Source organism: Candidatus Beckwithbacteria bacterium (genome assembly GCA_012797845.1).
Lineage (GTDB): Bacteria > Patescibacteriota > Microgenomatia > UBA1400 > UBA1449 > JAAZOH01.
In genome coordinates this window covers 1-81,504 of sequence record JAAZOH010000038.1, presented here as the reverse complement: position 1 = coordinate 81,504, position 81,504 = coordinate 1, and the positions used below count along the sequence as shown (strand labels likewise).

Here is an 81,504-nt window from a genome sequence, read left to right as displayed (position 1 = left end):
GACCCGCAGCAGTATCATCAACTCTTGCGTTATATTGATCCTAAAAAGTGTGTAGTTAATGTCATCTCTAAATCAGGTAGCACCACTGAAACTGCTGCAGCCTATGCCTTTTTCAAAACATATTTTAGTGAAAAATTAGGCCAAGATTGGACAAAACATTTTGTGTTTACGACTGATCAGAAAGAGGGAATTTTACGGGCTGAAGCTGATAAACTGGGTATCATAACTTTGCCTGTTCCAGATGATGTGGGCGGCCGTTTTTCAGTTCTTTCAGCTGTTGGTTTATTTCCGGCTTTGGCTATGGGGATCAATGTGACCGAACTTTTGACTGGAGCTAAGCAACTAGTTGATAATCTATCAAAAGATCCCAATCAAAATCCAGCCTGGCAAATTGCTTTATCACAATATCTTTTTCAAAAAGAAAAAGGTATTAATACTGTAGTTTTAATGCCCTACATTTGGCGGATGGAACTGTTTGCCAATTGGTTCCGCCAGCTTTGGGCCGAATCCCTGGGCAAAGAAGGTAGGGGAGTACTACCAATCAAAGCTGTTGGCCCAGCTGATCAACACTCTCAAGTCCAATTTTATAATCAGGGCAAATGGCTCAATACCTTTTTATTTATTACCGCTAAAAACTATCAGCACGATAGTGAAATTAGCATTAGTGATACCCCAGAACTTGCCTATCTTGATAAAACTAAATTGAGTACCATTATCAAAGCCGAATGTGAAGCAACCAGATATAGTCTGGCTAATAACGACCGGCCTTCAGCTTGTATTGAAATCGAGCAACTGGATACTAAGCACCTTGGCGCTTTGATTCTATTTTTTGAACTGTCCGTGGTTTATTTTGGCGCTTTGCTAGAGATTAATCCTTTTGATCAACCTGGAGTAGAATTTGGGAAACAATACATGTATGGGCTTTTAGGCCGTAAAGGCTTTGAAGATAAGGCTAAGGAGATAGAGAAAAAGAAGCAAAGTATTAGTAAAAATGTTATTAATTTTTCTTTTTAATATATGAAAAAAGTTACTATTATTTTTGAGCAAAGAAAAGAAAATTTTTCTGATTTTGAATGGTTAAAAAAAATGGTTCTCGATCCAGAGGATAGCTATATAATTGAGGATTTTTGTATAAAAATCACTCACAAAAATGGCAAAAATAAAACCATTATGCCTCTGCACAATATTATTCGGATTGAAGAAGAGGAGATATAGAATACCTTATTTTAATTTAAAGTTGTTTTGCAAAGACTGGGCCCAAGGAAAATGGAGAGCTAAGATCATTGATTCTTGTAATACCTAATAACCGAGCCATTTTTACTGTTGATACACTTTCTTGTCTTGCCAATCCAACAATATTTGGCTTAAAAGGAAGCTCTGAAAAAGGAACAAAAGAGCCAACTAGCTTAGAAGCTAATAGCTTTGCAAGAAATGCTGAATCTTCAAACATTCCTCTAGCCGTAGTTTCAGTCCAAACATTTCTACCTTCTGGGATATTGTCAGAAACTATATTAAAGATTTTTTCAAATAATCTAAATCCTCCAATTGCAATGCCGGTATTTGACCGATATTCTGGCAACAACATTGCCCATGAAGGCATAAAAATAAAATCAACTTCTCCTCCTCCTACAGAAGAAAAGTCACAAATATATAAACCTTTTTCACTCATTTTGAAATATCTCTGTTGTCCAATTGCTGGTCTTGGCAAAATTGCGAACGAAGCTGTCCCGATTATTTTTTCTTCATCTCGAAGAAGAAATCCTTGAGTTCTAATATTGTTTGGATCAAAATCTAAACCCTCAGTAATGGATATATTTCCTACAACTGTTTCCGCTTTTTCAAGAAAACCTGGATGTAAACCTGTATTTTGCGCTTCAATAAAACTAGCTTTACTTCTGATTGACTCTAATCTTATTCCTGTCCCAAGATCGGGATTTTTTTCAACTTGATTAGATAAGGCTATACTTAAGGATTCATTCATATACTGAATTTTATTGTAAATAATTACAGAATAAAAGTAGCGATAACTAAGTTGACAGTTGCTTCATTGCTTAATTTACTGCTATCCTAAATAAGTAGAAATATTTGTGTTTTATTGTTTGATTGTAGATAGCTCTACCTGCCCATGATCGAAATTAATCAAGAACATCCAGTTGCTTATTTTTGTGCTGAATTTGGTTTTGATACCAATATTCCTACTTATGCTGGTGGTTTAGGAGTTTTAGCTGGTGATACTGTTAAAGAAGCTGCTGATCAAGGCTTTCCTTTTGTAGGAGTTGGCTTACTTTATAGAGGTGAACAAGCTGTCCAAGCGATTTCTACCGAGGGTCTTCAAACCGAAGAAGATTATCACTTTGATCCTCTTTCGCTTGGACTTGAGCATGTCTATGTTGACGATATGCCTTTTTTTGTACGTATTCATTTGACAGAGGTCAATGTCTGGGCACGCTGCTGGAAAAAAACTTTTGCTCATAATGTTACCCTTTATCTTTTGGATACCGAAACTGACCAAAACGAGCTCTCTGAGCGTAGTATTACTCATGCCTTATATCTTGGCTCTGAAGAAGCTCTCATGAAGCAACAGCTGATCTTAGGTATTGGCGGGGTAAAACTACTACACGCCCTTGGGATCCATCCTAGTATTTACCATCTCAATGAAGGCCGACCGGCTTTCTTGCATTGGCAACTGATTCGCAGCTATATGGAAACCCATGGCATTCCTTATAAAGAAGCCGCAGCAAGAGCTAAAGCGAAAACTGTTTATACTAATCATACGTTGGTTTCAGCTGGGAATGAGAGCTACAACATTCACATTTTACGAACGTATGGCCAATATTATGCTGACAAAATGGGTATTAGTATCGACACGCTGTTAGAGCCAGGAATACAGGACAATCCTGACAATTTTGTAATGACTCGTTTTGCCCTAAATACTTCAACTCGAGCTAATGGGGTATCACAACTTCATAGCAAACTTTCTCAAGAACACTGGCCAGAATATAACTGGACCAATGTCACTAATGGTGTTCATATGCCGACTTGGCAAGATCCAGAAATCAGAGATTGTAATAAAGATGGTAATGATTTGTGGCAAATACATCTCAAGAAAAAACAAGAGTTGGTTGATTATTTACTGGAAAAAACTGGGTTTGGTTTTGACCCTAATATGCTCATCATTACCTGGGCTAGACGAATTGCCCTTTATAAACGTCCTGATGAGTTATTTGGCAACGTCGATCAACTCGAAAGAATTTTAAAAGATCAAAGTCGACCGGTCCAACTTTTGATTGCCGGTAAGGCTCATGCTAAAGACAAGCAAGCCAAAATGCTTCTCCAAGAAGCCATTCATTATATGAAGACTAAACTATCTGGCCATGCTTTGTTTATCCCCAATTATAATATTGAAATTGCTCAAAAATTAACCAGAGGTAGTGATGTTTGGCTCAACACTCCCGTGATGGGTATGGAAGCCTCAGGTACTTCCGGCATGAAGGCTATTAGCAATGGGGTCCTGCAATGTACGGTCAAAGATGGCTGGTCAGCTGAAGTTGATTGGCATGGTCTAGGCTGGGTTCTTGATCCTATACATATTACCTCATCACTTTATACGTATTTAGATAATGAAATAAAACCCATGTATTACGGACGGGACGATCAGGGCGTACCACTAGAATGGCTTACTCGTATGAAAAAATCTATTGAGCTTTCTGGTGGTTTTAGCGCTACCAGGATGTTTAATGAGTATAAAGAGAAGCTGTATAATAACATTTAAGATGTTAGTTACTGCAGACAATCAAACTTCACACATAAACCATAGCTCAGAATCTGAAAATAAAGATGGTGTGTATCCATTATCAGAATTACTATCTTCTCAGGAATTTATTGAAAGATTTAATGAAATGGTTTCTCATGCTCGTAGAAACATTTCAGAATCCGGATTAGCTATTAGTCTAGCTAATGATGGTTTGCATATCTCTCATGTGCAAAGAAGTCCTAAACGTATTGCTCTTTTTGATTATCTATCAGAATCAACAGATATTGAAAAGCTTATTACTAGTGAATTAGAAAGATTAAAGGATTTTGATGCAAAACCTGCAATTACAATCCACACGCATCCCCAGCGACATAATGGAGATTTTATATATACCGGGCTATCAACAAGTGATATCGATGTGTGGGCTGATCAATCTAATAAATATAATCAATCATTAATTGAAGGTATTTTTTTTATCCCTAAAAAGGGAATTTGTTCTTTATTATTAATCCAACGTCAACCAAATACACAAATAAATAATATTTATCAAAGCTGGCAAGAAGGTGATAGCATGGGATCTTTATTTGATTTATTAGAAAGAAGTAATATTAGATTTACAGAAATTAAATTTGATCCAAAAAATGGATTTAATAGTGAACAAATTGCAAAACTTGATTGGCAAATCACTTAAATATAGTTATAAAATCTTGAAATATTTATTCTAATTTTACATTTTTTGAGCAAAATCGCCTGCCCGCAATACTTATTTCACAATAATTTTGGCAGGAGAAATTTTATGAAAACGCTTTTTAAAAACGTTCTTATTTTATTTATTTTATTTTCCATTTCAATACTCAGCTCTTTTTTCATTTTTAAAAAAAATCAAAATAGCCCAATTATCTTAAAACCAAACTTTACAATCAACCCTACTCCAACTCAAATTCTATACAGCCCTCAAGTTCCATCTATCAATCAAATTTTAAATGACAATCATGACTGGACAGCTACCTTATCAGCTCAAAAACTCAGAACACTAATAGTTACTGGCGATGTTATCCCGGCTCGGTCTGTTAATACCCAAACATTAAAAGCCAATGATTTTACTTGGGCCTTTGCTAAAACTGCTGATTTTTTAAAAACAGCTGATGTTACTTTTATCAACCTAGAAACGCCACTTATCCCAAATTGTCAACTAACTGATGAAGGGATGCACTTTTGTGGCGATCAACGTCATATTCAAGGTTTAACTTTTGCTGGAGTGGATGTAGCTAATCTGGCCAATAATCACACTGGTAATTATGGTTTAGACGGCTTGGAACAAACTGAAGCCTTACTCAATCAAGCTGGGATTGAAACTACTGGTTTTGAAGATAATCTAGCTATAAAAAATGTGCGAGGAATACGTTTTGCTTTTCTAGGCTATAACGAAGTCCCGGATTCAGGCTCAGACATTAGTTTGGCAGAGCCTCAAAAAATTAGAAAAGAAATTACTCAAACTAAGACTAAAGCTGACGTAATTATTGTTACTTTTCATTGGGGGACAGAATACACTACCCAAATTACCGACAATCAAAGACAATTAGCTCATTTAGCTATTGATAACGGCGCTGATTTGATAATTGGCAACCATCCTCACTGGGTTCAGCCACTGGAAATATATAAGGGCAAATTAATCACTTATGCTCATGGCAATTTTATTTTTGACCAAATGTGGTCTCAGGAAACTCGTGAAGGAGTAGTGGGCAAATACACGTTTTATGATGATAAATTAATAGATGCGCAATTTTTCCCAGTTCAAATTGATGACTACGGCCAACCGCATTTTGTAACTAATCAAAATCAAAAACAACGCATTATGGCTAAACTAAATCCAAAAAATTCTGTATACTAATATCATCTTATGACCTGGCTTATCTTTGCTTTTTTATCAGCAACCTTTGCTGCCCTGACTGCCATTTTAGCAAAAATTGGTATTAAAGACGTTAATTCCAATTTAGCTACCGCTATCCGCACTGTGGTAATTTTACTGTTTGCTTGGGGCATTGTCTTTGCTCAAGGCACATACAAACAGCTTGGCAGTATCAGCAAATATACTCTACTGTTTTTAATCTTGTCTGGATTAGCTACAGGCATGTCATGGCTATTTTATTTTCGGGCTTTGCAGCTGGGAAATGCCAATAAGGTGGTACCTATTGACAAAATGAGTCTAGTTTTTACGATTATCTTAGCAGCCCTGCTTTTAAAGGAAAAGATTACTTGGTCAGTAGCTTTAGGAACTATTTTGATGACAGCCGGAACACTTATAATTGCACTTGTGAAATAAAATCTTCTAACTTTTTAAGCATTTCCTGACTATTACTATAAGCAATAAAATTATCAGTTATTTTGTACAAAGAGCGAGAAGGCTGGCTACTTGTTTGGTGAAGACACAAAATCAGTTTTCCAAACATTTCTGCCCACCCTAGCTCTATTCCCATACCAGTGGAAGGTAAGCTAACTTCAGCCACTATCAATTCAGCTTCTTTAATAATTTCTTTGGAATGTTTAGTTTTGTTAGATTTAAGATAGGGTAGAGTCCAAATATATTTTTGCCAAAGCTCAGAATCTATAATCGGTTTGTATAATATTTTTTGATAATCTAAATCTTTAGCGTGAACAAGGTAAATTTTCATAGTTTTATTTTCTCAATAGGTTGTGGTTTTTGCCCGCCAAAAAACTGTCCAGCTATTTTTTTAGTTTGCTCGGTTAGATCAGTAAAATAAAATTTGGATTGTGCTGATTTTTTTTGGGCTAATAACTGCTTTTTTTGTAAAAGTTCTTGCAAAGCTCTGGCAGTTGGCAAACCGGATTCAACAATAGTAATTTTAGGATTTATTAATTCTTTAATGGTATGAGTTAAAAGTGGATAATGAGTACAACCTAAAACTAAAGTGTCAATTTTATCTAAAATCGGATCAAGATATTCCAGCAGTAGTAATTTGGTAGCACCATGATTTTGCAAACCTTCTTCAACTAAAGGTACCAACATCGGTGCCGCCACTTGGTAGACTTGAAACAAAGGATCAAGTTCATATATTTCTTTTTTATAAATTTGGCTAGCAATAGTGGCTTTAGTGCCAATCACTCCAACCCGCTTGCTTTTGGACGTTTTGATTACTTCGGCTACAGTTGGTTTGACAACTCCGATAATTGGCACAGGGCAATTTTTGAAAAGATCTTCCAAAGCTACCGCTGAAATAGTATTGCAAGCTACCACTAATGCTTTTACTTTTTTAGAAAGGAGAAATGTAACTAACTCTTTTGAAAATTGTTTAATAACGCTTGATCCTCTAGTACCATAGGGCACTCGAGCTGTATCGCCCAAATATACTAATGATTCGTTTGGTAAAACTTTAGCAATTTGGGTAGCTACAGTCAGTCCGCCAATCCCAGAATCAAAAATACCAATAGCTTGATTATTCATACTAATATCCTAAAAACTGCCGGGCCGGAATTTTAATAGCAGCCGTTGAACTGGCTACTTCATCAACAGTTAGATACTGAGCTTTGATTGTACCATCATAAAAAACCTTGAAAAAGTTTTGATCAGATAAAATCACTTTGAGTTGCTGTGATGGTAACCAGGGTAGATCTAAATCTGTTTTTTGATCATAAAAAGCAATTGTTGCAGCTTTATCTTTATAGTTTTGATTCATAAAATTGTAAACTTTCCTAGCAGTCTGAGCCCCCTGACTAATCCAGTGAGTTTGATGGGTCAGCTGTAATGTGCTCCAGGAAAGTAATAAATTAACAATCAGGAAAGTAGCTATTAAACTTTTTTTAGTGTTTTGTATAGAAAATAGTTGAGCAACAAATAAGGAAACAAAAAGGAGGGGAATAGTCAGATACATTGCAAATTTGTGCCAAGGCAGAAATAGAACTGGAGCCAGATAGATGGTAAATTCTAAAACACAAAAAGCAAGTAAATGAAGTGTTTGGGTTTTTTGCCTACGACAAGCTTGTATAAACTGCCAAATTAATATTAAGAAGCTTAAGCCAAACAAAGTAAAAATTGGAATAATTTGTTTTGACCAAAATAACCAAAGATTGGGATTGATAGAGCCATCAAAGGAGATAAAATCAACCAACATTTCCGGTAAATTTAACGCCCATAAACCATACCAAGCCAAGCTATTGGCTAAAATTCTAGGGGAAAAATACAAAAGATATGAGTCTGAGCCAGCCGGATTTTGAAATATGATTTTAATATAGCCATAAATAGCAACTAAAATAAACAAAGGTACTAAAGCCAAAAAAATATGTTTAAATTTTAGCCTGCTTTCTTTTTGCAAGTTAAACCATATATAAATCCCTATCATCAGAAATGGCAAGGTGATTGCAAACTCTTTAGCAGTTAAAGCTAGTATCGTTGCTACTAAAGTAAAATAGAAAAAAACAAGTCGGCTGCTTTTAACAAACTTTGTCCAAAAAAGTAAGGCAGTTAAATAACACAAGCCATGGATAATTTCCTGACTGCCAACAAAATATATATGAGCAAAGTGACTGGCTGAAATCCCGTAAAAAAAAGTAGCTAAAAAGGCAATACTTTTATCCTTTGTAAATTCTTTGAAAAAGAAAAAAACTAATCCTAACAAGGCAAAAAATAGTAAAAACAACAGAAGATGAGCCCCAAAAGCATTGTATGTAAAAACAGTGGCGATTAAAAAATAAAAGGCTTGAGTTGACAGAGGCCGATAGAAATTCCAACCATCAATAGTTTTGGTCGGATTGAAAAAATCTAAGAAAGTTTTAAAGTTTTCGGCTCGAGAAATATTGAAATGAAAAAAATCATCATGAGTGTTAAAAGTGTTTAAAGCAGGGTAAAAGAGAATGAAGGTAAGTAAAAAAGTGGCCAGAAAAAACTGCCAAATTTTGATCTTAAACATACATTTTTAATTTGTCATCTCGAACTCGTCGAGAGACTTTTTCAATGAAGTGTTTTAATCCATTTATTATAATCTGCTTCCAAAGTTTTAGCGATTTGTTTAGGTTCTTTCTTTATTAAACTTTGAGACTTCCTATAAAGGCTAAAATGCAGTTTTACCTTTGGCAAAATTAAACCGACTAGAGGTAAAAATCGCAAATAGTCCAAGTCAGAAGTTCCATTAATATAGGCTTGAACAACTTGAAGATCTTTGTTTTTAGCTTGCTTGATAAGGTAACCAACTCCACTATACCAACTTTTATTAAGAGGTCCTGCAGGGAAAATAGCTACCAAAGCCCCTTGTCTAATTTTTGTACTTGCAAGTGTAATACTTTTGATATTTCTTTTATGTGCTTCTTCAATCGTAAATTTGTTTGGAATAAGATATTTTCGCATATATCTTATGCGCCTCTTTTGTTTAATTCTCAAATCTGTATGATGATACACATATACTGGTATCAAATATTTATTCAAATAGACATTAATAGCCATAAAGTCAGATCCAGCAATCATAAATAGCTTTTTTCGTTTTGGCAATCCAGCCAAGAGCACAAAGGGGTCAAATTCGTGGGGATGATTGGAAACAAGTATTACCGGTTTTTCAATCAAAATTTTTTTTACTTCAGGCGATTCAAAAATAACGTCAAATTTAGAACAAGAAATAATAGCCAGCTTCTGAAACGTTCCCTGTAAGCCAATTTTTTTGATATTAAAGTTAATAACTTTAAAAAATATGCGAACAAAAAAAAGATGAACTGGCGGAATCTTAACTTTGGTCATACTAATAGAATAAGGGATTTTGAAAGATAAATTAAGAAGCGGATTTATAAAACTTGTAAACAGCTATGCTTTACCTTCCCACTCTTTATAAAACTGCTTTAAATATGCTTGCATAAATTCATGCCGTCCTTGCGCTAGTTTTTTAGCTGTTTTGGTATGCATCCTGTTTTTAAGTAGAAGCAGTTTCTCGTAAAAATGGTTAATAGTAGTACTTTGTTCTTTGGATTGGATTATATATTTACTAGCTAAAACGGGTTTTTTAGTCGGATCATGCATACTTCTCCCTACTGCTCCGCCATATATAAAAGTCCTAGCAATCCCAATAGCACCCATAGCCTCGAGCCGGTCAGCATCTTGGACAATCTTGCCTTCAATACTGGTAATTTTATTTTCGACCTCTGCGCCTTTGAAAGAAATGTGTTGGCAAATGAAAATAATATGATCAATTGCATCTTGTTTTACAGCTAGTTTTTCTAGCCATTTTTTAACTTGGCTGGCCCCTTCATATTCTAGTTGTTGGCTTTTTTTCCAGTCACCCACATCATGGAGTAGAGCTGCTAGTTCGATAATTCTCAAATCGCCTTGCTTTTCTTTTTGATAAATCTTTCTAGCCATCTGCCAAACTCGATAGGTATGAGCATAATCATGACCAGTGGTATCTTTAGCAAAATAGTTTTTAACAAAAGCTTTGGTTTTACTAATTATCTTTTGATTCATAAATTATGATAGATAAGATAGTTCCTAAATGTTTCCTTACATCCACCAGTATACTTGTCTGGATAATCTTTTATATCTTTTTTAAGCCAAGTTGGAGACACAAATTTACCTTCGCTAATTTCTGATTTTTGTAGCTTAATTGGCCCGTCATATCGGTATTCATATAAATACCAGTATCGATTTAAGACTCGATCTTTATACTGACTTTGCCGTTTATAGTAGGCAATTTGAGTTAGTTTTTTAGCCTTAATTCCTAATTCTTCAAAAAGCTCTCTTTTAGCTGCTATAACCACGTCTTCACCGCTATCAACATGACCAGCCGAGGAATGATCCCACACATTGGGATAAAGATCAACTTGTGAACCACGTTTTTGAATGTAAATTTCTCCCTTAGAATTAACAATATAAACACAAACAATCCGATGCCACAATCCTTGTTGCTGAGCTTGCTTGCGCGGAGCTGAACCCACAACTTCATCATTTTCATTAACAATTAAAATTGTCTCTTGATCACTCATATTTGCATTTGTAATTTAGAACTTGAGCTATTTATAATAATAGGCTTGTTGTTAATTTTGTAACAAGTCTAATTTATACCTTATGCCAAAGCAAGTCATCTTTGACGTCGAAACCAAACAGATTTTCAGCGATGTGGGCAGCAAGGACCCTGGAAAACTAGGTGTTTCCGTAGTTTCAGCCTATATTCGCGAAGTTGATCAAGATCAACAAGAGCTTAGCGGGCAAATGCAAAGCTTTTGGGAAAAAGATTTTGACAAGTTGTGGCAATATTTCAAAGAAGCTGACCGGGTTATTGGTTTTAACTCTCTTCATTTTGATGTCCCAGCTCTCCAACCATACACTTCTATTGATCTCAAAAGCTTAGCTCATTTTGACATTTTAGAACAGATTTACAAAAATTTTGGTAAAAGAGTAGGGCTGAGCACCTTAGCTCGAGACAGCCTGGGACACACTAAAACTGATCAGGGCTTAAACGCTGTGTTATACTGGGCTAAAGGCGATCCTCAAAGCTTGCAAAAACTGCAAAGTTACTGCGAAGCTGATGTAGCCATAACTCGAGATGTGTATGATTATATTGTGCGACATGGAGAAATTCAGTTCAGAAACAAATGGAACCAAGTCCAAAAAGTGGTTTTGGATTTTTCTTTAAAAGAAAATAATGATAGTAAACAAATCGGTTTGTTTTAATTATGTCAAAATTGACTCTTATTTCCTGGAATGTTAATGGTATTAGAGCTATTGCTAGAAAAGGCTTTGCCCCTTGGCTCGAAAAAGTTCAGCCAGATATTTTATGTTTACAGGAAACCAAAGCTAATCCTAACCAGCTTGATAAAAGTTTAAAAAATATTCCTAATTACCATAGTTATTTTAGTTCAGCTGCTAAAGCTGGTTATAGCGGAGTGGCTACATATACCAAGATAAAACCCAAACAAGCTAGTTTTGGCCTAAAGTATGATGGCATAGACGAGGAAGGTCGGGTAGCCCTGACTGAATACGATGATTTTTTGCTGTTTAACGTCTATTTTCCTAATGGCAAAGCCTCGAAAGAACGGCTTGCTTATAAAATGAAATTTTATGATGAGTTTTTAGAAACAGTCAGCAAGCTGACTAAGCAAGGAAAGAATGTGATTTTCTGTGGAGATGTTAACACAGCTCACAAACCTATTGACCTAGCCAGACCCAAAGAAAATGAAACTATTTCTGGCTTTTTGCCAGAGGAGAGAGCCTGGCTAGATAAAGTCATAGCCAGTGGCTTTATTGATACATTTAGAGTATTCAACCAAAAACCTGATCAGTATTCTTGGTGGAGCCAAAGAACTAGAGCTAGGCAGCGGAATGTCGGCTGGCGGATTGATTATTTTTTTGTAAATAGTGTTTTTGCTCCCAAAGTTACCAATGCCTTTATTATGCCTGAAGTCATGGGTTCAGACCATTGCCCAATCGGGATAGAAATTCAACTATAACTTTGATTCTTCTGTTATACTTTTCCTATGACTATCAACAAAAAAAGTTTGATTTTGATTGCCTTAGGCTTTGTGTATGTTCTAGTTCGACTTATTAATATCCAAGTTTTACCTATCTTCAACGACGAAGCTTTGTATCTCAATTGGACCAGATTAATTATCTCTAATCCAGCTAAGTACTGGGATATTTCTTTGACTGATGGCCAACAACTGTTTTTCTTTTTACTAACCAGCATAAGTTGGCTGTTGGGAAGTAAGTATTTTTTACTAGCTGGCAGATTAATTTCTGTTTTTTCAGGTCTAGGAGCCTTGATCACTTTATATTTTTTAGGTAAAGAATTGGGCAATCATAAAATTGGCTTACTTGCAGCACTATTATATCTAATCAGCCCCTTTACGCTTTTTTATGACCGGATTCTGATGCGAGATAGTTTTTTGATGTTTCTGGCCAGTTTAATTTTGCTTTGGACTTTTAAGCAATTTAAAACTCAAAAGTGGCAATTTGCTTTACTAAATGGAGTCATACTTGGAATAGCTTTACTAACCAAATCAATTGCCTATTTTTTTGTCATTCTTTATCTTCTTTCAGTAGTAATACTATTTATTTCTAATCGCAAAAAGTTGAAAAAATCGCAATTAAAAACGCTGATTTTACAAAGCAGCACGGTTTTGGTTGTAGCTTTTTTTATCCAAGCCTTACAATATATATCATCATTAACTTGGAACATTGGCCCTAAAAACAGCATCTTCCTACTTTCTTTTGCAGAACTTAGCAAACTGCCTTTAAGCTTATGGCGTAACAATGTGTATTCAACGCTACTTTGGCTTTTGACTTATTATCAAGTTCCATTGCTTATTTTGTTTTTGTTTGGTTTTTATCTATATGCCAAAAAGCAAACCACTTCTGCAATCATTTTACTTGCTTGGATTTTACTGCCAATTAGTTTTGAAATCATTACTGCCAAAATGTATTTTCCCCGTTACTTTCTATTTACTTTTGTAGCTTTTGCAATCTTAATAGCTATTGGGATTGATCATCTTTTGAACTATGTCAAAAACAAGTTTTTTCAAATTAGCCTACTAATATTAGTTTTAATTCCTAATTTAAGCCTAGATTATCAACTGCTCTTTGATGTTAGACATGCCAATCTGCCTCAAATTGAAGCTTGGCAATATTTGGAAGGCTGGCCATCAGGTTATGGTTTTGATGAGCTAGTAACATTTATCAATACTAACTATTTAGATAAAAATATTCCTATCAAAATTTTCACTGAAAATGAAACCCTACTTTCTTCCGGTTTGCCACTTTATTTAAACAAAGCTAATCTTTATCAAATTGAACCAGCTTTTGAACTTGGTAAGGATTTACCACAGCAACTACCAATATCTATAACTCAATCAACAAATAAAGCCTTAATTTTACTCCACCATAATCAGGAAATCCCCAAAACTTGGAATGTCGCAGAAGTTAAGAGGATTCCAAGAGGTGATCCAAATCAGTACTTTCTAGTTTATCAACTATAATATAAAACTATGATCAACAAGATCGGACATTTTATGATCGGAGTTGGTGCTATTATCGAGCACAAAACAACTGGTAAAATTCTAATCCTTAGACGAATTCATGATTTCAATAATGATGAGTGGGAATTTGGTTATGGTCGTCTTGATCATTTTGAAGGTTTTGAACAAGCATTAAAAAGAGAGGTATTGGAAGAAACTGGTATGACTGATTTGGAGCTTAAAAAAGTTTTACGAATCTGGCATTTTTATAGGGGCGAAAAAACTGCTCACAGAGAAATTTTTGGCATTACCTTTTGGGCTACTACTAAAACTAGTAAAATTAAACTTTCACCTGAACATTCTGATTATAAATGGGTCACTCCTGTGGAAGCTAAAAATTATATCAAAATCAAAGGCCTGCTTAATGATTTGGAAATATTTCTGCAAGATAAAAATAATTTGATTATCAATATAAGTGATACTGAAGAAGTTATAAAAAAGTATTAAGTTTTCTTCCCAGTTGCTAATTTTGTATTGGTTTCTCTAATTGCAATTTTTGGCAAACTATCTTTATATAAAATTAAAAAGTTTTTAACTTCTTGACGATAGTTTTTAATCATATCCCTAAGTAACCAAGAAATAGCTTTGGTAATTAAAATTTCACGTCTATCTTTTAATTTTTTGACAACTTCTAAAGCCAAATATTTGAATTGCTCGTTTTTTAAATCTCTAACTGGCTTAGTTAGTAAGACCAAAGACGCTCTTTGTTTATTAATATTATTATTTTTAGCTAAATTTTTAATCAGTTTTTGCCAGTCAATCCAATAAGTCAAAAAGTCTTCTGCACCAAATTTAGATTGACACAATGAATCCACTTCAGACCAACCTTCTAAATTATTAAGCCATACATCTAAATATTCAGGTTTGATTTGAGATTTCAAATGCTTCACGGTATCAAGAATCATTCCTGCCATAGTTTTTTCATCATATGACTTACTTTCATATAACGAATTAAGTAGTTCAATCATTGTTTCAACACTTATATTGCTATGTTTTTTTATAAATCGTTTAACAATATTTCGTCTTTGCTGATTCGATAGGGGGTAACTATAGTTTTTTGTTCCTGAATAACTATTTGTGTGCTTAGAAGAAACTGGGTTTTGTTTAGCCTCTTGTTTTATTTCTAATAATAATTCTTGGTGATATGTATTCATAAGCTTTGCAACCACAAATTCGTAAAATAAATCGTCAAAATCAAACTAACAACTGCCAAACATTGCCAAGCAATTTGATTGATAAACCAAACTGATTCATTTTTAAAAATTTTAAATAGCCAAAATTTTTGAGGTGGATTACGCATCCGCTGGGAGTATTGCTGATTTAGCCAATATATCGTTTCTCCAAAACTCCGAACAAACCAAAAAGCCGATTGAGCCAACCAAAATAGCCACCAATTTTGCAAGAGTAAAACCACAATCCCCACTAAAAACCAAAATAAGCCAAAAACTACGCAATCACCCCAAACAAAAGCGCCAATCAAATTAAAAATTGGATGATTACCAAACGCATTGTGTTTTTTGCTGCTTTGCCTAAGCCCTAGGCAAAAACCAGATAGGGCAAATAAGCTGTAAGCTATGATAAAAATACTTTGCCAAAATATCATTAGTTTCCTTCTTTTAGTTTAAGTGCTCGTTGTAAATTATTTTGAGCATCGCGGTTTTTGGGATCCAGTTTTAAAACTTTTTCAAAATAGGCAATAGCTGTGTTCAAATCACCTTTCTGAGCATAGACTATGCCCATATTATTTAAAGCTTTGGTATTTTCTGGTTCTAATTCCAAAGCAGTTTTAAAACTTTGATATGCAGCTTCATAATTGCCTTCATTAAATTTAGCTACTCCAATATTGACATAAACGTTAGCATTAGCCTTATTGTTTCCAATAAATTGCTCAGCTTTGTCCAAATATTTAGCAGCTTCTGTACTATTGCCTTGTTTGAAATAGATAGATCCAATATTGTGTAATGCCATAGCATTATCCGAATCAATAGCTAAAGTTTTCTGGTAATACATAAGTGCTTCATCAAGTTTGCTTTGTTTCTCCGCAATAGTCCCAAGATTGTTATAGCCATAAACATATTTAGGATTACGAGTAATAATATCTTCCAGGTATGATTTGGCTTCATTTAGTTTGCCGTCTTCGATCAGACTGGTAGCCAAACTGTTGTAGGCTCGTAAGTTTTGCGGAGCTTTTTTGATAACATCTTGCCATAAGCTAATATCACTGCGCCAGATATAGTTACGATGTAACGTTAAACCACTATAAAGCAGCAAGATTGGGACAAAAATTATCATTGTTTTTTCCATATTTTCTCTAACTAGAGCATAGACGGAAAAAACCAAAGTTAAGGCAAAACCAAACATCGTCAGATATAAACGATGTTCAACAATTACATCACTAATTGGAATAATTGATGAAGTTACTAGCAAGCTTATAAAAAACCAGGCAATACCAAATGTGAGTAATCGATTTTGCTTATATAAAAAGTAGGCAAGGCTGATTATAAGCAGTAAAACTATTAAACTAAGTAAAACTAATGGTTCAAAAAGGCTTTGAGAGGGTGGAAAGTAGTAATCAAAATTTTGCGAATAAGGCAAAATTAACAGTTGTATGTATTTGACTAAAACCCGAAATTGAGTAAATAGGTAGGTGGAACTGTTCAACCAAACTCCGGTAGCCGGAGATAATTGAGGTTTAAATACAGTAGCTATATCATAGGCTTTATCAAACAAAAGCCACATAACACCCAAAACAACACCTACTATTGGGACATATTTTATTAGCTTTCTAAAATCAAGATCGAAAACAATAAAAAATAGATAATAAATTCCTAACATAAGAGGTAATGTATAGGCAGTTTCTTTGGAAAAAAATGCCATCATTATGGATAGGGCAGTAGCTATAAGCAATCTATTTCTTATAGCTTTATCTTTAGCTAAAAAACTGAGAGTAAATAAATAGAAGGTCAGCAAATAAAAAAACGTTACTAGTAAAACAAAACGCTGAATAATGTAATTGACTGCCTGAGTTTGCAAAGGATGAAGCAAAAAAAGTAAAGCCAGTAATAAAGCCAACCAGTTTTTATCTTGTTTGAATTTGGTTTTTTCAAACAATGGTAAAGAAAGAAAAGCGCTGCCTAATTTCCAAACTAAAAAGGCATTAGCAATATGAATCAAGATATTGGTTAGTTGAAAGAAAAAAGGATCAAGCTTAACCAATTCATAATTAAGCGCAAAACTTAGATATCCCAAAAATCTTGGATTTTTAAAACCATATTTTTGAATAGTCTGGTTCAGGTCTCGAACAAACACATTGTTAACAATGTGTTGGATACTATCTAAAACAAATTCATGAGATAAAGAAACAGCATATAATGCAATTGTTAAGACGACAAATATTCCCATCACAACAAATGAAGAAGGTTTTTTACTTAGCAGTTTAGTCAAAAAACTGGTTTTTATTGTTCTTGATTGACCCATACTTTATTGTAACACTAGGCCAGACTTGCATATCTGCCCCAAAACAATAATAATAGATTTAGTTAGAATTATTGCAAATCTAAACTACTAAGAGTGACTTAGTAGCGTATTTTATATGAAAAAAATCTTAATCTTTTTTAATTTAGTCTTTTTAATTGTTTTATCGGCCCAAACCGCTTTAGCTATGGGGCCAGTTAACAGAGGCACAGCTACGGCCGCCGCTAATCTTAGAGATCGGCAAGAGCAGTTTTTAGAGAAAAAAGAGCAAGTCCAAACTCAAATTCAGGAACATCGGGAAAGTATCCAAAATAAATTAGAGGAGTCACAACAAAACCGCCAGCAAAAACGTATAGAAATTGCTGAAAAACATCGAGAACAATTACAGGAACGATTTCAGAATTATATTACTAGGCTAAGTCAATTAATTGCCAAAATTCAAACTAGAATTACTAATGAAGTCAACAACGGCAAAGATATGACCGAAGCTCAGGCCAAACTAGATGAAGCTCAGGTCAAACTAGATAAAGCAACAGCTACAAGCAAAGAAGCTCAGGCTGCCTTTGCCGCTATTACTAGCAATGAAGGCCAGGATGAACAAATTCGTGCTGCCAGAGAATTAACAACACAAACTCGCGAACAATTTAAAGCTACTGTAGAGCTTATTCACGAAGCTATTGCTCAGCTTAAAATTGATGCCGGTATTATTAATTAACACTATAAATTTATGAAAAAAATTCTTTTATCTTTCATTCTTATAATTAGCCCTCTAATTCTAACTGCTTGTACTGCTCAACCAATGAAACAACAGGGTAGTCAAAACCAGAATCAAAATACTAATACTCAACAATCAATGAGCCAAAACTCAGAAGATCAAACTGAAAAGACAGAAGCAACGCAAGAACCAATTTCAGATGATACTTCTTTAAAAACTATTGAACAAGAATTGGATAATACTAAAATTCTGAATGAAGATTTTTCTGATTTAGAGTAAAAAGATTGGCAATTATTTTAAAATAGAGATCAAATATATTTTGATCTCTATTTTTTTGGCCAAATGCTCTTATAGTAAGGAATGTGCCAAAGCACATGAAACAGAGCAATCATAGTAAAAGCAATCCCGGTTTCTACATGCCAGAACAACATATTGAAAGGTAGGGGAATAACTAATCCATATGAAAGTCGTAGCACTAGTAAAATTCCTAAAAGTCCGGTAGCCAAAAAAGTGGCACTTAAAAAGATATTCCAAATCTGGCGATGTTTAATAGTAGAAATAATGTTTAATCTAGAGAGTACAAAAGTAACCAAATAGCTTCCTATTAAACCCAAACTAAGGAGCAAAAAATAGTAATTATTTTTAGTTTGCTGTTGAGTAGTTGTGGTCTGAACCTGAGACAAGGCTTGAGCGTTTCCTTGGTTTTGCTCCCACAAAGCTGTTGCAATAGTTTTGACTGTATTAGGCGAAAGACCATAGTTGTCATGCAAATAGATGAAGCTGGTGTTTGCCGAAATAGCCTTGATGCCAGTTTTTTCTTTTAAAGCGTTGATGAATTCATCAAGATTAAGCTGATAAAGCTGGGCAACTTCAGCCACAGTTTTGTATTTTAAATCCTCACCAGTAATTAACTCCATGGGGTCAACTCCACTCACAGCATTTGTGGTTTCGCTTGTACTACTAGTACTAATAGTAGTTTCTCTATCTTCAGGAGCTGGTTGACTATGATCGCAAATTCCATCACCGTCAGTGTCAATGTAACGGCCACAACTACCGGGATAGGGATCATTTTCTAAACCTTTCATACAATCATCCCACTGGGCATAGGCACTTGTAGGTAAAACTAAAAATATAATAGCGAAGACTAACAAGGTTATTTTTTTCATATACCAAAGAATAGTATGAGTTTTTGTTGAATATTTGTTGAGAAAATACAAACTAAAAAAGCAATGCTAAAATGAGTTTATGAAAACCGGCATTGCTAATCTACCTCTTCATGGTGGCAAAGCTCCTTCTTGGCTTTTCAAACGGATGGTAGCTTTGTCCCGGGAAATTACGATTTTTATTGTTAGTGAGTATGGCAGTCATGAATTTTTACGCCGGATTTCTCATCCGGTTTGGTTTCAATCTTTGGGTTGTGTTTTGGGCTTTGACTGGCACAGCAGTGGTCTGACAACCACAACTTGCGGCGCTTTGAAAGAAGGTATTAAAGGTTTAGAACAGGACCTGGGCCTGTTTATCTGCGGCGGTAAGGGTGGCACTTCCCGAAAAACCCCACAAGAAATTGCCAACTCTGGTAATAAGCAGTCACTTCGATTAATCAAAGCTTCAAAACTCTCAGCTAAAGTTGACAATACGGCTTTACAAGATGGCTTTCAGCTCTACCACCATAATTTCTTTTTTGATAAAAACGGTAATTGGGCCGTAGTTCAGCAGGGGATGAATAGTGAAACCCGTTATGCCCGCCGTTATCATTGGTTGTCTGATAGTTTGCAAAGTTTTGTTAACAATCCTCATCAAGCCATAGTTTGTAACACTAAAACCAAACCACTTAACTTAGTTGCAAAAAAAAGCCGCAGCTCCCGCCAAACTATAACTGAAATTAGCAAAGAAAAGCCAGATAAAATTTTGAAAGAGTGGAAAAAACTAGTACTTCTGGATTTGCCTAGTCGTCACTATATCAAAACTACTGATCTCAAACCTATCTATCTGGAAAAAGTACTACTACAAACCTACCAAGAGCAAGCTAAAACCTTTTCTGATGTTTTACTGACACCTAATCTTGGCCCTAAAACTTTACGGGCTCTAACGCTTTTAGCAGAAGTTTTAGCCGGAGCCAAGCCATCTTTTGAAGATCCGGTGCAATACAGTTTTGCTCATGGCGGTAAAGATGGCATTCCTTATCCAGTAGATAGGGAGCTTTATGACCAAAATATTGAAATTTTGCGAAAAGCGATTAGTAAAGCTAAAGTCCCGATTTCAGAGAAAAAGCGGGCAAGCAAGCAATTAGATTTATTTTATAGCTAATTTTCATATTTTTGATACAATAACTTCCTCTGCCTCAACTACTATGAAAAATAGAGAATTAGGAGAGACTTTAAGACCACATTCTGAAATTATAATTACTCCTCGATTAGAAGGGGATGCAACTGACGTTTTACCTATATTAGAGCTTATAAAGGTATTTAATCCTTCTTTGTTTAGAGGAAATCTAGGTTTAATTCAGGCATGTAGAAAAGAATGCACAACACAAGATTCACGCTGGATTACTCTTGTTTTGGAAGAAACTAATCTATGTTCCCAACTTGATAAATCTCAAATTATTAGAATTGTTAAAGGTCTTAAAAAAGCCCCAGACGGTTTAGATAGTGCTATTAATCTCATAGGTGGAAATTATCCTGCCAATGTTAATGAGATAGGTTTATCAACTTTTTACGCTGATGTCTTGGATACAAATTCAGACAGAAGTGTGTGTTTTATAACTTCAAATCATGGTCATGATGCTTACTTAGCCCATACTTTAGAACAAGCAGGCGTTGACCTTGGACAAGTTGGTTGGTTGGTTTTTGATAGACACCCAGATTTTTACATCCCAATAGGAAATACATTACCAGATAAAAGTAATTTTCTAAATATATTATTAGATCCTTTGGGTATTGGAGCTATTGGTGTTATAGGAATAAATCAAGAATTGATTCAACAAATTATTACTGGAAAATTAACAGCATCAACTGGTGAAGAACTTGATATTCTTTCGCTAGCCAAAGATGCTAAAAATCGTGGACAAGTAAATGACACAACCATTCATCAAGCTCAACTTGGTTTAATGCATAAAATATATAAATTTTATCAAGGAAGACTCAATATAGATCATAATATATTTGATACACAAGGCCAAACAACACAAGAATGTCTTACAGAAGCACTTTCAAGACAACTTCAATTATTTTCCCAAGCTGGAATTAGGCAAGTGTTTTGTTCTATATGTCTCGATGTTATTGATGATTTAGAAGCTCAAACAACAGCAATTGATTATAGTAGTTGGAATACAATACTTTTATTGGGAGTGCAGGATCTATATTGTTTATGGAATTCTTTAAAAGGACCATATTCCGATATTAAAACTTTTGCCCAAGCACGTCCTTCAGCTTTTAACAGATTCTTACAAGAAATTTCTCTTACAACACAAGCCCTCAGGCATCCTATTAAAGAAGCTCAAAACCTTGATTTAAATTTACATACTCGCACGCCTAGAGGAGTTACAAGAGAACAAATGATTAACCTTATGCAAAGCATGCAAACAATGTGTCATGCTTATAATTTAGAATTAGGAATTGTAGTAAATGGAAAGAGGATTATTGGGAGTATTAATGAATTAACAGGGTTAGATTTTGAAGGAAAAACAGCCAAATTAGCTTTTGATTGTGCTAGTTGTTTACTCCACAACTAAAATCTCATACTCAACTTCCCCGGCTGGAATTTGTACCAAAACTTTCTCACCTTTTTTCTTGCCCATCAAAGCTTGACCAATCGGTGAGTGACCAGAAATTTTCCCAGCTGAAGGATCTGATTCTTCTTTGCCCACAATTTGAAATTCTCGCTTTAGGGAACCAACTTGCACTGTAACTTTACAACCAAAATCAACAGCCCCGGATTTGCTGCTTTCCAAGATCACAGCATATTTGATCATGAGTTTAAGCCGGCCTAAACGCGAATCAATAGAGGAGAGTTTGGCCCGAGCTGCTTTATAGTAGCCATTTTCTGATAGATCGCCCATAGCCCGAGCCTCAGCTAAATCTTTGACTGCTCCAACCCGGTTTTGAGTCAGTTGCTCTTGCTCAAGCAAAAGCTTATCAAAACCTTCTTGGGTAAATTCGTATCTAGGAAGATGTTGTCTTGAAATCACATCTTAATTATAGTGTCAAAATAGCTAATAACCAAATATATGCCTAATTTCAAAATAATTATAAAAAGTAATTAAAAAAGACAATTTGAGACTTGGCAAGAGATTTAAAAACAAAGTAAAATGAAAAATATAGTTTCGTTGTCATTTTGAGCTTGTCGAGAAATCTTATTTAAAAGATCCTTCAACTTCGTTCAGGATGATAAAGTATTCTTGCATTATCCTATAATTATATTATAATAATTAGTCATATGATAGGCAAACGTAGTCTTTATCAAACCAATCGCTCAGAAAACACCCTTATTTGTATGGTGTTTGGTGTTGATTACCTAAAACACAAGGAGGCTACTGATTAAAAATTACCGTAATATAGTTTGATCAACAAAGCCTCCAAACCGGAGGCTTTTTTAGTGTGTTTGGAGGTTTGCTTGGCAAAATTATCAGCTGGGAATCTGATTTTTTGTCAAGCTCTTTGAAAGCTAAGAGATATTACACAAAGGAGGAAATTATGTCTAGACAAATTAAGCTTTACTATCTAGTCAGATTTTTGACTTCACTGCATTTTATGAGTGCGGTGTTGATCCCGTTTTTTACGCAGTGGGGTGGTATTAATCAATTCCAAATTCAGCTACTGCAAAGTTGGTTTGCTATCTGGGTAGTGATTTTGGAAGTGCCAACTGGTTTTGTGGCTGACCGCTATGGCCGAAAATTCTCAATGACTTTGGGATCAGCTTTATTTGCTATTGGCATGACCATCTACAGCTTGTTTCCCAATATTTGGCTATTTATGTTGGCAGAGTTCACCTTAGCATTAGGATTGGCGCTCATTTCAGGTGCTGATGAAGCTTGGCTCTATGAAGCCTTAAAAGCTGAGGGACATCAAGATCAAATGAAGCAAGTCACTGGCAAAGTCCAAGCTATTTCTATGTTTGCCCTCAGTTTTGCAGCTATATTGGGCGGACCAATAGCTTCGTCATTTGGCTTAAACGCGCCACAGCTTTTTACTGCTTCGGCCTGGTTTTTGGCTTTGCTAGTTATGGTCAAGTTACCAGAGTACAAGAACGGTCAATCAGAGATCAGATCGGCTAAGCAAACTATAGTTGAAAGCATCAGGTTGTTTAACAGCCACAGCAAGTTAAGACGGCTGAGTTTAAACCTAGTGTTAGTGGCAGCTGCAGCTTACTTTGTCATTTGGCTGTACCAACCATTGCTAAGCCAAATTGGTATCCCAATCAAGTACTTTGGTCTGTTTCATGCCGGAACCGTAGCTATTGAAATGCTGCTATCCTACAACTTTATTACCTTAGAAAAGTTGGTAGGATCGGCCAGTAAATACCTATGGTTAACTGCTGTTTTAGTTATGTTGGGATTTGTAGCTGGAGGCTTGTTACCTGGTAGTATTGGAGTAGTCTTATTCTTGGTCTTAGCTGGCAGTTTTGGCTTGACCAGAGTGTACTTTGCTACCAGTCATTTCCATGAGCTAGTCCCATCAGCTAATCGAGCTACCATGCGCTCAGTTTTATCCATGTACATCCGCCTGGCTACAGCTATTGCCAATCCGATAGTTGGGTTTTTAGCTACTAAGTCGCTAAACTTGACTTTGGTTTTGATAGCACTTTTGCCAGCCATAGTACTACTGGTTCCAAACTTGCGGAGTCCGCTTCGGGATGATTAATTTATAACCAAGCTGGTTGTATCCCAGTATAATCAGCTTGGTTTTCGCAATCTTTTTATGCTATTTATCTGCAATAGAATGAAGGTCAGCAATAAAATCCCTAAAAAAAGAGCACTGGTTTTTGCCGAATAAATATTAGCTAAACTACCAAAGAGATATGCTGTTAAAACATACGGAATATTTTTAAACATATTAAAAGTGGAAATAGTTGTGGCCCGATATTTTGACAAGGTAAATCTGTTTATAGTTATTGAACTTGCATTTTCAAATATGGCTCCAAAGCCATTTCGAACAAACAAAGTAAATCCTCCTAAAATGAGTCCGGCTATAGGAGAAACGATAAGGCTAACTGCAATAATAATACCCAACCCAAAAACAGTTTTTTTAAGTCCAAATTGTTTTATAAATTTTGGTGTCAGTTGTGACATAACAGCCGAAACTAAATAACAAATAGACCAAAAAATGGCTAGCTCTTGAGGAGTAAAACTAAATTCTACTGCTAAAAAATCATTAAGCATTTCACTGGTAATCACCACAATTAAACCAACTGAGAGCAAAAAGATAGTGATTTTTTTGGTTTCAATAGTTTGACTTAGCTGTTTTATGCCTTGTTTTGTTTGTAATATATAATTTCTCCAAGAAAATTTTTCAGAATCAATACTGGGTTCGTGTAAAAAGAAAGTTATAATAAAAGCAATTCCATAAGTAAAGCCAGAAGCTAACATTGGCAGTCTGAAATTAAGTGCGTATAAAAAGCCTCCAATAATTCCAGTCACAGCTGGAGCCAGCAGGTGAATAGACTTAATATTAGCAATCACTTTATCAAATGTATGTTCTTCTTTTGTTTCTAGTAAAGAATCATAAATCAAGGCTTCTGAGGTGCCTGATTCAAAAGTACCACCAAGTCCGGCTATAAAAACGCTGATTACTAATATTGGGAAATTAGGAGTCAAACCCATAAAAATATTACCAAAAGCCATGAGCAAAAATGCTACAGTTAAAGTTATTTTTTTGCCCAACAAGTCTGCAATAGCTCCAGTAGGAATTTCTGCTATTGTCATCGTTAGAATCAGAACTGTCTCAATTAAGCCAATGCCTGCATAATCGGTAAATCGTAAGTAGTAAAAAACCCAAATTCCCAACCAAAATCAGGAATTTTTTAAAAAAGCCAAAATATAAGCTAAGTAAATATTTTTTGACATAAAAGTATTGTAAACTGAGAAAAAATCAAGTCAAAGAAGAAAAAATTAATGTATATCTTTTTTATCATGCTTAAAAATCCGCCAATAAATAAACATTGGAATCAGTAAAAATATTTGTAATATTAATAGTGTACTTCTAGGATTTAGCTTATCTGCTATCAATCCGACTAAAACTGAAATGATTCCAAAAGCTAGTGATCCTAATAAAGAGTTAATGGAAGAAAGCGTCGCTCGTTGTTTGTCTGTAAATTCTTTTTGTAATAGAGTATTACTGGCTACTTCGCTCGAACCATAAAGTAAGGAAGTCATAGACATTAAAGCTGGTGAAAAAACATTGGCAATTAAAATTGCTAACGAGGTGATAATTCTACTAATTAAAGAGTTGGCAAATAAAGTTGGTAAGGCTTTAAATTTTTTAATGATTTTACCGGCAAAAAAGAAGCTGATTGATCCGCCTGCAAAACTTAAAGCCCTTGATATTCCTACAGCCCACAATGGCCAGAGAGAGTTTATAAAAACTGGATTAAAGGTGAAGCCTGTTTCTCCAAAAGCAAATTCTATTATTGAAGCTAAGCTTAAAAGCCGCAGCTTATAACTTTTTTTAAAAACTAGCAAAGCTTCTTTGAGATGATTAAATATATTCCCAGATTCAATTTTGTACCGTCTGATGTCAACTAGCTGAAAAGCAATAACGACTAAAAATATATTAGGTATCACAGCTAGCCAAACAACCAATTTCATAGAAATAGCAGCGATAATCCCACCAAGCACAGCACTAACTGCCAAAGCGGCTTGTTCTGTAGAGCTGACTTTACCCAGATACTCATCATAATCTTTTTCCTTGCCACTAGCTGCCAAACTATCATAAAGCAGGGCATCATTATTGCCACTGAAAAAAGCTCGTGAAAGAGCTTCAAACAAAGCGCCGATTATCAATACAGCATAAGAAAATCCCCAAGCATAAAAAATTGAAGAAAGTAAAATTGCAAAGCTTCCCAAAATAACGGTTTTGCGCCGGCCAATTAAATCAGAATATATACCAGTTGGAATTTCTAAAGCAGCCGCACCAATCATGGTAATAGAAAATAAACCCATCGCTAAAGCGTACGAACCTGTTAGCTGACTAAAATAAATCACAATGATTGCCCCATATAAATAAAAACCCAGTAGAAAATTAAAAATTGAAAGTAGAATGATATTTTTGTGAGCTTTCATATTATTTTTCCCCTACTATTAGCCTAGCAACTGGGAGCCGCTTGAGAATTGCTGCTAATATATACGAAAGTATAAAAACCATTAAAATCTTTTTAAAATAAGCAAAATAAAGAGCTTGTTTAATTAAATGAATTGCCATATGACCATAATGATCAACCAAGGTAATGACAGCTCCATGAATTAAATACATTCCGTACGATGCTTTAGAAATTTCAGCAAGAATATTTTTTATAAAAACTTTTATCACCAGGTTTTCCAGTAGTTGTTTTAACCCGAGCCAAAACAAAATTGTAGTTGCGATAATTGGTAATGAAAATGTATTCCAGAAATAATAACCACTTGTTTTTGCCCAAAAAATAGTTTGGCCAGAATTAAAGTGTTTAAGAGTTATGTAAAAGAAAATACTATTTAGTAAAACTATTACTAAAGCAATTCCTAATAATCCCCAGGCTGTTTTAGTCTTCAGCTTAATATTTTGTGATATGTAACCAAAAAGATAATAGTTTGTATAAGGCAAAAATAATAATAACGAAAAACCTGGTTCGCTTTTATCAAGCAAAAAATATAACAGAGTAGAGTAAAGAGATGCAGCTAAAAATAAACAAAATACCAATCGTGTTTTTTGTTTATTTGAAAATGTTAAAAACGGTTTTAAGCAAGGACTAATTGCATATAAACCAATAACTAAAACAATGAAATATAAAAAGCCTGAGGGACTAAAAAATAAATTATCTATAAAACTAGCAAAAGTAAAAGCAATTCCTTTCCATCGCCATTGCCACCACCCATAAAATGCTGTCCAAAAAACAAAAGGTATAAGTAAACGATGCAAAATTCGTTGCCAAACTTGGGCATAAGAAGAATTCACAACTTTTGGAAATGCCAAAGCCCCACTAAGTAGTACGAAGAATGGAACCGAGATTCTAAAAAGAGTATCAATAAAAACTACCATCCACCAAGTAGCTCCTCCTACATAATTGGTAACTGAAGTGGTAATTTCATCGCTATGAGAAATTATCACTCCTAAAATGGCAATAATTCTTAAAATGTCATAACTTAAGGTTCTTTTTTCCATAGGTATTAGTATAGCTTAGTTTTTATTTTCATATAATCTTCACCCCTATTATGTTATTTATGTAATATGAATTTTAAACAGCTCACACCAGAAGAAAAGCAAGTTATTGAAAATAAAGAAACTGAAGTACCGTTTACCGGCATATATGATGATTTTTGGAAAGAAGGGGCCTATGTCTGTAAACGTTGCCAAACACCCTTGTACCGCTCCAAAGATAAGTTTGATGCTCAATGCGGCTGGCCCAGCTTTGACCAGGAAATTCCCGGAGCAGTTAAGCAGGTTCCGGATTTTGATGGAGTTAGAACCGAAATAGTTTGTGCCAACTGTGGAGCTCATTTAGGCCATGTTTTTACCGGTGAAGGATTAACTTCCAAAAACACCAGACACTGTGTCAATTCAATCTCATTAGAATTTCAACCAAAAGGAGATAAGTAATGGCAAAAACTGAGCTAGCTGTTTTCGGCGCTGGCTGCTTCTGGTGCAGTGAGGCAACTTTTAAAATGGTTCCTGGCATTATCAAAGTCACTCCCGGTTATGCCGGCGGCAACATTGCTGAACCCAGTTATGATCTGGTTAGTACCGGCACTACCGGCCATACCGAGGTGGTGGAACTGGAATATGATCCTACAAAAATCAGCTACCAGCAGCTTTTGGATATTTTCTGGAAAATTCATGACCCAACCACATTTAACCGCCAAGGTAATGATATCGGTCCCCAATACCGTTCTATTATTTTATGGACTAATCAAAGGCAAAAAGAGTTAGCTGAGGCTGCCAAAAAAGAGCAGGCATCCCACTTTACCATGCCTATTGTGACTGAAATCAAACCTTTAGAAATATTTTACGGAGCTGAGGCAGAACATCACAACTACTTTGAAAAGCATCCTGATCAAGCTTATTGCAAAGCGGTGATTGTTCCCAAAATTGTAAAGTTGCAAAAATTTTTAGATCAATAATTCTAATATTTCCCAAAGCTAAAATTTTTAGTATAGTAGCTGTGATGATAGCCGATAATTTACAAGCTATATCTCCACTTGACGGCCGGTACCAAAGCAAAACTTCCCAGCTTTCAAAGTATTTTAGTGAATCAGCTCTAATTACCTACCGCATTAAAATAGAGCTTGCTTATTTGAAATTATTATCAAAATACCAAGTCATTAGACCTTTAACTTCTTCAGAACAGTCCTTATTAGATACTCTAAGTCAGCCCAATATTACTTATTGTCGGCAGGTTAAAAAGCTTGAGGAAGAAACTCATCATGATGTTAAAGCCGTTGAATATTTTTTACAAAAAAAATTACAAAAATCTTCATTGTCAGATATTATTTCTTTTTTGCATTTTGGCATCACTTCCGATGATGTCAATAATTTGGCTTATAGGTCAATGACCAAAGATAGCTTAAAGCAGGTTTTAATTCCTCAATTGCTCCAAGTTTTAGAAAACTTAAATACTTTGGCTTTGCGATATGTTCAAATTCCAATGCTAGCTCGCACTCATGGTCAGCCAGCTATACCAACTACCTTTGGCAAAGAATTGATACTTTTTGCCCTAAGGCTTCAACCTTTACTTACCAAACTCACTCGGTTTAAATTTGTTGGCAAACTAAATGGAGCCATTGGCGCCTATCATGCCTTAGCTTTTACCTATCCCAAAATCAATTGGCCTCAATTTTCTCAAGACTTTTGCAAGGAGTTAGACTTTGACTGTAATGAGCTAACTAGTCAGATCAATTTTCCTGATGATTTTTTAGAACTATTTAGTTTGTTCGAGCGTATTAATGGAGTCTTGCTTGACCTAAATCAGGACCTGTGGCGCTATATCAGTGATGACTGGCTTATGCAAAAAGGTAAAGAAAAATATGTTGGTTCCTCAACTATGCCTCAAAAAGTCAACCCAATTGAATTTGAAAATAGTGAAGGTAATTTAGTATTAGCTAATGGCTTTTTTGAAACCTTTATTCGTAAATTGCCCATTAGCCGTTTACAACGGGATTTATCTGAAAGCACTGTTTGGCGAAATGTTGGTTCAGCTTTTAGCTACTGCTTACTGGCTTACCAAAGTCTGCAAAAAGGCCTAGATTCGATTAGTGTTAATGAAAGTATTATGCAGCAAGCCCTCAATCAAAACTGGAATATCTTAGCTGAAGCTTGGCAGACTCTAGCTCGTACTACTGGTGATAGCAAAGCCTATGAAAGAGTAGCAGGGATTGCAAAACAGAAAAAAATAACTGCTAAAGATTGGCAACAACTAACCAAAGATTGTGATCCTAAACTAGCTAAATTAAAACCCGAAACTTACTTGGGTTTGTCAGTTTTACTAACTAGAAAGAAATCAAAACAGGTATCAATTTTTATAAATAACATGAAAAAGAGAGGCAACTATGTCTGATTTTTTAAACATATATCGACAGGTCTATAAACAAAATAAATATGTAAAAAAACTGCCAAAACAAACGTCAAATCTTTTTTTAAAAAATCGACCTAATTCTATAGCTATTGGTGGCGGTGCCATTGGAGATGAAGGGAAGGGGAGAATTGTTGATGAGTTGGTTGCTAATTTTTTGAAAAAACACAAAGAGGTCGTTGTGTATCGCGATAACGGCGGTGCTAATGCCGGCCATACCGTAGAAGTTGGTAATGTCAGAATTGCTTTACATCAGCTAGGGTCAGGTATTTTACAAAAAGGCTGCCATATTATGCTTGGTAAAGAAATGGTGCTTCATCCAGAGGATTTGATCACAGAAATTGAACTTGTGAAAAAAGCTACAAATAGTAAAAATTTGCCGGCACGTCTTTCAATTGATGAAATGGCTTTTTTGTGCCTAGATACTCACCGTGCTTTTGATGCAGTTTTAAAGCAGCGTGCCGACGGCTATCTTGGTGCCACTGGTAGGGGCATTTCTCCAGCCTATGCTGACGTGATTTTTCGCCATGCTTTACGAATCAGAGATTTAATGGCTCGTAACTGGAAAGATAAATTAACTAATCATTTCAAACTGTATCAGGAATGGATCAAGGGTATGAATTTTGATCTTGCCAAAATTGAAGTGCCGAGATTGACGGGAGAAGCGGTAAAAGTTGGCAGTTTAAAAATTTTCCTAAACCGGTTAGAAAAAACCAGAAATCAAATAAAACCATTTGCTACTTCTGTTTATGATTTAATTAAAAACCGATGGGAAAACAAAACTCCGATTATTTTTGAAAAGGCTCAAGCCTTAGGTCTTGATAAACGTTGGGGTGTTTATCCAGACGTAACAGTTTCCAACTGTGGTCTTGATGGCATTTTATCTTCAACTGATGGGGTTGTTGATCCAAATCAGATAGCTATTAAAACCGCTACCATTAAAACCACCTATACCTCTAGCGTTGGTTCCCGTGTTTTACCCACCCTAATAAAAACCAAGTTGGCAGCAAAAATTAGAGAGGATGCTAATGAGTATGGTGCAACAACAAAACGCCCGCGGGATATTGCCTATATTGATTTGCCGATGTTATCTTTTTTGTTTAGAGTAGGAGGAATTGAATATGTAAATATGACTCACTTAGACATTTGTTATCAAAATATACCCATTAAAGTTTGCATTGCCTACAAACAAAATGGTAAGGAAGTTGCTTACCGGCCTGACCAAAGCTATTTAGATACCGTCAAGCCAGAGTATCTTGAATTGCCATCATGGGATGGCAAAACCGTCAGTCAAGTCCGTTGTTATGATGATTTGCCCAAAGAAACTAAGCAGTATATCAGTTTTCTTAGCGCCTGTTTGCAAGCTAAGCCGTTTATGCTGACAGTCGGTCCAAAGCGGGAACAGACTATAAAATGTTACTAATTAATTAACTCATTTTTTTATAAAGCCAATATTCATCATTTTTTTCTTTAAGAACAAAATTTTGATCTATACATTTTTGCAATATTGGTAACTGTTGGTCGAACTCACCTCTATCTCCAAATTTCCATTTAGGATTATGTATTACTAATTTAGTATTACTGTTTAAAATTTGATTACAAATCATTTTTTCTTTTTGAAAATTTTTATTTGTAAAAAGATCAATTAAAGAATCATAATAAGTAGCATTTTTTCTTCCTGTCATTGCGTAAAATGGAGGTGAATAAAACAGTGTGTTTAAAATATAATCATTCCTAGAACTGTTTTGCTCAATAAATCTAATCACCGATTGCAATTTTTTTGCCTCATATTCGTTGCTAACCTGTAATGTCCCAAACTTTGCAGTTACGTTATATTGAGGAATTCTAAAATTAAAATAGTAGTGAAAAGCAAAAACATATAAACGCATTAAAAAAATGATAATAACTATATTCATTAATGATTTAAGTTTGCTTGTTTTAAGTTTTGAAAAAATGTAAATAAAAAGAAGTAAAAAAATAGAATTTGCATATACTAGGTGTTCAGGGTCTGGTTTACGAATACTTTTTAAAAAAACTAGTGTTCCCCAAATTAATAATAAATAAATAATTTCTTTTTTAATAAAATTTCTTTTTTTAAAAAATAATAAATAAATTGCTATTAAAATTGCCAAAAATGGCAAAGCATAAAGACAAACGGTCAGAATAAATTCGAAAAAAAATACCATGAATGACCAACTGTTCATAATGCCAAATTGGTTTAAAAGAGTTGAGAAAGATTTTTTTAAAATATCTAAACTAATAAAAATTTGATCAATATAATTTATATCCATCGTTGTCCCATGTTTTAGTCCTTTTAAAACTGTTTCCTGTATCATTGCAAAAAAGAATTTTTTATATAACCAAAAGTTAAAAGTAAAAATAAGAAATGTTCCTAAAATAAATGTCAAAATATTTTGCAATAATAATTTAATTTTCCCTATTTTTAGAACTAATAATGTAATTACGGAAAAAGCAAAAGCACCTGTTAAAAAAAATCTAAAATTAAAAGCTACCCCTACAAAAGAACCAGCCATAAATAACCAAAATCTATTTTCTGTAAAAAGATATTCATAAATAAATAAAAATGAAAAAAGTAAAAAAAACATGTAAATTTGTAAATCTCCCATGAAAAAAAACAGAATCGCCGAAACTGCTGCATAAATATTTTTTTTACAAATTAACTTCATTAATATAAAAACTGCTGATGAAACAAGACTTTTTATAAAAACATTAAATAATAAAATACTTTTTATTTGTAATCCAAAAATTTTATATACTAGTGCTGGAACATAAACTTCTCCAGGAGGAAATAAAAGCCAAAAATCTTTGTATGGAATTTGTCCATTAATTATTCTAAGAGGGTTTTGTATGTATTCAGCTAAATCATCTGATAAAGCTCCATGATTATAAAAGTCTATTTGAATTAAGATAAAAAAAGTAAATAACAAAAAAAACCAAAAAAAATTATTATTAAATATTTTATATTTTTTGAAAGTCATAAATCATAATTTTATATTTGCATTAATAGTAGCAAATAGTATGATTTTTAACCATAAATATTTAGCTTTTATGTTTACAGTTGGCCCCAAAGCGGGAACAGACTATAAAAGCTTATTAAAAACTAATCTCATAAATTCTTCAAACGGAGTGGTGAATTCAAAACCAGCTTCCCTTTCTTCTGGTGATAGTTTTATTTGCTCTATAATTTTTTTGAGTGGAACAACCTCTATGCCGTCAACTTCTTCAGGATTGTAACGTAGTTCTCCTAAAACAGACCTATCTATACAAATTGTTTTAATATGCATTTGCTTGGCTGGTATATTATTTTCTCTTATCTCACTATCAAAACATCTTGTTTCATCAAATTTTTCTATTGTAATACCTATTTCTTCAAATGATTCTCTTAATAAAGCGGTATCAGTCAAAGCTTCAAGTAAAGTTTGAGGTAAAGCAAATACATGATACATGTCTTGTTCATCAACATGGCCAGAAACTAAAAAAGTTAAACAATCTGGAAATTCTTTTTTATGTTTTGATCTTCTTTGTAAAACCACACAAAATTCACCATTTTCATCAGTTGTCGTTACAAATAATCCAACTATTAGTCGTGTAAGCTCTACATTACTACTAGCTTTAGCTCTATCAATAAAATCAAGATTGCCATAATCTAAAACTGCAACTCGTTCAGCCATAATATCCTTATATATAAATAAATATAAGCATTATAGCATTTTAGATTAATTTTTAAGCCTATAAAACTAATTACTAAACTATTGAAATATTGAGAGCAAATATTTACTTAGCAGTTTTATTTCGATTAACCACAATATGATCCATAGATACAGCATCAGGCTGTTGCAACATAAAAACTAAAATTTTAGCAATTTCAGCTGGATCCATAAAATTTGTGGTGTCTTTATCTTCACCAGATTTAGTAAAAAGTGGGGTATTCATACCACCGGGATAAAAACCTAAGACTTTAATATTTTTACCTTCCTCTGCCATTTCTTTTTTTAAACTTTCCGTAAAGCCAGTGACGCCAAATTTACTGGCAATATATACACTTTCATAAGCATGGCCACCTGTCATTAAACCGGAAGTCGAGGAAATATTGACAATAATCCCTGAATTTTGTTTTTTCAAAATTGGCAAAACTTGCCTAGTCAGTAAAATAGTTCCTATCAGATTAGTATCAATAATGTTTTTGATATCAGTAATACTGTGTTTTTCTAGTGGTGAATATTTGATAACTCCGGCACAGTTGATTAAAATATCGAGCTTGCCAATGTTTAATTTTTCAATTTCTTCAGCATTAGTTAGGTCGCAAACCATCGAAGAGGCAAATGGGGATTTAAGTTTTTTAACTGCAAGGTTAAGATTATTCTGATTTTTACCTAGAATAATCACTTTAGAACCCAATCTAATTAATTGTTTACTAATCTCAAACCCCAAACCAGAATTGCCTCCAGAAATAAGAATAGTTTTGTTTTTTAGGCTCATATATCTCCTTTTATTTACTAGTTTTGTTATAGAGGATAAATTACAAAATCGCAAGACTATTTACTTTTATATTGACAAATACCTTTACAATTAATACTTGACAAACTGACAATTAGCTTTACAATTATATTTACAATTATTTTACATATACTGCCATGTTTCAACCCCAATATTCCCTAACTAATCATCTTTTTAATAATGTTGCTACCTGTGAGCGGCTGTATGGTCAAGTTGAGGCTTTACGCCTCCCAAAACAGTTGGAATTAAATCTTAAACGTAATAATCTGATTGAATCAGCCTATGCTTCCAACCGGATCGAGGGTAACCCCATGACCTTACCTGAGGTAACTAATTTGATTCTTAATGACCGCATGCCAAGCAATCGTGATGAAAAAGAGATTGCTAACTATTTTGCCATGTTGGAAAAATTGGATAGTTATGCTCAAAAACCTTTCAGTGCCAAGCTAGTAACTGATTTACATCAGGAATTATTTGCTCATTTTGAAGAAGGAGCTGGCCGGCTTCGCAATGAAATAGTGGCCGTCAGCCGTTATACAAGAGAGGAGAATGGCAAAGTAAAGTTGAATATTAAACATATGCCTCCATATCATGCTAAGACCGAAATCAGACAAGCTTTGGAAGAATTATTGTCTTGGGCTAAGCAACAAACTGAATTACCAGTAGTAGTCAAAGCTGGGATTTTTCATCATCATTTTGTTTATATTCACCCATTTTTAGATGGAAATGGTCGGATTTGCCGGATGCTAACTGCCTTACTATTTATAAAAGCCGGCTATCGAATCAATAGGTATTTTATTTTGGATGATTACTATGATATTGATCGAAACCAGTATTCCGACATGCTGCACAGTGCTGATGATGGTGACAAAACTCAGTGGCTCGAATATTTTAGCGATGGAGTTAAGTACTCACTTCAAAGTGCTTTAGCTAAAGCTCAAACTTCATTGCAAACACTACACATAGCTCAACGACCAAGCACTAAAGAACGGACAGTTTTGGATATTATGATGAAATATCCAGAAACTACTTCAACAGAAATCGCTGGACAGTTACAAGTTTCGAGACAACAAGCTCATAACTTATTAAGTGGTCTGGTGGAAAAAGGGTTAATAGAAAGAAAGGGAAGTACAAAGTCAAGCTACTACGTACTAAAATAATTTCCTATATTACAGTATGACTACAGCAAGTTCGGAACTTTCTACTCAGGAAGTTGGACAAGAAAACCAATGGACAGAAACAACCATTGTCAAACATTATTTAGATCACAATCTACCTCAACAGATATCCAGTGTTATTGAATCTGTCTTGGATTTCGGCAATGAGCCAGAGTTAAGAAATGAGTTAGCAAGATTAGTTGTTCAAGAAACCAGAAAATACATCACTGATACTAAGCTTTCCGAAGAAGTTAAACATATAGCTCATGAATTTTTGGATTATGGTATTGAAACTTCTCCAGAAATTTTATTGCACTGTTTGTCAGTTGCGTTTACTGCCCGAGATTTTTGCATGCAAGTTAGCCAAGGTTTAGATTTTTCTCCGAACCAAGCTTTTTTTGCTTGTTTGGTTCATGATTATGGTCGATTTGAAAAGAAAGTTATTGAACTCACTACTGAGGGAAATTCTATTTGGAATGGTACTTTGAAAAAACCAAGATTAAAATTATCAGACCCTGAGTGGGCAATGGTTACAACTCACCCTCAAAGGGGATACGAGATTATAAAAACAAAAGCTCAGCAATTGGGCATTGAAGACGACCCAACTATACAGCTTGCTTTACATTCCACTTTACTTCATCAACGCTGGTTTAATCCGCCTGAAGAAATTGTAGAGAAAAACAGATCATATCCCAATAATGAAATATTGGCTGATCTTGGTTTTAATCCTAAAGAAATACCTCCTATTGTCTTATTATCCACACTTGCTGATGTATATTGCGCTAGATTAGATCCTTTTAGACATTTTTATCAAAAACCTCAATCTCCAGAAGAAGCTATCGCTGCTATGACAGACGATTTGGGTACTCATTTTGATCCTGAATTGGGAAAGGCTTTTTTAGACTGGAGAAGCTCTTTTTAAATTGCTATAACATATCCATGACCAGCCAAACCCATGATTTGGCAGCTCTGACTGCCCTCAATCTTTGCATCGTTATTCTTACAGTTCCCAGTATGTCTATTGCTACGGCTTTTGTAGCTGTTTGTGCTTGTTTTATTGGTGGACTGATCGCAGATTTGGACAAACCTACTGCTAAAATTTGGGATAAATTACCAGCTGGTAATTTACTAGGCCGAGCCCTACAACCATTTTTAGGAGCTCATCGACATCTATCACATTCAGCTGTGGGGCTGGTTTTATTTGGTTTGGCAGCCAGCTATATTTTAAATCTTATTAGTCCGGTTTTATTAGTTGATATTACTATTGTGTGGTGGGCTTTTATGATTGGACTAATTTCTCATATTATTATGGATCTGTTAACTTCAGAAGGTGTGCCACTTTTATTTCCTATTGATATTCATTTTGGAATTCCACCAATCAAATTTTTGAGAATGAAAACTGGTAGTTTTTGGGAAAGGTATTTGGTCAAACCTGGACTTATTGTTGCTAATGCCTATCTACTTTTTGCTAATTTAGACAGATACGTTCAGTTTTTTCACAGTTTAGGAAAATAATTATTTTGCATATACTTATGGCCCAAACGATTTACTTTGTTCGTCATGGTCAAAAAGAAAAACATCCAGGCGATCCCAGTCTAACTGATCTGGGAATTAGACAAGCTAAAGCAACAGCCAATTATTTTAAAGATAAAACAATTGATGCTTTGTACTCCAGTCCTTTACTAAGAACTAAAGAAACTGCCCAATATATAAATGTAAACTTTGGCTTAAATCTTATTATTGAGCAAAGACTCTATGAACGGCTTAATTGGGGAGATAGAAAAGGAGAGACGTTTGAAGAATTTTGGCAGCTGTGGCAGAAAACTGATTTAGATCGAAATTTTAAACCACCTAAAAGCAGATCATCAAATCAAACGGGAAGAGATGTATTGGAATTTTGCAATCAGGTTTTAGCAGATAAAAATATCAAATCAATATTAATGGCTACTCATGGCGGTACCATTGGTGATTTTTTGAGAATAGTATTTGATAATAGTTTGTTACCCACTAAAACTAATCCCGAAAACCAAGCTCAATATATTGAAGTCAATGAATGCTCAATTACTGAAGTTGAAAAACATGGTTCAAACTATATTTTGAAAAGGCTTAATGACACTAGTCATCTTATTTAATTTTCTTTTTGCCCAAACTTTCAGAAAAGCGCAACAAGTATCCGTCTGGGTCATTGACTAATATTTCCCGGCAACCGTACACTACTTTTCCAGCCTGATACCAGCTGTCTTTAATGCCACGGATAAGGGGATACTCATGTTGTTTTAATGATTTCATAATGGGGTTAACACTTTCAGTATCGATTTGAAAATTGATGCCCCGGCCAAACGGGTAGTCCAGATTTTCTTTTTCCTTTTCACCGGGCACCAGCTCCTGAATCATCAGCTGGCTACCCTGATAGGAGAGAAAGGCAAAGTTTGGGTGCTCTCGGCTATACTCAATTTTGAAACCGATAATGTCCACATAAAATTCTAGGCTTTTTTTGAGACTGGAAATATACAGTTCTGGTAATAACGGTAGAAATTTCATAGCTGTGTTTTATTTTTTATAGTTTGAGTTTTTAATCTGTCCTACTCCAAATTCTAACAAAATAGTTGTGAAAAACAAATTGTCATGAAGGCTAATTTTTACGCTATACTACTATCCAAGTATTTTACCTATTTCTATGATTTCAGTAAAAGATCTTTCATTTTCATACCGGGAAAAGCCAATTTTTATTAAAGCAAATTGTATGGTGGGTAATTGCCAAAAAGTCGGCTTAGTCGGCCCCAATGGTGCCGGTAAGTCTACGCTGTTTAACCTCCTGATGGGAAGGGAGTTTCCGGAAGAAGGTACGGTCACTGTTCAAGGTAGCGTAGAACTAGTTTCCCAGGAGGTAAAACGTGACAAAATTTTGGAAGGAAGTTCTACTATACGAAATTATCTTGATAGTAAGTATCAATACCAAAACGCAGAGCTAAAAAAAATGCTGGTTGGGCTGGAGATGGCCGACATAGATCTTGAAAAACCGCCCCACAAACTAAGCGGCGGTCAAAAAACTAAACTCGCTATTATAAGGGCTTTGCTTTTGGAGCCGGATATTTTGCTCCTGGATGAGCCAACTAACTTTTTAGATATAGCCGGGAAAAAGTGGATCATGAATTTTTTAGCCCACTATCCCAAAACCATTCTCTTGGTATCTCATGACTTGAACTTGCTCGACCAAGCCATTGATAAAGTTATTGCTATTGACATCCATAAACATACTTTAGAAGAGTATAAGGGCAATTATTCAAATTTTGTAAAACGTAAAAAAGAACGCGATGATTTACTTAAACGTCAAATCCTTAATGAGCAAAAACATATTGCCCGTATGAAAGAGGGTTTGCAAAAAATGGCACGCTTTAAAACTGACCGAGGAGTTAAACAACGTACTCAGCTCAAACGTCGTATTGAAAAATTGGAAACTTCACTGCCTGATTTGCCTCAAGAAGTCCAGCAGATCAAACTGAATTTACCGGAGCCAAGCCATGTCGGGGCCATGCCTATTATGATTAGAGGAGTTTCCAAATCCTTTGGCACCACTGTCGTTTTAGATAATGTTTCTCTATCGATTGCAAAAGGGGAGCGGATAGCCCTCATTGGCCCTAATGGCGCCGGAAAAAGCACTTTAATTAAAATTGCTTTGGGGCTTCTTACTCCAGATTCAGGAGAGATAATTAAAAATAATAATTTAGACATTGGCTATTATTCTCAAGAATTTGAAGTCCTGGATATGGATAAAAACCTGTTTGAAATAGCTCAAGAACAAGCTCATTTGAGCGAAGGCAAAATTCGCTCAGTTTTAGGGAAATTTATGTTTTCCCAATCAAAGGTATTTCAAAAAATCGAAACTTTATCAGGTGGTGAAAAAACCAGATTAGCCATAGCTTTAATTCTGCTTAAACAACATAACTTGCTCATCCTAGATGAACCAACTACCTATTTGGACGTTATGTCCCAGCGGGTCATTTTGGAAGCTTTAAAAAAGTACCAAGGCGCTATGTTGTTTGTTTCCCATACACCTGAATTTGTAGAAGGTTTACAACCCAGCCGAGCATTACTGTTACCACAAAATAAAATCAGGTATTGGGAAAAAGAATTAGCTACTCTAGCTGGGGAAATATAAAATTTGAATTATTGGAACTGATTAGTTTTTAGCCAATTGTTTCCGTCTTACCATCAACATAATTGCAAATAAAAAGTTAATTCCCAACCAGGAAATAGGATATAGGGCAGTAACTATAGAATAGGTTTGTAGAGCTATAAGCGCTAAAGCAAAACGGACAGTATTCAAAAAATAAAATGACAACGTTTCGCTATACGGTTGATTCCATGATTTTCTGATGGTTGGAGCAAAGCCAAGCAAATCAACACTTGTAGCTAAAATTGTAGAAAGCACAGCTTGCTTAGCTAGCAACCATAAAGCTAAAGCAATAATTGCCAAGATGAGAAACATAGTATCGGCAAAAATTATTTTGACCTGACTTTTGTAGATAAATCCAAGAGCAATCACAACAATACACATCAAACCAGCAGCTAAAGTTACAAATGAGCCACTCCCAGCTCCGCCACTAAATTGCAATGCAAACACCAATAAAGTAACAAATCCCCATAAAAACCAGCTATATAAATGTGGCTTAGTCTTACCTTTGATAATGTCTTTACTGTAAGGAATGTAGCCAATAAAAACTAAAATGGTTGCCAAAATGCCTAGAAGATTTTTAAGCTCAGAAAGAGAGGAAAATAGTAACATGGATAATTTTATTTTACATAATTTTTTGTGATTGGATATATATAAATTTGACAAAATAAATTTTCTTTTTTGCCTAAATTTATCAAAGTTTGATAAATCCCAACTTTCGTTTTTCAAGGTGTAAATTTCCAACAAATACGTAATAATTAAGCTATATGGAAATTACTGATGAAATAAATGTTGTATCAGAAAGCAAGAAATCTGAACTAAATACAGTTAACTATGAAAGCTCTGATTCTACTCAAATAACTAGCAGCGAATTTTCTGTTTCAAATAAAAAAAACCTTTTAATTAAGGTGGGTTTACTAGCAATTTTTTTAATACTGTCTACTGGTTTGATTATTCTTTACGTAAAAAATAAAAAGAGTGGGGGGATAGATAAAAAAATTCAATCCAATAATGCTTCAGTCCAAGATTCTAAAAAAACTGCTTCACATTCAGGCTCATTTGCTGATTTAATTCTTGAAGATGTTTATCAACCAAGCTCAACTTCATCACCAACACCGAGTCCAAAATCAACAACCACTCCTGCAGCTACCACCATTCCAAAGCCAACACCTACACCAACTCCAATTCCAGACGATATTGAACTGACTAACCTGTATATCAGTAACCAATATAATTCCCCCAATGATTCCACCAGCTACAACTCTAATGGTGATCCAGATATTCAAACTTTTGAAGAGCGTAGGGGACCAAGCGGCATTATAGCTTCTCAGTCGTTTAAAAATAATGGTCCAAACCCTCTGAACAACATTAAATATCAGCTTTGGATCAATGGCGAATTTATCAGCGAAACTATGACTGAAACTATTAATCCCTTTGAGGTAAATAATGTCAATGGCTTTTATAGTTTACCTAGTTCTCCAGGAACATACATAGTTGAAGTTAAGGTCAACCCAGATCATACCGTCCCTGAAAATAATTACAATAATAATAATATGAGCAAAAAATATATCGTGATAAATGATATAACTCCACCAAATATTATGGGTATTAATACTACTCGTGACAATGTCAATAAGCAAACCTGTCTTAGTTTTGGTTTCAATGATAATATTTCTGAACCAACTGAAATGAAATATTATGAAAAACTAGATGCAGAAAATTATCATGAAATAAGCTGGGATCACTCAGTAGAAACTGGCTATCGTCGTTGTCTTTCCGGCCCAGCTGGTGAAGCCCATAGCTATCATCTCAAAATCACAGATAAACGAGACAATACTGCTGAAAAAACATTAAATTTTGAACTGTATGCATTTTAATCCTAGTAGTTCTATTGTATTTTAGTATATAAATTTACGTTTAATCAGCAAAATTCACATTCCTCAATCCAAATACTGTTTTTTAAACCAAAAGTTTGCGTTGCTAAGTTTCTACTCGCTATAATTTTACTAAACGTTTTATGGCTAAAAAAACATATCTTCAGACATTTTTGCAAAACCAGTTTTACCAGAGATTAATAGTTTTTCTAGGTCTCTACTTGTGTATTATTCCCTTATTACTTACATTATTAACGCCCATTTTTCATTTAGATCAGTACGCTCGGTTTGCTTACCCTACGGTTATCAGCCCTATTATCTTACTTATTATAGTAGCGGTATATAGCCCAGAACTGAAAGATTTTAGATTTATTAAACAGCTAAATCAAACTTTATCTTGGGGAATTTTAAGTTTAGTTTTTTTGGGAGTTTATTTAGAGCTTTACCAGGTTGTGGCTTGGCTTTTAGTGCATTACAATTTTTCAGCTCACTGGTTTCATTTGCTTTTAGTGTATGGGGTTAAAAATCTTTTTTATCTTAGTTTATTTCTGAGTATTTTTGGTTTTGCGTTTTTGCGTAAATTTTACATTTTAGCTATTCAATTTTTGGCATTTAATATTATCTATTACGGTTTGTTTTTTATACTGTTTCCATATTGGGAATATCTAGCTAAATGTTCAGCTTTAGTAGCTGCTTTTTTACTAAACTTAGTTTTCACTCAGACTGAAATTATTATTGATGGCACTAATGTGGCCTTAATCCTGCATAATTTTAACGTTGGTATCGGGGAAGCTTGTGCTGGTACTATGCTGATTTTGCTTTTTGCTACACTGTATACGGTTTTTTGTTTTATCAAACCGCAAGCAGTTCAAATTCCCAAAGCTATATTTTTCTTGGTCATTGGGAGCTTTGGCGCCTTTATGTTAAATAGTTTGCGGATTTTTTTGCTTATGGTGATTGGTCAAAGCAACCCTGACTTGGCCATGAGCTTATTTCATGACCATGCTACTTGGATATTGTTTGTAGTTTATTTTTTGGGTTTTCTAAAAGGAACATACCAATACGTAACCAAATAGTTTATCCAATTCTCACTAAGTTGAGATTATTGCGCTTGTTTTAAACTAGTCCCATCCCATTTAACCACTGGTTCATCTCCATACTTTGCATTAATCTCTACAGATTCGCTTAGCCAGGTGCCATAATCAATGGTCTTGTTTTTAGGTCCTTCAAAAGGCGCTATCGCAAAGTAAAGTGTGGTTTTATAGCTATTGGCTGATGTTTCCTCTAATCGACCAGAGGCTTTTAGATCTGAAGGAAGAAAACCTCTTTTAAAACTTTCTCCATTGCCAAAAACTTTACCCATAGTATAGATACCACCTAGATCTCTATCTTCTTCAGGACTAGCATCCAGATCATCCCAGCAAGTAGGCGTAAAACATACATCCATCATATAAGATGATCCGCTCACATTAACCACTTTGATAATCTGATTTGCAATATTTTCTATATTACCAGAGCTTACATTTTTATTTTTAACTTCATTAGACTTAGTTTCTTCTTTGATAGTTTCTTTTTCCTCTGCCTTTTTATCAATTTCAGCTTCTTTATTTTCATTAATGCCTAAAGCTTCTTCAATCGTTTCATTACTCTCGCTGGCATTATTGTCTTTAAGCCATTGATTAACTTCTTCGGGAGCCAAAGCCGCTCCCTCAGCTTTTATGTCTCCTGTTTCGTCTACTTTTATGCTAATACCAATGATTTTTTCATCCTGAACCACTGACCTAATCTGATCTATCCCAAAAGTGGCCGCAGAAAGTCTGTCTATGCTTTTGGTAAGATTGCCCGGGATTGTTGCTATGGTCAAAATTCCGGCTGCAGGCTCGGTGACAGTTCGCAGCTGCCCTACAATTTTTGAAACCTTATTTTTATCTCCAAGGGCAATACGTGCCTCATCATCAGCAATTTCCAGAGTTAAATCAGCTCCCACTACAACTGTTGCCGTCGTTGCCAGAACAGAAGTCCCTCCGCTTAAGACAGTTGTGCCAACAAAGCCTACTACCTTGCACCCATTTTTGATTCTCATGGCATCATTTTCCAAAGTTTGAAAAGTATCTCCTTCTTCCCCCCAGGTTTCTCTAGCTACCATCGCCTGATCTTGATTCAGGATCAACTGAGCTCTTTTGGCATCTACTCCTAAATGTTTAGCCAAAGTCATGATTTTTTTACCTAGTGGAGCACTGTCAACAATCCTAGAAATTTCTTCTTTGTCATATGCATAAACAGGAGGAGCTATATCAAAGCTCATCTTTTCTTGGGATAATTTTTCAGCATTTGTTCCCAGCTTAGCAGCCCTATCTTCAAGTTCTTTCCACCCGCTAATAATTTCAGTCATTTCTTCATTCCAAGCGTCATAAGTTCCAAAATCTTTAGCATGAGTTAAAACATTATCTGTTTGATAGCGTAACGTTAGATAATCTTTGGAAATATCATAGGTTTCCTGCAACACTACTTGCTGTGGATCTGCATTGGGGGTTAAAAGTTTAGATTGCCAAAGAAAATAAAAACTGAAAATTGCTAAAACAATAATACCTACAATAATAAAGATTATTTTTTTCATAAATTTGAATCATAAATACTGAATAAAATTAGTGTTTATTTTATCAGTAATTGCAATTTAGCAAAACACATTTCATAATAATTCTAGTCTATAGAAAATTATTTTTAAATGGGCCTATTTAACTATTCCAACATATCCAAAATTGTTCTTTTTATAGCCGTTGGCCTTGCTTTTACTAGCCAGGTTTATGCCACTGGTGAATCTTGGCTTGATGGCTATACGTATCGCAAACAAATTACTATTACTGGCTCTTCTGCAGGTTCGCAAACTAATTATCAAGTTAAAATCACTGTCAATAAAAATGCTGGCACCGATACTAGCGCTACTGTGTACCTAAATAACAATGTTTTAGATAGTTTTAATGACATCCGTTTTACCCAATCTGATGGACAAACATTGCTTGATTATTGGATTGAGTCTTCTACGACAGATACGGTGACTGTTTGGGTAGAATGTGACAGCATTCCTGAGTCTCCTAGTACCGCCACTTTTTACCTTTACTATGGTGATGGTGATGCCACTAGCTTAAGTAGTGCCATCAATACGTTTCCTTTTTACGATAATTTTGATGATAATTCTGTCAATACTTCTCTTTGGGATGTTGCTCAATCTGGTTCTGCTACGTATAATGAATCCGGTGGTTACGCTAGGGTTTCGGGATCATCCTCAGGATCTTGGGTTTTAGCCTACTTTAGAACCAAAACTGCTTTTGGGCCTCAGTATGCCATTAGGGCCAAACAGTACTTTTCTGCTTCTAGCGCTAATTTTTGTTCATACAGCGGCTTTGCTGATAATACTCATACTTCTTATTTTGATCTTGCCAATGCTGTAATTCTTGATAACAATAAATACAACTGGGCTAGTGATGAACATAATCTCGTCACCTATGCCAGCGGAAGCGGGGTCGGTCAAGCAGCTGGCAACCAAAATGCTTCTTGGAAAGTTTTCGAATATCGTCGTTATACGGATAATGCGCAAATCATGTATGACGATATTTCTGCTACTGCTATTACTACTCCAGCCAGTATTCCTACTGCTAATTTGTATGCTGGCATGTGGGTAAACCCAGGAGCTGGCGCTTCCGGTTATATATATACTGATTGGTTTCTTGTGCGCAAATATGTCAATCCAGAACCAAGCATGGCTTTTGGAGAGGAATCAACTTATACTCCCAGTTACGTTATTACTAATCCTCCTGAGTCTACTCAGATTACTCTCGCTTCTGATGAAGAATCAGATGTTACCAGCTCCGGTCAAACTGGAATCCAAACTGTAGCTATTGCTAAAAGTACTTACCGCGTTGCTGCTTTTTCTGTTGATTTTTCTGCAGATAGGGATTGGACAGATCTAACCGTTGATAGTGACGGTGAAAAAGCTGTCTTGCACTATGATGGCGGTTTTACTTCAATCCCTGGTAGCTCCGGAGAAAGCTTTAGTTTGTACATTCCTGACAATGGTGGCTCTCGTGTCAGAATTTGCCCAAATGCTAGTTCTTTAGCACAAGTAACTTCTGGCTGTAGTAATGAATATTTTCTGACTACTAGTGATAGTAGTGTAAGTAAAACAACAGTAAACGGAATAGATTACTGGGTCATTGCTGGATTGAGTGGAACTGGAGGCGAGGAAGCAGAAGCACCATCAGGAGGTAGTAGCAGTTCTTATCAAGCCCCACTCTTCACTGATTTAGCTTTATATTTCACCCTCTTCTTATCTATCATCGGAGGTTTTAAAATTATTCGAAAAACTATTCCTCTTGCTTAATTAAGCTATTGCCAACTTATTCAATATCATGAACAATGTTCGTTAATTTGTAATCGCTTTTGATTTTTATTTTTGAATATTAATGGACTTAGATTGATTTATGTATAAAAATTATTTTGACCTGACATGTTGCAAAAAAAGACAGACATATACTTGAGCTATGAAATAAAATATACTTTTCACTCAAATCAAATGAAGACTAATAAGGAAATTATGGCCAATATATTTAATTGTAGGAAAATAAGCAAACTGCTCAACCTAAAGTAGGTATGTCAGTTCAAAGCATGAGCTGCAAAGAAGATCAAAAAAAATGGTTTTAGTACCACATAAAACAACCTCGATGTAACCTGCCTGGGGTTGTTTTTATTACAATTCATAACCCATTTGATACAAGGCAAACGCAACTGCAAGCAGGGAAATAAACGAAAAAGCTAAGTAAACCATAGCTGTTAGCATGGGCACTCCAATGTTATTAACTCCTAATTGGGGTAAATCCTGATTTTGTGGTGTATTTTCCCTAGGATATTCAAAATTTGGCATTGTATTATTATTTTTACGGTAGGCATAGATTACTAATTTCTGTGTCAGGAAAAATAAAATTGCGGCATAAATGGAAATAATTACTGCTGCAAAAAAGGAGCTACCTAGAATTTTGGAAAGGCTTTCAATCATTGGATTAAAGACTATAAGGTAGGCTGCCAAAATTGGTCCAAACGCATAGACAGCTCGGTAAAAAGCAATATTGATGGTAATATTTTTAACTTGATCAGCCTGGAATTGGTTCGTGGTTTTAACTTCCTTTTTTATTTGAAAATAAACTGGAACACCAACTATTATCAATTGTATAATAATTTGTATATAAGGCTTATTAAAATCAGCTAAATTCTCACCAACACTAAAATCAAGTTGTTCTTTATAAAGAAGAAGGGAAATTATAGCAACACTCATAATTGTATATAAGATTGAAATAACCTTATTGCTTTTTTTCCAGATTTCGTAGGAAAAAAATCCAAACATAAGGATTGCTATCAAAAACGAAAATGCCGACATATTTTTACTATACAACAATATAGGCATAAGGTGGAAGACACGTGACTAAAAAAGTAATGATATTAGACACATAAAACAACTCTAACGCATCTTATTTGAGGTTGTTTTGTACTATTGGTAAATGCTTTTTAAATCAGCATTTTCCTACCTTTCCAAAATTTTAAAAACTCAAACCAAGTTAAGCTAATTACTACCACTAAAGCTATCAAAAAAGTATAGTGATAAAGATAATTTTAGTACTGATGAGTTAGGCGGTTTGCATTGGACCGAAGCAGGATACGATATCTCTCTTTCTTTTGCCAAAGATCATGGCCGAGTATATGTCATGATCAGAAGGTCACAATAAATGCAAAAGCTCCTAATTTTGTAGGGGAATATCTGTAAGGAAAAAGAGTTGGCTCCATCTATTTTAAAAGAGTTATTTTTGCTAATGTTCAATATATTCTCAAACATAGTATACTTAAAGTATGCTTGAAAAATCACTCATAAAAGATCATTTTGAAAGACTGCAAGAAATTGCCCAAATTTTATCTAAATATGAACTTGATTAAATCGTAGAAAAATTGCATTTGCCTAAATTCATTGTCGGTAATAAGAAAAAAGTTACTCATTTGACTGTAGGTCAAAAGATTAAGTGTATTTTTCAAGATTTAGGCCCTACTTATATTAAATTCGGACAAACTCTCAGTTGCCATCCGGACCTACTTCCTCGCAATGTTATTCATGAATTGGAAAAATTGCAGGATAAAGTTGAGCCTTTTAGTTTTAGCCAAGTTGGAAAAATTGTTAAAAAGACTTTTAAGAAACCACTTTCTGAAGTATTTACAAATTTTAGTCAGGAGCCTTTAGCCTCAGCTTCAATTGCCCAAGTACACTTAGCAGAGCTATCAACAGGAGAAAAAGTCGCTGTGAAAATCCAACGGCCTAATTTGGAAAAAAATATCCGTAAAGATATTGAGTTGCTGCATTTATTAGCTTTGTTGGCTGAAAAAAATATCCCTGAATTAAAACGCTATGAACTAGTTCATTTAGTTTCTGAATTTGAAAAGTCAATTGAAAAAGAAATTGACTTTAGGTTAGAAGCTGATAATTTTGATCATTTCCGGAGGAATTTTAGTGATATTCTCGAAATTTACTTTCCCAAAGTCTATCGCGAATATTCCAACCGCTATGTTTTAACTCTGGAGTATATTTATGGAGCCAAGATTGATTCTATCCTTAAAGAAGATTCTACACATAACCGAAACTTAGTAGCAGAGCGGGGCATTGCCGCTGTATATAAACAGATTTTTGAGGACGGCTTTTTCCACGCTGATCCTCATAAAGGCAACTTGATTATCATGAAAGATGATGTTGTCTGTTTTATTGATGCTGGCATGGTGGGATTTTTGAACACAGAAGTTAAGGATTTTTTAACCAATCTTTTGATTGCCATTTCAGACAGAAATATTAACAGCATCATTTCTTTATTTATCAACGAAGGTATGGTTCCAGATGATTGCAAGACTGATAATTTTAAAGAGGATCTGGATGATATTTTCAACCGCTACTACGGCACTGATTTGCAAAACGTCAACATTTCAGAAATTCTTAATAAATTTATTACCCTTGTTTATCACTATCAAATCAGACTTCCATCGAGCATGCTTTTAGTTATACGTTGCCTGATTATTTTAGAAGGCGTCGGCAATCAAATTGATCCCCAATTTAATCCTACAGCTAACATGATCCCTTATGCTCAAAAAATGTTAAGCAAACAGTTTCAGCCTGCCAAAATAATAAGTGATTTAAATCAATTTTTAAAAGAAAACCTTTGGGTTATGAAGTCTTTTCCCAATGATCTTCTGCTTCTTTTACAAAAAATCATAAAGGGGAAATATGAAATCAAACTTGATCACGAAGGTTTAGAAGATCTAAATCAAACGATTAATAAAGCTAGCAGCAGATTAACTAGTGGTATTCTTGCTACTGGGGCTATTGTTGCTTCATCACTTATTATTAGAAGCAATTTACCACCTTTAATTAGTGGTTTTTCTATTTTTGGTATTTTAGGTTATATAATTTCCTTTATCATCATCATTAGTATTTTTCTAACAATTAGAAAAGATATTAAATAAAAATGGCAGCTGAATTTTTATCCATTCTTAAATAAGTAGCTACATCCGAATTTGTATTTTTAGGGTTAGTTTTTTAAACCAAAAATTATTGGCTTCTTAGTCTTTATAAGATATCGTTATTATCTTTACATAAAGTTATAATTTCCATTTTTCTAGTTATAATCGCTATAACCAGCTATTCTTATTAAAACAAAGTTTAATCCCCCTGGCCTTTTTGCTCATTAGAATTTGCGGCATTTGTTTCATAAGAATAATTTTCATATATCTCAAAAAGGGTTTTTAATGTTTAACTTTAAAAGTTCCAAATTTAATATCTTTTTAAAAAGGCCATGTTAAAATGAGTGGGTGAATATAAAAAACATCCTGATCTTTACCTTTATAACTATTGTAGGATTTGCCATTACTTTCTTTTTAGTCAATTATCTCGTTGATAAAAATCCTCAATCAGTTATTCTTTCACCTCTTCAAAAACAAAACACCCAGCATATTATTGGTTTTCTACCATACTGGCTCCTTGATAAAACTGACAAAGATTATAGAGAGTATTTGACCAATATTACTTATTTTGGATTAACTGTTAATTCTGATGGTAGTATTCAAAAATATACTAATCCCGGTGAAGCTGAGCCGGGTTGGCATGCTCTAAATTCCGGTAAATTTACTCCTTCCAAAAATCTACAAAACTCCCTTTTAATTTTTAGCGGTGATCCGGACGTTATTAACGAATTAGTTTCCGAGCCAGCTTCTCATGCTGCAACTTTAGCTTCTGAAATTAATCCAATTATGAAACAGTATGGATTTACTGATCTAAATCTTGATATTGAAAATGTTTTTTATGCTTCAGAATCGGCTCGATTAAATTTCACTGCCTTTGTCAAAGAGTTTAAAAGTCGGATTAATACAACCCTAACTATTGATGCCAGCCCTACAGATTTAATCAAAAGTAGGCTGATCAATCTTGAAACAGTAGAACCGTATGTCGATTATATTGTCCTCATGACTTATGATTATCATTACCCTGGCTCACAAGTAAGTGGCGCCGTAGCCCCAGTAGGTGGAGTTGGAATTGATAGTGAGTTTGATGTTGAAACTGGTATCCAAAAAGCGCTAGAAGTTATCCCCAAAAATAAAATTATCCTTGGCATTCCTTTATATGGTTATGAATGGGAAACCCTAACTGACTATCCTAGATCAGCCACCATTCCTAGTTCAGGCATCACAGCTAGTAATGAAAGGGTAGAGGAGTTTTTGGCCAGTTGCGCCACTTGTAGTGCCCAGATAGAAGCTAATTCCCAAGAATCATACCTTATTTATTATGACCAAGCATATAAAACCTATCACCAAATTTTTTATCCGGATGCTCAAGCTATCCAAGAAAAAATTGATCTTGTTGAAAAATATAAGCTGGGTGGTATGGCCTTCTGGGCCCTTGGCTATGAAGGAAATACTATTTTAGAACCGGTTAAAAATTATAAGTAATTACTCAAAAAAACCTTGTCTTTCATTGCTGTCATAGATAAATATATCTCCTGTTTCCAAATCCCAAATCTGACTTTCAAACTCTGCACTGTTATACGCTACTTTGGCTTGTCCTTCATCTAAAGTTACAGTGATTTCTCCAGTTTGATCGTCCACATCGATGTCCATTAAACCTTCAACTAAATTTACCAACAGATTCATAGACCTGACTGAAACTGGAGCTACTCCTAAATTTTTATATTGAGCTTTGCCTTTGAACTGGTTAAAAACCAAATTGACCGGTAAGGTTTGGACTATTTCAACCTTAGTATTTTCAAATATATCAACCTGTGCGGCATCGGTAAATTTGACTTCAATTGTCCCATTTTTCTTGGTTTCTACCATTTCTCCCTGCTGAAACTGTATGTCATCAACTAATGTTGAAGACTCTGTCGCAACTCTGGATTGCCACAAAATCTCTCCGCTTCTAGTGGCAATAGTCCCTCGCAGCGATTCTACTGGAGCATCTTCCAAAGAAAAGTTTGTTGGCTGATATTGCTGCTTATTGCCTTCAAAAACAAAGGTTTTACTGAAAATATTATTATTTAGTAAGATAAATACTAAAACTGAGAGAAAAGAACCTAATAGTAAAAATAGAAAGCCTTTTAGGAAAAAATTCACAAGGCTATTTTACAATATAATAATAAATAATATTGAGCTTGTTAATTAATGAAAATATCTCTAAAAATATTATTATTTTCACAGACAATCTAAAACTTAATAACTCGAGAACAGGTCGATATTAAGAGAAGACAATGAAGAGTTTTTGCATAGGAACAATAACAATAAAAGCATGAGCTGATCAAAGGTCATAAATACTCTAGAAGACAACCACGTTATAGATCATGGCAAATATAACTAAAAAGTAGGATCCCAAAAGATATGACATAACATTCATAATAAGAGATAATTTAAATAATTGCACTGAAAATGATCTCATGGCAAAAACAAGTAACCGCCATTCCACAAGTACTACCAAAGCTTCAAGCATGACTGTAGCAAAAAATCTTGATCCCAAAAATCCCAAGTATGTATCGAGATAGAGAATGTAATTGAGCAGGGGGTGGGTAATCAGATTGACCAAAACAATGCTAGTTAAAAATAACTTATTTTTCCAGCCAAGCATTGTGCCACCAACTAAAATTTCTATAACGATAGTTAGAGTCAGAGTTAGAAAGTAAAGAAATAAAGACGTCATTTTTTCTTTGATTGTTTATATCTGATCTTAAGAAGCAAAATGAATGAAATAGTAACAACAGTAGCTACAACAGCACCAATAAGATAGCCTTCAGTGCTAATTTCGTAATTTCCGCTTTGCCCATTAAAAAGATCGTTGCGATAAATTGATTCTCCAGGAGAAATTAGGTCGGCTAAGGCAAAAACTGGTTTAACTAATGATCCTAAAACCAGAAATAGAAAAATGGGTATATACAGTTTAGGTTTTATCATAGGCAGCAGTGCTATTTTTAGTATAGATTGTGATTTATTCGTGAACAACTAGCTGTTTTGATGCTGCTGTTTTAAAAAACAATCGCAAACTTACAAATAGTATGGCGGCTGAACCCACAATGGTAAGACTATTGATAATTGGCTGGGTGAAAAATCCGTGATAGGCAAACATAACCGGCAAAGCTCCTAGCAACAAGGCTAAGGTTGTCAAACCAAAGGTAAAACCGGGACTGCCTGGCAGCAGCATTGCTAAAGCTACCAGTGTAACGGGCATAGTCATCTGAAACAAAAGCATACCGGCAATACCTAAAAGGGGATAAGCAGCACCCAGGTATAAAAAGGGTATTGAAAGTACTAAAGCACCCACACTGGTTTTTACCCAACCCAATTTGTCAGCCACAATGCCACCCATACCTTTGCCGCTTCCGGCTGCCAAAGTCAAAATTGCCAATAAAAGTATGTTGCTTTTCCAGGGAAAAAATACAGCCATACCCACCAGTGCCCGAACCGAAATAGAAGCAAGTAAAAGTAAAATTATAATGGTCCCGTAGCGGATTTTAGCTACCTTTTTAATATAGTTATAAATAGTTTTGGGAGCAGGTAATAACAGCGTTGTCACACCAGCCAACAGCAGTAAAACAACCCAGTAGAACAAAGAGGTGTTTGATTTACCTGCTATCATGCCAATAAATAAACCTAGTGCTCCGGGAGCTACAAACAAACCAGGAGCTGTTGCTTTGCCTGGGTTTATACTTAGGCTGACAATTCCTCCACCAACATGGAAAAAGGCATTGCCAAAACCGGCTAAGAAAAATGAGAGTGTTGGTAGAAGACTAGCTACTAAAAGACTGATTACAATCAAACCATAGCCAATGATTGCAGAAAAACGAGGTAGTCGATAGCTATCAACAATAAAACCAATAAGTGGCTGAAAACCAAATGCAAACACATTGTATAGAACAATCAGGAAGAAAAAATTTAAACCTGCAAACTGGGAACCGATAGAAAGAGAGTATACTAAACCAGCACAAGCAGCATCTACCAGAAAATGGGCAAAACCATACCATCCAAGGATTAAAAAATTGTCTGACATGCCAATATATCATGGCAGATTGAATGGAAAATTGAAAGTATAGCTAGAGTATAAAGGTATTAGTATTTTTCTATTTCACCACATTGACTACTTGGTCACCCTCAGCTAAACCGCTTATAATCTCGTAATTATCCGGACCGATAAGACCGATTTTGACTGGCCTAGAAATGACTTTATTATTATCTAAAATATTGACACTGTACTTGTCATCCTCTTTGTGAACAAACGTTTTATCAAGTTTCAAGACATTATTTTTTTTCTGTAAAATTACATTTACATCCCCATTCAGTTCAGTTACTACTCCTAAGGGAGCATTAGTCATAGCAATATCAATGGGAATTTGGACACTACCACCAGTTTTTTTGACACCTTCTTTGCCAATAAAAGTCACTGTGCCATTTATTTTTTTGTCAGGAAAACTATCTAAGGTAATGATAACTGCTTGGCCAATTTGGATATTGGCATAATCAGCTTCATCAATATTAGCCTGAAAATAAAGCGTTGAAAGGTCAGTAATCCGAATTGCTTTACTGCTAAGATTGGCAGCTGTTAACCACTGCCCGGGTTTTAGACTACCATCATTGACTACAGTACCTGAAATGGGACTAATCAAAGTAGCATAGTCTCTGGCTAAATCGGCTATTTCTACATCCAGCGTTGCACTATCTAAAGAAATTTGATTATTTATAAGTAGCCGCTTGATCACCAAGTCTTCATCGCCTCTAGTTTGAATATCATAATTATTGACTGAGCTAATTCCGTAATCATAATCAACAATGGTATTTTCAAAATTATTCCGAGTTGTTTGCTGGGTAAGCAAAGCTTTTTTAAGTTGTTTCTGCAGTTCCCGCTGATCCAAGCTAGCTAAAGCTTGCCACCTACTAATCTGGTCACCTTTTTTAACTCCAACCCAGGCAATTTTACCAGTAGCACTAAATGTTAAATCCGCAGTTTCTTGGGCCATGACTTGACCAGAAGCTTCAATAATGCTGGTAATCTCACCTTTGCTAACTGTAGCTGTTTCAACTTTGGGTGGTTGGTTTTTTTTGATCACGTAAAAAATAACCGCTCCAATAATCAGGAGAAGAATGATGGATCTAAATTTATGGTTCCAAAACCAAGCAAAAATCTTATTCATAGTTTATACAGGCTGTATTTTACCAGATATTTCAAAAAAGTTTTATTCGTATGATAAAGTGTCTCTGACAGTTAGGCTAACTGCTTTTTTAGCAGGAGCTATACTAGCCAAAACAGCAATCACAATAACCAACACTAACCAGATAAGCATACCAACTGGTGAAAAAACATATGGTAAAACTTCTTCAAAAAAAGCTGTTCCCAAAGCATAACAAAAACCTAATCCTACAGGCACTGATAAAGGCACTGCGATCAACCAACTAATAAAACCGATGCTTAAACTCTCCACAATAACCAATCTAAACACCGAGCTGTTTGAAGCACCAATTGAGCGCATTACTCCAATTTCTCTAGTTCGCTCTAAAACATTTAAAGACATGGTGCCAGCTAAGCCGAGGCCACCAACTACCGCTACTAAAGCCGCCATCATCATCAAAAATCCCACCAGAAAATCAAATTGACCGGCAGAAGCGCTGCGAATACTGTCAATCGTTAGAGAATAAGCCACATCATAACCCCGTCGTTTCATGCTTTCTTCGACAGTCTTAGCAAAACTTATCAAAAAGGCTGAATCATGCTTGGTAGTTTTGATCTGAACACTACTAGCTTGATCAGCATCTGGCACGATTTTGCGCAAATAATTGCTGTTTACCAAAACCATTTTAGTATCAGCTAGCAGGTACACACCGACAATTTCAAAATCATAATCTTTGTCATTAATAGTAAAGGTTAGCGTTTTACCTACTTCTATGCTTGGATCATCTCGCAAAAATTTATTGGAAATAATAATTTGGTTACTGTCGCTGCGTTGTAAATTCCGGCCCCTGGTAATAGTAACCAGTGAAAACTGAGAGTTGGGTATATATCCTTGAATCGGGATGAATTCCTTTTGATCACTTTCTGAGCCACTATTTTTTTGCCACTCACCGGAAATATTTAGTGGAGTATAAGCTTCTGCTACGCCTTCAACTTTTTGAGTATCAGTAGTGACTTTTTGGCTATCATACGTCCCATCAAAATACAGTTCCATGTCATAGTTATTCAGTTCCAAAATATTATTGAGCTCAACAACCATAGAGCTGCGCACTCCAATTACACTGACAAAGAGTGTTCCGGCTATTGTTAAAGTTACCAACGTTAGAATCAGTCGGCCTTTTTGCCGGAAGGTATTACGTAATGAAACTGCCATTGGCCTCGACAACATCGTCAGTTCGGTTAATAAAGAATTAAGCCAGGATTTTTGCTGTTTAGCTACCACATAATCACTGATAGCTTCTCGAACGGTAATCTTAGTACCTTGAATAATAGGAATTAAAGCAGCAATAACCGGTACTACTAAAGCAATACCTGTTTCCATAGCTAGTACCATTGGCGGAATATGAAAATCTAAAATTTCCAAATTTAAAAAATTTGTTACCATGGCTAAGCTTCCATAACCCAACAAGGCTCCAACTGGAATGGCTACTAAAAGCGATAGGAAACCGTAGCTTAAAGCCATAGCTAAAAATAAAATACTAATTTGGAGCCGTTTAGCTCCAATGGCTTTCATAATGCCAATCTGTTTTTTTTGCTGAACTACAATAGCTGAAACTGTGTTGAAAACTAAAAACAAAGATAACACTAAGGAAAAAGCTCCGATAATAGTCAGAATCATCACAAAAGCACTGGTTACATCCTGACTCCAATGTTTGTTGGGATCTTCAGCTCTAACACTGATATGCTCAAAACCTCGATTTTCTAAGTCTTTTTTAAGCTGATTCCCTAAAGCTAAAGCTTTGTCTTTAGTTTTAATTGTATCGTCAGTTTGGATTTCCAGACTGGTAAGGACATCACTTTCATCCAAATAGCGGATCGTGTCAAAAGAAACATAAGCCGTAAACTGAGGAAACAGATTAGCTGGTATAGCTCGTAAATCATGAACTGTTCCAGCAAAGTTTAAGGTTTTTTGCCGGCCTTTTGGCGTTTCAATTTCGATATCATCACCCAACTGGTAGGGGAGAGCTAAAGCCGAACGCCGCTCAAAAATTAGTTCTTTACGTTGGGGTGGCCAAGACCCAGTTTCTGGAGTAACTTGATTCACTAAAATTTTGTCATAATCATTTAGGGCAATTAATTCCACATTTCTAGCACCTTGAGGAGTAAAGATCCGCACCAAAGTCCCACCAGTGGCCCGAGCTGCTTTAACTCCTTTTTGAGTTTCGATCCAGTTGACCAAATCAGGCTCAAAACCATCCCGAAAACGTAAAATTACACTGGAAGGATTAATAGCTGTGTATTGAGTGTTCATGTCTTTGAGTAACACAGCTCTGGTAATAAAAACTGAAGAAAAAGCCATAACTCCTACAGCAATAGCTAAAACCACAACAATAGTCCGACTTTTGTTGGCCCACAAATCACGCCAAACTTTGTTCCATCGAGGATTCATAATTACTTTCTAGCAGTTTTATTTTCTTCCCAATGTTTACTAGCTAAGTTACGAAGTTTCTTTCCCAAAACCGGGGTTTCATGCACAATTTGATTAAAAACATCTTTTTTAATCCGGCCAATCCGGACACCTTTTTTGCCAGCTCGAGCTGAAGCTATACTTTTAGTATCATGAAATAGCTCTATTTCTCCAAAATATTTACCTCGCCCAAAGGTTCCTAAGATTTTTTCTTTTTTATTTTTAGAAATTACAATCTCAACCATACCATTCATAATCACATAAAAATAATTCATAACCTCACCTTCTTTGACAATCAGCTTGCCTGGTGCAAATTCAGCAGTTTCGACTTGCTCAGTCACCCAGGCTAATTTGGCAGGAGCTAGAGAGGAAAAAGTGCTCATTAGGTATTCTTCAATCACTTGGCCATCAGCAATTAAAATCGTCCGACTGACTTTTTTAGCTAGATCTTTATCGTGAGTCACCATAACGATAGTTTTGCCACTATCAACTAAAGACTGAAACAGACCAAAAATTTGTTCAGCTGTTTTAGAATCTAAGTTGCCGGTTGGTTCATCGGCACAAATAATCGGCGGGTCATTGGCTAAAGCTCGAGCAATAGCAATCCGCTGCTGCTGTCCACCTGATAGTTGGCTGGGGAATTTATGAGCTTGGTCTGCCAAATCAACTTGCCCTAACAACTCCAAAGCTTTTTGGCTGCGTTGATTTGGCTTATAAACATTACAAAAATCCATTGGCAACATGATGTTTTCAATAACGGTAAGCGTAGGTAAGAGTTGGAAAAACTGGAACACAATCCCCATATTTTTGCCTCGCCAAACCGCCATTTGGCCTTCATCAAGTTTAGTAATATCAGTCCCATTGATGACAATTTGGCCAGCTGTCGAGCGGTCAATCCCTGTCAACATGTTGATCAAAGTTGATTTACCACTCCCGGATTTGCCAATAATTCCGACAAATTCGCTTTTACCAACCGAAAGATTAATTTTATTAAGGGCTGTAAAATCTCCGGCCTCGGTTTCATAGGTTTTAACCACTTCATGGATATGGATTAAGGAATTATCTGATTTAGCCATACTTTTACTGAAATTACTGATTTATGGCGATATTGTACCAGGTATTTTAAAATTTCACCCTTGTATCATGTTTTTTGCAGAGAATACATAGACAAATTGGAAAAAGTAGTGTTACAATTTTTAAACTTTACTTATTAATATTTTTATATTATGAAATCAAAATTTATTATTGTCATAGTATTTTTATTAATCCTTGGAGTAGGAACTTTAATATTTTTAAACACACATCCTTATTCAAAAAACAATTTTGATCAAAAAACTCAAACTCAAAATACTTCCAAACAAATATCGGCTAATAAATCTGATGATTTTATGACTAGTTTATTGGATGGTTATCCCCAAAATTTAGTTCCCTTATATAAAAGCAAGAGAATTGAATCAATTAAATATTTCGTCAATGATGATCCTGTAAATATAGAAACTTTTTTACCCACTCAAAAAAACTATTACAATGTGGTTTTTGCTTCGGCAGCTGAACAGATTGAGCTTCTTAACTATTACCGATCTTTAATGAACGAAGCAAATGAAGACACTTCAAGCGATTCTAGGGTAGAGGGGACTATTGGATCATATATTGTTTCAGTATCTGATTACGGTGATGGCACTTCTTATTTACAAGTCTATGTACCAGAAAAAGAATTTACTAAAACTAACAAATATTATGCTGATTATCCCAATATAATCGAAATTGATCCTAGCTGGCAGGAACATGAAAATAGTTACGGTAAACTCAATCAAAATGGCGGAGAGATTGAATATACTCAATATTGGACGGTAGATAAAGCAAATATGGATAAATTTATCCAAGACTATAAAGAAAAGTATGCAGACAACTTAAGTTTTAGTATTGATGAAAACAACTGCTTAAGGTGGGAAGAAAATAATTATGCAATCACTTTAACATTTTCCAAAGATCATGGTCGGGTATATGCAATGTTCAGAAGATTAAAATAAATTTTGAGTTTAATAAGTACTGTAATATTTTTCTAAATACTCTCCTGATACTTTATATTAAACAGTTTCTAAAGGTGGCCATGTTAAAATAAAATAGATGAAAATAAAAAGTATTCTGGTTTTTTTCTTCGTAACGATTTTAGGATTTACCTTTACGTTGCTTTTATTAAATTACCTCGTTGATAAAAATCCCAAATCAATTATTCTTTCTCCTCTTCAAAAACAAAATAAGCAACATATTATCGGTTTTCTTCCATATTGGTTTATAGGTAAAACTGACAAAGACTATTCCCAATATTTGACCAATATTACTTATTTTGGACTGACTGTTGAAGGAGATGGTAAGATTCAAAAATATACCAATCCAGGAGAAGCTGAACCGGGCTGGCAAGCTCTAAATTCTGGGAAATTTACTCCTTCCAAAAATTTACAAAACTCCCTTTTAATTTTTAGTGGTGATCCAGATACTATCAATGAATTAGTCTCTGAACCTGCTTCTCACGCCGCAACTTTAGTTTCACAGATTAACCCAATCATGGAACAATATGGATTTACTGATCTTAATCTTGATATCGAAAATGTGTTATATGCTTCAGAATCAGCCCGACTACATTTCACTGCTTTTATTAAAGAAGTCAAAAGTCGGATTAATACAACCCTGACCATTGATGCCAGTCCTACAGATCTGATCAAAAGCAGACTGATCAATCTTGAAGCAGTTGAACCGTATGTCGACTATATTGTCCTCATGACTTATGATTACCATTATCCTGGCTCACAAGTGAGTGGAGCAGTAGCACCAGTAGGTGGAGTCGGAATTGATAGTGAGTTTGATGTTGAAACCGGTATTCAAAAAGCACTAGAGGTTTTACCTAAAAATAAAATTATTCTTGGCATTCCTTTATACGGCTATGAATGGGAAACCCTGACTGACTATCCTAGATCTGCCACCTTGCCTGGCTCAGGCATTACAGCTAGTAATAAAAGGGTAGAGGAATTTTTGGCTAGTTGTGCCAGTTGCAGCGCGCAAATAGAGGCTAATTCTCAAGAATCATACCTTATTTATTACGATCAAGAGTATAAAACCTATCACCAGATTTTTTATCCAGATGCTCAAGCCGTGCAAGAAAAAATTGATCTTGTTAAAAAATATAAGCTTGGTGGTATGGCTTTTTGGGCACTTGGTTATGAGGGACAAACTATCTTGGAACCTGTCAAAACTTATAAGTAATTATTCAAAAAAACCTTCTCTTTCATTGCTGTCATATAAAAAACTGTCTCCTGCTTCCAAATCCCAAACCTTACTTTCAAAATCCGTACTGTTATATGCTACCCTGGCCTTGCCTTCAACTAAAGATAAGCTTACTTCTCCCGTTTGATCGTCCACATCAATATCTATCAAACCTTTTGTCAAATTTACCAACAGATTGATAGATCGAATCGAAACCGGAGCTTCTCCCAAATTTTTATATGTAACTGTACCCCTAGATTGATTGAAAACTAAATTGACTGGCAAAGTCTGAACGATTTCAACCTTAGTATTCTCAAACATATGAACTAAGGCAGCATCAACAAATTTGACTTCAATTATTCCGTCTTTCCCAGTTTCTAAAATTTCTCCCTGTTGAAGTATTTTGTCGCCTACTAATACTGAAGACTGTGTAGCAATTCTGGATTGCCACAAAATTTCCCCATTTCTACTGGCAATAGTTCCGCGCAATGATTCGGCTGGAGCATCCTCCAAAGAAAAATCTGTTATCTGATATTGCTCTTTATTACCTTCAAAAACAAAGGTTGCACTAAAAATATCATTATTTAGCAAAATAAATACTAAAACAGATAAAAAAGAACCCAGGAGTAAAAATAGAAAGCTTTTCAAGAAAAAATTCACAGAGCTATTTTACAATAAAATTGTAAATAATATTGAGTTTATTAATCAATAAAAAAACCTCAATAACCAAATAAACAAGCCAAGACTTGTTGCTCATCTTGACGGGTAAGTGGGGTAAGGTTTGAACAATGTAATCTATGAATTAAAGTAGGATCTAGCGATTTTGGCTCATCTAGTAGTTGAATAATACTTTGAGCATTATCATCTCCGGCAATTCTATTTGTCGAGATTTTGTCACAGTTTAGACATAGATGTACTATCATCAGTTCACCACTTGTCTTATCAGTAAATGGATTATAGGTAATATGTTTAAATACTAATCCTATTGGTTTCATTTTTGAGCCACAACGAGACTTTCTATCACCAGGAATAGTAAGATCGAGATGTCTAGACCATAAACATATTGGACAATGGTTGCGGTGTTTGCTTCCTAAACAGGTATTGGAAATGATGGCACGACAATTCAGACATCGAAATGATGTCTGCTTTAGACAAAAACCTTATGAGAAGATTTATATGTATTCATCCACTGAGATTATACCAAAAGAAGAAAATTTATAAAAATAGAATAATCAAACTAATAATTTTATTTTCGAGATTTTTTTCTTTTGAAGTGGAAGAGGATTATTGTAAATTAAAGTTTTTCTCTAATTTTCTCAAACATTTCTTCGTTGTGAAATCTTTCCTGGCTATTAAACCGTAATAAGGGTAAGTTTGCATTTTCAAAATTCTGTTCAACTTCACTATCTCGAATAATTCTATCTTCCCTTTGATGACTAGAATCATCAAGTTCAATAGCTAAGATTGGTTTAATATAAGCTTTATCACAAAACAGAAAATCGATAGATTTTCTATCTATATGATTAAGAGCACTTTGCCAGTTTTGACCTTTAATTTTATGGTTAAAAATTGAAGATAGATGGACTTGGGGGAAAATATAATATGTATCTCCAAAGTTTTTTACTAAAATATCAAAAAGCTCATGCTCTGGCTTGGTTAGAAAAAAACTTCTAGTTTTATACAAATAAGTATGTATTGACTTGGATGTTCTTGGAAATTTTTGAAAAACAAGTCTTAAGAATAATTTGATTACAAATCCTACGATTAATAATATGGTTAAGGTTGTAAAAATCGAAACAGTAGCTTCATTCATAGTAACTAGAGAGTACGGTCAATCTCTCAAGATTATACGTGGCTGCTGGCACTAGTGGACTATGTCAGAACTTTTTATTTGGCTCAATACTTAATTAGTTAAATTTTTTTACCAAAATAAGCTTGTATTAAAAATAAATACAGTCTCTTGGTTCATGTTTTTTTATTTTGTTACACTATTAAGATTATATGAATAAATGCAAAAGGAGATTACTTTGATACAAAAATTTAATGTTTATACTAAGCTCGATTTGCGAAATATTTTCCAAACATCCATTGAACATAGCTATTACAGCCTACATGCATAGGAAGATCATTTGTATAACTATATGATATATTTAATTTTGGAGCTGAATCAGTATCGGGATATGCTAACTCATACATTTCTTCAAAAACAGCGTAATCATAGCTCAAACCAGGGTATTTACTCAAAAAATCTTCTCCAACATCACTTGGACATCTACCTTCAGTAACTTGATCAGTAGTTATAAATTCCATTACACTTGACGCAACAGCGCCCGTATCTATACATTTTTTTCTCATAAACAATACTGGTTCAGATGTGTCTCTGCGAAATGTTGCTTTGATATCTTTTGGAGGCCTAGCGATTAACAACGAACCTCTACTTTTATTATCTCGACCATAGGTTTCTACACCAATAGCCATTACAGTCTTTTTACTAGAATTTTGTAACAATACAATAGTCTGGTCTTCGTTATATTCAACTGATAATTTTTGTTCTCCAAATCTTACATGCATTGCTTCTCTAATTTCTCCTAATTCAGGATCATCAGTGTTTGCAGCTTCAACTAAAAAAGTCAATGTTTCTTGAACTTGTAATTTTCTCAACTGATCTTTTTTAAATCGAGCCTTAGCTTCTTTTGCTTCTTCTACTGTTGAATTTGCTTGTTGGCCTTTTTTTAGACCAGCCAATGCTTTACATTTTAAGTCTTCATTGCTCATATTTACAAAAATAGCTGCACAGTTGGCAGCTAGTCTATTTATTATTAATATAATAAGGAGAATTATATCATATTTTTCTCCTTAATTTTCGCTTTTAACTCACTGAACTCTATTCATGGCTCAGCCTTTTTTGTGTTTATTTGACTTTTAAATATTTTTTAAACATAATGCAAAACTGAAAGTATAAGCAAAAGTTTACAAGGAGGTGAGAAGTTATGTCAAAAGAATTTGTTTCCCAGTTTACTGAAGACATTGCAATTGCTGATCTAGCTCCTGTTGAAGGACAATATGATCCTGATAGTCAAACATGGACTGCGGGACATGCTAATGCAGCTGGAACAATCTGTACTGTTCCAACACATATCAGCGTAGATGTCACACAAATTGATCAAGGTCGAGATGATTAAGTGAAACATAAAATATTTTAATCAAAATCTTGCATTACCTTTAGATAAGGTTGTAAGAATTTATTTATATGGTAAAAAAGGGTTATTTTAATAAATCTCCAAATTCAAACAAAAAACTTATTAAACTATTTGAAAAGGTTCAAAAAAAAAGATATGTGTTTGACTTAAAGAAACAAAAGAATTTGATTAAAAAGCTTTACCAAGAAGAAGTAGAAATAAAAGACCTAGTTTTGAAAATGCTTAAAAAGGGAGAACTAAAAACAGCAGATGATTATTTTCGGGCAGGGCATTTTTTTCATCACGGTTCTAATTATAATGATTATGCTTTGGCTGTTACCCTTTATTCTATTGGAAGCGTATTAGGAGATGACTGGTGTAAAAATTATATGGCCTTAGCCATAGACAGATTTCTTTTAAGCATTTCCAGGCCACAACTTTTTGTAACACAATTCGAGCTTAAAAAAGACAAATGGGTTATTTCTAATTATGAAAATATCATTCCTGATTCTTTGCGAAAAAAATTTGATATTTCTCCTTTAAAAGAAACATTTAAAACTGTAAAAAAACTCAATAAACCTTAGTGCTTATTCTCAGAAAGAAGTTTTATCATAGCTTCTGATATTGGTAATCCAGTTTCAAGCTCTATCCAAACCCATTGACCATTTGGATTGATTTCTAAAAAAACATATTCACCTCTAGGAGTTACTATCATATCTATTGCTCCAAAATTTAGATTATAATGTCTAGCTAATTTCAAACATTTATTTTTAATATCCTCGGGAAGCTCATGAATTCCGTAGCGTAAGCCTTCCCACTTTTTTCTCCAATCGGTCTCAGCTCCTTCTTGTTCTTGAGAAAAGATTTCGGCTGCAAACACACTATTTCCAACAATAGTTATTCTCAATTCTAGTTCCTTGGGAATATTTTCTTGAAATACATAAGGACATCTATTATCCGGGCCAAGTTGGTCTAAATGTTCCGGTTCAACTTTGCTAGTATAGAAAGCTTTATATATACCATCTTCTTCGATACTTCCTACGGTTAAAGGTTTTACTATCATGCTTCCATGACACAGGTCAAAAAAGGATCTAATGTCAATAATATTATTGGAGACTAGAGTTTTGGGAATAGAAAGACCCAGTATTTGGGCCTGTCTTAGCTGATCTAGTTTGATAGCAGCTCTTCGATTGTCTTCCGGGTAATTTACCCAAGTAACATCGGGTAACGACCATAAACCTTTTATAACTGATTTGCTCTCAGAAACCACAAATTCTTCAAAGCCCTTGGTTAAATTATCTGGTGGATTAGGTTCTGCTGGTCTCCTGTATAAAATTGATCTGGTTTGGTTTAGCAAAAAAGGTAAGTTGTTGGGCACATCCAATAATCCAGATGTCTCGCCATCTCCCAAATACAAACTTACGGAAGTATTTCTTGGAAAATCTTCAGTGTTAAATCTGGCAAACTGGATGTTTTCTGATCTCAACTTTTCAATAATAAAATCAACATGAGGATCAAACTGCCTACTGACAAGTAAAACAAGACCACTTGTCCCGGGTTCAATTTCTTGTGTTTTCAATTCTCTTTCAAATTGCATTTAAAAATATTTCTGAACAGAGTAAATTAATTTTGATATAAAAAACTACATAATTAAACTAATTGGGATGTCAAAATTTTATATTCTAATTATTTAAAGTAAATAGTTCTTTGCTCTATCGTAGATATGGCTACTTTTTCTCATTCGACTAACTACACTAGTGGCAGTTTTCCCAAACGTTGCAAAAAGAGATAATGACATTTGGCTAAAAATCTTTGAGTCTAAAAGGTTACTACTAAAAGATAATTGGGAAACACCAAAGCCAATAAGAGCAAAACGTCCAAAAGATTCTTTATATAAGTCTTCCATGCTTTTATCAAGTAAAAGCATTTGCAATGCTACTTCTCCCACCTGATCAGAGCTAGAACATTCAACTTGTTGATAAACAATGCAATTTTCTGGTAAATATAGTTCATATTTACTATCCAGAGATCTTCTAGCAAATAGTAAAGTTGGGTTATTTTTTTCTGTTCTAAATTCCGGTATTACAGCCAATATTCCTTTTTTAACTCTAGTTCCCTGGTTTGGCAGCATGCCAGTAATAACTTCAACTCTTCCATTCTCGCAATGTTTTACATTTCCTTCCTGAATTACCTCAGCAAGTGGTTGCATATCTATTGAGTCCTCATTTGCAATATCAACAAGCATCTGTAACACATCTGCCACTTCTAGTTGTTTCATGAGTTCATGCTCCTTTACCATCTGTCTGATACGTTTTCGCTCTTCTGCTAGTAAAATTCTTTTTTGTTGCTCTTTATCAGCCAACAAAAAATCAGCATGATCAGTTACTTGTTTTCGCAACTTGCCTCTAAGATCTTCATTTGACATAAGTGTAAAAAATAGCTGCACCTGGCAGCTATTAGAATTTACATTTATTACTTGTCTAATTGTATCATAAGTCTGAAAAACAAATTTTTTCTTTTCCAGTTCGAATCCAGCTTTCTATAGATATAGTTTGATAGGGTATTCCTTGAGGGGGCTGGACTGATCGACTATGTGGGAACTTATTATCGTGAGTTCCTTTACAGTCAAAACCTCAATTATTTAACAGCTTGATTATACTAACGATAAACCACTGGTTTTTAATTCTGTGATAAGCTCTTGATAGTTAGGCAGCACACTTGCCATTAAGTTCCGGTATCTTCGAGAGTGACTAAACTCCTTCAGGTGACACAGTTCGTGAATGACAATGTAATCAGCCAAATGGTCGGGCAGTAAAACAATTCGCCAGTTAAAGTTAAGGTTCTTCTTTTTTGAGCAACTACCCCAACAAGTCTTTTGGTCTTGAAGGTATATATTAATTTCTTCCTTTAAGTACAATGGGAGCAGTTAACCGAAATATGTTAGCATCTCTGAGTATAGCCATTGGTTTACCAAGATGGTGTCCTATTGTAGGACAAGAGTAAGCAAGATTTTCTGCAATTTTTATTAAGGGGGAATCGTTAGGAGCAACTAATTCTATCGGAATATCTCCCAAACAATCATATTCATAAAAAGATGGTATATGTTCTGCCCCATATTGTTCTACAACATAACGGAGAGTTATTTGGCTATTATAGGCTGACCTATCTACTTTTGGTGCTGTTAAAAAACTCATCATAGCATTGGCAAAATCAGCGCTCGTACCACACTCATACCTTTGAAAATATACTCCAGAATCAGTAAAATGTGAATTTGATCCTAGTTCCCTGATTGCACATGAAAGTATAAAAACATCTGTGTCTCTCATTTTGGGATCAATGGTAATTGCAAAAATTGGTTGTTTACTAACGATATCACCATCTCTGTCTCGAAAATACATTTCTAAACCAACAGTAGTATTATTAAAACGGTTAGGTCGGCAAAGCATGTGTTTACCCATAAATTGTACTCCCAATCTATCAACAGCTGCTTTTCCAACTTTTACATCTCCAGCATTGTCTCTACTGCTGTGATATTTTTCTATACTTAAAGCAGCAAATTCTAGTACATCCATAACCCCAGCTCTTTCAACCATCCTTTGAAATCTTTCTGCGGTTTTTTGTCTTTCTCTTGCAGTTTCTTCTTCTGTAATAATTGTTACTCCTGCTGCCCTAGCTGCCATTATTTTTCTAAAATCTTCTGTCATAATTCCTTTAAAAAAGTGTTTATTTTTAGTAATTTTTGGGAATGTAATTGTAACATATTATAGTAAAAATAAAATCCTATTTATTTTTACTATATATACACTTAAATTCAAAATGTTTTCCCAACTAACCTTATTTTTTAAACTCAGATAAAAATCTATATCACACTCTAAACTATTTTTTACAAACTTCTCCAAATAATTTTTAGATCTTTCATCAGGGCAGATTAGAATAACCTTAGGAAATGGTTTACCAGTTTTGTCTTGCCAGATTTCTTCTTCAAAATAATCAATGTATTGTCTGACTCGTTTTCGCAGTAGCATTCTAGGAGACATATCATCAAAAACATCGAGAAAATAACGATTAATTTGTTTATTAGGTTTCAATAGCAATATAGGCATCAGGATGTGTCAAACCCACGCTAAATATATAGATGGGGATGAATCCAGGTTTACTGCTGAACTATTAAAAGAGTGGAAGCTAATTGGTGAGAAGGTCGCTCGAAGAATGCAAGAATCTAGAATAGATTATCTCGAAGCTATTTCTCAACTATCTACGAAAGATGGATCAATAAATGATTTAGTTTTAGCTGCTCAAAAACAAGATCCTCTTAAAAAGAGATATCAAACTTGGGATTTAGCAATATATCGGAAAATTTTAGAAATGATTCCGAAAGATGTTCAATGGACTGCCAAACAGGGGGGTTACGTTAATCGTCACCATGAATCCGTTCGAAAACCACTTAATTACTACAGTAATTATCTAGAGAATAACCCAACAGATTTTTCTTTTATTGATAAAAAAACACAAGTACTCAAATATAAGTTAGATAAAAACCTTATACTCTTGAACGAGGAATTATCTCTAAACACTTTTATTGATAAAGATGGTAAGCACTATGCCATGTCTCAGGAATGGAAATTAAGTAAGGCGGGATCAAATAATTATACCTCGGCAGCTCTCAGAATTTATCATTTGTCCGAAGAATTTATAAGTGCATTTGACGTTCTTCATAAATTTTGTAGAGATAAATTTGGAGAATAGTCAAAATTTTCTTCGCCAATATCACTGTTACACAAGTTTAAAGAAATAATTAGAGATCACGATCTTTAGGGGTGCACTGCTTGGCTGCCGGATCGCAATTCTCTCCCTAGCCTCAACATCCAGAGTGTACCAAATGATACTATATAAGTATATCTTAGTACATTTTTATGGCTGACAATTCTAATTCCTATACATTCAGGGAATATAAAAGAAATAAAAAAATATTTTGGATCATTCATTTGATCATTGGTATTACTTACCTATGGTTACTTTATTTATTTCTCGTAATGTTACAGAAAACAAATTATTCATTGATTGGATTGGTAATATCATCAGTTATTTTTATATTTGCCATAAAGTTTGTCCAAAAAATGGATAGACAAAACAGACAGGATGTAAGAAGAAACTACAACACATGGGGAAAGGGAGCTGGAGCTGAGTTGATAGAAGAAAAAATACTGGAACTACTACCCCAAGAATATCTCATCGTCAAAGATTTTAATACCGGACACGGAAATATTGATTTTATTGTCATTGGACCGAATGGAATTTTTGCGATAGAAGTTAAATCAGAAAATGGTCTGGTGAGTTTTGTAAACGAAAAACTTCTTGTTAAAAACGCTATTCCCGTAAAGAACTATCTGCAACAAACATTTGCAGAAAAAATGTGGCTATCAGATTACGTATATAAACATCTTGGAAAAAGATATGACGTGACTGGTTTATTAGAATTTCCTAACGGAAAAATCGATAAACAAACCATTCACGGAAAAATTAATGACATATGGATTGGAGGAAGAGGATTTCATAAGTATGTCATCAACAAATCATCTATCAAGCTAAATTCAGAAGAAATCGAAGCTATTCATAAGTTTTTAACAACATCGAAAGCCACTGAAAGCATAGTTTCACAAACATAAAGTTTTTTGTGCATATTCTACAATTGTTTGGCACGCGCATCCTATAAGTCCCATCGGTTCGAATCCTGGTTCTATAATTTGAGGCTATTTTGGAGAATTTTAGCCTTGAGTAGGATTTGAGGGCAATGATGATTCAGAACCGTAGCCTCAAAGTCTGGTTTTTTAGGGGTTTTTACGGTTCGAATCTCCAGAGGAAAAAATAGGGTTTTAGCAAGTCTTTTCGGGCCATTTAGGCACTCCGGTCACTCCGGGGTGCCCGTCTTGGCTGAGCGTACCGGTCTAGTCCAGTCTTATCCCATACCTCTGTTGTGCGAATCCGAAAAGATGAGACAAGTCGGTCTAGAACCTTTTGATCACTATAACTCGAGTAAATTTTAGCAAAAACGAGACAAATGAGACAGTATAAAAAGAACTACCTAATCAAGTACTTTATTGATGGATTTGAAGATAGAACACAATAGAAAGTTTTCCATGGGGTATCTTTGCCATTCATTCGAAGTTTATCCAAAACCGTGGCACAGTAAACATAATAACCATGGCTGTTAAGTTTAGCTATTAATCTTTTAATTTCCCTTGCGATATCTAACTTAAGTCCTTCGCTAACATCAATTAGAGCATCAAGATCTTTCAAACAGACTAGGAATTCTTTAATTAGTTTATATAATTCTTCATCATCAGTCTCGTCAAATGATGCCGAGTATGCATGATAACCTGCTACAGCGTTTATCAATTGCATGCCAGTTATAATTTGAATGGCTGCTAAATATTTTGTGCTTTGTATCACTTTGGGACTATCATTATTTTTATTAATACTTCTCACTCTTTGAGACTCGTGATCTAGTTTAATCTTTTCCAATTTTTCAATTGGATATTTTTCTGGTAGATCGTCTATGATTTTATGATGATCTCGACATAACAAAATTAAGTTGTCAGGTAAATTCAACTTCTCAACAGGATAAGATGGATCAAATCTAGGACCATTCTCTTTATCAGATCTTATGTGACATTCTTGACCAAGAACTAAATGTTGTTTTTTAATCTTTTTTGTTAATTTTTTTTTACATATTGCGCACTGATTTCTAGATAAAGCCCATATAATCTTACTTGTTTTAAACGAAACTTTACTCATATTTTTGGGAAAATTTAATTAAGAATATCTGTAATTTTTTTCTTTATTATTACGGTCTTTAATGTAACGTTATCTAATCAATTTGGCTTTACAAGCTAATCAAACATGTCATACCATTGTCATTTAAATAATTCGGCTACTCAAAATTCATCTATGGGAATCCTCAATCCAATACTGAATTTTCGTAATTTTCATACAGATGAACCATAAACTTTTTTACCTTTTTATTGTCATATAAATTATTATTTGTTACCATTACCATACTAGAAATACCTTAAATTTACAATGGAAGACAAATACATTCTTACCACTAAAAATTATGAAGACTATCGCAATTATCTGCTTGTACACAGCTTCTTCTTTGATATTCTCATGAGAAAATTACGAAAAGATCTTGGTTTACCTTCAAATGGAATCGCTGATTTAGAGAAAATGATCAAATGGGATGCAAACCGAAAGGCTAAAATCAGGAAAAAAATTACTCCAACTTCAAAACGCAAAAAGTCAGGAGTTCAAATGGTTAAAGAGGTATTTGCCATTGAGGATGAGGTGCGGCGAAAAGCATACACTCCAATTTGGGAAACCATCGAGAAATTTGCCGATTACGATTTTAATTTTTCTCTACTCCACGCTTATGTTTTGGGAAATACAGGAATGTCATTTAGTGAGAGTTCGAGAATTTTAATGGTTTCCTCTCCAGACGATCCGATTCGTGAGACAGGTGTGTATATCAAATATTCCCCTGAACTAAGTGAAAAAGATATTATAGCTTTAACCAAGCAAGCACGAGAGTCATACGAATCATTGTTTAAGTACAGACACCCATCGATTAGAACACATGATGAAAATGGTGAGCCATTTATCAAGCATCCAGAATTAAAAATTCGCCAAAGAAAAGTCACTCAGCCAACAAAGCAACAACTGAAAATTTTCGAGGCAGTAGAAAATTGCTTAAAAGAGAATTATTCATCTAGATCTGATTCGATAAAAATGCAGGATGTTTTTACAGAAGTCGCATCAAAGCTGAAATTAAACAAAAACTCTGTTCAGCGCAGTTACCATTCGCTTTTGAGAAACTACAATCTACCCACAAGTGTAGATACTAAGAATATTTTCTAGTTAATGGGGTATTAGCCCGAAAACTCTTCCAATTTTATGTTTCAAAATCTCTGAGAAAATGTAGGTATGCAAAAAATATCTATTCAAACTATTGAGATCCCTATCAATGACTTAATCCCAGCCGACTATAATCCGCGAAAGCATGACGAAACCGCTACTAAACAATTAAAACAAAGCATTAAAAAGTTTGGTTTAGTAGATCCCATTATAGCAAATTCGAATCCAAGTCGTAAAAATATTATTATAGGAGGGCACTTTCGCTGGGCTGTAGCAAAACAACTTGGGTATAAAACAATACCCGTAGTCTATATAAATATTTCCGATTTAGAAAAAGAAAAAGAGCTTAATCTCAGACTCAATAAAAATACTGGTGAGTTTGATTGGGATTTACTGGCAAAGTTCGATGAGTCCCTTCTATCTGACATTGGTTTTTCCAGTGATGAGCTCGATTCAATTTTTGATATCGATATTACACCAGAAGAATTTGACCTTAAAAAAGAACTGGAAAAACTCAACATTAAAGAGATAAAAACCAAGAAGGGTGACATATATGCTTTGGGGGAAAGCAGGTTGATGTGTGGAGACTCTACTATTGAATTAGATATATTAAAGCTCATGGATGGGGAGAAAGCAGATATGTGCTTTACGGATCCCCCATATATTTTGGATTACCTTCACGGCAAGAAAAAACACGGTAAAGCGGTAACTGGTTTTGGAGCCAAACGCGATCGCAGATACTTAGAAACCGATGTTCTGCCGCCAAATTTCACCGAAAAATGGATGGCTAATATTGCGAAGGTTCAAGCCGAACATTTCAGTATTATTGTCTATGAAAACTGGAAGAACTTACGTGTAATTTGGGGAGAAATGGAAAAATACTGGAAAGTGAAAAACATGATTGTGTGGCATTTACCCAATCGTCATCAAGGTTTTTCTGCTAAACATAAATTTTTCTCCAAACACGATATTGCCATGGTGGGAGCAAGTCCAGATAAAGATATTGTACTTAATTGGGAAGAAGAAACCGATGGACTCCAAGAAGAATACGAAACAGCTCTCTTTGCCATTCAGGGTAAACCACATTGGGAAGGCTATCAAAAGGGTAAGAAGAATCAACCTACAGATTTTATTGAACATATTGCCTCAGATGAGAAACATTCTGGTCAAGGGATCATCTTTGGAACAAAACCGATTGAAATTCTTATTCCTTATATCAAGATTCTAACCAAGCGAGGGAGTCTTATCTTGGAGCCATTCGGAGGAAGCGGAAGCACTCTTATTGCTGCCATTAAAATGAAAAGAAGGTGCTACGTTATGGAAAAGTCACCAGTCTATACCGAAGTCATTATCAAACGTTGGGAAAAATTAACTGGATTGAAAGCAAAGAAATTATGAAGAACCAAGACAAAATTAAAGCACTACTTTTGGAACGACTCAGGAAAATCCCCATTGTTCAAGTCGCTTGTGAAAAAACTGGGGTTAGTCGGGCTACTTACTATCGATGGCAAACCGATGATTCTAGCTTCGCCAAAGAATGTGACAAGGCAATTCTGGAAGGTAGACAAAATATCAATGACATGGCTGAGTCAAAACTAGTTAGTTCCATTAACGACAAAAACATGTCTGCAATACGCTTTTGGCTTAATCACCATCACTCCGCCTATTCTACCCGAGTTGAAGTGACCACGGTTAATCAAGACAAAGAGACCAGTCTATCCAAAGAAGAGAGAGAATTACTAGATAAAGCAATCGAAATGGTGGCTTTTATGCCACCAAAAACAAAAAGAAAGAAAAATGATTAACGACCAAACAATTTATAGGCAAATTCAAGAGAATCCTGACTTCAGAAAAGCTTTGGCTCAGGAAAGTTTAATGTGGTTTTTTGCCATTTACTTCCCTCACTACATCACTTCACCCACAGCCGATTTTCAAAAAGAAATGCTTGAACTGTTTCAAAATAAAAATATTCGCAAGGTAGTAATCACCGCATTTCGTGGCTCAGCCAAATCAACCCTAGGAACTTTGGTTTATCCAATTTGGTCTCTGGTAGGCAAACCTCAAAAGAAATACACATTGGTCATGAGTCAAACTCAGGAACTAGCCAAACAAATTCTGACTAACATCAAAGAGGAACTCTCCACCAATGAACTACTACTTAGAGATTTCGGTGGCCTATCTCAAACCAATGAATGGCGATCAAACTCAATTGTAATTCCGTATTACAATGCCCGAATCTCAGCCACCTCCCAAAGCGAAAGTATCAGGGGATTGCGACACAAACAATACCGACCAGATCTAGTAATAGTCGATGACGTTGAAAATTTGGAGTCAGTTAAAACTAGGGAGAATCGAGACAAGTTATGGGATTGGTTCACGGGTGAAGTCATGCCCATAGGTGATGTGCATACCAAAATCGTGGTGGTGGGTAACCTGCTACATGAAGATTCACTAATGATGCGACTCAAAGAAAATATTACTCTGGGGAAAATGGATGGAGTTTATCGAGAATATCCACTAATTAATGCCAAAGGAGAAATTACTTGGCCAGGCAAATATCCCACTATGAAACATGTTGAGATCAAAAGACGTCAGGTAGCAGATGATTCTGCTTGGTACAGGGAATATTTACTTAAATTCATTTCAGACGATAACCGTATAGTCCAAAGGAATTGGCCACAGGTCTGGACTGAATTACCAGATTTAAAACGATACCCACCTCACTTGGTTGGCCTTGGAGTGGATATGGCCCTTTCGGAAAGTTCCAGTGCTGATTTAACCGCACTTATTCCCTTCATCTGCGTTGGTTATGGTGATAATCTTAAAGTCTATATTTTAGATTACATAGTTAATAAAAGGTTGAATTTTACTGATGCAATTAAGGAAATTAAAAAAGTATGCGAGTACTTTGATGAAGACTTTAAAAGAATGCCTACTGTCTATGTTGAAAAGGCTAATATTGAAACCGCTGCTACTCAATTACTTCGGTTAGATAAGGTTTTATCTGAGCCAGTAGATACTTCCAGGATGAGCAAACAAGAAAGATTGCAAGTGTCTACTCCGTATATCAGAGTAGGTAAGGTATTATTTCCACCCAAAGGAGCTGAACAGTTGATTAGCCAGATCATTAACTTTGGCATTGAAAAACATGATGACTTAGTAGATGCATTTACACTTATTGTTATAAAGGTGCTGGCTACTGATAGACCAACAACCCATTTTACCCAAAACGAATCAAAGGAAGATCCACATCCAGGGTTAACATGGTCACTTCGCCATATGAGCGAATTCGACATCGATGAAAAACCAATTACCTTGGATATGGTGTTTTAACCCACAGAAAGATCTTGCGATCTTTCCGAAGGTTTAATAGAAATTATTCTATTCCTTTAAGTTCTTTGTAATACCAATCTTTCATTGGGTACGAAGTATATGGTCCGTAACCCCAATTTTCTGTATCGCCATATCCAACTAAAGCTACTAAATGATCTCCAACAAAAACATAATTATCTTCTTTCCATTTTGTTAAATCTTCCTGCTCTGTTTCATAAGAGCCAAGCATATTTGTATATTGAGCATCTAGTTCAAAAGCTTTTTTATCATCATAGATACTTATATTGCAGCTCTTCTTGCATGTTTTATGTACTTCTTCAGCTATTGCTTCAGAGTTCGGCTCTCCAGGTTTAATCAACACGCTTATATTCTCATCCATCTTATCCTCAATTCTTTCCAATATTTCATATTCATATTTAGGTGTAGTAGAGACAGAAGCTGTTTCTTGCACAACCTCTTGTTGTTTTTGAGATGTATTATCCTGGGGATTATATGGTTTAGCTGAACTACTAACTAATATTATGAAAAATACTAAAATAACAAAAAATCCAACGATAATATTTTTATTCATGAAATCACCCCCCTTCTATCTAGAATGCTAACTTAAACAGAAATAAAAATCAAGTACTTTCTTGACTAAATGCTAGCACCATGCTAGTGGAGTACTAGCTCATGGCTATCAATAATTAAGACATGATAAAAATCACTAAAGCTCAATCTAAGTTTGGTCGAAAAATTCAGAGAAAACGCAAAGAAATGGGTATCACCCAGGAAGAATTGGCTTTCCGAGTCAATTTAAGTAGAACTCATATGGGTCATATTGAACAAGGGCGAAGAACTCCTTCATTAGAGGTACTTAATAAGATAGCAAGGGCTCTTAAAACATCTCCTAAAGACTTTTTTTAATTACTACGATCTCTTAATCTAGATTTTTCTATCCAAGAATAGTATCCTATTGGTATCAATGGTAGGTAAATTGTTATGGAAGAATTATTAACTCTCAGTGAAGCTGCTCAAATTTTAAAGGTTCACCCGAATACTCTACGTTTGTGGGATAAAAATGGCATTTTAAAAGCTGTAAGAATTGGTGTAAAAAAAATTCGCCGATACAAAAAAGAAGATATCGAGAAATTTATTAATCACAAAAATGGTAAATAAATATGACAAATAATCAAAACACCACTAAAGAACAAGAACGCGCAGAACTGCACCGTGCTATTTGGCAAATAGCCAATGATTTGCGTGGTAGCGTTGATGGCTGGGATTTTAAGTCATATGTGCTAGGGATGCTGTTTTATCGTTTTATTAGTGAAAATTTGACCAATTATATTAACGATGATGAACGCCGATCCGGTAAAAAAGATTTTGACTATGCAGATCTTACAGACAAAGAGGCAGAATTTGGTCGAGCCGATACAGTAAAAGAAAAAGGATTCTACATCTTGCCCAGTGAACTGTTTGTTAACGTCTCTAAGAAAGCCAAGAACAACAAAAATCTTAATGAGACATTATCGAGTATTTTTAGCAACATTGAAAACTCAGCTAAAGGTTCAAGTAGTGAAGATGATCTCAAAGGCTTATTTGCCGACTTAGATGTCAACTCAAGCAAGCTTGGAAACACTGTTGAGCATCGCAACCAAAAACTTGTCAAAATTATTGAAGCAATCGGCAATCTTCGCCTCGGTAATTATTCAAATAATACAATAGATGCTTTTGGCGATGCCTATGAATTTTTAATGACTATGTATGCTAGTAATGCTGGTAAGTCAGGAGGTGAGTTCTATACCCCACAAGAAGTAAGTGAATTGCTCGCAGAGATTACCACTGTTGGCAAAAAAGAAGTCAACAAAGTCTACGATCCTGCCTGTGGCTCAGGCTCTCTCCTTCTGAAATTTGCCAAAGTTTTGGGAAGGGAAAATGTCCGACAAGGCTTTTTTGGCCAAGAAATAAACCTCACCACTTATAACTTGTGTCGTATCAATATGTTCTTGCACGACATTAATTACAATAATTTTGACATCGCACTGGGAGATACTTTAATTGACCCTAAACATTGGGATGATGAACCATTTGATGCTATCGTTTCCAACCCTCCCTACTCAATCAAATGGGAAGGTGACTCAAACCCCATTCTTATTAACGACCCACGTTTTTCTCCTGCTGGAGTTTTAGCCCCTAAAAGCAAGGCAGATTTAGCCTTTACTATGCACATGCTTTCATGGCTCTCAACTAGTGGGACAGCTGCGATAGTTGAATTTCCAGGTGTACTATATCGTGGAGGTGCAGAAAAGAAGATTAGGAAATATCTTGTAGATAATAACTATGTAGACACAGTAATACAATTACCACCGGATCTATTCTTTGGTACTACCATTGCTACTTGTATCATTATTTTGAAGAAAAGTAAAAAAGATAACAAAATACTCTTCATTGATGCTTCAGCCGAATTTGTCCGCAACGGTAATAAAAATAAATTGAGCGAAGCAAATAGACTCAAAATTTTGGACGCTTTTAGTTCTCGCATGGACGCAGAGTACTTTGCCAAACTTGTTGATAACAAGGATATTGCCAACAATGATTACAACATTGCCGTATCAAGCTATGTTATTCCAGAAGATACTCGCGAAGTTATAAATATCACCGAACTCAACACCAAAATAAGTCAGATCGTAGCCAAACAGAACGAACTACGAAAAGCAATTGATGAAATTGTTAGTGATATAGAAGGAAACAAATAAATATATGTATATATCAAAAATTCAGCTTCACAACTTCAAAGGATACAAAGGTGATCATGAAATAAACTTTGACAAAGGAGTAAATTTTTTTGTTGGTGATAATAATTGTGGAAAATCATCAGTTTTTGAAGCGATTGATTTTATCCGAACCAAAAAAAATCGTGATGAAGTTATCACAAAGACTGAGCTTGAAGAAGATGATTTTGTATCTATTGAGATTGAATTTGTGGGTGATGATCTAGAATTACTAGTTCAAACAGAACCCTTGAAAAAGTATCAATCATATTTGATAAATTCTAATGGTCAAAAAAGTATACGTGTCATGCGTTCTAGTGAAGAAAATGAAATTACCCAAGGCAAGAAATCAAAAAAACTTTCGATAGGGAATGTTCGCATTTTCAATCCCTCTACGAGTCAATTTGAGAACCCAACTGGAGTGGATAATACAATCACAGCCCTTTTTGATGCTCAATTTGTTTGGGCTGATACCAATTCTGGAGATATTTCTGATTTTTCAAAAACTAAAATATGCGGGAAAATTATTAATGCAATAACAAAAGATTTTGTTAAATCTGCTACATGGGAAAATTTTAGAAAGTCCCACAAAGAAGCTTTCGGCGATGGCAAAGATAGTATTGCTACGACCTTAAAGCCAGTTGAAAACAAACTAGCATCCATAATATCTGAACAATACGGAGAAACAGAAGTAAAATTTAAGTTTTCCTTGCCAGAAATCGAGAGTTTCTTTAAAACTGGAAATATTAACTTATCAGAAAGTGGAATAGAAACAAAAAGCGAAGAAAAAGGTACGGGTATGCAAAGGGCTTTGGCACTTGCACTAATTCAAGTATACGCAGATATATCCTCAGCTAATAGCGAAGGGGAATCAAAGCCAATTTTGTTTTTCATAGATGAACCTGAAACTTTTTTACATCCACAGGCTCAAAATAAACTATTAGATGCTCTTGAAAAGATTTCTAGTAAGTCACAGATCTTTATCATTACCCACTCGCCATATTTGTTGAAAAAATACAAGAAAGAAACACACTCAATGAATGTGTTTTCAAGAGATAGGGGGTTGAATAAAGTTGAACCTGGTAAAGAATTCGATCTTTTTGGTATATCAAGTCCTACTTGGGGAGAAATAAATTATTATGCATTTGGAGTTTTGACAGTTGAATTCCACAATGAGCTATACGGATTTATCCAGGCGAAAGCGATAGTTGAAGATGATAAAAATTATTCTGAAGTCGAATTTGAAAAATATTTAGTTAGTAAAGGCTTTGCTCAAGATCAGACTTACATTCGATTAAAAAAGGATGGCTCTACCGAAACTCAGACTAGAACTTTACCCACAAGAATCAGAAACATAATTCATCATCCTGAAAATACCAATAATGTGATGTTTTCATTAGATGAATTAGAATCTTCTACCGAATCACTAATTAAATTACTATGACAAAACACCAAAGTAAATTTGAAAAGCTAATATCAAAACTCTGCCCTAGAGGAGTGGAGCTTAAAAACATTGTTGATATCGCAAGTGTCACTATTGGAGAATTTGTTCATAAAAATAAACAAAAATCAGACGGTGAATATCCTGTGTATAACGGAGGAACATCTGAAACTGGATACTATGATGAATTTAATAATACAAAAGATAAAATTGTTATTAGCGCCAGAGGTGCAAATGCCGGATATGTAAATAAAATTCATAAACCTTTTTGGGCTGGAAATAGTTGTTATACGGTTGATGTGGTTAATAAGACATTGATTAATTGGGTATATGTTTATTACTATCTGAAAAACAATCAAAACAAACTAATTGGCGAACAACAAAAAGGTGGAATACCTGCGGTGTCAAAAAAACAGGTTGAAAATTTCAAAATCCCAGTCCCACCCCTTGAAATCCAAGACGAAATTGTCAAAATTCTTAATAAGTTTACAGAGCTAGAAGCAGAGCTAGAAGCAGGGCTAGAAGCAAGGAAGAAGCAATATGAATACTATAGAGAAAGATTATTATCACCCGATAATAAACTTGTGATTAATTATGTATCCATAAAAGATATTGCGCTTGATTCATTTTGGATTATGCCTTCAACACCACCTTTTGTAGCTGATGGTGAAATCCCCTACATTACTTCAAAGAATATTCGAAAAGGTCATATAAACTTTACTGATATAAAACATATTTCTCGCGAAGACTATTTGGATATTTCTAAAAATAGACCTATTATCGAAAATGATATTTTGATAAGTATGATTGGGACAATTGGAGAGGTAGCTAGAGTAAAGAAGGATGATTTGGAGTTTTATGGACAAAATATGTTTTTGGTTAGATTAAATCCAAGCTTAATAAATACGAACTATTTTTTACATTTTTTTGATTCCGCACGAATGAAGTTGTATTTCGGATCGATAAAAAATAACTCTGGACAAGGATACTTAAAGTCAAAACATATTGATTCTATTCAAATCCCTCTGCCACCACTTAAAGATCAAGAAAGAATAGCTTCAACCTTGGATAAATTTGACACTTTAGTTAATGATATCTCAATTGGTTTGCCAGCAGAACTTAATGCGAGAAGGCAACAATACGAGTATTACCGAAATAAATTGCTAACATTTAATGAATATGTCGAATAAACAAACTCACTACAATATGGTCGCACAAAACTCTGAAAGTACTGTAGTGTCTCAATATGTGCATGATGCTAATATATTGCGAGATTCTGGCTATCAAAGTGAGGCTAATCTAGAACAGGAATTTATCAAGCAACTAGAGTCTCAAGCTTATGAGTATATTTCTATAAAATCAGAAAAAGATTTGATCGTTAATCTCAGGCATCAGCTGGAAAAACTCAATAATTATACCTTTACTGATAACGAATGGGATAAATTCTTCGTTAGCACCTTAGCTAATCCTAATCAAAGTATTGTTGAAAAAACAATCACTATTCAAGAAGACTACATCAAAAACCTTACTCGTGATGATGGATCGATTAAGAATATTTATCTCATCAAAAAAGATAATATCCATGACAACAATTTACAGGTCATTAACCAATATGCGACTAATGATGGACAGCGTGCCAATCGCTACGATGTCACCGTTTTAGTTAACGGGCTTCCACTCATCCATATTGAATTAAAACGACGTGGAGTAGCCATCCAAGAGGCTTTCAATCAGATTAACAGGTACAACCGCGAAAGCTTTTGGGCCTCGTCAGGTTTGTTTGAGTACGTTCAAATATTTATTATTTCAAACGGAACACACACCAAATACTACAGCAATACAACCCGTGTCCAACACGTAAAAGATTCCAGTGAGGGTTCTGCGAAGTCAGGTAAACGAACGAGTAATAGCTTCGAATTCACCAGTTGGTGGGCAGATGCTACAAACCGACCGATTACCGATCTTGTTGATTTTGCTAAAACTTTCTTTGCCAAGCACACCATATTAAATATTCTTACCAAATACTGTGTATTTACTACCGATAAGTTGTTATTGGTCATGCGCCCATATCAAATCGTTGCCACCGAACGGATCCTTAATCGAATTGAAGTCAGTACTAACTATAAAAAACTGGGCACTGTTGAGGCTGGTGGATATATTTGGCATACCACTGGGTCAGGAAAAACATTAACAAGCTTTAAGACTGCCCAATTGGTAAGTAAATTAGCCAATATTGAAAAGGTTATTTTCGTCGTAGACCGCAAAGATTTGGATTATCAAACCATGCGAGAGTACGACAAGTTTGAGAAGGGGGCGGCCAATAGCAATACCAGTACTGCTATTTTGGCTAAACAGCTTGGTGATCCAAATGCACGAATAATTGTGACTACAATCCAGAAACTAGACCGTTTTATTAGTCGAAACAATGGTCATACCATATTTAATGGTCATGTTGTTCTCATTTTTGATGAGTGTCACCGTTCACAATTTGGAGATATGCATGCAGCCATAACTAAAGCATTTAAGAATTATCATTTGTTTGGATTTACGGGCACACCGATTTTCGCTATAAATTCTTCATCTGGGGGTCGTCCAGACTTCAAAACAACTGAGCAGGCTTTTGGTGACAAACTTCACACATATACAATCGTCGATGCCATAGCAGATAAAAATGTTTTGCCATTTAAAGTAGATTATGTCTCTACGATTCGCGAGGCAGAAGATATTGAGGATAAAAAAGTTAACGACATTGATCGAGAGGCTATATTGGCTGCTCCGGAAAGAATCGAGAATATCGTCAAATATATTCGAGAGCATTTTGATCAAAAAACCAAAAGAAATAGCTATTACAAAATTAAAGACCGCCGTTTGGCAGGAATAAACTACACACGGTCTAAAGACCGTGGTTTTAATCCTTCTCTGGCATAATTTCTTTATTGTCTTTAATGTACTTTTTTATTTGTAAGTAATTGGTTTTACCTATGGTTTCAGCAAAGTAGCCATCAGCCCAAAAACT

Annotated in this window: 85 protein-coding genes and 1 pseudogene; 45 read left to right on the top strand and 41 right to left on the bottom strand. The window is 34.9% G+C overall.

Annotation, left to right across the window (positions count from 1 at the left end):
- Positions 1 to 1,014: glucose-6-phosphate isomerase (locus GYA49_04875; GenBank protein ID NMC36351.1), on the top strand; the 1,014-nt coding region annotated here is incomplete at its 5' end.
- 3 nt (positions 1,015 to 1,017) lie between these two features.
- On the top strand, positions 1,018 to 1,215 hold the full coding sequence (locus GYA49_04870) for a hypothetical protein (protein ID NMC36350.1): 198 nt from the start codon (positions 1,018 to 1,020) through the stop codon (positions 1,213 to 1,215).
- Between the two features lie 16 nt (positions 1,216 to 1,231).
- On the opposite strand, the gene GYA49_04865 is transcribed toward GYA49_04870, so the two are convergent.
- On the bottom strand, positions 1,232 to 1,981 hold the full coding sequence (locus GYA49_04865) for a hypothetical protein (GenBank protein ID NMC36349.1): 750 nt from the start codon (positions 1,979 to 1,981) through the stop codon (positions 1,232 to 1,234).
- A 144-nt stretch (positions 1,982 to 2,125) separates the two neighbouring features.
- On the opposite strand from GYA49_04865, the gene glgP reads away from it, so the two are divergent.
- The 4 genes from glgP to GYA49_04845 all read left to right on the top strand — a co-directional run bounded on the left by glgP (position 2,126) and on the right by GYA49_04845 (position 6,077).
- Complete coding sequence (gene glgP / locus GYA49_04860; GenBank protein NMC36348.1) at positions 2,126 to 3,772, top strand: alpha-glucan family phosphorylase; 1,647 nt, start codon at positions 2,126 to 2,128, stop codon at positions 3,770 to 3,772.
- 1 nt (position 3,773) lies between these two features.
- Positions 3,774 to 4,445, top strand: coding sequence for a hypothetical protein (locus tag GYA49_04855; protein NMC36347.1), 672 nt, complete (start codon positions 3,774 to 3,776; stop codon positions 4,443 to 4,445).
- Positions 4,446 to 4,550: 105 nt separating this feature from the next.
- Entirely contained in the window at positions 4,551 to 5,645 is a 1,095-nt protein-coding gene (locus GYA49_04850) for a CapA family protein (protein ID NMC36346.1), read from the top strand.
- Between the two features lie 9 nt (positions 5,646 to 5,654).
- A complete protein-coding gene (locus tag GYA49_04845; GenBank protein NMC36345.1) occupies positions 5,655 to 6,077 on the top strand; it encodes an EamA family transporter in 423 nt (140 codons plus the stop codon).
- Here the strand turns inward: GYA49_04845 and GYA49_04840 are convergent.
- From GYA49_04840 to GYA49_04815, 6 genes are all read right to left on the bottom strand, one after another.
- Entirely contained in the window at positions 6,055 to 6,426 is a 372-nt protein-coding gene (locus GYA49_04840; protein ID NMC36344.1) for a hypothetical protein, read from the bottom strand. The genes GYA49_04845 and GYA49_04840 overlap by 23 nt on opposite strands.
- The gene (locus GYA49_04835; GenBank protein NMC36343.1) at positions 6,423 to 7,217 is read right to left on the bottom strand and encodes a glutamate racemase; all 795 of its coding nucleotides are present in this window, start codon (positions 7,215 to 7,217) and stop codon (positions 6,423 to 6,425) included. The genes GYA49_04840 and GYA49_04835 overlap by 4 nt, the downstream gene beginning before the upstream one ends.
- Before the next feature lies 1 nt (position 7,218).
- Positions 7,219 to 8,679, bottom strand: coding sequence for a hypothetical protein (locus tag GYA49_04830; protein NMC36342.1), 1,461 nt, complete (start codon positions 8,677 to 8,679; stop codon positions 7,219 to 7,221).
- A 41-nt stretch (positions 8,680 to 8,720) separates the two neighbouring features.
- Positions 8,721 to 9,497 (bottom strand): hypothetical protein, encoded by a 777-nt coding sequence (locus tag GYA49_04825; protein NMC36341.1) that lies wholly within the window; start codon positions 9,495 to 9,497, stop codon positions 8,721 to 8,723.
- 63 nt (positions 9,498 to 9,560) lie between these two features.
- A complete protein-coding gene (locus GYA49_04820; GenBank protein NMC36340.1) occupies positions 9,561 to 10,214 on the bottom strand; it encodes an HD domain-containing protein in 654 nt (217 codons plus the stop codon).
- Positions 10,211 to 10,732, bottom strand: a complete 522-nt coding sequence (locus GYA49_04815) for an NUDIX domain-containing protein (protein NMC36339.1) — start codon at positions 10,730 to 10,732, stop codon at positions 10,211 to 10,213. Before GYA49_04815 ends, GYA49_04820 begins: the two co-directional genes overlap by 4 nt.
- An 82-nt stretch (positions 10,733 to 10,814) precedes the next feature.
- Here GYA49_04815 and GYA49_04810 point away from each other — a divergent pair, with 82 nt between their 5' ends.
- From GYA49_04810 to GYA49_04795, 4 genes are read left to right on the top strand one after another with little or no spacing between them, the layout of a single operon-like run.
- Positions 10,815 to 11,420 carry a hypothetical protein gene (locus tag GYA49_04810; GenBank protein NMC36338.1) on the top strand — a complete coding sequence of 202 codons (606 nt, stop codon included), beginning with the start codon at positions 10,815 to 10,817 and terminating at the stop codon, positions 11,418 to 11,420.
- A gap of 2 nt (positions 11,421 to 11,422) precedes the next feature.
- A complete protein-coding gene (gene xth / locus GYA49_04805; GenBank protein ID NMC36337.1) occupies positions 11,423 to 12,196 on the top strand; it encodes an exodeoxyribonuclease III in 774 nt (257 codons plus the stop codon).
- A 27-nt stretch (positions 12,197 to 12,223) separates the two neighbouring features.
- Positions 12,224 to 13,720, top strand: coding sequence for a phospholipid carrier-dependent glycosyltransferase (locus tag GYA49_04800; protein ID NMC36336.1), 1,497 nt, complete (start codon positions 12,224 to 12,226; stop codon positions 13,718 to 13,720).
- A 9-nt stretch (positions 13,721 to 13,729) separates the two neighbouring features.
- Positions 13,730 to 14,206 (top strand): NUDIX domain-containing protein, encoded by a 477-nt coding sequence (locus GYA49_04795; GenBank protein ID NMC36335.1) that lies wholly within the window; start codon positions 13,730 to 13,732, stop codon positions 14,204 to 14,206.
- Here GYA49_04795 and GYA49_04790 read toward each other — a convergent pair.
- The 3 genes from GYA49_04790 to GYA49_04780 are packed head-to-tail and all read right to left on the bottom strand — an operon-like array spanning position 14,203 to position 17,236.
- Positions 14,203 to 14,913: a DNA alkylation repair protein gene (locus GYA49_04790; GenBank protein NMC36334.1), complete on the bottom strand. Its 711-nt coding sequence runs from the start codon at positions 14,911 to 14,913 to the stop codon at positions 14,203 to 14,205. The two genes, GYA49_04795 and GYA49_04790, sit on opposite strands and share 4 nt — an antisense overlap.
- A complete protein-coding gene (locus tag GYA49_04785) occupies positions 14,910 to 15,362 on the bottom strand; it encodes a hypothetical protein (protein ID NMC36333.1) in 453 nt (150 codons plus the stop codon). The genes GYA49_04790 and GYA49_04785 overlap by 4 nt, the downstream gene beginning before the upstream one ends.
- Positions 15,362 to 17,236: a tetratricopeptide repeat protein gene (locus GYA49_04780; protein NMC36332.1), complete on the bottom strand. Its 1,875-nt coding sequence runs from the start codon at positions 17,234 to 17,236 to the stop codon at positions 15,362 to 15,364. Before GYA49_04780 ends, GYA49_04785 begins: the two co-directional genes overlap by 1 nt.
- A gap of 115 nt (positions 17,237 to 17,351) precedes the next feature.
- Here GYA49_04780 and GYA49_04775 point away from each other — a divergent pair, with 115 nt between their 5' ends.
- Positions 17,352 to 17,948, top strand: a complete 597-nt coding sequence (locus GYA49_04775; protein ID NMC36331.1) for a hypothetical protein — start codon at positions 17,352 to 17,354, stop codon at positions 17,946 to 17,948.
- A gap of 12 nt (positions 17,949 to 17,960) precedes the next feature.
- On the top strand, positions 17,961 to 18,227 hold the full coding sequence (locus GYA49_04770; GenBank protein ID NMC36330.1) for a hypothetical protein: 267 nt from the start codon (positions 17,961 to 17,963) through the stop codon (positions 18,225 to 18,227).
- 47 nt (positions 18,228 to 18,274) lie between these two features.
- On the opposite strand, the gene GYA49_04765 is transcribed toward GYA49_04770, so the two are convergent.
- Positions 18,275 to 19,114: a hypothetical protein gene (locus GYA49_04765; GenBank protein NMC36329.1), complete on the bottom strand. Its 840-nt coding sequence runs from the start codon at positions 19,112 to 19,114 to the stop codon at positions 18,275 to 18,277.
- 79 nt (positions 19,115 to 19,193) lie between these two features.
- Here GYA49_04765 and GYA49_04760 point away from each other — a divergent pair, with 79 nt between their 5' ends.
- Both GYA49_04760 and GYA49_04755 read left to right on the top strand, forming a co-directional pair.
- Positions 19,194 to 20,255, top strand: coding sequence for a DUF763 domain-containing protein (locus GYA49_04760; GenBank protein NMC36328.1), 1,062 nt, complete (start codon positions 19,194 to 19,196; stop codon positions 20,253 to 20,255).
- A gap of 43 nt (positions 20,256 to 20,298) precedes the next feature.
- Positions 20,299 to 21,678 carry a hypothetical protein gene (locus tag GYA49_04755; GenBank protein NMC36327.1) on the top strand — a complete coding sequence of 460 codons (1,380 nt, stop codon included), beginning with the start codon at positions 20,299 to 20,301 and terminating at the stop codon, positions 21,676 to 21,678.
- Here GYA49_04755 and GYA49_04750 read toward each other — a convergent pair.
- A complete protein-coding gene (locus GYA49_04750) occupies positions 21,664 to 22,134 on the bottom strand; it encodes a transcription elongation factor GreA (GenBank protein ID NMC36326.1) in 471 nt (156 codons plus the stop codon). The genes GYA49_04755 and GYA49_04750 overlap by 15 nt on opposite strands.
- 505 nt (positions 22,135 to 22,639) lie before the next feature.
- Here GYA49_04750 and GYA49_04745 point away from each other — a divergent pair.
- Positions 22,640 to 23,806, top strand: a complete 1,167-nt coding sequence (locus GYA49_04745; protein NMC36325.1) for an MFS transporter — start codon at positions 22,640 to 22,642, stop codon at positions 23,804 to 23,806.
- 32 nt (positions 23,807 to 23,838) lie between these two features.
- Here GYA49_04745 and GYA49_04740 read toward each other — a convergent pair whose 3' ends face one another.
- The 3 genes from GYA49_04740 to GYA49_04730 form a co-directional block, all read right to left on the bottom strand.
- The gene (locus GYA49_04740; protein ID NMC36324.1) at positions 23,839 to 24,948 is read right to left on the bottom strand and encodes an MFS transporter; all 1,110 of its coding nucleotides are present in this window, start codon (positions 24,946 to 24,948) and stop codon (positions 23,839 to 23,841) included.
- Between the two features lie 105 nt (positions 24,949 to 25,053).
- Positions 25,054 to 26,223 carry an MFS transporter gene (locus tag GYA49_04735; protein ID NMC36323.1) on the bottom strand — a complete coding sequence of 390 codons (1,170 nt, stop codon included), beginning with the start codon at positions 26,221 to 26,223 and terminating at the stop codon, positions 25,054 to 25,056.
- 1 nt (position 26,224) lies between these two features.
- The gene (locus GYA49_04730) at positions 26,225 to 27,298 is read right to left on the bottom strand and encodes an acyltransferase family protein (GenBank protein ID NMC36322.1); all 1,074 of its coding nucleotides are present in this window, start codon (positions 27,296 to 27,298) and stop codon (positions 26,225 to 26,227) included.
- Between the two features lie 66 nt (positions 27,299 to 27,364).
- Between GYA49_04730 and GYA49_04725 the strand changes: the two genes are divergently transcribed.
- The 4 genes from GYA49_04725 to GYA49_04710 are packed head-to-tail and all read left to right on the top strand — an operon-like array spanning position 27,365 to position 31,125.
- On the top strand, positions 27,365 to 27,733 hold the full coding sequence (locus GYA49_04725) for a methionine-R-sulfoxide reductase (GenBank protein ID NMC36321.1): 369 nt from the start codon (positions 27,365 to 27,367) through the stop codon (positions 27,731 to 27,733).
- On the top strand, positions 27,733 to 28,254 hold the full coding sequence (msrA, locus tag GYA49_04720) for a peptide-methionine (S)-S-oxide reductase MsrA (protein NMC36320.1): 522 nt from the start codon (positions 27,733 to 27,735) through the stop codon (positions 28,252 to 28,254). Before GYA49_04725 ends, msrA begins: the two co-directional genes overlap by 1 nt.
- Before the next feature lie 44 nt (positions 28,255 to 28,298).
- Positions 28,299 to 29,687, top strand: coding sequence for an adenylosuccinate lyase (gene purB / locus GYA49_04715; GenBank protein ID NMC36319.1), 1,389 nt, complete (start codon positions 28,299 to 28,301; stop codon positions 29,685 to 29,687).
- On the top strand, positions 29,680 to 31,125 hold the full coding sequence (locus GYA49_04710) for an adenylosuccinate synthetase (protein NMC36318.1): 1,446 nt from the start codon (positions 29,680 to 29,682) through the stop codon (positions 31,123 to 31,125). The genes purB and GYA49_04710 overlap by 8 nt, the downstream gene beginning before the upstream one ends.
- Before the next feature lie 4 nt (positions 31,126 to 31,129).
- Here GYA49_04710 and GYA49_04705 read toward each other — a convergent pair whose 3' ends face one another.
- The 3 genes from GYA49_04705 to GYA49_04695 all read right to left on the bottom strand — a co-directional run bounded on the left by GYA49_04705 (position 31,130) and on the right by GYA49_04695 (position 34,202).
- Positions 31,130 to 32,701 carry a hypothetical protein gene (locus tag GYA49_04705; protein NMC36317.1) on the bottom strand — a complete coding sequence of 524 codons (1,572 nt, stop codon included), beginning with the start codon at positions 32,699 to 32,701 and terminating at the stop codon, positions 31,130 to 31,132.
- Between the two features lie 102 nt (positions 32,702 to 32,803).
- Complete coding sequence (locus GYA49_04700; GenBank protein ID NMC36316.1) at positions 32,804 to 33,394, bottom strand: NUDIX domain-containing protein; 591 nt, start codon at positions 33,392 to 33,394, stop codon at positions 32,804 to 32,806.
- A 103-nt stretch (positions 33,395 to 33,497) separates the two neighbouring features.
- Positions 33,498 to 34,202 carry an SDR family oxidoreductase gene (locus tag GYA49_04695; GenBank protein ID NMC36315.1) on the bottom strand — a complete coding sequence of 235 codons (705 nt, stop codon included), beginning with the start codon at positions 34,200 to 34,202 and terminating at the stop codon, positions 33,498 to 33,500.
- A 155-nt stretch (positions 34,203 to 34,357) separates the two neighbouring features.
- On the opposite strand from GYA49_04695, the gene GYA49_04690 reads away from it, so the two are divergent.
- The 4 genes from GYA49_04690 to GYA49_04675 are packed head-to-tail and all read left to right on the top strand — an operon-like array spanning position 34,358 to position 37,509.
- Positions 34,358 to 35,380 (top strand): Fic family protein, encoded by a 1,023-nt coding sequence (locus GYA49_04690; GenBank protein ID NMC36314.1) that lies wholly within the window; start codon positions 34,358 to 34,360, stop codon positions 35,378 to 35,380.
- Positions 35,381 to 35,396: 16 nt separating this feature from the next.
- Positions 35,397 to 36,299 carry an HD domain-containing protein gene (locus tag GYA49_04685; GenBank protein ID NMC36313.1) on the top strand — a complete coding sequence of 301 codons (903 nt, stop codon included), beginning with the start codon at positions 35,397 to 35,399 and terminating at the stop codon, positions 36,297 to 36,299.
- A 17-nt stretch (positions 36,300 to 36,316) separates the two neighbouring features.
- The gene (locus tag GYA49_04680; protein ID NMC36312.1) at positions 36,317 to 36,892 is read left to right on the top strand and encodes a metal-dependent hydrolase; all 576 of its coding nucleotides are present in this window, start codon (positions 36,317 to 36,319) and stop codon (positions 36,890 to 36,892) included.
- Positions 36,893 to 36,909: 17 nt separating this feature from the next.
- A complete protein-coding gene (locus GYA49_04675; GenBank protein ID NMC36311.1) occupies positions 36,910 to 37,509 on the top strand; it encodes a histidine phosphatase family protein in 600 nt (199 codons plus the stop codon).
- Here GYA49_04675 and GYA49_04670 read toward each other — a convergent pair.
- Positions 37,502 to 37,918 carry a VOC family protein gene (locus GYA49_04670; protein ID NMC36310.1) on the bottom strand — a complete coding sequence of 139 codons (417 nt, stop codon included), beginning with the start codon at positions 37,916 to 37,918 and terminating at the stop codon, positions 37,502 to 37,504. The two genes, GYA49_04675 and GYA49_04670, sit on opposite strands and share 8 nt — an antisense overlap.
- Positions 37,919 to 38,054: 136 nt before the next feature.
- Between GYA49_04670 and GYA49_04665 the strand changes: the two genes are divergently transcribed.
- Positions 38,055 to 39,536, top strand: coding sequence for an ABC-F family ATP-binding cassette domain-containing protein (locus GYA49_04665; protein ID NMC36309.1), 1,482 nt, complete (start codon positions 38,055 to 38,057; stop codon positions 39,534 to 39,536).
- Between the two features lie 21 nt (positions 39,537 to 39,557).
- Here GYA49_04665 and GYA49_04660 read toward each other — a convergent pair whose 3' ends face one another.
- The gene (locus GYA49_04660) at positions 39,558 to 40,163 is read right to left on the bottom strand and encodes a hypothetical protein (protein ID NMC36308.1); all 606 of its coding nucleotides are present in this window, start codon (positions 40,161 to 40,163) and stop codon (positions 39,558 to 39,560) included.
- Between the two features lie 155 nt (positions 40,164 to 40,318).
- Between GYA49_04660 and GYA49_04655 the strand changes: the two genes are divergently transcribed.
- Positions 40,319 to 41,428, top strand: coding sequence for a hypothetical protein (locus GYA49_04655; GenBank protein NMC36307.1), 1,110 nt, complete (start codon positions 40,319 to 40,321; stop codon positions 41,426 to 41,428).
- Positions 41,429 to 41,568: 140 nt separating this feature from the next.
- Complete coding sequence (locus GYA49_04650) at positions 41,569 to 42,501, top strand: exosortase/archaeosortase family protein (GenBank protein ID NMC36306.1); 933 nt, start codon at positions 41,569 to 41,571, stop codon at positions 42,499 to 42,501.
- Positions 42,502 to 42,527: 26 nt separating this feature from the next.
- On the opposite strand, the gene GYA49_04645 is transcribed toward GYA49_04650, so the two are convergent.
- A complete protein-coding gene (locus tag GYA49_04645; GenBank protein ID NMC36305.1) occupies positions 42,528 to 44,042 on the bottom strand; it encodes a hypothetical protein in 1,515 nt (504 codons plus the stop codon).
- Positions 44,043 to 44,150: 108 nt separating this feature from the next.
- On the opposite strand from GYA49_04645, the gene GYA49_04640 reads away from it, so the two are divergent.
- Positions 44,151 to 45,803: a DUF2341 domain-containing protein gene (locus tag GYA49_04640; GenBank protein ID NMC36304.1), complete on the top strand. Its 1,653-nt coding sequence runs from the start codon at positions 44,151 to 44,153 to the stop codon at positions 45,801 to 45,803.
- A gap of 366 nt (positions 45,804 to 46,169) precedes the next feature.
- On the opposite strand, the gene GYA49_04635 is transcribed toward GYA49_04640, so the two are convergent.
- Entirely contained in the window at positions 46,170 to 46,751 is a 582-nt protein-coding gene (locus GYA49_04635) for a hypothetical protein (GenBank protein NMC36303.1), read from the bottom strand.
- 671 nt (positions 46,752 to 47,422) lie between these two features.
- Between GYA49_04635 and GYA49_04630 the strand changes: the two genes are divergently transcribed.
- Both GYA49_04630 and GYA49_04625 read left to right on the top strand, forming a co-directional pair.
- Entirely contained in the window at positions 47,423 to 48,970 is a 1,548-nt protein-coding gene (locus GYA49_04630) for an AarF/ABC1/UbiB kinase family protein (GenBank protein ID NMC36302.1), read from the top strand.
- A gap of 345 nt (positions 48,971 to 49,315) precedes the next feature.
- Positions 49,316 to 50,449 (top strand): hypothetical protein, encoded by a 1,134-nt coding sequence (locus tag GYA49_04625; GenBank protein NMC36301.1) that lies wholly within the window; start codon positions 49,316 to 49,318, stop codon positions 50,447 to 50,449.
- On the opposite strand, the gene GYA49_04620 is transcribed toward GYA49_04625, so the two are convergent.
- From GYA49_04620 to GYA49_04590, 7 genes are all read right to left on the bottom strand, one after another.
- Positions 50,450 to 51,109 (bottom strand): hypothetical protein, encoded by a 660-nt coding sequence (locus tag GYA49_04620; protein ID NMC36300.1) that lies wholly within the window; start codon positions 51,107 to 51,109, stop codon positions 50,450 to 50,452.
- A gap of 199 nt (positions 51,110 to 51,308) precedes the next feature.
- Positions 51,309 to 51,686 (bottom strand): hypothetical protein, encoded by a 378-nt coding sequence (locus tag GYA49_04615; protein NMC36299.1) that lies wholly within the window; start codon positions 51,684 to 51,686, stop codon positions 51,309 to 51,311.
- Positions 51,683 to 51,937 (bottom strand): hypothetical protein, encoded by a 255-nt coding sequence (locus GYA49_04610; GenBank protein NMC36298.1) that lies wholly within the window; start codon positions 51,935 to 51,937, stop codon positions 51,683 to 51,685. Before GYA49_04610 ends, GYA49_04615 begins: the two co-directional genes overlap by 4 nt.
- A gap of 34 nt (positions 51,938 to 51,971) precedes the next feature.
- Entirely contained in the window at positions 51,972 to 53,030 is a 1,059-nt protein-coding gene (locus GYA49_04605) for an MFS transporter (protein ID NMC36297.1), read from the bottom strand.
- 70 nt (positions 53,031 to 53,100) lie between these two features.
- Complete coding sequence (locus GYA49_04600) at positions 53,101 to 54,168, bottom strand: efflux RND transporter periplasmic adaptor subunit (protein NMC36296.1); 1,068 nt, start codon at positions 54,166 to 54,168, stop codon at positions 53,101 to 53,103.
- 42 nt (positions 54,169 to 54,210) lie between these two features.
- Complete coding sequence (locus GYA49_04595) at positions 54,211 to 56,592, bottom strand: FtsX-like permease family protein (GenBank protein ID NMC36295.1); 2,382 nt, start codon at positions 56,590 to 56,592, stop codon at positions 54,211 to 54,213.
- Between the two features lie 2 nt (positions 56,593 to 56,594).
- A complete protein-coding gene (locus GYA49_04590) occupies positions 56,595 to 57,686 on the bottom strand; it encodes an ATP-binding cassette domain-containing protein (GenBank protein ID NMC36294.1) in 1,092 nt (363 codons plus the stop codon).
- A gap of 150 nt (positions 57,687 to 57,836) precedes the next feature.
- On the opposite strand from GYA49_04590, the gene GYA49_04585 reads away from it, so the two are divergent.
- Both GYA49_04585 and GYA49_04580 read left to right on the top strand, forming a co-directional pair.
- Positions 57,837 to 58,640 (top strand): hypothetical protein, encoded by an 804-nt coding sequence (locus GYA49_04585; GenBank protein NMC36293.1) that lies wholly within the window; start codon positions 57,837 to 57,839, stop codon positions 58,638 to 58,640.
- A gap of 97 nt (positions 58,641 to 58,737) precedes the next feature.
- The gene (locus GYA49_04580; protein ID NMC36292.1) at positions 58,738 to 59,871 is read left to right on the top strand and encodes a hypothetical protein; all 1,134 of its coding nucleotides are present in this window, start codon (positions 58,738 to 58,740) and stop codon (positions 59,869 to 59,871) included.
- On the opposite strand, the gene GYA49_04575 is transcribed toward GYA49_04580, so the two are convergent.
- The 4 genes from GYA49_04575 to GYA49_04560 form a co-directional block, all read right to left on the bottom strand.
- Positions 59,872 to 60,519 carry a hypothetical protein gene (locus GYA49_04575; GenBank protein NMC36291.1) on the bottom strand — a complete coding sequence of 216 codons (648 nt, stop codon included), beginning with the start codon at positions 60,517 to 60,519 and terminating at the stop codon, positions 59,872 to 59,874.
- A gap of 71 nt (positions 60,520 to 60,590) precedes the next feature.
- On the bottom strand, positions 60,591 to 60,998 hold the full coding sequence (locus GYA49_04570) for an RNHCP domain-containing protein (protein ID NMC36290.1): 408 nt from the start codon (positions 60,996 to 60,998) through the stop codon (positions 60,591 to 60,593).
- 167 nt (positions 60,999 to 61,165) lie between these two features.
- Positions 61,166 to 61,684 (bottom strand): DUF2726 domain-containing protein, encoded by a 519-nt coding sequence (locus GYA49_04565; protein ID NMC36289.1) that lies wholly within the window; start codon positions 61,682 to 61,684, stop codon positions 61,166 to 61,168.
- A 239-nt stretch (positions 61,685 to 61,923) separates the two neighbouring features.
- Positions 61,924 to 62,646: a hypothetical protein gene (locus tag GYA49_04560; GenBank protein ID NMC36288.1), complete on the bottom strand. Its 723-nt coding sequence runs from the start codon at positions 62,644 to 62,646 to the stop codon at positions 61,924 to 61,926.
- Positions 62,647 to 62,861: 215 nt separating this feature from the next.
- On the opposite strand from GYA49_04560, the gene GYA49_04555 reads away from it, so the two are divergent.
- Positions 62,862 to 63,053 carry a hypothetical protein gene (locus tag GYA49_04555; GenBank protein NMC36287.1) on the top strand — a complete coding sequence of 64 codons (192 nt, stop codon included), beginning with the start codon at positions 62,862 to 62,864 and terminating at the stop codon, positions 63,051 to 63,053.
- Positions 63,054 to 63,121: 68 nt separating this feature from the next.
- Complete coding sequence (locus GYA49_04550; protein NMC36286.1) at positions 63,122 to 63,634, top strand: hypothetical protein; 513 nt, start codon at positions 63,122 to 63,124, stop codon at positions 63,632 to 63,634.
- Here the strand turns inward: GYA49_04550 and GYA49_04545 are convergent.
- The 5 genes from GYA49_04545 to GYA49_04525 form a co-directional block, all read right to left on the bottom strand.
- Positions 63,631 to 64,647, bottom strand: a complete 1,017-nt coding sequence (locus GYA49_04545) for a hypothetical protein (protein NMC36285.1) — start codon at positions 64,645 to 64,647, stop codon at positions 63,631 to 63,633. The two genes, GYA49_04550 and GYA49_04545, sit on opposite strands and share 4 nt — an antisense overlap.
- A gap of 93 nt (positions 64,648 to 64,740) precedes the next feature.
- Complete coding sequence (locus GYA49_04540) at positions 64,741 to 65,475, bottom strand: hypothetical protein (GenBank protein NMC36284.1); 735 nt, start codon at positions 65,473 to 65,475, stop codon at positions 64,741 to 64,743.
- A gap of 228 nt (positions 65,476 to 65,703) precedes the next feature.
- Positions 65,704 to 65,967: a M48 family metallopeptidase gene (locus tag GYA49_04535; GenBank protein NMC36283.1), complete on the bottom strand. Its 264-nt coding sequence runs from the start codon at positions 65,965 to 65,967 to the stop codon at positions 65,704 to 65,706.
- Positions 65,945 to 66,754, bottom strand: a complete 810-nt coding sequence (locus tag GYA49_04530; GenBank protein ID NMC36282.1) for a hypothetical protein — start codon at positions 66,752 to 66,754, stop codon at positions 65,945 to 65,947. The genes GYA49_04535 and GYA49_04530 overlap by 23 nt, the downstream gene beginning before the upstream one ends.
- 57 nt (positions 66,755 to 66,811) lie before the next feature.
- Positions 66,812 to 67,153: a hypothetical protein gene (locus GYA49_04525; protein ID NMC36281.1), complete on the bottom strand. Its 342-nt coding sequence runs from the start codon at positions 67,151 to 67,153 to the stop codon at positions 66,812 to 66,814.
- Between the two features lie 4 nt (positions 67,154 to 67,157).
- Here GYA49_04525 and GYA49_04520 point away from each other — a divergent pair, with 4 nt between their 5' ends.
- Together GYA49_04520 and GYA49_04515 are read left to right on the top strand one after the other, a co-directional pair.
- Complete coding sequence (locus GYA49_04520; GenBank protein NMC36280.1) at positions 67,158 to 67,796, top strand: hypothetical protein; 639 nt, start codon at positions 67,158 to 67,160, stop codon at positions 67,794 to 67,796.
- 167 nt (positions 67,797 to 67,963) lie between these two features.
- The gene (locus GYA49_04515) at positions 67,964 to 68,716 is read left to right on the top strand and encodes an NERD domain-containing protein (GenBank protein NMC36279.1); all 753 of its coding nucleotides are present in this window, start codon (positions 67,964 to 67,966) and stop codon (positions 68,714 to 68,716) included.
- Positions 68,717 to 69,128: 412 nt separating this feature from the next.
- Here the strand turns inward: GYA49_04515 and GYA49_04510 are convergent, their stop codons facing one another.
- Positions 69,129 to 69,845 carry a hypothetical protein gene (locus GYA49_04510; protein NMC36278.1) on the bottom strand — a complete coding sequence of 239 codons (717 nt, stop codon included), beginning with the start codon at positions 69,843 to 69,845 and terminating at the stop codon, positions 69,129 to 69,131.
- Positions 69,846 to 70,130: 285 nt separating this feature from the next.
- Between GYA49_04510 and GYA49_04505 the strand changes: the two genes are divergently transcribed.
- The 4 genes from GYA49_04505 (at position 70,131) to GYA49_04490 (ending at position 74,294) form a co-directional block, all read left to right on the top strand.
- Positions 70,131 to 70,964, top strand: coding sequence for a hypothetical protein (locus tag GYA49_04505; GenBank protein ID NMC36277.1), 834 nt, complete (start codon positions 70,131 to 70,133; stop codon positions 70,962 to 70,964).
- Between the two features lie 66 nt (positions 70,965 to 71,030).
- A complete protein-coding gene (locus GYA49_04500) occupies positions 71,031 to 72,359 on the top strand; it encodes a DNA modification methylase (protein NMC36276.1) in 1,329 nt (442 codons plus the stop codon).
- Positions 72,356 to 72,766 (top strand): hypothetical protein, encoded by a 411-nt coding sequence (locus tag GYA49_04495; protein ID NMC36275.1) that lies wholly within the window; start codon positions 72,356 to 72,358, stop codon positions 72,764 to 72,766. Before GYA49_04500 ends, GYA49_04495 begins: the two co-directional genes overlap by 4 nt.
- Positions 72,759 to 74,294: a hypothetical protein gene (locus tag GYA49_04490; protein NMC36274.1), complete on the top strand. Its 1,536-nt coding sequence runs from the start codon at positions 72,759 to 72,761 to the stop codon at positions 74,292 to 74,294. The genes GYA49_04495 and GYA49_04490 overlap by 8 nt, the downstream gene beginning before the upstream one ends.
- Positions 74,295 to 74,337: 43 nt before the next feature.
- Here the strand turns inward: GYA49_04490 and GYA49_04485 are convergent, their stop codons facing one another.
- The gene (locus tag GYA49_04485) at positions 74,338 to 74,865 is read right to left on the bottom strand and encodes a hypothetical protein (protein NMC36273.1); all 528 of its coding nucleotides are present in this window, start codon (positions 74,863 to 74,865) and stop codon (positions 74,338 to 74,340) included.
- A gap of 122 nt (positions 74,866 to 74,987) precedes the next feature.
- Here GYA49_04485 and GYA49_04480 point away from each other — a divergent pair, with 122 nt between their 5' ends.
- The 6 genes and pseudogenes from GYA49_04480 (at position 74,988) to GYA49_04455 (ending at position 81,359) form a co-directional block, all read left to right on the top strand.
- Positions 74,988 to 75,200, top strand: a complete 213-nt coding sequence (locus GYA49_04480) for a helix-turn-helix transcriptional regulator (GenBank protein NMC36272.1) — start codon at positions 74,988 to 74,990, stop codon at positions 75,198 to 75,200.
- Positions 75,201 to 75,275: 75 nt separating this feature from the next.
- Complete coding sequence (locus tag GYA49_04475; protein ID NMC36271.1) at positions 75,276 to 75,452, top strand: helix-turn-helix domain-containing protein; 177 nt, start codon at positions 75,276 to 75,278, stop codon at positions 75,450 to 75,452.
- A 2-nt stretch (positions 75,453 to 75,454) separates the two neighbouring features.
- A complete protein-coding gene (locus tag GYA49_04470) occupies positions 75,455 to 77,032 on the top strand; it encodes a type I restriction-modification system subunit M (protein NMC36270.1) in 1,578 nt (525 codons plus the stop codon).
- Positions 77,033 to 77,036: 4 nt separating this feature from the next.
- Positions 77,037 to 78,491: an ATP-binding protein gene (locus tag GYA49_04465; GenBank protein NMC36269.1), complete on the top strand. Its 1,455-nt coding sequence runs from the start codon at positions 77,037 to 77,039 to the stop codon at positions 78,489 to 78,491.
- Positions 78,488 to 79,678, top strand: a complete 1,191-nt coding sequence (locus GYA49_04460; GenBank protein NMC36268.1) for a restriction endonuclease subunit S — start codon at positions 78,488 to 78,490, stop codon at positions 79,676 to 79,678. Before GYA49_04465 ends, GYA49_04460 begins: the two co-directional genes overlap by 4 nt.
- A pseudogene (locus tag GYA49_04455) lies at positions 79,668 to 81,359 on the top strand (type I restriction endonuclease subunit R). The gene GYA49_04460 and the pseudogene GYA49_04455 overlap by 11 nt, the downstream one beginning before the upstream one ends.
- A gap of 37 nt (positions 81,360 to 81,396) precedes the next feature.
- Here GYA49_04455 and GYA49_04450 read toward each other — a convergent pair.
- Positions 81,397 to 81,504: IS200/IS605 family transposase (locus tag GYA49_04450; GenBank protein NMC36267.1), on the bottom strand; the 108-nt coding region annotated here is incomplete at its 5' end.

Bases quoted from the DNA above. Each gene is read 5' to 3' on its own strand.
- GYA49_04870 (NMC36350.1), top strand. From the start codon at position 1,018: ATGAAAAAAGTTACTATTATTTTTGAGCAAAGAAAAGAAAATTTTTCT.
- GYA49_04865 (NMC36349.1), bottom strand. From the start codon at position 1,981: ATGAATGAATCCTTAAGTATAGCCTTATCTAATCAAGTTGAAAAAAAT.
- glgP (NMC36348.1), top strand. From the start codon at position 2,126: ATGATCGAAATTAATCAAGAACATCCAGTTGCTTATTTTTGTGCTGAA.
- GYA49_04855 (NMC36347.1), top strand. From the start codon at position 3,774: ATGTTAGTTACTGCAGACAATCAAACTTCACACATAAACCATAGCTCA.
- GYA49_04850 (NMC36346.1), top strand. From the start codon at position 4,551: ATGAAAACGCTTTTTAAAAACGTTCTTATTTTATTTATTTTATTTTCC.
- GYA49_04845 (NMC36345.1), top strand. From the start codon at position 5,655: ATGACCTGGCTTATCTTTGCTTTTTTATCAGCAACCTTTGCTGCCCTG.
- GYA49_04840 (NMC36344.1), bottom strand. From the start codon at position 6,426: ATGAAAATTTACCTTGTTCACGCTAAAGATTTAGATTATCAAAAAATA.
- GYA49_04835 (NMC36343.1), bottom strand. From the start codon at position 7,217: ATGAATAATCAAGCTATTGGTATTTTTGATTCTGGGATTGGCGGACTG.
- GYA49_04830 (NMC36342.1), bottom strand. From the start codon at position 8,679: ATGTTTAAGATCAAAATTTGGCAGTTTTTTCTGGCCACTTTTTTACTT.
- GYA49_04825 (NMC36341.1), bottom strand. From the start codon at position 9,497: ATGACCAAAGTTAAGATTCCGCCAGTTCATCTTTTTTTTGTTCGCATA.
- GYA49_04820 (NMC36340.1), bottom strand. From the start codon at position 10,214: ATGAATCAAAAGATAATTAGTAAAACCAAAGCTTTTGTTAAAAACTAT.
- GYA49_04815 (NMC36339.1), bottom strand. From the start codon at position 10,732: ATGAGTGATCAAGAGACAATTTTAATTGTTAATGAAAATGATGAAGTT.
- GYA49_04810 (NMC36338.1), top strand. From the start codon at position 10,815: ATGCCAAAGCAAGTCATCTTTGACGTCGAAACCAAACAGATTTTCAGC.
- xth (NMC36337.1), top strand. From the start codon at position 11,423: ATGTCAAAATTGACTCTTATTTCCTGGAATGTTAATGGTATTAGAGCT.
- GYA49_04800 (NMC36336.1), top strand. From the start codon at position 12,224: ATGACTATCAACAAAAAAAGTTTGATTTTGATTGCCTTAGGCTTTGTG.
- GYA49_04795 (NMC36335.1), top strand. From the start codon at position 13,730: ATGATCAACAAGATCGGACATTTTATGATCGGAGTTGGTGCTATTATC.
- GYA49_04790 (NMC36334.1), bottom strand. From the start codon at position 14,913: ATGAATACATATCACCAAGAATTATTATTAGAAATAAAACAAGAGGCT.
- GYA49_04785 (NMC36333.1), bottom strand. From the start codon at position 15,362: ATGATATTTTGGCAAAGTATTTTTATCATAGCTTACAGCTTATTTGCC.
- GYA49_04780 (NMC36332.1), bottom strand. From the start codon at position 17,236: ATGGGTCAATCAAGAACAATAAAAACCAGTTTTTTGACTAAACTGCTA.
- GYA49_04775 (NMC36331.1), top strand. From the start codon at position 17,352: ATGAAAAAAATCTTAATCTTTTTTAATTTAGTCTTTTTAATTGTTTTA.
- GYA49_04770 (NMC36330.1), top strand. From the start codon at position 17,961: ATGAAAAAAATTCTTTTATCTTTCATTCTTATAATTAGCCCTCTAATT.
- GYA49_04765 (NMC36329.1), bottom strand. From the start codon at position 19,114: ATGAAAAAAATAACCTTGTTAGTCTTCGCTATTATATTTTTAGTTTTA.
- GYA49_04760 (NMC36328.1), top strand. From the start codon at position 19,194: ATGAAAACCGGCATTGCTAATCTACCTCTTCATGGTGGCAAAGCTCCT.
- GYA49_04755 (NMC36327.1), top strand. From the start codon at position 20,299: ATGAAAAATAGAGAATTAGGAGAGACTTTAAGACCACATTCTGAAATT.
- GYA49_04745 (NMC36325.1), top strand. From the start codon at position 22,640: ATGTCTAGACAAATTAAGCTTTACTATCTAGTCAGATTTTTGACTTCA.
- GYA49_04735 (NMC36323.1), bottom strand. From the start codon at position 26,223: ATGAAAGCTCACAAAAATATCATTCTACTTTCAATTTTTAATTTTCTA.
- GYA49_04730 (NMC36322.1), bottom strand. From the start codon at position 27,298: ATGGAAAAAAGAACCTTAAGTTATGACATTTTAAGAATTATTGCCATT.
- GYA49_04725 (NMC36321.1), top strand. From the start codon at position 27,365: ATGAATTTTAAACAGCTCACACCAGAAGAAAAGCAAGTTATTGAAAAT.
- msrA (NMC36320.1), top strand. From the start codon at position 27,733: ATGGCAAAAACTGAGCTAGCTGTTTTCGGCGCTGGCTGCTTCTGGTGC.
- purB (NMC36319.1), top strand. From the start codon at position 28,299: ATGATAGCCGATAATTTACAAGCTATATCTCCACTTGACGGCCGGTAC.
- GYA49_04710 (NMC36318.1), top strand. From the start codon at position 29,680: ATGTCTGATTTTTTAAACATATATCGACAGGTCTATAAACAAAATAAA.
- GYA49_04705 (NMC36317.1), bottom strand. From the start codon at position 32,701: ATGACTTTCAAAAAATATAAAATATTTAATAATAATTTTTTTTGGTTT.
- GYA49_04700 (NMC36316.1), bottom strand. From the start codon at position 33,394: ATGGCTGAACGAGTTGCAGTTTTAGATTATGGCAATCTTGATTTTATT.
- GYA49_04695 (NMC36315.1), bottom strand. From the start codon at position 34,202: ATGAGCCTAAAAAACAAAACTATTCTTATTTCTGGAGGCAATTCTGGT.
- GYA49_04690 (NMC36314.1), top strand. From the start codon at position 34,358: ATGTTTCAACCCCAATATTCCCTAACTAATCATCTTTTTAATAATGTT.
- GYA49_04685 (NMC36313.1), top strand. From the start codon at position 35,397: ATGACTACAGCAAGTTCGGAACTTTCTACTCAGGAAGTTGGACAAGAA.
- GYA49_04680 (NMC36312.1), top strand. From the start codon at position 36,317: ATGACCAGCCAAACCCATGATTTGGCAGCTCTGACTGCCCTCAATCTT.
- GYA49_04675 (NMC36311.1), top strand. From the start codon at position 36,910: ATGGCCCAAACGATTTACTTTGTTCGTCATGGTCAAAAAGAAAAACAT.
- GYA49_04670 (NMC36310.1), bottom strand. From the start codon at position 37,918: ATGAAATTTCTACCGTTATTACCAGAACTGTATATTTCCAGTCTCAAA.
- GYA49_04665 (NMC36309.1), top strand. From the start codon at position 38,055: ATGATTTCAGTAAAAGATCTTTCATTTTCATACCGGGAAAAGCCAATT.
- GYA49_04660 (NMC36308.1), bottom strand. From the start codon at position 40,163: ATGTTACTATTTTCCTCTCTTTCTGAGCTTAAAAATCTTCTAGGCATT.
- GYA49_04655 (NMC36307.1), top strand. From the start codon at position 40,319: ATGGAAATTACTGATGAAATAAATGTTGTATCAGAAAGCAAGAAATCT.
- GYA49_04650 (NMC36306.1), top strand. From the start codon at position 41,569: ATGGCTAAAAAAACATATCTTCAGACATTTTTGCAAAACCAGTTTTAC.
- GYA49_04645 (NMC36305.1), bottom strand. From the start codon at position 44,042: ATGAAAAAAATAATCTTTATTATTGTAGGTATTATTGTTTTAGCAATT.
- GYA49_04640 (NMC36304.1), top strand. From the start codon at position 44,151: ATGGGCCTATTTAACTATTCCAACATATCCAAAATTGTTCTTTTTATA.
- GYA49_04635 (NMC36303.1), bottom strand. From the start codon at position 46,751: ATGAGTGTTGCTATAATTTCCCTTCTTCTTTATAAAGAACAACTTGAT.
- GYA49_04615 (NMC36299.1), bottom strand. From the start codon at position 51,686: ATGACGTCTTTATTTCTTTACTTTCTAACTCTGACTCTAACTATCGTT.
- GYA49_04610 (NMC36298.1), bottom strand. From the start codon at position 51,937: ATGATAAAACCTAAACTGTATATACCCATTTTTCTATTTCTGGTTTTA.
- GYA49_04605 (NMC36297.1), bottom strand. From the start codon at position 53,030: ATGTCAGACAATTTTTTAATCCTTGGATGGTATGGTTTTGCCCATTTT.
- GYA49_04600 (NMC36296.1), bottom strand. From the start codon at position 54,168: ATGAATAAGATTTTTGCTTGGTTTTGGAACCATAAATTTAGATCCATC.
- GYA49_04595 (NMC36295.1), bottom strand. From the start codon at position 56,592: ATGAATCCTCGATGGAACAAAGTTTGGCGTGATTTGTGGGCCAACAAA.
- GYA49_04590 (NMC36294.1), bottom strand. From the start codon at position 57,686: ATGGCTAAATCAGATAATTCCTTAATCCATATCCATGAAGTGGTTAAA.
- GYA49_04585 (NMC36293.1), top strand. From the start codon at position 57,837: ATGAAATCAAAATTTATTATTGTCATAGTATTTTTATTAATCCTTGGA.
- GYA49_04580 (NMC36292.1), top strand. From the start codon at position 58,738: ATGAAAATAAAAAGTATTCTGGTTTTTTTCTTCGTAACGATTTTAGGA.
- GYA49_04565 (NMC36289.1), bottom strand. From the start codon at position 61,684: ATGAATGAAGCTACTGTTTCGATTTTTACAACCTTAACCATATTATTA.
- GYA49_04560 (NMC36288.1), bottom strand. From the start codon at position 62,646: ATGAGCAATGAAGACTTAAAATGTAAAGCATTGGCTGGTCTAAAAAAA.
- GYA49_04555 (NMC36287.1), top strand. From the start codon at position 62,862: ATGTCAAAAGAATTTGTTTCCCAGTTTACTGAAGACATTGCAATTGCT.
- GYA49_04550 (NMC36286.1), top strand. From the start codon at position 63,122: ATGGTAAAAAAGGGTTATTTTAATAAATCTCCAAATTCAAACAAAAAA.
- GYA49_04545 (NMC36285.1), bottom strand. From the start codon at position 64,647: ATGCAATTTGAAAGAGAATTGAAAACACAAGAAATTGAACCCGGGACA.
- GYA49_04540 (NMC36284.1), bottom strand. From the start codon at position 65,475: ATGTCAAATGAAGATCTTAGAGGCAAGTTGCGAAAACAAGTAACTGAT.
- GYA49_04530 (NMC36282.1), bottom strand. From the start codon at position 66,754: ATGACAGAAGATTTTAGAAAAATAATGGCAGCTAGGGCAGCAGGAGTA.
- GYA49_04525 (NMC36281.1), bottom strand. From the start codon at position 67,153: ATGCCTATATTGCTATTGAAACCTAATAAACAAATTAATCGTTATTTT.
- GYA49_04520 (NMC36280.1), top strand. From the start codon at position 67,158: ATGTGTCAAACCCACGCTAAATATATAGATGGGGATGAATCCAGGTTT.
- GYA49_04515 (NMC36279.1), top strand. From the start codon at position 67,964: ATGGCTGACAATTCTAATTCCTATACATTCAGGGAATATAAAAGAAAT.
- GYA49_04510 (NMC36278.1), bottom strand. From the start codon at position 69,845: ATGAGTAAAGTTTCGTTTAAAACAAGTAAGATTATATGGGCTTTATCT.
- GYA49_04505 (NMC36277.1), top strand. From the start codon at position 70,131: ATGGAAGACAAATACATTCTTACCACTAAAAATTATGAAGACTATCGC.
- GYA49_04500 (NMC36276.1), top strand. From the start codon at position 71,031: ATGCAAAAAATATCTATTCAAACTATTGAGATCCCTATCAATGACTTA.
- GYA49_04495 (NMC36275.1), top strand. From the start codon at position 72,356: ATGAAGAACCAAGACAAAATTAAAGCACTACTTTTGGAACGACTCAGG.
- GYA49_04490 (NMC36274.1), top strand. From the start codon at position 72,759: ATGATTAACGACCAAACAATTTATAGGCAAATTCAAGAGAATCCTGAC.
- GYA49_04485 (NMC36273.1), bottom strand. From the start codon at position 74,865: ATGAATAAAAATATTATCGTTGGATTTTTTGTTATTTTAGTATTTTTC.
- GYA49_04480 (NMC36272.1), top strand. From the start codon at position 74,988: ATGATAAAAATCACTAAAGCTCAATCTAAGTTTGGTCGAAAAATTCAG.
- GYA49_04475 (NMC36271.1), top strand. From the start codon at position 75,276: ATGGAAGAATTATTAACTCTCAGTGAAGCTGCTCAAATTTTAAAGGTT.
- GYA49_04470 (NMC36270.1), top strand. From the start codon at position 75,455: ATGACAAATAATCAAAACACCACTAAAGAACAAGAACGCGCAGAACTG.
- GYA49_04465 (NMC36269.1), top strand. From the start codon at position 77,037: ATGTATATATCAAAAATTCAGCTTCACAACTTCAAAGGATACAAAGGT.
- GYA49_04460 (NMC36268.1), top strand. From the start codon at position 78,488: ATGACAAAACACCAAAGTAAATTTGAAAAGCTAATATCAAAACTCTGC.